We start from the raw sequence: 100,627 nt of genomic DNA, 5'->3' as shown, positions 1-100,627 counted from the left end.
CTCAACACAATCAGGCTGGGCGTGTCAAACGCAAGGATCGAGGCGACGAACAACAAGATAAAGCTACTGATACGGACTGCCTATGGCTTCAGGAACATGAACAACATGCTGTCGCTGATAATGCTGAGCTGTTCCTATGTAGATGTACAGATAGCCTACGAATGGGAATCGGAATCGAGAGAATCATCTAGCAAGGCTGCCTAAATGCTTCCACACATGTTGATGATGCCTCGATTTTCTTATTCATATTCGCACCCAATGTTTTGGTAATTACCTCTTATGAAAATACGCTAAATCCATAGGTTGTGAAAATATGGAGGGCGGATCTTCAAATGTTTCGTTGAGAATTTCTAAACGCTTTGCAACAACGTAAAAAACGGAATCTTACACAACGAGACTGTTCTCGTTCGATATTTTTTCTATCACGATGTCCCCGAGATTGCCTTGATTTCTGAAAAGTACAGTATGGCGACAAAGTCAAAGGCTGCGAAAATTTCGGACCCCCGCGTCCTGTGATTCTTAACTTCAAAGAAATGATTGCCTCCTATCTTGTGTCACAATTGATTAAGACCCATTTAAACTCCTCGAATTCAATGGGTTTAACGTGATTTTAGAACGCGTCAAGAATTTGTTAATATAACGGAAATCAGTAACATTGCGATAAATCTTCATAAAGTTGTCAAATTCGACCTCTTTAAAATATGGCGAATTCGCCACATTTATTACAAACGCAATATCTCTATAGTTTCCATTAATAGGGGTCGAATTCGCCCCCCCAAAAAAATTAGCAGTTCTTCTTTCCAGACGCCTGCGACACCATTTCCAGCAGTTGCTGCTTTGAAACGAAATTCAGCACGGAGAATGCGGTCAATTTTTTCCCGAGTTCGTTGATGGATGAACCGATGTGATAAACCGTCTCGTCCACAATGATGAACCTGTCATGAACATTCTGCATGCCTTCGAGTTTAACAGTTGGGAATTGACGATTCAGTCGTTCTTCTTCCTCTCGCAGATGTCGGTTTACATGCCCGGAATAGACAAACGCATTTACACCCGCAGACTTCTTGGCAACAAGTGAGAGTGCGACATCATCTGCGAAAGGATCAATGACGATGATTTCTTCCTTTGCGGAACGCACCAGCTGGCAGGCAAATTCATACCCACTCCACCAGGATTTTGCATTCAGGATGCCCTCACTGGGAGGTAGGTTTGCCTTGACGAAAAAGTCCACCTGCTTTTCGAGAGTGGCTAGGCGAGAGCTCGTTTCCATGCCTTTTGTGTCAAGTTCGTCCAAACGTTTTTCGTGATTAATCAGTTGCCTGTCAACTCGTTCTTCAGTCAGCATAAAGCGTTGGTTTACACTTGCTCCGCGCAGAAGATGTTCCTTGAGAACCTGGTTGGCCCATTGGCGAAATAAAATACCATTTTGCGATTTAACCCGATAACCTACAGATAAAATCATGTCAAGAGTGTAATGCTCAACATTTCTTGAGACTTTTCTCCCACCTTCTTCTTGAACTGTCGCAAAATTTGCGACAGTTGGAAGTCCTCGCAATTCTTCCTTCAAGGCGTTATTAATATGCTTTCCAATTGTTTTGACATCTCTACCGAATAGAACTGCCATTTGTTGGCGATTTAGCCATACAGTATCTTGATCCAAACGCGCTTCAATGTGAAATTCGCCGCCCTCGGGCTGATACACGATGATTTCATTCTTCTCTTCCATATTTATTCCTTTGTGTTACAAGCTGGATATAAAAACACAAAATTCACTTCAGCAATTTGTTTTGCCCGATACTTTCCAAAACTGTCATCTGCGAAATTGCAATCTGGTTCAGCTCTGTTATGCGTTCGCTTTGCGTTACACCCTCGTTGATCAAGACGGAGTTTAACGATTCCATGTTGCTGAGGCAAATCAGTTGGTTGACCGTCGCGTAATCACGGACGTTCCCCGGTAGTGTAGGGTTGGCAGTGCGCCACTCCGCTGCTTTGAGACGCTGATATTCTTTTACCATGAGTAATTGAAATTTGGGACTAATCCACATTCCGAAATGGTATGCGATATCGCGGTGCGCGTAGATTCCTCCGTATCTTCCGGATTTAGCAATAATTCCGATTGCGTTGGTCTGGAGAATCCACTGTTTTGTTGATAGAACGAAATTGTTGGAACCGGCGGCATTTTTAATTGTACCGAATTCGGTATAATTAAAATTTGGATTATAGATTGATTCCCATTCTCCAATATATTCGGTATTCATAACTTCAATCTTGCTCATATTTACTCCTTTGTGTTACAAGCTGGATATAAAAACACAAATTTAATGCACAAATGTTCTAGTGAACAAAATATAACCAATTTTGTAAAAATGGGCAATAGGGACGCCGAAAAAATTTGAGTGACACCTACTGACATGCTGGATTATCTATATTCCCCGTGTACATAAAGAGTTTTGCTCTTGTTCCGAACTGAAAACTTCGACACTTTTCAAAAACCCGGTGCAAGACGAACGCTCACGCTTGCTATCAGGCTTTGCTTGATGGCATCGTTTTGCTATATGCATATTTGATAAATCTGCCTGTACGCAAACGACCCTTTAGATGCTATTGCATCTGCTGCCGTGTTTACGGCACGCAATTGGGGCGTGGGTTGTTTGTGTTTACTTGGTTTTGGGCAGTCGAAGGCCTTCAGTTGGGTAGATGCATTCAATTCCACGCCTTTTTCCTTTAAATGTGTGTGAAGTATGCTACAAGAACGACTCTTGCTGAGTTTGCTCTTGTTCTACAGCTGAAAACTTCGACACTTTTCAAAACCATTGAATAAGACAAACGTTCGTTGACCTATGGTTGCATAGGCCATGCTGTACCCTGGGCGTACTGTATCCATTCGGTGCCCGGGGAATTCGTGCGTGTATCCACATGTGCGTTTACGAGCGTTTTCTTTGCTTGTTTTGACATCGCAGTTTCTTGCTCCCGACTGAGGGTGAACTCGTTCACCTTTTCTCAGGGGCAAGCTATGCCGAAAGAAAAAACGTTTTTTATAAACAATAGACGTTACTTGGGAAACAAGTTTAAACTACTGCCTTTTATAAAAACGATTGTTGAAAATGAATGTAGAGATGTCAAGACTGTAGCGGATATTTTTGCTGGGACTGGATCCGTTGCTTCGGCCTTTTTAGATAAAGATCTTGTTGTAAATGATTTTCTTTATAGCAACCATATTTGCCATATTGCTTGGTTTAGTCCGCAAAGATTTTCAAGGAAAAAAGTAAAATCCATTATTCGCAAGTACAACGAATTGTCTGAATTTCCAGATAATTACATGAGTCATAATTTTGGGAACACTTTTTTCTCTATCGATGATTGTCGCAAAATCGGTTTTATACGAGAAGATATTGAAATTCAATACCATAACAAACAAATTAATGAGAAAGAACGAGCTTTACTAATAACCTCATTGCTTTACGCAATGGATAAAATCGCCAATACTTGCGGTCATTACGATGCCTACCGTAAGGGCGTTTCATACGATAAGCATCTTGAAATGTTGGTTCCTGCGTTTACAAAAAAATTGAGCAGGAGAAACTCTTGTTATAACATAGACACAAATGAACTTGTGAGAAAGATAGAGGCTGATTTGGTCTATGTTGATCCGCCTTATAATTCACGACAATATTGCGACGCTTACCATATATTGGAAAATGTAGCTCGGTGGGAAAAACCCGAAGTCTCTGGCATTGCAAGAAAAATGGATCGCTCAAATTTGAAAAGCGATTATTGCACAAAAAATGCGACAACAGCTTTTGAAAATTTGGTGGAAAACATTCATGCCAAATACATCCTTCTTTCGTATAACAATATGGCGGAAAAAGGTAACGATCGTTCAAACGCCAAAATATCCGATAGTGACATATTAAGAATTTTAGGCAAGAAAGGCGAGGTAAAGGTTTTCTCAGAGGAATATAAGGCGTTCAGCGCTGGAAAATCTGACATTAGTGATAATGAAGAACGTTTATTTCTTTGCATTTGCCATCCTTCTAAAGAGCTTATTCCATCCGCATTAAATTATACCGGAGGTAAATTTAAGCTGCTCTCTCAATTGCTTCCGCTTTTCCCTCGGAAAATTGATGTTGCCCTAGATCTGTTTTGCGGTGGGTGCAATGTTGGAATAAACATAAACTGTAAGAAAGTGATTTTCAATGACAAATGTGAATTACTTGTCGGATTGTTAAAAACATTGAGAGAAAATTCAATCGATGTTGTGTTTGAACAAATTTTTAAAATAATTGACTGTTACAACCTTTCGTTAGTATCAAAAAATGGTTATGATTTTTACGCATGTAATAGTCAACAGGGTTTGGCAAAGTACAATCGTTCCGGTTTTAATGATTTAAAGAAATCTTTCAATAACAACAAAAAAAGAGATACATACTTTTTTTTACAACTATTTGTTTTGATTGTTTATGCATTCAACAATCAAGTTCGCTTTAATGCAAAGGGAGAGTTTAATCTTCCTGTTGGCAAGAGGGATTTTAATAAAAAAATGCAAATGAAATTGAAGTCTTTCATGGAAAGACTTCAATCCGGAAATTATGAATTTCAAAGTGTTGATTTTTCATCAGTTTCTTTAGACGAACTAACGGAAGAATCTTTTGTTTATGCGGATCCCCCATATCTTATATCCTGTGCTTCGTATAACGAACAGAACGGTTGGAATGAAGAACAGGAAACACTCTTACTTGCATTATTGAATAAAGTTAATGAAAAGAACGTAAAATTTGCGTTATCCAATGTTTTAGAACATAAAGGCTTACACAATTTGGTTCTAGAAAAATGGCTTTTGGAGCATCCAGAATATGCGGTGATTGATCTCAATAAGGATTACAGCAACTCCAATTATCACGCAAAAAATACAAACAAAAAAACTAGAGAAGTTCTCATTGTCAATTATGAGGTATAGCATGGAAGATCGTTTTGCTTTTAAGTCATATTATTGGAGTTTAGGAACTACAAGCTTCCGAATGGCCAATTTTAATCTTATGATTGAACGCCAACTTCAGTTGATTGACCAATTCTGGAAACTGCCTAGTAACGCAAATGCTCGATGGAATTCAAACCAATTATTGCAGGAGTCCTATTATAATTTTCTGAAACAAGAAAATTTCATTGAAGGTAATGCGGAAAGAAAAGATAAAGATGCGCGAGAAAAAACATCAGGTCTTGTAGACATCGGTTTATTAAATGATGAACGACATTTAACGCCGGTTGGTCGATATCTATTAAAAATATCAAATGAAGGTGATTTTGAAACTGATAATTTTTTGCAGATTCCCAAAGATAGTTTTGTTTATTTCTTGCAGTTGCTGAAAAGTTATGACGCAAATTTAAAAATTCGTCCTTTTGTCATACTGTGTAAATTTTTAAAGAAATTTGGATATCTCACATGGGAGGAATTTGCATATTTACTTCCTTTATGTATTGATAAAGAAAGTACTCTTGACATTGAAGATCTTGTTGAAAAGCATCGAAAGCAAACAATTTCGATAGACAAGGCTATCATCAATGTGTTTATGAAAATGGACAATTATAAATCGGCGTTAAACTATTTTCTAAATATCTCCAGTGTTGATGTAGATGTATTAACGCAGATTGGAATGAACAGAAAAAGTAGAGCGTACGATGCCCAGTATTATCCGTTATACATGGCTTTGAAAAAATGCTATGTAGAAAACGATATGTCTGACCGAGCTATTATAGAACTTTTTGAAAAATCTAAACTGAAAAATGTCGCTACATATTGGCGCAATCTTTTGTTTGATTCTTCATTGAAATCGGCAAAAAAAAGCAATCCCTTTGCGCATTTACGAGCAAATTTATTTACGGATTGTCATAACGAAAGGGATTTCAAGACGAAATTTTTTAAACAAATGCATCTTTTTAAGGCGAAGAGATCTTTAGATGACTATTCCGATTTAAATCGACGTTACTTTAAAGTAACCGACACTGTCATTTATTCAGATTCAATAGTAGAATTTGATGTACTTCCTAAGGCTTTCTTTGATAATGTTGACGATCGTTTTTTTGATTTAGCTTTTAAAGCCTCAAATAATTTGGAGGAATTGAAATCCTTAAAAGAAATTTCTCCGTTCCTAAATGTCGACCAGGCATGTATTTTAGATTCGCTCGGTAATTTGTTTGATGTTAAGGTTTCTGATGCTTCTCAAGCAAAAACACTTGTTTATGATGAACGATATAAAAGATTTAATAAACTTGTCGACGAAAAATTCACATCCGAAAAAATTATTCATTTACTTCAATTATTTAAAGAAAGAAATGATAAGGAAATACAAAAACTTACAACTGACGGAGCTGACGCTCCAACACTATTTGAATATGTTCTTGCAATTGCATGGTATCAAATCAGTGAACGCCAGGGCGATGTACTGAAATATATGAATCTTTCTTTAGAGGCTGATTTGATGCCCAAAACGCATGCAGGTGGTGGTGAAGCTGATATTGTTTATAAATATCCCGCAACAAAGGATTATCCCAAGCATGACCTATTAATCGAAGCTACATTGGCCGATTCAACAAATCAACGAAGAATGGAAATGGAACCAGTATCTCGCCATTTAGGGGAGTATTTGTGCAATAACAATAAGTCAAATGCGTACTGCATCTTCCTAACAAATTTTTTACACCTAAATGTAATTTCTGATTTCCGAATGAGAATAAATCAGCCGTATTATGGAAATGGCGGCGGTGAAATTTCAGGTATGAAAATCTCGCCAATGGAAACGGACTTGTTGATTGCCATTCTTCAGAAAAATTTAAAATATGGTTCTCTATATAAAATGTGTAGTGACTTATTTGAAAGCGAATTAAACCCGAAAGAATGGTACGAGGAATTAAAGAACAGAATCGTAAATTGCGCATAAACAAAACGATCGGATGGACAATTCTAAACCTTACCACAAAATCGTTGGCATCCAGCTGGATGTAAAGTCCGTAATGCGAAACTACCGCCGCAACGAAATTGCTCAATTCAAGTTGGCGGAAGTTGTGAAGGAAGAATTGTCAAAAATTGAAAAGTCTTCTGTATCGGATGAAATGATTGAACAAAAATCTATTGCTTTAACTGCCGAATAATGGCTTCTCGGATTTTATTAAAGAATTTATTTTTAGATTGTTATTATAAAATCTGAAATAATTAAAATCCGAAAAGTTTTATGAAAAAGAAATTTTTTTTGTCGGCGGCAATGATTGCTGCTCTTGGATTGGCGGGTACCGCCCAGGCGGCACAGACGGTGATTAAGGTGGATGATACCAAGCCGGGTGTGGTGATCAACAAGAATAATATGATGTCTGCGGATTTGGCCATCTGGAATCCGCCTAGCCGTTATTACGATATGACCGACGCCCTGGTGGATGGCGGTTACACTTTGTTCCGCTTCCCTAACGGCAGCTTGAGTAATGATTACCACTGGAATGGTATTGGCAAGTACGATAGCACAGGCCTTTGGATTACTACGGAAGAAGAAGGCAAGTATGCGCCGGGTTTCTTGGGCGAAACCATTTACCGCGGTACCACCAAGGACAATTACGGTTTTGTGCGTCGCAGTCATTTGGCCGACGGCAAGATGGAAACCATGTGGTGGGGCGAGATTCTGGATCCTAATGATCCGCCTTGGATTGTGGTGGAATTCCCCGAAAAGAAGAATATTGATTCCTTGCAGATTAGCTGGGGCGATTTGCGCCCCAAGGCTTTCCGGTATGAATACTGGACTACGGATTATGCGGAGTATCCTGGCGTGCATCAGGCATTGACCAACGATTTGAAGTTGGAGGCCAACGTGAAGGTGACTGGCCCGGAAACTTTGTACAAGGGAAAGTCCGTGCGCACTCGTTATGTGGCGATCCGCTTTAAGTTGCAGGACTTGCCGGGCAAGGGCGTGCAGATTCGCGAAATGAAGATGTTCAGCAATGGCGAAGATTTGCTGGCTGGTAACGAATACAAAATGTATGCCATGTCTACCCGCAATGGCGACAAGGCCCGTACCGACTGGACCAACATTCCCTGGCATTTCGAAGAGTTCATGAAGTATCTGGGAACGCTGCCGAAATCCGCCGACGGTAAGCCGGCCCAGGCTGTGATTTGCGTGAACGCGGGTACGGGCACTTCCAAGGAGGCTGCCGCCTGGGTGCGTTACGCCAACAAGGTGAAGGGTTACAATATTAAGCAGTGGGAAATCGGTAACGAACTGGACGGCGAATGGGAAGAATCTGGCCCCATTTCTGCCCGCCATTATGCGGCTCGTTATTTGGAATACGCTCGCGCCATGAAGGCGGTGGACCCCACTATCATTTTGCATGGACCGCTGCTCAGTACTCACAAGATGATGCAAAAGGGCGCCGGCATTCTGGATGGAAAGTACTGGATGGAAGAATTCCTCCGCATTGTAGGCGAGGCGGAAGTTGCCGATGGCAAGCGCTACCTGGATGCAGTGGATTTGCATAACTATCCTTACTGGACTCCCAATGGCGCCAACGCCAAGGACATGCTGAAGGCCATGCTGGATGTGGGCCCCAACATGGATACGCTGGATGTTTGGATGAAGCGTCACTTGCCTGGCGTGGATAAGGTTCCTTCTGCTTCTGGCGAAGAGAAGCGTCGGGTGTTCCTTTCGGAATTCAGCACCAACGTTCAGGGTTACAGCCTGTTGATGGATTACCCCCAGGCAACGGCCATGGCCATGATTTTTGCGCAGCATGCGGTGCGCTTTGGCGACCGCTTGCAGGTGCTGCCCTGGGACGCTTTCGGCAACCTCTTCAAGAGCCCGGACGATACTTGGGGTACCATCAGTATGACCGCCCTTCTGAAGGAAGGTTCCTGGAACAAGTGGAAATCTCTGGAGCCTACTGCGGAATACTACGGCGTGTATATGACTTTCAAGCAGTTCCTGGAAGACGGCTTTGCTGTGGTTCCTGTGGAAAGTTCCAATTCTGAAGTTGTGGCTTATGCCTTGGCGAAGAAGGGTGCTGCAGGTGTTGGCGACTCGGCCCGTGTTCTTTTGGCAAATTTGTCTGACGTTGCGCAGGTTGTACAAATTGATCGCGCTTCCGTGGGATCCAAGAAGGAAAATTCCCGCATTGAAGTGGACGTGTTTGGCGAGGATCAGTTCAAGTGGATTGGTGATGGCAAGAATGCCTATCCCTATCCGAAAATGGGGCCCAGTGGCCGCCGCCTGAATCCGGCAAAGTCCCGCGATGTTATGATTCCTCCTTTCGGTATGGCGGTGGTGCAAATCAATCCCCGCGTTGTTGGGGCTGACAAGGCCTCCGCAAAGAATGCCGCAACGCCTGTAGTCCTTGCCGCAGCTCTTGAAAAGAAGGTCATGATGCGTGGCGATACCCTGGACTTGTTTGGGACAGTCTCCCAGCAGGATGGTGAAATTACTGGCGCATCCATTAAGATTCCTGATTTTGGCCCCAAGGGCGGTTCCAAGACGGTGAATATTACGCCCGATGACGGCAAGTGGAACGCGTCCATCGAAAGCTTCCATGTGAAGGTCCCTGTGCCGGAAACTGCAAAGATTACCGCCGCAACGGAAAAGCTTCCGGAAATGGAATTGACGGTTACAGGTCTTGGCGGCAAGAAAGTTGTGCAAAAAATTCCCTTCCGTGTCCGCGGCGCCTACCGCACCACCAGCTGCATGCAGAACTTCGACAACGGTATTGATGCCGTGGATTGGTTCCCCGTGGTGAATGGCGATAACGCCACTTCCATGGACGCCAAGGTCTATAACGGCAATCCGCCCCTGGGTGGTTATATCCGTCATGACTGGATTATTGAGCAACCTCCTGAACTGGGTTGGCCCAACTACTCCGGCGCTTACTATGTGCTGCCTCCCGAAGTGAAGAACTCCGTGGGCATTGTCTTCGATTACTCCACCAACCACAACAATCCCGACGGTTACATCGAACTGCAGATTATGTCGGAACAGGTGAAGGATTACGACGAGTTTATGGTCCGTCTGAAAAACACCCGCGGCAACTGGGTCCGTGACACCCTCATCTGGGAAAACATGAGCCAGGAAGGTTGGGGCAAGAACGTTCCCCAGCTGGATCCGAGGCAAATCAAGAACTTCGCCTTCCGTGCCCGCTGGAGTGGCAAGGGTTTCATCAGCCTCGACAACATCTACCTGCTGCAGGAAGACGGGAAGGAAGTTCCCATGCCCAAGGGCCTGAGAAGATTGCGGTAAATTTCACGGTTTCGGAAGAACTTTAAATAAAAAATCCGGGCTGCAAAAGCTCGGATTTTCTTTTCAAGAATTGTATTTTGCAGTGCTTATTCGTATGTTCCTACGAATAAATGTTCCTTGCGTGCGTTCTTCAGGTATTCTACATAAAAGTTTGTGGTCCCGGTTTCGATGCCGTCCCGGCATATGAAGGAGACGGCTATGTCGGTACAACCATATTTCTTGATGTAGCGGTAGCCCACGAATGAAACGAAGTTTCCTGAGCCTACGGATTCTGAAGCCTCTTCTGTCCATCCGGCAGCCTGCATGATGGCTGGGTAGGTGGTGTCGCACATGGCGGTATTGAATTCCTTGTGAGAAACCTTATACATGGGAGTTTCTGCGTCAAGGGTTTCTACGCCCGGTGTTGTGGTGGAAAATTTGAAACTTTCAAGAAGGGTTTTCATTACTTCCACCGTCATGGGGGATTCCGTGCAGGAGTTTTCAATATTGTTGCCGTTGGTGCTGTTTGACGGGGATGAACTGTCGTCGGAACAGCCTGCCAATACGCAAAGGGCGATTGTTGATATAAGGGATAAAATTTTCATCTTCATTTTCTTGGCTGATAATCTCAAAATAAAAAAAAGCCGCAGCTTAATAAACTGCAGCTTTTTGATAAGGGTGCTGTTGCAACGTTTTTAGCGAGCTTCGCGGTCCACCCAAGGTCTTGCGTTGAAACCAGTGTAAATCTGGCGGGGACGGTTAATCTTGGAGTTGGGATCGTCGTGCATTTCCTTCCAGTGGGCAATCCAGCCGGGCAGACGACCGATAGCGAACATCACTGTCAGCATGTCGGTGGGGATGCCCATGGCGCGGTACAGAATACCGGAGTAGAAGTCCACGTTGGGGTACAGCTTACGTTCGATGAAGTATTCATCCTTCAGGGCGGCTTCTTCAAGCTTCAGGGCGATGTCCAGCAGCGGGTCGTGAACGTGTTCGCGTTCGAAGACCTGGTACATCAGCTTCTTAAGAACCTTGGCGCGAGGGTCGTAGCTCTTGTAGACGCGATGACCGAAACCGGAAAGACGGAACGGGTCGTTCTTGTCCTTGGCCTTGGCCATGACCTGGTCGATGGTCATGCCGCTTTCCTGGATGCGGAGCAAAGTTTCAAGCACAGCCTGGTTAGCACCGCCGTGGAGGGGACCCCACAGGGCGCAAATGCCTGCGCAGATAGAAGCGTAAAGGTTAGCCTGGGAGCTGCCCACCATACGCACGGTAGAAGTGGAGCAGTTCTGTTCGTGGTCGGCGTGAACGATGAGCAAGGTGTTCAGAGCCTTTTCCATAATCGGATCCGGGTGGTAAGGACGAGCCTTACTGCTGAACATCATGTTCAGGAAGTTACTGCAATAGCTGCGTTCTGCTTCCGGGTACACAAACGGTTCACCGATGCTAGCCTTGTAGGAGAAGGCTGCAATGGTGCGGATCTTGGAAATAAGACCTGCGGTTGTGAGTTCGAAAGCGCTGGCGATGTTTTCGTCGTCGTAGAAGCGGGGGGTGAACAAGCCCACGGCGTTCACGATGGAGCTAAGGATACCCATGGGGTGGGCGTTAGGCGGCATCTGACGGAAGAAGCTCAGCAGGTTTTCGTGGAGGAGTGCGTTTTCGGTCAGCAAGGTGCGGAAATGGGACAGCTGCTGAGATGTGGGCAGTTCGCCGTAAATCAGGAGCCATGCAGTTTCCGGGAAGGTGGCCTTTTCAGCCAAGTCTTCGATGGCGTAACCGCGATAGCGGAGAATGCCCTGTTCACCATTCACGTAGGTGATAGAGCTCTTGGTGCTACCGGTGTTCAGGTAACCGTAGTCAAGCGTTACAAGGCCAGATTCCTTGCGGAGCTTGCTGATGTCGAGACCGTGTTCGTTCTCAGTACCTTCACAGACGGGGAGCTCGAAGCTCTTTCCGTTGTAGTTCAGTATTGCGTTGTCGGACATTGATCCTCCAGTGTGAGGTTTGAGGTGTGAGGTCGCTCGCGATGCTCGCTTTGAGGGGCGAGGCCTCTTGCCAAAACCTTTTTGTTCATCGTAAAATGTGTTTTGCAAAGATAGCTAACACAAAGTACTTATGCAAAATCCATGCCATGAAACTAAAGCAATGAAGTCGGACTCTAACCTCAAAGGGCCGAAGGCCCGACCTCATACCTCAAAGCCTCATGGCTTCGCTCTTACTTCTGCAGGTCCTTCACAGCCTTGTAGATGTTGTCGAAGAGCTTGCCGAGCTTTTCGGTAGGCACTGCGGAGAAGGCCAGACGGATAAGACCACTCAGCATGATGGTGCCGGTGCTGTAATCCTTGATGAGCTTCTGGCGGAGTTCTTCGGCGTCGACGCCCTTGGGCTTTACGCACATGAAGTAACCGCTGTTGAAGGGCATGGCTTCGAAGGCTTCTGCGTATTCCGGATGGGAAGCGAGGACTTCCTTGATGATATCGTAGCGCTTCTTGAGGGTTGCGTACTTTTCAGCCTTCTGTGCATCGTATTCTGCAGACTGGTAGGCGGCGAGAAGAATCTTCTGGCTGATGGACGGGCCGTTAGAGATGTTGCCACGGACAGTACCGGCGGCCTTGTCTTCCAGAGCCTTCAGCTGTGCTTCAGTTGCACCCTTGAAGCCGAAGCTCATGAAACCAACGCGGAAACCCCAGACGTAGTCTTCCTTGGTAGGACCGTCCAGCTTCACAGCCAGGAGGTTTTCGTGTGCGTCTACAATCTTTGTAAAGAGGGATTCGCGGGTGACGCCATCTTCGTAAACCAGTCCGAAGTATGCGTCGTCCATCAGAGCCACAACCTTGTTACCTGCAGCTGCGCATTCGGTAAGGATCTTTGCGATTTCCACGGCTTCGGTTTCGGTAGCGGTATAGCCGGTGGGGTTGTTGGGGAAGTTCAGGAGCACGACCTTCTTGTCGCTCTTGCCTGCAGCGAGGGCTGCCTTGAGAGCTTCGGTGTCGAAACCACCGTTCTTGAAGGTATTGAAAGTCTTGATTTTTGCGCCGCGGGCGTTTTCAAAAACCAGTTCGTAGTTGTCCCAGTACAGGTCCGGAATGATGACTTCGTCACCGGCGTCCAGGAAGAGGTAGCCGGCGCAGCTGATAGCGTGGGTCAGAGCGCAGGTGACCACCGGGTTGCTGAACTGCTTGGAAGCGAGGGTGGGGTTCTTCTTGATGACCTGTTCCTTCCATGCCTTACGCAGGTCCGGATTACCGAAGCTGGGGGCGTAGAGGAAGGAGTTCTTGGGGAGGTTCAGGGACTTGAGAACGCAATCCAGAACCAGCGGAGAACCGTCGTCTTCGAGAGCGGTACCGATGGTAGCGTTGATGTCGGAGCCCTTAGCTTCGGCACCCTGGCCAAGAATACCCTTGCGGGGGAAGAAAATGGCCTTGCCCTGTTCAGAGAGCATATCGAGGACCTTGCAGCCGTTTGCGGAAAGTTCGGCGTTCAAGGCAACTGCGAGAGGATTGTAGTTCATTTTTCGTGTCCTGTTGAAAAATTAGTTTAACCGGGGGCAATTTAGTTTTTTTTGACCCCACTCGCAAGGTAGGAGGGGACTTCCGCGAACACAAAAACAGCCCAAAAACGGCAAAAAAATGTTCGTCTTTTTCACAAATCGTATTACAATATTTGTTTGTAAGAAAAATGTGATTTTTTAGGGGGGGGGGGCTCCCCCGCAACGCCCCCGGCAAATCAAGTTGATTGTAGAGGAATCATGTTCAGCAATTGCTCTTTCGTCAAAAATTCTAAAACAGAAAATGCGGTCAATTTGTTGCCCAAATCCTTTATGGATGCTCCTACGTGATAGACTATGTCGTCGACGATGATAAAACGGTCGTGAACATCTCGAATATTCAGGACCTGTACGGTGGGGTTTTGACGGTTTAATAGATTTTGCCGGGAGTCGTAGAGTCCTGTCGTCTGCATAGGGATCGATGATAATGATTTCTTGTTTTGCTGAACGGACGAGCTGGGCTGCGAATTCGTAGCCGCACCACCAGGATTTCGCAGGAATTGCGCCTTCTGTGGGAGGCGTGTTTAGCTTGACAAAGAAATCTACTTGCTTTTCGAGAGCATCAAGCCGATTGTCGTGAGATTGTAGATGGTTCTCGTGATTGACTAGCTGCTGGTCAATGCGTTGCTCGGAAAGCATCAAACGCTGGTTGATGCTGTAGCCTTTGAGAAGGTGGTTTTTAAGGACTTGGTTTGCCCAGCGACGAAAAAGGGTTGCATTTTTGCTGTTTACCCTATATCCGACGGATAATATCGCATCAAGATTGTAGTATTTCGTTTCGTAAACCTGTTGGCTTGCATTACCCATATGTTCCAAAACGGAACATGTGCTATGTTCATCTAGTTCCTGAGATGCGTAGATGTTTTTTAAGTGTTTTGTAATTGCGGGCCGTTTTGTGCCAAATAGCTCTGCAATTTGAGCCTGTGTCAGCCATACGGTTTCGTTTTCGAGACGGACATCAAGATGCAATTCACCATCGGCATGGTAGGCGATGATTTCGCCTTTTTCAGGCGCTTTTTCCGGTTGATTTTCCATCGGAAACTCCGAGGAACGCATTTCCCATGATGCGAGGAAACTCGCGGGCCCCTGTCGGGGGATGTAATAAAAACCGGCGTTTCCGGCTGGGATAAATATACAAATTGCAAAAGTCAAATTATGACAGTCTGTGTTTTTTGACTATATTTTTTTTGAGAAAAGGGAATAAATTAGGAGAACATATGAATATAGGCCGCCTGCGAACTATTCTGAGCGCAAAACCGCGTGTCGCTCAGCTCGCTATGCTGTTGTTCGTGGCAACAATGCTTATTGCCTGCGGCGACGATAATGGCTCCAGCGCTACGGACGAGGGGGCGGGCAGTTCCTCCAGCGTCATTCTGAGCGAAGGCTCCGCCGAAGTCGAAGAATCCAGTAGCAGTGTGGTCCTTTCGTCGGCATCGAACCTTGAGCCTGTAGCGAATTCATCCAGCAGCTTCGTCTGGTTGCGTGAAGATATGGTGGATTCCTCTCGTCTGACCATTTATCGATTCCTGTATCCCCGCGCAGACATGTCCTTGGACACCGGGTACTTCAACGGAGACGAATGCCGCTTTGAAGCTGAAGGAAAGTTTCTTTGTGAACAACGTTCCTGTATTGCCTATGATGGTGGTGAAATTCGTATCCCGCAAAGTTATGGGATTCTTGGCGTTAGCGCAAGAGACAAGGACGGCGCCTATAGTGAGTACTTCCACGCCAGTACAAATATTACGCGACTGGTGGATATAAACTTTGGCGATAGCGCGCTTACAACATTCATTCCGTTTGCAGACATTCCCGAGTTTGATAGGGATGGCTTCTTGGAACAACTCTCTGTTTTACCTGCCGAGCCTTGCTCAACTTTATTTCATTTTGAAGGAAATTATCAATTGCAAGCGGATGGATTGCCTGAAGGAATTGTACTTTATCGCGATGGCCAAGGAATCAAGGGACGTGGGGATTCTCGGGAATACTATTCGGCTTTATTCCCGAAGGAAGAGTTGGACGCCGTGAAGGCGCACATTTATGAGGCCGGTCAAGGTGAAAAGTCTTCTTACAACAAACTTATGGTAGAATATTACAGTGAACTGAAATATGCTCCAGATAGAGGACTTGATATCTCCAACCAAACGATTACAGCAGAGATTAATGATTTTGGCTGCGGAGTAGTGTCAACTTCTTATGTAACGGATATGATGGCTGGACTTTGTGAAGGCTGGAAAATCCCCGAAGATGCAAAGGTGTTTTCCTATCGTCTAATCAACATTTCTGACAAGGTCCCTGAAAATCCTGTCCAGTGGAAATTGACCTATATGGATCAGTATGGCCGAGGTGGCGCCTTGGATATTGTCACCCAATTTGAATAGGCAAAAATCTCAAATTTTAATTTAGCAGTTTTATTTAACGTACTCCTTTTAGTTGAAGTATTGGTTGTTTGTTCTCTATAACGACATTTGATGAGCTCTTAATGGGATGGGTGCCATTGACGAAATAGGACTCTTTTTTCTGCAACTTTTTAGTATTCCCTTTTTTTATTGAATTTATTTTAGCTGAGTAGTTGCAATCAGAGGGTATCTTAGAAAATGGAGCAAAACGAAGACTGCCGTCATCTTGATATTGACAAGAAATTGATGCTGGACGATCGCAAATCTTTCCGGTAAATGGAATCGAATGAAATCGAGTCGTTATTAAATAGTATGAACTCCATGTTTTCGCTTGTAAAAGAGAAATTGAAAAATAAGAATCAATAGTATTGGTTTCATTTTTTTTGAAAGAGCTAGAGGATTCCCATTTTTACAACGTTCAAAACGTGTTATAGTATGTAGGGCGAAAACGCCCTGCGCTATTGCGGGGGCGTTCCCGCCTGGATAAAACTATGGCGACATTTGAGGAAAAAGTCGAAAATTCGATGGCACAACTGTGTTGAACTATGCCTAATTGCAGGAGGTCTTTATGACAAAGAAAAGTGTTGAAACTATTAACAAGAGCTTTGTTCTTGATATTCGCGGAATCATTGAGCAGTCTCGTAGGAATGCTGTCCGTAGCGTAGATTTTTGCCGCGTTCAAATGTATTGGAACATCGGGCGGCGCATTCAAGTAGAGGAACAGAAAGGCAAGAAACGGGCTGATTATGGTTCGTTTCTCTTGAAAAACCTTTCCAAGGAGCTGGAACCGGAGTATGGCAGCGGATTTTCTGTGCGTCAGTTGGAAATGTGCAGGCGTTTTTATACCCTGTATCCAATTGCGAACGCAGTGCGTTCGCAATTGAACTGGACGCAATATCGAGGTTTGATTAAGATTGATGATCCTGAAAAACGTGAATATTATGAACTGGAAACGATCAATAACGCCTGGACCAGCCGTGAACTAGAACGCCAGATTCATTCTCAGCTTTATGAACGTCTCTTGATGAGTTCCGACACACCTCAGGAAGTTATCAAGGATCCCATGGTCTTGGAATTCCTGGGCTTGGAACGAAACCCTGAATATTACGAGAGGGATCTTGAAACAGCCATCATCAATCACCTGCAGCGTTTCTTGTTGGAACTTGGAAACGGTTTTGCCTTTATCGCAAGGCAAAGAAGAATTCTCCTTGAAGATGACCTTGCCCGAAGATAACGAGACCATTCTAGCAAGTGAGTTCAAACTTTACATGCCGAGCAAGGAACAGCTGATCGCTGAAGTTAAACAGATCCGTGAGGATTTTGAAAAAATACATGCTGAAAGGTCCTAGGTTTTTAAGAAATTACCTATAAATTTCCCAAAATTTTGGTGTTTATAGGTAGGATTTTAGTTTGTGCGTGATGAAACGAGGCGTTTTCGGGCAAATGAACTGTATTTTTGGCCAAAAACGGCCTTATTCAGGGGCTTTCCAAGAGTGTTTTACAAGAATTTTCTTCTTTAGCGTGAATTTTTACCTATAAATGCGATTCTTTTCGGCAATTTATGGGTAAAATCAGCATAAACAGGCTAAATCGATGAAGCCCTTGGCTTTGGGTTGAATTTGAAAGCCTTCGACTTGTATCCCTTGAATGTTTTGCCATAAAAATCACAGGGTTTTTATGATTTTTTGTTGCCGATTACGTGAACTTTTATAAATTTCAAACAGAAATTTTTAACTCTGGCGCCTTGTGACGCCTTATAAAAGGTCGCAAATATGCAGATTGATTTGAATAATGTCGATTGGAAGACTCTCCCCTTCGGTTACTCCGACACCGATTACAACGTTCGTTGCTACTACCGCAATGGTCAGTGGGGCAAGATTGAAGTTTCCTCCGACAAGAACATCAGCATCCACATGGCCGCTACCTGCCTCCACTACGGTCAGGAAGGTTTCGAAGGCCTGAAGGCTTACACCGGCAAGGATGGCAAGGTCCGTCTGTTCCGCGTGGATGAAAACGCAAAGCGCATGCAGAGCACTGCAAACCGCGTCCTCATGGCTGTTCCGCCTATCGAACTTTTCCGCGAAATGGCTCACCTGGTGACCAAGCTGAACGCTCGCTTCGTTCCGCCGTACGGCCATGGCGCAACCCTTTACATCCGTCCGCTCCTCATCGGTACTGGCGCAGAAGTTGGCGTGAAGCCTTCTGACGAATACCTGTTCATGATGTTCGTCTGCCCGGTTGGCCCCTACTTCAAGGACGGCTTCAAGCCCGTTGACATGATGATCAGCCGTAACTACGACCGCGCCGCTCCTCAGGGTACCGGTACTGTGAAGGTTGGCGGTAACTATGCTGCTTCCCTCCAGTCTCTTGCAGAAGCCAAGAAGCTGGGCTACTCCAGCACCATCTATCTGGATGCCAAGGAAAAGAAGTACATCGACGAATGCGGTCCGGCAAACTTCTTCGGTATCAAGGGCAAGTCCTACATTACCCCGAAGTCCGAATCCATCTTGCCGTCTATCACCAACAAGAGCCTGCAGCAGCTGGCCGAATACCTGGGCTACACTGTTGAAAAGCGTCCGGTGGCTTTCGAAGAACTGGCTGACTTCAGCGAAGCAGCTGAATGCGGTACCGCAGCTGTGATTACCCCGATCAAGAAGATCGTGGACCCCGTTGCAAACAAGACCTTCACCTATGGTGACGGCGTAAACCCGGGTCCTGTCTGCACCGAACTCTTCACCAAGTACACCGCTATCCAGTTCGGTGAAGCAGAAGACCCGTTCGGCTGGACTGAAGTGGTCGACCTGTAATCAGGTCGCCGCGCTTTGAGGGCGGCCTTTGGCCTTTGAGGTATGAGGTCGCCACTACGTGGCTAGAGGCTTTACGAAAAAAGCTCGCGATGGTTGTCGCGGGCTTCTTGTTTTATGACGCTTTTTTCTTAAGAAAAACTTACAACGCGGTGTAAAAATGTTATATCTACCTCTGTAAGGAGTATTTGAGGTATTTATGACGATGTTCCAGATTGGCTTTCTGGTAACGGCCCTTGGCTTTATGGGGCTCGACATACTGGGGGCCGTGCTATCGTTTAAGAAAGGCGGACCGGCAGGTAGACTGCTGGGTGTTACCTGTACTTTCTGTTCTTTGGTTGTCTTGACTTATTTGGCAAGCGTTATGAGTGTGGAGTATTTTTCCTACTCCTGTTTTACCAGTTTGCATTACATATGTGTGATGTCCATGTTGGTTTGCGTGGTGGCATTTACGTTCCATCTTGTGGAACTGGCTGACCGGCCTTTTGTGCCCTATGTAAATAAGTTGCTCCTGATACTGGTTAGCCTTGATGCGGTCTGCTGGATTATCAATCCTTTTAAGGAAATCATGTTGAGCTTTGCGGCTCGTCCAGAGGGATTCAACCGGTTTGACCTGGTTCCAAGTGTTCTCTTTGGGTTGCATCTGACGTTTACCTACGTGATGGCCGCTGTGGTAGTTTGTTTGCTGGTTTACAAGTGGGTCCGCTCCGATAGGGATTATCACCGCAAGTATCGTTTTGCTTTGCTGGGCTTTTCAACGGTGGTCATGTTCAGCGCCGTGTCGGAACTGTTCCCCGGATTCTTGGGCTCGTCCCGTCTTGATTATACGGTCTTTGCGCTCAGCTTGGCGGCTGCCGCTTTTTACTGGTCTGCGTTTATCTTCTCGACGGAACGTTATGTCTATGACCACAGTGTGCCGCTGGAACAGCGAACCAACACCATGTTCGTGGTGACTGGTATTATCGGTACCACTTGCGGTTTGCTGATTTGCCTTGCTGCGTCAGTCAGTTTTGCGGGAATCATGGCGGTGGCTTCGGTTGTCCTTGCCATGATGGTTATTTCGGTGGTGGCACGTAAGACGGGGCACGAAGATCTTGGGTTCTGGATCCTGATTGCCTGTATTCTGGTGGCCATGCCTATTGTCTGGCTTTCGGCTGGAGGTGTGAGTAGCGGCGTGAACAGCTGGTTCGTTTACGAATTCTTCTATATCGCCTTTGCCCTGAAGGGGCGCCGCATGTACATCGCCATGGCAATCGCCTTTGTTCTAGATGGAGCCAGCTATGGCATTGGCTATTACCGCCCCGATTTCGTCTACCTTTTTACGAACATGGCCGACACCTACATCAGTACGGTGGCCTCCACCTTTGTGGTGGGCATAACGGTGGTGGTTACGGTACTCTACCAGAAGAACATCTATTACGATGAACAGGCCGCCCTCCAGGAAGCCTACAAGACCCAGGAACTGCTGAAGCGCGAAGCCGAAAAGGCCAACAACGCCAAGAGCGACTTCCTGGCCAGCATGAGCCATGAAATCCGTACGCCGATCAATGCGGTGCTTGGCATGGACGAGATGATCCTGCGCGGTGGTACGCCCGAAGAAATTGCGGAGTACGCCCGGAATATCAAGCTGGCAGGAAACATGCTGTTGTCTCTGGTGAACGACGTCCTTGATTTCTCTAAAATTGAAAGCGGCAAGATGAACATCGTCCCGGTGGAATACAGACTGTCTAACGTCCTGGCCGACTTGAAGACCATGATTGCGACGAAGGTGGAAGAACGTGGTCTGGAATTAAAGACCGAGATTTCTCCTGATTTGCCGTCGGTGTTGGTGGGCGATGATTTCCGCCTGCGCCAGATTATCATGAACTTGCTGACCAATGCGGTGAAGTATACGCCTAAGGGTTCCGTGACATTGAAGGTCTGGGGCGAGACCGCAGACTCGAAATGCAAACTTTATGTGTCGGTCAAGGACACGGGCGTCGGTGTTCGCGAAGAAGACAAACCGCGCTTGCTGGAATCCTTCAAGCGACTGGAAGAAACCCGTAACCGTGGCATCGAAGGGACCGGCCTTGGACTTTCCATTACCGAGAAGTTGCTTGAACTGATGGGGAGTTCTCTCCAGATCAAGAGCGAATACGGCAAGGGCTCCGAGTTCTATTTTGTGCTGTCCCAGGATGTGGTGGATGGGGCCGCCATAGGAAACGCAGACCTTGAAAATGCAGATGGGCAAAAGTCTGTAGGCGTATTCCAGGAATGCTTCGAGGCGCCTGAGGCGAAGATTCTTGTGGTTGATGATAACCGCATGAACCTGATGGTGGTTAGGGGACTGCTGAAAAATTCCAGGATGCAGATTGACTGCGTGGAGAGCGGTCAGGAGTGTTTGAATAAAGTAGAAGAAAACTGCTACCAGGTTATCTTGATGGACCATATGATGCCCCAGATGGATGGCGTGGAAACTTTGGAACGGTTGAAGGCGAAGTCCAATAACAAGTCCGCTGAAGCCAAGGTGGTGGCGCTGACGGCCAATGCCATGTCGGGAGCCCAGGAGATGTACCTGGCTCGCGGCTTCGATGACTTCCTGGCGAAGCCTGTCCGCGGCTCCCTGCTAGAAAAGGTGCTCCTGCGGCACCTTCCGGCAGAGATGGTCCACATGAAGTCAGACGAGGCGGATGTTGCGAAACCTGAGGTGAAAACGGAATCGGTGTTGATCGATTTCGAGAAGGGGCTGGCCCTTTGCGTTAATGACAGGGGACTGTACAAGGAAGTGTTGCAGTCCTTGCCCGACGAACATTTTGACTACTACCTCCAGGAGTATTACGAAAAGTCTGACTGGGCCAACTACCGGGTCAAGGTTCATGCCTTGAAGTCTTGCCTGGTGAACGTGGGGGCCGACAAGGTCTCCCTTATGGCGAAGAAGCTGGAAGATGCCGCTAAGGAAGAGAATTTCAAGGTGATTTTTGAGTCCCATCCGGCCTTGATGGAAGAATTCCGCAAGGTTCTGCTGGATATCCAGCGTTATTGCGATGATACCCTATGTTGACTTAAATACCGTGATTTACTAAATTTGCGCTCACTGTGAGAATAGAAATTGCACAAACCTTGACTGAACCCGAAGACCGCCAGGTGGTCTGGTCCCATGCCGATGCCCCTGAACTCTTCGACGAACTGCACCTAAAGGGCGATCTGGTAGCTCAGGTGCTGGTTAGCCCCGAAGGCGACAACAAGTGGCTTGTGACTGGCTCTATCTCTGGCGTTCAGACGCTGACCTGCTCCCGTACTCTTGAACCGTTCGATCGACCCTTCTCCACTGAAATCGTGGTCGAAGTTGAACGTCTTCAGGTGGCCAAGCAAGAATTGGACGAGGAAGATGTAGACGTTTTTGCCTACAAGATTCCCCAGGGGCAGTACTTCGTCGATGTTTCCGAGTGCGTTCGTGAGCTAATTATACTGCAAGAACCGCAAGCACCCGTGAAAAATCCCGACGAAGATTTTATCTTTGTAACAAACAATCAAGCTGGCGAAGAATCCGATGGTGAAAAGCCTATGGATCCTCGCTGGGACAAACTCAAGGCCCTCAAAGACAAAATGTCTAAGGGTAACTAGACTAACAGGAGTTAAAAATGGCAGTACCTAAAAGAAAAACCTCTACCGCTCGTCGTGACAAGCGCCGCACCCACTGGAAGATGGACGTGCCCGCTATGGCTACCTGCGATCATTGCGGTTCCGTGAAGCGTCCGCACCGCGTGTGCCCGGTTTGCGGTTTCTATAACGGTGTCGAAGTTGTCGACATGAAGGCCGAAGCCTAATTTAATTGATTATATTAAGGTAAGTTCCGGCATGCGCCGGGGCTTACTTTTTTTGATGTATAAGGAGTTATTGTGGTTAAAGTTGCACTGGATGCCCTGGGTGGCGATTTCGCTCCCGACGTTGTGATTGAAGGCGCCATTAACGCTGCCAACAAGGATGCCGATCTGCATATTGTTTTGTGCGGACCTGAGGCCGAGGTCAAGGCTGGTCTTGAAAAGCGTGGCTACACCGGTCACGGCATTTCTGTGGTTGACGCACCGGATCCGGTGGCCATGGATGAACATCCTGTACAGGTCCTCAAGAAGAAGCCTCATTCCGGTCTGGTGACTTGCGTCGCCCTCCAGAAGAAGGGTATGGTCGATGCTTCCGTCAGTGCCGGTAACTCTGGCGCCATGATGGCCAGCTGCCTTATGCTTCTTGGCAAGACCACCGAAAAGTTTGGCCGTCCGCCTATCGGCTGCGTGATCCCCACCGCCGAAAAGCCCATCGTCCTTGTTGATGCTGGCGCTAACGTAGACGAACGCGCTTCTGTACTCGTAGACTTTGCCATTGCCGGTTCCGCCTTTGCCGAAACTTACTTCGGTCGCGAAAAGCCGAAGGTCGGTCTCGTGAACATGGGCGAAGAAGAACACAAGGGTCCCGCAGTTTGTCAGGAAGCCTATCAGCTTCTCAAGAACGCTCCCGTGAACTTCATCGGCAACATCGAAGGCGAAGACCTGATCATGGGTAAGGCTGACGTGGCTGTTACCTCTGGCTTTACAGGCAACGTAATCCTCAAGATGATTGAAGGCTTCTACGAAATGCACCACAAGATGTTTGGCAACATCGATTCCGAAGCTGGTCGCAAGTTCGACGAAATGTGGGACTACCGCATGACCGGTGGCGCCCTGCTCCTGGGTCTCAACGGCACCGGCATTATCGCTCACGGCCGTTCCGATGCTCTGGCTATTGAAAAGGCTGTTGAAGTTGCCGCCAAGTACGCCCGCCTCGGCGTGGCCAAGACTGTGAACGCTCGTTTGTCTGAAATCAAGGACGAAGAAGCTCCCGCTCAGGCATAATCCGCGGATTGTCATCCTGAGCGGAACGAAGTGAAGCGAAGGATCCAGTGACGAACGAAAAAAAGACAGGACTGAAATCCTGTCTTTTTTTTACAAATTTAATTTTGCCCTCGATACGCCTTTTGCGTATCATTGTCATTTAAACTTGGGAATGGGAGCCCTCACCAGAGGGTTCCCTAGAATCTTTTTTGGGGAGAATTGTTTAGGAGATTGGTGTTACTCCACCATTACACAACGGACGGAGAAGCCATTGGACTTATTTATCGAAACGATTTGAAATACAGAGCTGGAGTTACTTGCCCATGACGCGCTTGATCTCTTTTCCGCTTTTTCCTCGGGATAATTTCATCGTCCTTGGCGCTGGAGCCGTTATCGCCACCGCAGGCAATAAGCATGATCGCGGCGATGGACCTCACGGCAAGATTCTTGAATATATTCATATGTTCTCCTAATTTATTCCCAGAAAAAAGATGTAAACATTCAACAAAAAGGCTCCAGGACTAGGCCCGTCCCGATGATGTTTTGCGTAAAATATAAAATCCTTGACCTTGTTCTAATGCGCTTAATCCTTTGATGCTCAAAGAGATTGCCTTTTTGGTGACGTAAGTCTTTAGACACCTTTTTATATCATTGAATTTGGACTGGCCCCTCCTGTTTGCGGTATGATTTTTGTAATTTTGTGACGTATATTACAAGTCGTTGTTTTACACTCAAGGAAAAACATGTCTAAGACCATTCTTCTTTTCCCGGGCCAGGGTGCCCAGTATGTTGGTATGGGCCAGACTCTGGCTTCTACTTTTGAACCTGCCAAGAAGATCATGCAGGAAGCTGACGAAATTCTCGGCTTCTCCCTGTCCAAGCTCATGGCTGAAGGTCCGGAAGACGTTCTCAAGAGCACCGACAATACCCAGCCCGCTCTCTTCACCGTTTCTGCAATGGTGATGGAACTTCTCAAGTCCGAAGGTTTTGAATTTGACTACGTTGCAGGTCACTCCCTGGGTGAATACTCTGCAATCTATGCCGCTGGCGGTTTCAGCTTCGCCGACGGTCTCCGCCTGGTCCGCACCCGTGGCGAACTGATGGCCTCTGCCGGTTCCAAGAACCCCGGTGCCATGGCTGCCATCATGGGTCAGGACGAAGCAAAGATTATCGAACTCTGCGAATCCGTGAAGGATGCAGGTGTCGTGGTTCCGGCAAACATCAACTGCCCGGGCCAGATCGTGGTGTCCGGTGCCGTCGAAGGCGTGAACAAGCTGGTTGAAAACTGCGCTGCTGCTGGCATCAAGGCTATCCCCCTGGCCGTGTCCGGTGCTTTCCACTCTCCGCTGATGCAGTTCGCTCAGCCGGGTCTGGCTGAAGCTATTGCAAAGACTACCTTCAACGATGTGGCTAAGCCGGTTATCGCCAACGTCATTGCAGAACCTGTGACTTCCGGCAAGGAAATTGCAGACCTCCTGGTCCGCCAGCTGGTGTCCCCGGTCCGCTGGAACGACTGCATGAACAAGGCCATCTCCCTCGGTGTAACCCAGGGTGTTGAAGTGGGTTCCGGCAAGGTTCTCATGGGCCTCATGCGCAAGATCAGCCGCGACGTGAAGGTCACCCCCGTCGAAACCATCGAAGCATTTGCAGCCCTGAAGGGCTAATTAGTAAACAGTGGTTAGTAAACAGTGATTAGTAAATCGCAGAAAGAAAATCGCTAATCACTAACCACTAATCACTAACCACTTTTTTTTCAAGGATTATAATTATGGGTAAACTTACTGGCAAGAAGGCTATTGTTACTGGCGCATCCCGCGGTATCGGTCTCGCCATTGCGACTGAACTGGCACGCGAAGGTGCCGATGTGGCCATCCTTTCCACCTCCGTGAAGGAAGACTTGGCTGCCAAGTTGAGCGCCGAACTGGGTGTGCAGGTCAAGAGCTATGCCTGCAACGTTGGCGACTCCGAAACTGTACAGAACGTGTTCAAGCAGATCATTGCTGACATGGGTACCGTGGATATCCTGGTGAACAACGCCGGTATCACCCGCGACGGCCTGCTGATGCGTATGAAGGACGAAGACTTCGACGCCGTCATCCAGACCAACCTCCGTTCCGTGTTCCTCTGCACCCGTGCCGTGGCCCGCACCATGATGGGCAAGCGCACTGGCCGTATCGTGAACATCACTAGCATTAACGCTATCCGTGGCCAGGCTGGTCAGGCCAACTATGCCGCAGCCAAGGCCGGTATCATCGGCATGACCAAGTCCAACGCCATGGAATTCGCTTCCCGCGGCATTACCGTGAATGCTGTGGCTCCTGGCTTTATCGGCACCGACATGACTGCCAAGATGGACGACGCTACCAAGGAAAAGTACGCCGCTTCTATCCCCCTGCAGCGCATTGGCAACCCCGAAGATGTGGCCAAGGCAGTGGCATTTTTGGCATCCGACGACGCTTCCTACATTACCGGACAGGTATTGGGCGTTGACGGGGGCTTGAACGCTTAACGATTTTTTACTAAATTAAACTCAAACACTTAATCCAAAAATGGAGACTAAAATGAACGAAGAAATTTTTAAGAAGGTTGTCGACGTTATCGTTGCCAAACTCGAAGTTAAGGCTGAAGATGTGAAGCCGGAATCCGAATTCGGTAACGACCTCGGTGCTGACTCCCTCGACCGCGTCGAACTGGTTATGGCTCTCGAAGACGAATTCGAAGTCGAAATCCTCGACAGCGATGCAGAAAAGTTCCAGAAGGTTTCCGACGTTGTCGCCTTCATCGAATCCAAGAAGTAATTTCTTGATTTGTTGGAATTAAGCAATCGAATTTAAAGCGGTCCCTGGAACTTCCCGGGGCCGTTTTATTTTTGTGCGGTTGGGCGGTCTTTTTATCTTTACGTATTATATTCAGTATGCGGATCCAACCCGCGTTTCCCCATAGGAGATAAATTTGGAAAACGAAAATTTATTGCACAAAGTATTAAAGCTCTGGTTTCGCCAGAAGTCCGAGGACGGGCTTGAGGCAAAGCTTGGGTACAGATTCAGAGATCCGGAACTGCTGGCTCATGCCCTGGTGCATCGTTCCTTCCTGACAGGAAAGGATATGCCCTACGAGAGCAACAACGAACGTCTGGAATTTCTGGGCGATTCCGTGCTCAACATGCTTACCACCGAGTATCTGTACCGCAACTATCCCAACGACCCGGAAGGTGATCTTTCCAAGCGCAAGAGTGCCATCGTGTCGGGTCACGCCTGCGCCCAGTCCAGCAAGGAATGGGGCTTGAGCGAATATATCAAGATTGGAAAGTCCGAGATGAAGATGGGTGGCCGCGGCAAGGAAACTATTGTGGCTGACGCCTACGAAGCCGTACTTGGTGCTGTATACCTGGATGGCGGTCTGGAAGAAGTCCGTGCCATTCTCAACAAGTTCCATTTCCCTCGCATCAAGGAAATCATTGTGGCCGACGATTTCGTAAACCACAAGAGCGCCTTGCTGGAATACCTGCAGGGGAAGCGTCGTACGTCGCCGGTTTACGTCTTGATTGGCGAAGACGGCCCGGAACATCAGAAGGTGTTCACCACCGAAGTCCACATCAACGATAAAACCTACGGTCGTGGTTCTGGCCCCAACAAGAAGAAGGCCGAACAGGAAGCGGCCCGCGTCAGCCTTGAAATGCTCTTGGCTGAAGACGCCGCCAACTCCGCTGATGATGCAGACAAGTCCGCCGACGCAAATTCCAAACCCAAGAAACAATCCGCACGCCACGTTGGCTTGCCCTAGTTGAGACGAAAGATGAATTTTAAGAAAGTTGCTTTTGGTTTAATGATGCCTCTGGCGGTGTCCGCAGTTTTGATCGCCTGCAATGAGTCTGGTTCCAATTCGGGTAAGGGCTCTGCATCAAAGGCTGCCGTTTCTGAAGCGGATTGCCCGATTCTGCCTATGGATCCCGAAGCTACTGGCGAGTTTGACCCGGTGGCTTCCAAGGAGGCTCGCCCCTGCGGTGCCATTACCTTGTGGGGTTCCGCCATGCCCAAGTCCTTCAACATGTGGGAAGACTACAACAGCTTCTCCGCAGAGTTGATGGGCATGATGTTCGAACCGCTGGTTTCCCTCCACTCCACCGAAGACAAGGAAGTTGGAATTCTGGCAGACAGCTGGAGCGTGGGCGAAGACGGCAAGACTTTTACTTTCCACGTGGACCCTCGCGCCAAGTGGAGCGACGGCAAGTCCATTACCGCCGAAGATGTGCAGTACTACTACGACGTGATCATGGACGAGAAGAACCTGACTCCCATTTTCAAGGTGGGACTTTCTCGCTTTGACCGTCCCGAAGTTGTGGATAGCTTGACCATCAAGATGACCGCCAAGGAAATTCACTGGGGCAACTTCTGGGAAGCGGCCGGTATGCTGGCATTCCCCAAGCATGCCTGGCAGGGCAAGGACTTCAACCAGATCCGTTACGATTTCCCGGTGGTTTCTGGCCCCTACATCATCAAGACCTTCCGCGAGGACCGCTATGTGGAACTGGCCCGCCGTGCCGACTGGTGGGGCTTCAAGAAGAACTGGAACCGTGGCAAGTACAACTTCCAGAAGATCCGTTACCGCTTCATGAACGACCAGACCAAGGCCTTGGAAGCATTCAAGAAGCAGGACTTCAACGCCTACGCTATCTACACCAGCAGCATCTGGATGAAGCAGACTGACTTCGATGCCGTGCAGAAGGGCTGGGCCGTAAAGCAGCGCATCTTCAATAAGGAACCTATCGGTTTCCAGGGCATGGCCATCAATATGCGCAAGCCCGAGTACCAGGATGTTCGCGTCCGTCGTGCCCTGAACTTTATGCTGAACCGCGAAGCCATGAACGAAAAGTACATGTACGGTCAGTACTTCCTGCAGAACAGCTACTATCCTGACTTGTGGCCCAACAATACCAACCCCAAGGCCACTATGTACAAGTTCAATCTGGACAGTGCCCGCGCCCTCTTTGCGGAAGCGGGTTACAAGGTGAATGGTCAGGGTGTTCTGGAAAAGGATGGCAAACCTTTTGCAATTAACTTCATTACTAGCAGCGAAGACCTGCGTCATCTGACCCTTTTCCAGGAAGACCTGAAGAAGATCGGCGTGGTGGCCACCATCGAACAGATGAGCCAGAGCACCTTGCGTAAGCGTCTTGACGATGCGGACTTTGACCTTTACTGGGTGAACTGGGGCGCAGGCCGACTTCGTGATCCCGAGGCCAGCTGGTCCTCCAAGACGGCTATGGACAAGGGCACTAACAACTTGAGCGGTTTGCAGGACGCCGTGGTGGACAGCCTGATTGAATTGCAGAAGACTGAATTTGATTTGGCGAAGCGCAACGAAATCCTGAAGGCACTGGATAACCGTCTTTCCGAGATTGTGCCTTACGTTCTGATGTGGCAGTGCGATCACCACCGCATACTGTACTGGAACCGTTATGGCATGCCCGAAAAGGTTCTGGACAATTTCAATCGCGAAGACGCCATCCCCGTTTACTGGTGGGTGGATCCGGTAAAGTCTGCTGCTCTCGACAAGGCCATGAAGGCTGGCGAAGCCCTGCCCATTCCTGAATATGATGTAAAGTAATTGCGGATGACCGCCATGGTATAAACGAAATGCCCGTCAAGCGACGGGCATTTTTAAGTCTGCATTTTTTTGCGGTTACTTCTTTTTGGAACCTGTTTCCTTTAGTAAGTCGCTCAAGTGTCGGGGCGGGAGTCTCAGGCTCAGCCCCATGTAGATATTGTCCCATAGACCGTCGGCGTGGGCCCATCCCAGTTCTATTCCTAGAACGTTTCCCAGTTCCGCGAACCCCGCCAGATAGGTGGTGGGCATGTCCTTGTCAAAGATGTAGCTGAAGCGGACGCCTCCGTTCAATCCTTCGCCGATATTGATTTCTGCGGTGGCCATTGGGGCTGCTGCCTGGTGGATGTTTTCTTCATCGCAGCTGGTGTCAAAATGCCCGTTGCAATGTTCGTAGGTCACGTTGTTCCAGGAGATTCCTCCGCCTAGGCCGATGGCGAATTGCCTTGTGAATTCAAAGACAAGCAAGCCGACTGCGTATCCGGTGATGGCTGTGACGGAATCATTTTCGGTTTCGAAATCCTTGAACGGTTCGGCTTCGCTTGCTTCCCCGAAGGTGAGGTTGATGCCGCCTAGAGCCTGGAGGTAGATTCCGAAGGAACTTGGTGTACTGCTGGTCTGTACAGATGAAGTGCTGTTATGATTTTCCCAACCGTCATCGTAGGATTTGTATTCTGCGGCAGGAGAGTTTGTGGAAGGCTGCTTGGTGTCGAGCCAGGGATTGCGGGGTTTACCCCACACGAACCTGCCCATGAGTCCGTCCCTCAGGTCGCTGTCGTCAAATATGACGCGGTCTCGCCAATGGTCTCCCTGAACAAGGTCAGCGCTTGACCGTCTGCCGTCCAGGTTAATCGAAAAGACGACCCGGCTTGACTGGATTTTATAGTTGAACAGTTCTCGGCCGTTCAGGTAGTAGACGCCCTCGATGCCGTCCTTTGTTTTTACTAGCAGTCTTTTGCCGTATCCTTGTTCCAGTTCAAAATACAGGCCGCCGTTCGCCTTGCTTGCGTTAGCGCGGCTCTGTCGGACCAGTTCCACGAAAATGGGGGCCAGGGCGCCGCTGTTGTCGCTGTGGTGGATGATCTTCCCGCAGGCGTTGTACCATTGGCGGATCCGGTCGTTCAGGTCGTTGATGGCGCCTCGGTTTTCTTCTAGGCTAAAGTTGTAGCTGACTTCGACGCCCTTGGAAAGGGGTTCCGGAGTGTAGCTGCCTTCGAGAGTGAAATAGCGGGTGGGGTAGAAGGCGTCGACCTGCAGGGCTTCATAACACTGGTTGATGGCCTGGCGCCTTTGTTCGATAGCGTTTGAAAGTCTGTTGGGGCTCAGGCGGATTTCGCCGGTGAGCTTGAAATACTGGGTTTCGAACTTGGGAAGTTCATACTGGTAGAAGTTTCCGCAGGATTCATCGATTTCTTCGGTAATGGAAATCGTGCCGCATCGGTCATTCATCACCTCGATATCGGCGGCGGTGCGCCACAGTTCATCTAGCTGCTCCCTTTCGGCTGCGGAGAACTTGCCGCTGTTTCGCATTTCCCTCAGTTGGGAAATGTATGCCTTGAGTACGGCAGGGTCCTGTTGGGACATCACCAGTTGAGGGCTTGCGAAGGCAATCCCGGCCGCCAGGCTAAACAACACCATAACCAATTTGCGTATCATGCTGAATGTAAATATAAGTTAAACAACAAAAAAGAACATCCCGCAATGGGATGTTCCTTAAAGCTTGTGAGATTTTCAACTTAGAAGTTGAAGTCTACGCCTGCATAGAGACCGGTTGCATCGCCGTCCATGTCGCCAGAACGGAAGATGAGACGTGCATCCAGGAGGATCTGCGGGTTGAGGGCGAACTTACAGCCCAGCCACAGGTTGAACTGGGAGTCGCCGCTGTCGTCAGCGCCCCATTCGTTACCCTTGTCGTCTTCCCAGGTATCTTCGGTGAGCTGCAGCTTGAACTTCAGGCCCAGATAGGGGATAAAGATCTGGTTGGGAACGGCGAAGTCCATTTCGCCAGCAATGTGGATTTCGAGACCGCGTTCGTAGTTGTCGTGTTCGAAACCCCAGTCAAGGCCGGCTTCGGTACCGAAGGAGAGGCCCTGAACGCCCTGGATCGGCATAGAGAACTGGCCGCCCAGGTAAATGGAAACTTCGCTATTGGAAGGCGGATGGCCGTTGACGCCGTCGTCATCGTTACCGATGGGGAGACGCAGGTCGATGAAACCGCTAACCATGGGGGTAATCTGATAACGGCCGCCGATGGTCAGGTCGCGGAGACCGTCGCCACCGTTGGTGCAGCCCTGGCAATCCACTTCGCTCCAGAACTGGTAGCCCCAGCCCTGCAGAGAAAGTTCCAAGTTCTGGATGACGGTGTAACGTGCGCCCAGGTTGAGGCCTGCCTGAGACCATTCATGGTGCCAGTCGTAGTAGAGGCCGCCATGGAGGGTTCCCTTGCCTGCTTCCTGAACCGGGAAATAGTCCCAAGTTGCGAATGCTGCAGAGGCTGCGATAGCTGCTGCTGCGATAATTTTCTTGAACATAAACATCTCCTTAGTTTTTCAAACCAGTCCAAAATGTAGAAAAGGTTAGACGTTTTTATATGTTAAATAATATTATCGTAAGTTTTTGTGACCGCCACCAAAAAAAGGGCCTGCCTTGCGGCAGAACCCTTTGTAATTCCAGTCTAGCGAGCGCTAGCAGGGAATTAGAAGTTGAACTTGGCGTTCACGTCGATGGACATCGGAGTGTCTTCGCCGTAGTAGTCTTCGCCGATACCGAAGCCGAAGGAAGCGTCGAGGCTGATCATCTGGTTGATAGCGTAGCCAACACCAGCATAGATCCACAGACCGAGAGTACCGCTTTCGTCAGAACCCGGGAGTTCGTCGCCGTCGTGGGTGTATTCACCCAGGAGCATGTTCATGTCAATGCCGACGTACGGGGTAACAGGGCCGCCGAGAACGAAGTCGGCTTCTGCACCGATGTTCAGTTCCCACGGAGGAGAAACTTCGTCATCACCTTCGGTGGTGATAGCGAGACCGGCTTCAGTACCCAGGTCGATCATGCCGAATTTCTGAGAGAACTGGACACCAGCGTGGAAGTTCCATGCGTCGTCGTTGTAGGAATCGTCACCAACCGGGAGGTTCACGTCAACGAATGCGTTCATGGTGGGCATGAACTGGTAGCGAACCATGAGAGGAATGTTGCCGAGACCGTCTGCCTTCAGGTCGTTGCCGTCGAAGTCAGAGTAGAAGCGGAACGGAACAGCGAGACCCAGTTCCAAGCCCTGGATAACGGTGTAGCGAGCGCCGGCATACATGCCGAGGTCGCTGTAGTCACCCTGCATATCGTAGCCTACGCCAACCTTGGCCTGGCCCTTGCCTGCTTCGAGAACGGGGAACTTGTCCCAGGTTGCAAAGGATGCTGTTGCAGCCAGAGCGCCTGCGAGTGCAATCTTCTTGATCATCTTTTTGTCTCCTTGATAGGGTTTTGAAGTGTTTTCGTAATAAATATAATATGTTGAATGTAATAATGTAAAGAGATTACGCTTTTTTTGGGTGATTTTTCTCACAAATGATGACGAGTACGCTGACTCGTTGTTTGTCGACGGTTTACGGCTTGCGTAAAGACGGACGGAATGGTGCGCATGTGTGATGTGTGAACAGCTGTTGCGGTATGTCACAATGGAAGACCCATATTAAGTGAAAATCCCCTTTTTTACGAAATAATGGGTATCTTTGTAAAGTAAGGATTACAGAGGTGGAATTATGAAGATGAGATTCAATTTTATCCTGTGTGCCATGCTGCTTGCCGCCAGCATGGTTTTTGCTGCTGGAAACAGCTTTTTTTCCTTGAATTTGCAGGTTTCTTCGGTTGTTTGCGGTTTTGGTTGCGTTACTCAGGATTCTGTGTTCTACCTAAAGCAGGAAGCTGCTAGGTGCGGGGGCCCCGCAGGGCCTGCTGGTAAGACTTGTGTGCAGTCTGTAAAGGCAACACCCGATAGCCTTTACTACCTGCTGGAAAAGCACTGGATCGGTGCAAAAAGCAAGCACACCCTCAGATTGGAATCCAATATCGACCTGGGAGAAATTTCTGCCGATGGTTCCTGTGCCGTCAATCATAAGCCGTTGCCGTTCCGTGTTAGCAATGAATTTTATGGTGATGGCAAGAAAATCACCAATTTGTGCTACCATAGTTCCAAAATGAGCGGACCGGTCGGTCTTTTTGAATCAATCGACAATGCAAACATCTCTAACTTTACCATTGAAAACGTCCGCATTATCATTGATGGCGAAAGTGAAAAGGGCGAAGATTATTATCCGGTGGGAGCCCTTGTTGGTCGAATCAGCCTGTCTTCTATTGACAAAGTCAAACTTTCCAATGTCCAGATTGATGCACCTTTTGCAGGTGCCCTCGTTGGTGTACTGAACAATTCCACTGTCAAGAATTCTGTTGTGGAAGATGGTATCAGCATTGTCAACAACACCAAGATCACTAGCGGTTTTGCCGGTTCCAAGGTTATGGGGAATGCCTATAACTCCACGGTCAAGAGCACGAACTATGGATATGGAGTATTCCTTGGCGGTATCGCCGGTGTGTCTGTCCGTTCTCAGGCAGACCCTTCTTTCAAGGATACTCGTGTTAATGCTGTTGTGCAGAACATCCCTGCAGATAATAATTCTGCCCTGGGTGGCGTTGTGGGTATGATGGCCGCCTCCTTCGACTCCGTTCTCAATGTGACCTCCGGTTCCCAGGCTGGCGAAGAAGTTGCCAGGATTTCTGGCGGCAGCGCCATGGGTGGCCTTGTTGGTTTTGCCGGCGTGCTTTATGAAAACGGTTCCCAGCAGGAAGGTTCCATTAACATCATCAAGTCCTCTTTCAATGGTGAAATTTCTGATGGTTCCGTGGGAGGCGTATCTGTTAATAGCGTTCTCCAGAAGAATATCTTTGCCGGTGGCCTTGTGGGTCGTGATTCTCTTCTTGGTATGTCTAGACTGCTTATCAAGAATAGCCAGGCGGAACTTTCTCTGAAGGATTCTCTCAAGGTTGAAGGTATTTACCGCTATGCAGCCGGTGGTATCCTTGGTGCAAGTAACCGCTGTCTCGGCGGTGATTCCGATACGATTTACGTTTCTATCAAGGAATCCCGTTCTCAAGGAAATATTCGTATTGCCGGATCCGCCAAGGATGTTGATGGCCTTCATGTTCAGGCCTTTGTGGGTGGCATTGCCGGTGACGCCTGTTTTGCTACCAATGGCGATGGGTTGTCCAAGGATACGTCTTCTGTGAATATCGATGTTCGTACAAAGACCGCCTATGGTGACTTGATGTCCAACGGCTTTACCGTATTTGACTCGGTTGTTGTGGGCGGCGTGGTTGGCTTTATGAATTCTGCCACGGCCAAGGCTCTGCCTCTTACCGAAATTTACTATGACGGTGCCATCGAAGTGGCTGACAGTTTGAATACTGTTGTTGTGGGTGGTGTTGTCGGTACGTATCCGAACCTTAATGGCGGAAAGGCTGTTGATTTTAATAGCATCTTTGTTCGTTCCGAAAACCTGATTAAGTTGAATGCGGTTCACGCCGATCCGGTAACTCGAACCTATAATGACAATCAGGTGGCTAAAATTGGTGGTGTCTGCGGTGTCTGTCGCGAACTCCACGATGTGTCCTCTGTGGCCGTAGTTGCAAATATTACTGCAGAGGGTACTTTCTCGGGTGACTCCCTTCTTATGGGTGGCATGGTTGGCCAGTCTGTGAATGTGAATGAAAAGGATACCGTGTCCATTGTAGGTGCTTTTAGCGTTGGTAACATTCTGGTAAATGCTACAATGGAAGGTAATTCCAAGAATGACAAGGGTGTTAAAAGGTTGGCTTACCTTGTGGCCGATCAGCAAACGAAAGCATATAGCATCAAGTCCTGCTACCACTACGGTGAAGACGATCTGGATGTTGGTCCCTTTGGTGGAAAGGGTGTTGCTGGAGACTGGACCGAAGACACCAATATCAAGTTCCTAATCCGTAACGGTGACGAGGCCAATCTCAATGCCAGCTACAATGGTGTACAGAAAAGTGCTGATGTGAAAAAGGAATCCTTTGCGGGTCTCCTGAACAGTGCCTTCGAAAACAGCAAGGACTATATCTGGTCTTTTGACAAAGATTACTATTTGGGAACTTTGCCCTTCCTTGCTCATGGTAGTTATTCTCCGACAATTCCCGAAGGAAAGGTCTCGTTTAAGGTGACCTTCCTGGGCTTTGACGACAAACAGTTGGTTGTGGTGAATGCAGATCCTGGTTCGGCTGCCAATGCTCCCGACGTTCCCGAAGTCGCAGGCTACACCTTTGTGAAGTGGGATAAGGATTTTTCTGAAGTTACGGGTGATCTGACTGTTAGAGCTATCTATGAAATCAACTCCTATACCGTCACCTTCCTTAAGGCCTTGGACGACACTATCTCGACGCAGCTTGTTGAGTATGGTAAATCTGCCGTTGTTCCCAGCGGTGTCAAGAAGATTGGCCATACCTTTACTGGTTGGGATAGCGATGACTACAAGGATGTCAAGAGTGACATCACTGTCTATGCAAAGTTTACGGCTAATGTTCATCAGCTGGTCTATATGGATGATGAAGATGGTGTGCTTGAAAATATTGAAGTTGCTTACGGAAGCGCAATCACATTGATGTCTGACATCGAGAAGGCTGCCGACGAAAAGTATTCCTATACCTTTGTCAAGTGGGTAATGGAAGATGGCTCTGATGTGATTCCTGCAACCATGCCCGATGAAGACGTGGTGTTGAAGGCTGTCTTTAAATCTGAAGCCGTTATGTATAAAGTTGTATTCCAGGATTTTGATGGAACAGAACTGCTGACCAAGGAAATAACTTATGAAGGTTCCGTTGAAACTCCTGCCGATCCGTCCCGTCTAGGTTATAAATTCATTGGCTGGAGCAGTGATGAATACAAGCAGGTAAAGGCAGATCTTGTAATCAAGGCTAAATATGAACAGCTCAACTATGCTGTTGTGTTCGAAGATTACGATGGCGATACCCTCAAGTTCCTGTCGCTGACTTATGGTGCAGAAGTGACTGCCCCTGCAGTACCGCGCCGTCAGTCTACGGAACAGTATGATTACACCTTCAAGGGTTGGACTCCTGCTGTAGAAAAGGTGACCGACAATGTTGTGTATGTGGCCGAATACGATTCTTCCCTGGTAAAGTACACCGTGTCCTTTGTAATCAATGGAACGGTTTATGAATCTCAGGTAGAATATGGCCAGGCAGCGGTGGCCCCCGAAGCTCCTGTTATTGAAGGTCTGACTTTTGTGGGTTGGGATTCCAGCTACACCGAAATTGTCGGTGATCTCAAGATCAACGCAATCTATGACACTATTAAATACAAGGTAGTCTTCAGGGATTACAAGGATAGCATCGTTTACGAAATGATGGTTCCCCATGGCGACACCATCCACTTGGCCAACAGCATGGCTCTGGATCGCAAGGCTACCGAAGATTATGTGTACTCCTTTAAGGGCTGGAGCGAAGCTCTGGGCAAGGTTATCCGCGACATGAATATAAAGGCCGTTTACGACTCTACCTACATTGGAAAGCCCAGTTCTTCCGCCTCTGAAGAACCTGCCTCCAGCAGCTCTAATCAGGTAGAAGTGCAGATTGTCTCTCCGAAGTTTGAACAGTCTGGCAACGCTATCCGCCTGTCTTTCAAGACCGAGGGTTCCGACGAACCTGCCACGGTGACTGTGCTTGACGAACTGGGAATGGTTATTGCTACGGCTACGGTCACTGACGGCTACTGGGAAATGGTGCCCGCTCCCAAGGGCAAGTCCTACGTAACTGTTGAAGTGGGTGGCAAGGTGATTTACCAGGAGTCCTACGAGGTAAAGAAGGAAGTGGTCATGCAGGCCAAGAGCTGGCAGATGGTTTCTGTAGTGGCAATGGATGAAAGCACCTTGAGCGCTTCTGAAATGAATTTCTACTGGTGGGATGAACTGAATCCTGTCGGAGAATACTGGCAGTATCGTTCCTATCGCGGTGGCCCCATTGATGAAACCCGCGGTTACTGGGTTGGCTCTGCAAGGGAAGTTGCCATTCCCCTTCGTGAAGTGGAAGTTTCTGCAGATGCCGAAATCCAGTGGAAACTGGATAACAAGTATAGCGGTTGGAATCTGGTGGCAAATCCCTATGGCTGGTACGTAGACCTTTCTAAGGGAAAAACGGAAGGTGACGCCGAGGTTATCTTCTGGCACTGGGATTCCGAACTGGGTGCCTACAGCGTTGCCGAAGTGGTTGGCCCCTATGAAGCGGTATGGGCTCAGGTGGATCACTCCACGGTGTTCAGCGTGAAGGCTGACCCTGATTACAATTATGCCGAGAAGAATGACCTGTCTGTTGCTGGAAAGGTTGCCTCTATGCGCAAGGGTTCCGCCCGTAAGGCTTCTGCGGATAACTGGAGTGTGGTTGTTGCCCTTTCCGACGATAACGGCAAGGTGGACTCCTGGAACATTCTGGGTGCCGGCAGCAGTGCCGAAACCTTGGATGAGCCTCCTTCTGGCATGGGCGACCGCGTGAATCTCTCGATCCGCGAAAGTGCCAGGGGTTCTGTTCTGGCCAAGAGTATCAAGGCTGTGGCATCGGAATACGAATGGTTCCTGGACCTGAGTGCAAATACCGCCCGCGAAGGCAAGCTAACCTTTGAAGGTGTTGACGCCCTTAAGGAATTGGGTTACGTCATGTATGTGACTGTTGACGGTGAAACCAAGGAAGTGACCGACGGAAAGTCCCTGAATGTCGCCCTGAAGCAGGATGCCAAGCAGGTGCAGGTCCGTGTGGCTGCTCGCAGTGACATGGCTGTTGCCTCTGCCGCCCTGAACGGATTCAAGGTGTTGCAGAACGCAGGTTCGCTGCAGGTTGGCTTCAATGCGGCCGACGCATTGGCTGGGGCCAATGGCCACTACGCTCTGGTGAGTGTAAACGGCAAGAGCGTGGCCCGCGGCAACTTTGCCGCCCGCGCCGGCCAGAACGTACTTGATCTGCAGGCTCCCAAGTCCGGCCTTTACTTCATGCAGGTGAAGGTTGGAAGCCAGACCATGAACGCCAAGGTGATGGTGAAGTAACCTTTCGCGGTCCCAATAGTTCTTGTTTAACCGTATGAGCTTAGCCACTGGGGTTTTGCCCCGGTGGCTTTCTTACAATACTCTTACAAGTAGCTATATTTCCTATCGGAAGTATGTACTGAATAAAAGGGACTCTTATGGTGAGATTCTCGAAATTTTTGTGTGCCATGGCCTTGTCCGTGGTGAGTTTAGCAAGTCTTGCTATGGGGCAGGATGAAGAAGTCTATACGGTTTACTTCGACCTGAATCAGAAAAGTCGGCCGGGTAATGTTTTCCTGTCAGACGGTTTTATGCAGTCTTTTGAGGGTCCCGTTGATGATCAAGGTGGGGCCGAGTTCCCCAGTATAGATCAAATTTTTAGGACGGATGGTTACTGCTTTGATGGTTGGACTTTGGAGCCTGAGAACAGCCTTGCTAGTTCATACGGTGGGATAACTTCGGCTTTGGTGGCTGCTTCCGGGACAGATGATGGCAATATCCAATTGTACGCCCGATGGACTGGTATCAATTGCATTAATCCGGCTACTGTGCCTGTAGAGATTGTTCCTGAGAACGAGGGGGCTAGCTTGCATGGAAGCATTCGGTTGCAGCAGTATTATTATTCGCAGTTGTCTCCGAAATTGGAGATGGATTCGATCTCAATTGCTCCCAACTCCACGACTTTTGAGATTCCCTGGAAGTTGATTTTAGTCGGCACTACAGAAGGGAATTCGGAATATGCTTCGTTTACGTTCCATGTCCTGGATTTGCCTGATGCGGGTTATGAACTTAGCGATATTGAGATGGTTCGTGATGAGGCTAGTGCTGTAAATGAATCCGTTTGTGATGATAGCTTTTCTTATGAGCGTGAAACACGGATTCTCAAAATTAAGCCGACAAGAGGTTGTAAGTACAAGCTGAAGGCTTCGTATTCCGCTTTGACCTATTCCTTGTCTTTTGAACATCCCATCGATGGTCAGGGCCTATTCTACGTGAAGGACGAATATGGTTATGGCTGGCCCAGCGGGGCCGTTGGCTATAGTATCGGGAGTGGGAATTTCCCCATTGTTTACGATATGAATGGTTGCCGATATGGCTGGGTTCCGGCCTCCGAGAAATTGGCTGAACAGTATAAGGGTGGCGTTGCCCTGGGGATGACTGCCGAACTTGCCGCAATCATGAATGCCGAAGATTCCTATTCCATGAAGTTGTCTAAGGTAGGCCAGTGCAACATGGTGATGGACAAGTGGGAAAATGTTTTTTATGCGGATGAAGGGGGCTCTGTAGAAGTTGTACAGACTTACCCCAATGGCGATGAAGTAGACCTGGTTAAGCTTGAATTGAAAACCAATGTCAGCGGCGTTCCGGAATTGGATCTTCCTGTTCTATGGGGATATTCTATCCCTGTTACGGTTGTGCCCAAGCCTAAGGATGGTTACTCCTTACGTCAGATTTCCGTGGAGAAGGTAATCGATGGAGTTTCTGGAACCTTCGTGTTTAACGAAACGGCCAACGTCAATTTGATGGAAAGTGCAAGCTGGACTATTTCTTTTGAACGGAGCTCGCCCCGCTATTACGCTTATGATTTCGAGTTGACTCCCGAAGAAATGGAGGACCTGTTCTTTGAAAGTGCGGTGATCCCCCAGCCGGATACGGTTTATTACGGCCAGTCCCATAGTAGGATGGTATTCCACAAGACAAAGGCTTTTTTGGGATGGTCCTTGATCCGCGCGAGTCGTAGGAGTGCAACCGACCGTATTTATGTTGACTTGCAGGAATTGCAGGATTATGGAAGCATGAACCCCAATGCGCCCACGACCCTCTATGCCGTGTGGAAGGACAAGGACGCCAGTGATGCAAAGGAAATTGCTGTTTTTGAAGAGGGCCATGCATCGGTCTGGGCTTACCAGTTTTTTGGAAAGGATACCTTGTTCCATGCCTTTGACGAGAATGGCAAGCTGTTCGCTTCCGATACTATGGGAGTTCAAGTCTGGTTCAAGGTTGTGCCGGACGAGAAATACGAATTTGTCAAAAACAGCGTAAAAGTTTACGCAATGGAATGTGAGACTGAATATAACTCCCTCGGAGAATCTGGCAGTGAAGAGGACGGGATGAGTTATAACTCGTTAGAGGAATTTCTTGAATCCCGCGAGTGTTATCGCTTCTCGAACGAAGAGGAGGGAAACTATTATCTTGGCTGGGGTAATTTAGCGAAGGTCGTATTTGAGATTAACAAGAAGCCTGAAGAGGAAGAGCCGGTGGATGTAGAACTGGTCTTTGACGTACTGTTCGACGAAAAGACAACAGCCCTTGATAAAAAGCAGATTTATTATGGCTATGACTGGGTGGACAGTGCCCGTTACACATTCGCCAATCAGAATGATACAGCGACCTATAAGCTGCCGGCTTACGTCTATACTTCTGACGCCTGCGTTGTTGGCTGGTCCGAAAAGACGGAGCTTTCGGAACAGGACTGGGTGTATACGGCCTTTGACTTGCGTCTGGCGGAACGTTCTGCCGAATCCGGCAAGAATAAGCTTTATGCCGTGTGGGCCGACGCACAGGAATGTGGCAACTACAACCACCTGAAGGTCTCCTCCGAACATGGTGTGCTGGTGCTGCAGAATGTGTCCCTGGAAAATGATTCCGTTGCCAGTGAGTATCGCTTTGCTGCAGACGGTTCCACTTTGCTTCCGAAGCGGATGGATGGATTCCGTCTTGTGGCGAATGGAACGCCGGATGCGGGCTATGAGCTGGATTCCCTGGTGCTGCATAGTTCCGATAGCATCACCTATTATTTTGCGGAAGGTGTCGCTTTGCCTCTGGCCCGCATGGATGGCGAACTGAAGGCTTACTTCGGCAAGGCCAACAAGACGCCTGTTGAAATTGTGTACGATACCTTGATGGGTTCCGGCAATGCGGTTGCGATGAAGTTCAAGACGAGCGATTTCGATGTGGCTCGTGGCGTGAAGGCTTATGCCTTCCTGATCGATGCCATGGGCGTGGTGGATACGCTTTTGACAAAGTCCGTGGAGAAAACTTCTGACACTTTGAGCTTCAGCAAGTTCCCTCTTCGACCGGGAAGCTACAAGTTTAGCGTGCGCCTGTCCGAAGGTGGCAAGTTTGTGGATTCCAGGGAATATCCCTACGTGGTGGAAGATCGGATTGTGGCTACCGGCGAGGATGCCTGGCAGATGATTTCTATGGCGCTGGTGGATACGTCTAAGCTTTCCCGTGATGACGACCAGATTTTCTACTGGTGGGACGACATGGGTACTCCCGGTTTGTACTGGCAGTACAAGGAACTGGGCCGTGGCGAAGAATTTGACGACCGCCGTGGCTTCTGGTATAACACTCTGACCGGCCAGGACTTGCTGCTGAATTCCAAGAGGGAACCTCTTTACAAGGACGTGAAGTGGAACCTGGACAGTTCCTACAGCGGTTGGAACCTGGTGGCAAATCCCTATGGTTGTTACGTCAGCCTTTATGCGGGGCACGAAAATGAACGCAAGTCGGTCAACGAAAAGTCCCGCGTAAATTTCGTGCGTTACGATGTAAAGTCGGGCGACTATGTGGCTGCCGATACGTTGATGCCCTACGAAGCGGTATGGGCTGAAGTGTCTGGACCTGTGGAATGGCGTCTAAAGGCGGAACCGGTATACATCTCCGATTCCAAGGTTAGCGGTAATTCGCCTGCGGTCCTCAAAAAATCCCTGGCCAAGGCCGAAAATAACTCCAATTGGTACATCCAGGCCGTTCTTTCCGATAAGAAAGGTCGCGAAGATTCCTGGAACATCATGGGTGTGAGCCCGGAACCCTTTGTGGGTTCTGAACCGCCTGCCGCCATGGGTGACCGTGTTTCGCTGTCTATCGTCGAAGGCAAGCGCGCCCTGGCCAAGTCCTTTAAGTCTGAATCCCAGAGCTATAAGTGGGATTTGAGCCTGAGTGCAAGTTCTGACCGAATGGGTGAACTGACCCTGGTGGGCGTGGCCGCCCTGAATGATATGGGTTACCGCGTATTTGTAACCGCAAACGGTGAAACAACGGAGATGAAGGAAGGTGCCGCCCTGAAGGTCGCCCTGAAGACCTCCGGTTCCAATGCCACGGTCCATGTGACCAGGGCGAACGCCGTGGTGGCTTCGGCTGTGGGTGGGCTTCGCTTTGTCCAGGCTGCAGGTTCTTTGGATGTGGGCTTTACCGTGGAAGAATCCCTGGCTGGCGCCCGTATGGTCGTAAATGTGCTGGATCTGCACGGCAAGGTGAAGGCTTCTTACAAGGGCCGTGCCGCTGCCGGAACGAACCGCGTGGCCCTCGAGGCTCCCAGAACCGGCTTGTACCTGCTCCATGTCCAGGTGGCAGGGGAGAAGGCTTCCCGGAAGATTATGGTAAAATAGGCCAAATTCGACCGTTTTGGCAGATGTATGGCGAAGAAGACGCCCGGGAAACCGGACGTCTTTTATAATAAATAATGATTAATTCGTAAAGGAAAGTTGTTAATTGATGGAATTTGATAGATTTTAAAGATTTATTGATAAAAGCTATTGATATTCCGATTCTCAATTATGAATTAAAGACATTGCCATAGGTATCCTTTTATTCTAAATTTGGGCGCACTATGACAAAGGCTAAATTCATCAAATTCGTTATCGCAACAATTCTCGCAATTGTTGCTCTCTACTTGCCGTACGAATCCCTGGGATTCGATGCAGCAAGCCCCATGGGCATCCTGAACCCGCTGGAAATTCGCGTCATTGGCGTATTCGTCATGGCTGCTCTCTTCTGGATTCTCCAACCGTTCCCGATCTGGTCCACCTCCATGCTGGTGATCGTCCTCATGATCATCACCATGTCTGATTCCTCCCTGTCCATGTTCCGTGTTGATGGCGTTACCATGATTAGCCACAAGTCTGTGATGGCTACCTTCGCTAACCCCATCATCATGCTGTTCCTGGGAGGTTTCTTCCTGGCAGCTGCCGCTACCAAGTACAAGCTGGACTTGAACCTGGCTCGCGTGCTCCTGAAGCCTTTCGGAAAGAACCCGAAGTTCGTGCTCCTTGGCCTTATGCTCATCACCGCCGTGTTCTCTATGTTCATGAGCAACACCGCTACCGCCGCTATGATGCTGGCTATCCTCGCTCCGGTGCTGAAGCTGTTTGATGAAAACGACCGCGGTAAGGCAGCTTTCGCTCTCGCCATTCCTCTCGGTGCAAACATCGGTGGTATGGGTACCCCGATCGGTACTCCTCCTAACGCTATCGCTCTTGGCGCCCTGAACGACGCTATCGCCCGCGGCGACCTGGCTGCAAACCCGGTTTCCTTCGGTCAGTGGATGGCTTTCGGCGTTCCTTACGTTATTATCCTGATGGTTATCGCATGGGTTCTCTTGATGAAGATTTACCCCATCAAGATGAAGGAAATGATCCTGAACATCGAAGGCGCTGGCAAGTTCGACACCAGCCCCAAGGCCATCATCGTCTACATTACTTTCGTTCTCTGCGTTCTCCTGTGGGTTACCGGTAAGGGTGTCCATGGCATTAACGACAACGCTATCGCTATGATTCCTATGGCAGTGTTCGCCCTGACTGGTGTTATCACCAAGAAGGACCTGAACGAAATGAGCTGGGACGTTCTGTGGCTGGTTGCTGGTGGTTTCGCACTGGGTGTTGGCCTCAACGCTACCGGTCTTGCCGCTCACTTGATCAAGACCATTCCGTTTGCAAGCTGGTCTCCGGTTGCTCTCATGGTCGGTTGCGGTATCATCTGCCTGTTCATGGCTAACTTCATGAGCCATACCTCTACTGCAACTCTTCTCGTTCCTATTCTTTGCGCAGTTGGCATTGCTTGCCAGGACAACCTCACCGGTCTCGGTGGCGTTACCGCTCTCCTGGTTTCTGTTGCCTTCGCTTCTTCTCTCGGTATGTCCATGCCGATTTCCACTCCGCCTAACGCTCTTGCCCACGCTACCGGCTACACCGATACCAAGGGTATGGCAATCACTGGCGTTGTGATGGGTCTCGTTGGTCTCGTACTCTCCTGGGGTATGATGATTATCCTGGCTAAGGCTCAGTTCTTTGGCGCTCCCGTTGTGAAGCCCACCGAAGCTGCTCCGGTTGCTGCACCTGTGGCTGCTGAAGCTCCGGCTCCTGCCGCTGTTGCTGACACCGCCGCTGCAGTTGCTGCCGATAGCACTGTCGCCCTGCCGGCTGACTCTGCCGCCAAGGTTGAAGTGGTTGACTCCGCTGCTGCCGCTCCTGCTGCAGAAGCTGCTAAGGTTGAAGAAGTTAAGGCTGAAGCTGCTCCCGCCGCTGAAGCCCCGGCTGCTGCCGAAGCTAAGTAATTAAGGTGGCGAGTTCTTCCCGCTGCTATATCGCGGGCCTGGTCCCGCAAACATTCGCAAGTTTAGCGGAATAGAGGCGCTCTGGAAACAGGGCGTCTCGTTTTTTTTATGCGGTCTGGGAACTTGACTTTCTGAATTCTACGCCAGTCCTTCAAAAAGGGATGACGGACTTTGTTTGACGTATTTTATATATACGAAAAAAACCTCGCTTTTCAGCGAGGTTTCTTTCAGTGGTCGATACAGAACTCGAATCTGTGACCTCTACCATGTCAAGGTAGCGCTCTAACCAACTGCCCTTGATATTGTTGATTTTGAACGAAAAACGGCAAATTGTCGAAAGATGTGCTAAATGCTGATATGGTGTGAGAGCCATTAGAAATGCAACACAGCTCAAATTCTGTGACCATTTTTGTGACCACTTCCGAGTGGCAAGGATAAGCATGAAAGAGCTAGTAAGCATCAACAAACGAAAGCTAAAGACCAAGGGCTGTTATTCGTTGTTTCTCTGTTATGAGTTTGAAGGTAAGCGAAGAAAGCGATACTTGAATTTGCATTTGCGGCAAGGCGCCACCGATGAAAATAGGTTGGCAATGCAAGAAGCGCAAAAGCATAGGTTAGAACTGATTAAGGAGTTGGAATTAGGCTGCGTAGATAGGGGTAGAATCACATTTAGCACCTATGTTAAGCAAATGGGTGGTGTGTTTGAAATAAACACGCAAAGAGCCCACAATGCTGCAATAAAGCTGGTTGATGCGTATTCGCCTAACATTAGAATGAAGGACATTGACCGGCGTTGGTTCGCTGGGTTCGTGAATTTCCTCCGGGCCCGTAAAAATCATGTGAACACGATTAACACACGATGCAACTTTGTTAAGTCGGTATTACATCGGGCATTTATAGATGGTGTTGTTCTTAACCGGGTTGATACGCGAGGTTTGATTCCCTCTGTCCGCAAACCGAACCGAATTTTTTTGTCATTGGATGAGTTAAGGCTTCTTATTCAAACACCGCTATATAGGGAAGATGTTAAGCAGGCGTTTCTATTTGCTTGTTTCACCGGTCTGCGAGAATCGGATATATACGGCTTGTTGCATTCTAATATAACGAATAACATCCTTGAAGTGCTTATGAAGAAAACTAAGGAAACGATAAGAATACCCTTGTCAAAAAATGCGCTGAAATTTCTTCCAGCGAAGACTTCAAGTGAGCCGTTGGTGTTCCCGTCTTTACCCAAATCCGTGTCTCACCTTAACCGTATTATACGCAGATGGGCAAGGGATGCTGGTGTTGGCCGGTGGCGCCAGATTAGCATGCACATCGCACGGCATACCTTTGCTTGCTTACTTGCCCAAAATGGAGCTGATTTATACCTGGTGCAGAACTTGTTGGGGCATCGTAAAATTGAGACTACACTTATATATGCTAAGTGCGTGATGTCGCAGAAACGGGATGCGGTTAATAAGATACCTTTGATTTGATGTACAAAAATTGATTGAATGGTTGGTGCCTCCTTCTGTATGGCTATTTTGTGAAAATGAATGCCTCTCCTTATTGGAGAGGCTTCGTTATCATCTATCAGGATGCTGATTTAGGCTGCGAAGGCTGACGGTAATGATTGGGATTGCTTTACGCGGGTGAGCAATCCCAAATCTGCTGCCACAGCATTCATGATGCTGGCAGCTTCAGCGACTCTACTTTGGGCCACAACAAGGGCGTCATATACATAAATAAAGTGGATGCCAGCTGCGTAGAAACGCCGGATGATTTCTGTCATTAAATCCACTTCTAGCGCGAACAATAGTTTGGATGTTCCTTTGTGGCCATTGTAGCCTAGCTTAGTCTTCTTCACCAACGCCATAAACTCGGGCATCCGTTTGTAAACCTGATGGATTTCTTTGTTGTTCATGGAGGCGCTTCGGCGGTTGAAATAAGCTAGATGTTCCTTTTTCACATACCCCCGAACATCGGCAATGGCCATGCTGGTTATCTTACCCTTCTTGCGCAGGTCCTTAGCTATGCCAAGCCTGATGAGCTCTGCGGCAACGCCGCTATGGATATCACCGGTGGCGTTAAGCACATTCTCAAAGTATTCTCGCTCGTTCATAGGCAATTCTTCCTTGAACAACCCGTACAGCATATGTGGGTGTAGTCCATTGAAATCAAGCTCGCACGTAACTTCTCCGTCAATCAGTATCAGTTCCCTTATCCATGAGGCCATTCGGTTGAAACCATCCGTTACGCGCGGGCATAAAGCGCTATCGTGCGGCACCGGCAATCCCGATTTTAACATCCGTTGGTATTGCTCTATGTCTTCATCAAGAATTCGCACACTATGTCGATCGTTGGCCCTCCGTGCCACCCAATACTCCATTGCGCGTTTTGATTTGTTTGTGAGGGCGTAAACACACCGTTTCCCCTTGCGCATAATCTTGTTTGCATCTAGCTGCACGGCTATGGCTTTGACTTGAACTAAATCAGGAAGGGTGTAATGAGGATAAGACCAGAGTAATGCTGAAGAAAGTTCATTGAACATTTGCTGACGGCTCCACATCCGGTAACCATCAGCTTCTTTCAAGGGTACATGAACTCTAGCTCGTTTTTGTAAATCTTCTGTTATAGAGTAGCTATAGCTGTATTCGCCTGGGCAATAGCTTCTGTCAACCTTGATTATACCGGCTAGTTCAAGTGCGTCTATAAGTTGCTTCGCGGTTGCTAATTGTGCGCCCGTAGTGCGGCGTGATAGCTTACCCAGCAATCGATTGAAGATTTTTGCAGGAATAGTTTTGCCGAAGTCCTTATATTCGCCGTCTAGGTTGCTTCCGTCTCTTGCCAATATCATGTGGACTATTACCATGCATGCTTCTACTTCTTCTTCATGAGGAAGGCGACCGTCAGCAAATCTAACTGTATTGCGAATTTCCGTTGCAAGTCCCATTGGAACATATACTTCATGTAGGGCGCCATCATCCCACTTCAATGGCGCCGCTCCAACATTTAAGGCGCTATCCCCCTTAAGGCTGCCGCTAAATACCGGTATAGGGGCTGAACAAATGCCTTGGAATGTGTGCTGTATATTGCTAAGCCAAAGGTCTGTATTTGGGATGGCGAGCAGGTCTAGTTCTTGGGAGTTATTGGAAGTTACTTCTTCATAATTATAAGTGGTCTCCATTCATAATAACCAGCTTAAGTTACCATAAAATTAGCTTTTTCGATGGTTCTTGTCATGCTGTTCCCGCATTCTTTTTGCGGGTGAAAAATGCGGGGATTATAATTGCCGTATGGATTGAAAACGCATGAGAAATGCTGAAATTAGATTGAAATCGCTAATGTAGATGGTGCTGCCGGAGTGGCGCCTTCGAATCATATTATGGTAGCTCGTTAGCTACTATACGGGTCTAATTACTTATAAACTATTAGTATCTAGTCTAGGAGGCTTCTATGAACTCAGATTTATTTTCTGTCGATTTCAATGACATTCAACCCGCTAATGTTGTGGCCGGTTTGAAGCCCGTAATTCTCAAACATCTTGATTCCGTAGCATACGCCTTAGGCTTCGACCCCTACCATGGATTTTCCCTGGAAAAGGCTCGGCACGCACTAATTGACAAGATATCCGAGGGCGGGGATGATGCGAATGAATATCAGGCGTTGCTTGATAAGACCAACGAATATATTGCACAGCTGACCTATCAGCGCCGGTTGCTGAAGGCATTGGGGCTAAATCCGGCTGACATTGAACTATATGATTAGCTAGTTGAAAAAGTGTAACAAAAAATGACATGATGTTATTGTATATTTCCTGATGTTAATTACATCAGGATTTTTTATATGATAACGGGCGAAATCAAGAACCGTATTGACGCAATCTGGGATACCTTCTGGACTGGTGGAATAACCAACAGCATTACCATCCTTGAGCAAATGACCTACCTCTTCTTCATGAAGATGCTGGATGATGCACAGATGAAGAAGGAGGCTGCCGCTAACGCCATGGGCGCCAAGGTGAAGGCCCCTGTCTTCAAGGCTGGTAATTGGCATAATCCCGAAACGGACAAGGATGTTCCCTACAAGAACCTCCGTTGGAGTGTATTCAAGAATAAGGAAGCTGAGGCCATGTTCGCCACCATCAGCAAGGATGTGTTTGTCTTCATTAAGACCTTGAATGAAGGCAAGGAGAGCGCTTACAGCCGCTTCATGGACAGCGCCACTTTCCTTATCCCGAATGCCCGTACCCTCGATAAGATTGTCCAGGGTATTGATGGACTCGACATGAACAACCGTGACACCATGGGTGACGTGTACGAGTATGTCTTGGGCAAGATGGCCGCTAGTGGCAACAATGGTCAGTTCCGTACTCCGCGCCACATTATCCGCATGATGGTTGACATGATGGAGCCGAACCTGGACGATACGGTATGCGACCCGGCCATGGGTTCTGCGGGTTTTATCGTTGAAGCAGCGAAGTTCGTGCAGGAACACCATAAGAAGGATTTGCTGAAAAAGGATAAGTCCGACCATTACCGCAACGAAATGTTCCATGGCTTTGACACGGACCAGACCATGCTCCGCATAGGCGCCATGAACCTGATGCTGCACGGTGCCGACAATCCGGACATTGCGTATCGCGACAGTCTTAGCACCGACAATACCGACGAGAACCGGTATTCCCTGTGCCTTGCCAACCCTCCGTTTGCAGGGTCGCTCGACTACCAGGCCATCAACAAGAACCTGCTCGCCATTACCAAGACCAAGAAAACGGAGTTGCTGTTCCTGGCGTTGTTCGTGCGAATGCTTCGCCTGGGCGGACGCTGCGCCTCCATTGTGCCCGATGGTGTACTGTTCGGCAACAGTTCGGGCCACAAGGCCATACGCAAGGAACTTATCGAGAATCAGCGCCTGCAGGCTGTCATCAGTATGCCCAGCGGCGTGTTCCAGCCGTATAGCGGTGTTTCAACTGCGATTCTCGTTTTCACCAAGACCAATGCAGGCGGCACAGACAAGGTTTGGTTCTACGACATGAAGGCCGACGGCTACACCCTGGACCAGAAGCGCACGGAATGTGCCGAGAACGACATCCCTGACATTATTGCCCGTTGGAAGAACCTGGATGTCGAAACGGACCGCACTCGCAAGAATCAGTCCTTCTTTGTTCCGGTGGACGAGATTGTTGCCAATGACTACGACCTGTCCATCAACAAGTACAAGGAAGTGGAGAAGGTCAAGGTGGAGTACGAGAACCCAAAGGTTGTATTCAAACGTATTCAGAAATTGCAGGGCGAAATTAACGCCGCCATGGATGAATTCCGCGAGAAGTTCCTGTAGGGCGGTGCTGTATGAAGCAGAAGTGGATTGTTAAGCGAATAGAGGACATTTGTGAGAAAGCGTCCTCTAATATAGCGCAAAATAAGCTTGAAGGGATTACTGGAGATTATCCGGTCTTTGGGGCAAGCGGCTTCGTGCAAAATGCCGACTTTTATCATAGGGACTCGGAATATATCGGCATTGTGAAAGACGGCTCCGGTGTTGGAAGGGTCAATTTGTATCCTGCGTACTCCTCTCTGTTAGGTACGATGCAGTATGTTCTGCCGAAGAACGGAAATGATATTCGCTATATTGCATACGCATTGAAAAGTTTGAACTTGGCTTCGTTTGCGTCCGGTGCGGCTATTCCTCACATTTACTTTAAGGACTACGGCAAGTGCGAATTGCCGGTACCGCCGAAGGATGAGCAGGAACGCATCGTTGCCGAATTGGACTTGCTGACCGGCGTCATCGAGAAGAAGAAGGCCCAGCTCCAGGAATACGATAAGCTGGTCCAATCCATCTTCTACGATATGTTCGGCGACCCTATCGAGAATCCGAAAAACTGGCCTATAAAAAGGTTAGGTGATGTGTGCTCCAAGCTTACTGACGGAACGCATAACTCTCCTGTAAATACCCCACAGGGTGATTATCCTTATGTAACTGCCAAGAACATTCGTAAGACGGGGTTGGATTTATCGGATTTGACCTACGTTAGTGAAGAAATTCATAAGGAGATTTACTCCCGCTGTAATCCGGAGTACGGAGACGTACTCTACATCAAAGATGGGATAACCACAGGAATTGCACAGGTCAATACATTGACTTTTGAATTCTCTTTACTATCTAGCGTTGCATTGCTGAAGTTGAAAAAGGACATTGCTAATCCGTATTTTATTTCGGTTTTTTTGAATAATGATTCGGTGTATAAGAAGGCTAGGTCTAGCATGGGTGGGGCTGCAATTACTCGTTTAACTTTGGCCAAGTTGAAGGTATTCAATGTAATAGTCCCTCCGCTCGCCCTCCAGCAATCCTTCGCCGACAAGATAGCTTCCATCGAGAAGCAGAAGGCCGCTATAACTCAGTCTATAGCCGAGACGCAGAAGCTCCTAGACTATACCATGGACAAGTATTTCGGGTAATGTTATGATGAACTTTGACTACTTGAAGGATTGTGGTTTAGACCATCTGTATGGTCTCTGTTCCGGCGCCGAGGGCAATCAGGTCCAGCATCCTGATATCTGTGCCATCAATGCACGCAGGGCCCTTGAATATGTGGTCAAGTCCATCTATGCGATGAAGAAGGTTGAGCTCCCGCCTAAAACAGCTCTTATTGACCTCATTGATGGTGAGCCGTTCAGTAACTTTGTCAATGATGGGAAAGTCATGAGGGCTGCCCATTATATCCGCAGGATAGGCAATGCCGGCGCCCATGATGACCATGTAGGCAAGAAGGAATCCTTTTTCTGCCTCCTAAACCTGTATAATGTGGTTGCCTCGGTACTGATTAAGCTGAAAGTGGTTGAAACCGTGGCGCCTTTTGACAGGACTATCATTCCGGATAGCAAGTTTATGCCCACCTTGGCAGCCACAGCGCTGTCGATCGACAGCGCTAGTGCTCTTGCCAATAAAGCGGATAAGGCTGCGTTGGATGATGATACTCCAGTCAAGGAGATGCCCAGTACCTTATCGGAAGCGGAAACAAGGCGCATATACATTGAATTGATGCTCCGTGAAGCTGGCTGGGATATCCTGGATACCGAGGGAACGGTAAAACCTTCTAAGGCCTGTATTGAAGTGGAAGTGGATGGCATGCCCAATGAACATAAGATTGGGTATGCCGACTACGTTCTGTTCGGCGCCAATGGGTTGCCGCTGGCCGTAGTGGAGGCCAAGAAGGCCTCTGTATCTCCCATCAAGGGGAAACACCAGGCTGAATTATACGCAGATTGCCTGGAGAAGCAATACGGCGTTCGTCCCGTCATATACTACACCAATGGTTTCGAGACCAACATTATTGATGGCCTTGGATATCCTCCTCGCCGCTTGTACAGCTTCCATACGGAAGAAGACCTGGTTCGGCTAATACAGAAACGAGGCCGTAAGGATATCTCCGATTTCTCCGTGAAGCCTAACATCACAGACCGCCACTACCAAAAGATGGCAATCAAGTCCGTGTGCGAGTGGTATAACGGAAAGCACCGCCGTGGTCTCCTTGTAATGGCAACCGGTACCGGAAAGACTCGTGTATCCATTTCCATGGTGGACGTACTGATGCGTAATGACTGGGTCAAGAACGTCCTGTTCCTAGCCGATAGAACATCCTTGGTGTCGCAGGCCAAGAAGAACTTCGCGAAGCTGCTGCCGAATACATCGATAACGGTACTGAGTGACCAGAGTAATAAGGCCGGAATAGACCCGAATGCCCGGATTGTATTCAGTACTTATCAGACTATGATTAACTACATCGATTCCGAGGAAAAGCCTTTCTCTGTGGGTCGATTTGACTTGATTATAATCGATGAAGCCCACCGCAGCGTATTCGGTAAATACGGAGCCATATTCAACTATTTCGATAGCCTGCTTCTGGGCCTTACTGCAACGCCCCGCGACGAAGTGGAGAAAAGTACTTACGACTTGTTCGGAATGGAAGAAGGCGTCCCTAACTATGCCTATGAGCTGGAGGATGCCGTAGTCGACAAGTTCCTGGTGAATTACCGCGGGTTTAAGCGAGGTTCGTTGATTTTAAGCGAGGGCATCAAGTACAGCTCTCTATCCGAGCAGGAGAAGGACCAGCTTGAACGTGTGTGGGCATACGAGGAAACTCTCCAGGAATTAGACCCGAATGTAAACGTGCGTGGCCGAGATATCCAGAGCAATGAAATTTTCAAGTACATCTATAATGAAGGAACGATAGACAAGGTTCTTCAAGACCTTATGGAGAATGGCTTGAAGGTGCAAAGCGGCGAACGTATAGGCAAGTCTATTATATTTGCCTATAACCACAAGCACGCCGAGTTGATTGTTCAGCGGTTCCATCACCTGTATCCGGAATTTGGCCCCGAGTTCTGTGTCTTAATTGATAATTACGTGACCTATAGTCAGGATTTGATTGAAAAGATGGAGGTCCGCGATAATGACCCGCAGATTGCCGTCTCTGTTGATATGTTGGATACCGGCATCGACATTCCTGATGTGTTGAATCTGGTCTTCTTCAAGATGGTCAAGTCCAAAATAAAATTCATGCAGATGATTGGACGTGGTACGCGACTTTCCAGCAATATCTTCGGCGCCGGTAAGGACAAGGAATGTTTCTACATCTTCGATTGGTGTCGCAATTTCGAATTCTTCGAGAAGAATCCGGATGGGAATGCTGTGAAACAGAACGCATCATTGACGGAACACTTGTTCGGGTTACGTGCGGAGATTGCCTTCCATCTACAACACCAAACCTACCAGGAAGATGAATTCTGTCGGAATCTACATGACGAGCTTAAGGCTATAATGAAGGGACAAGTGGCTTCGCTCTCCGATAGTCACATTTCAGTTCGTAATCGCTGGGAAGCCGTAAGTCATTTCAAAAGTGATGATGCTTGGGTATGTCTTACCGCAGGCAATGTTGAAACACTCAAACTTGATATCGCTCCATTGCTGCCTCGCAACACCCAGGATGAAAATGCCAAGAAATTTGATGTGCTGATTCTAGCCATTGAACTGGGCTATGTCAACAGCGAATTTAATGCCAGTAAGCCCATCATCAACGTCCAGGGTATTGCAGAACGCCTGTTGAATAAGGCTACTATTCCGCAGGTGGTTGCCAAGATGGATACCATCAAGGATGTACTGAATCCTACCGCGTGGGAGAATATGTCGTTGCGGTGGTTGGAAAAGGTTCGGGCAGACCTTCGTGACCTTGTTAAGTTCCTTGTCGGTGACGGAGGCAAGACATTCACAGTAGATATAGCAGATATTATCTCCAATGAGGGCATGAGCTCCGGCATCCAAACCCGTGTCACCTATAAGCAGAAGGTCATGGATTACTTGGCTACCAAGGATTTCAATCCGGTACTCCAGAAGATTTACAATCTGGAACAGCTCTCCAATGATGATATCGTTGAACTTGAACGCGTAATGTGGAAGGAATTGGGCTCCAAGGAGGACTACGATGCGTTCATCGATGGTATGCCATGCGGTGAGAATGTTGCCATCCTAATCCGTTCCCTGATTAAGGTGGACCGCAAATTGGCCCTAGAACGATTCAACAAGTTCCTTTCCGGTAGCGTGCTGAATGCAGACCAAGAAGAATTTGTCCTCGACATAATTACCTACGTGTGCGAGAATGGGGACATCACCACAGATACCGTGGTTAATGAATCTCCTTTTGACGAACAGCTGGAAGTTTTCAATGATAAGATAGTTGCATTGCGCAAATACATTGAGAATATACACGGGGTGGTTACGCCTAGCCAGCAAGCTTAGCAACTATAGTTTGTTTAATGAGGGGCGCATCATTTACATTAGGGCATAATCACGGCAGGTCAATCCTGGTATTTATCTAGTGCGTAATTAGGACGCGTTGAGCTGCATTAAGAAGGGCTAAGGCGCCATTAAGTGCGTGTATATAAACTGATTATTAGAAAGCACCCCCGGAGATTCTTAATGGAACAAAACACCCGTGATTTTTTGGACTACCTCAAAATTTATGAGCACGACCATCCGGCCCTATATCGCGCCCTGGTCGATGCCGTCGTGATGCTCGAGGAAATTGAAGATGGTGCCTCAGGAAAAAAAATCAAAGACTTATATAAACTTATGGATAGAACACGGACGCAGGTACGAAGTGAAATGATGTTGAAGCCTTTCCTGACCCAAAGGGAGAAACGCGACCATCGAATTTGCTTACGTAAACGCGTGACCGGTTCTTGACAAAGAATGCCTGATGACCGTGGGGATGAAAATCCCCGCGGTTTTTTATAACAACAATGCATAGTTTTCTGTTACTCCCGAATCCCGCTACAAAGTGTAACATAAAACCCTCGGTCGCCATTTCTGTTATGCAACGCAAATGACTAGACCTTTTTGTTACGAGGAGGTTGTTATGGCTACAACATGGGCTTATGCACGAGTTAGCACTATCGACCAAAATTTAGACCGCCAGCTTTCGGCCCTGATGCCGTTGCTGGAAGACCCCCGAAACCTGATTACGGATAAGGCGTCTGGCAAGGATTTTGACCGCCGCGGTTGGCGCACTCTTGTCGGTAGCGATATGAATGCGCCAATGATGCGCGAAGGCGATACATTGATTATGGTCTCCCTTGACCGCATGGGCCGCAATTACTCAGAAATTCGTGAAAATTGGTTGCTTATCACCCAAACACTAAAATGCAATGTTCGCATCTTGGATATGCCGCTGCTAGATACAACACAAAGCAGCGGAAGCCTTGATGGACGATTCATTGCTGACCTTGTACTTCAAATCTTATCCTACACCGCGGAGAAAGAAAGGCTGAATATCAAGGCGCGTGCCGCAGCCGGTATCGCGACAGCTAAGGCCAAGGGTGTTAAGTTTGGCCGTCCGAATGCCTCTAAGCCGGCTGGCTGGGATGGCATTGTTGAATTGTGGCAACGGGGGGAGATAACTGCTACCGAAGCCGCTCGGCGCCTGAATACCACCAACATGACCTTCTATCGAAACTTGCACCGGTTTTGGGGAGGGATTGAAAAGAAGGAGGGGTAACCCCTCCTTTTTCTTTAATTAGTAAACGAGCGAAAGGGCCGTCGATCGACGGCCCTTTTGCTATTCACCAAATATGTATTTAACGGCGGCTTCTGCTAAGGAACTTGCTTTAATGATTAGCGAACTATCGTTTTTTAACGCCTTAAGCCACGAAGCAACATAGGCGCTACTCTGGCTTAATGAACCGCTATTGCCTATGCCGAGTAATCCTAAGGCCATGGCGCTGCCTAGCTCCGCGACAAGTTCCTCCTTGCTGTAGCTTTCGCTGCCAAACATGTGCTCGCAGGCATCGTTGCCAAAGCGCTTGAGCCGATTTTCGGCACCTGTGCTATGAACTAGCTCATGAAAGATAACCCCGTACATGCGCGCGGCATCGGAAAAATCATTTTTTGAAGGAACGGCAATAAGGTCGCGCCTAGGCGAATAATATGCCTCGTTGATGGCATCGCGCCTAAGCGCAACACCGGTGCGGTTAATGTAGGAGGTGATAACCTTTTCTGCATTGTCTGCGAGTTCGATTTCAGGAGTGTCGGGCCGTTTAACTTGCCACTTGGGGAGAATACCAACGCAATCCATTATATTGAAGACGGTGTAGGCGCGAAGCATGGGGCGTAGAGTTTTGACCTCATTACCCTCGGCATCCGTTTCAATCTTTTCTACGGGCTTCCAAAAATAAACGCGGTGGCCCTTTGCGCCTTTCATCACCTTACCGCCTGCGGCGATAATCTGATTCCACGTAGCATATTCTCCATTACGGCCCAGCAGCAATGTGTTCAGGAGGCTATACGGGCGACCGGTGGCATAGCTTACGATGGTAGCTTTGCTGAACCAAGGCTGCTTCCACGGAGCAACGCCGGCTTCCAGCTGCTTGATGATGCTGTCGGTGATTGTTTGATAGATTGCGCTCATAAGTTGATTTCCTTTTCTCAACTTATGATGTAACCGAAACCCCTACATTGACTTTCGGTTACGGGATTCGCTAGTAGCGGTGCCCATTAGCGATGTTCCGTGGGGAATGTACTTGAACCGGTGACGCCCTGAATTGTTAAAATCGAATCGTGGGTACGAACTTTGCAGAAATATGAATGCATCTGCTAATGAGATTAACGAGAGAAATCGCTGGGGGGTATTTCGAATCTACGAAAAAAAATGAATGATGGGAGAATGTCTCGTTTTTTTTATCTATTTTGATTCAAGAACTGTGACCATTTTTGTGACCACTCCGCACATTTAGGTCTGCTCTTGAAGATGAATTGCCGTTTTTAGCTTAAAAACACAAAAAAAGAGTTCCGCACATTGCGAAACTCTTTCAGTGGTCGATACAGAACTCGAATCTGTGACCTCTACCATGTCAAGGTAGCGCTCTAACCAACTGAGCTAATCGACCATTTGCGACCATTTGGTTCTAACTTCCGTTAGGGTAGCCCAAATATAGAAAGCTTCTGTAATTTGTCAAGGGGATTTGGGCAAAAAAATTGAGTTTGTTTCTTTGTGCCGGAAATTATCGCTCGTCTTCGGGGACCCAGTAACGCAGGCGGCCCTTCACGTGGAGTGGTGGCTGGGCGTCCTTGCAGGAGCCGGAACGGCAATCCTTGAAATACAGGTTCAGGTCGGCGGTCCACAGGGAATCTCCGATGATCTCGTCGAAATGGATCGAGCTGCTGTCGGGAATTATGGGGGACTGGGACGAACCTTCCGCTTTCATCCAGGTGACATTCTGCATTCTTCCGTTGATGCTTGCCCGTGCCACAGGGGTCAGGTCCTTGCCTGTAGAGGGGTTGTTTACCAGCAGGGCAAACTGGTCCTTTCGGCTGCTTGCGGAGAGCTGCGTCTGGAAGTAGAAATAATGGTGCTGGTTGTTGACGTAGTAAGGGGGCTCCACATCGTTTTTATCCAGGTCGATGGTGTAGGGGCCCTCTCCGTTGACAGTGTACTTGAAATAGCCGCCGCCCTTGACTTCCCAACTGCTGTTGATGTCGCTGCACCCCATCAAGGTGGTGGCGAAAGTGGCGCCTGTAATTATGGCTGTAAAAATGCGGGTTGGGAACTTCATGGCCCTAAACTAGAAATTATCTTTGGCATTGATGACTGAATTTCCGGAGTTGGATCGGCTTGACGTAGAAACGCCCCTGGGTGTAGTTCACCTGGCGGGCTTTGTCATGGACGGTCCCCATCGGGAAGTAATCTTCAGAATTCTAAGGGAGGCGTCGGGGGAGCCCATCGCCGCCTCTGATCTGCAGGAGTCCGAGGAAGATCCTAGGCCCCGGTTCCCGAAGCTGGACTTTGACGTGAACTGGACCCATTCCAAGGGCTATTGCGTCGTGGCCTATGGAGACCCTGCGACCGGCAAGGATTTGCTGGTGGGGGTGGACCTGGAACGCCATTCCCCCAAGCATTTGCGCCTGGCAGAACGTTTTTATAATGCCCAGGAGATTACCGCACTCCGTGAACTTGAAAATCGCGGGATAGAAGCGCAGACGGTTGAGTTTTACCGCCTGTGGTCTCGGAAAGAGGCCCTCTACAAGTGCGTAGGAGGATCATTCTTCGAAGGCGCCATCGGTCGTTCTGTACTGGAGGATTCGGTGTGGGCAGGGCCCGAAGGCGGTGAGCGTCAGGTTCATTTTGTTGACCTGGACGGGCAATGTTTTTCAGAAAATAAAAAAGGCGCCGGTTTCCCGGCGGCCCTTTGTGTTGCGGTTTCCCGCAAGTCTAACCTTGATTAGTTGAGGTTCTGTTCGCCCTGTGCAGCGGGTGCGCCCGGCGGCAGGGGAGCGGTCAGTGCATAGAGGGGCAGGCTGACCAGTTCTTCGTTGTCGACGGAGAGGCGTACGATGTACTTGTCGGCGCGCTTAATGGGAAGGCGCTGCAGGTTCAGGACCATGTTCACGGCGGCGGTGTCGAAACCCTGTGCTACCGGTGCCAGAGGAATCTTGGACTGCATGGGGTTAACCACCGGGTTGCCGCATACGTCTTCGAAGACCAGGGACAGCTCATGTTCGCCGGCTTCTGCACGCTGGTAGCGGATACGGAAGGCTACAGCGCACTGGGGAATCTGCATGGGGAACTGCTGGGCAAAAACGCGGTCAAATGCGCCAAGAATGTTCAGACGGCCACCCATGTCGCTGGCAGTAGCGGCGTCACAAATTGCTGCAACTTCAATATTCATTATTTACTCCCAATTTTCGGCCACATACTTCATGACGAGCGGGCCGTTGTATTTGTTAGGTTTGCTAGATCCATTTTCGCGGGCCAGCATCGACAGGAACAGCTTTCCTGCACCGTCAAATGCCAGCAGCGGGCTTGAACCACGAAGGTAGTAATTGTTTTTCTTCTGGAAGACCGCATTGAAGTACGGAAGCTGGTTTTCGCCGTAGAAGTGCCATACCTGCTTGCCGTTGACGGTCTTCAGCTTGAATACGTGGACCTGGGAGTAGTCGGCCTTATGGTCGTCCATGGCCAGGTAGACGTCGTTGTTTCGGGTAACTACGCTCAGATGGTAGGCGATGAAGCCTTCGAAAATCGGCTTGCCGAAGACGTCGGACTTGTTCCAGCTGATGCTATTGGTGTTCAGGGTTCCCTTGTACACGTAGGGACCGTAGTTGTTGTAGTCTCTGTTGGCGAATGCCATGTAGAAGGTGGAACCGCTGGCAGACAGCGACATCTTGCTGACGTTCTTGGCAACGGAAGAGGTTCCCTGCTTTTCGTTGTAGGACGCATCGTAGATGGCGCTGTAGAGGGTGTAGTCCGAAGTGTTGTCGACTGCGGTAACGACCAGGCTGCCGTTCACGAATACGCCGTTGATTTCGCGGAACGTGACATTCTGGTTGTTCTGGGTCTTTCTGGCGATATCCTTTGTGCTCCACTTGCTGCTGCTGTAGTAGGCCAGCTTGTTCAGCTTGCTGGAGTTGATGTACAGAACGACCGGCTGTTGCTTGGAGGCGTTGTACAGCAACTGGGGGCTGGTGGTGCTGGCGATATTTCCCAGAGAAGTGAAGTTCTTTGCCGTCTTGTCGCTGGAGTAGATGAAGAAGGTTCCCTTTTCATCCAGGAGGCCCACATACAGGCTGGTACCGTCGGTAGTCACCTTGATATCGACGATGGAGTCGGTCAGGGTGATGGTGCCGCCGCTGGTCCAGCTGTTACCGCTGAGGACGGAGGCCTTGACGGATTTTCCACTGGTCGGGTATACTTCGATAGGTACATCGTCTACGATAACGAAGGCGGGGGCGACAATCAGGGAGGCGTTGTTGTTGAGGACGGTATCCTTGCCCTGGGTCTGCCATGCCTTTTCGAAGTAGATGGTGTGCTTGGCTTCTTCAGCGCGGTGACGGCTGTAGAAGGAAAGGGACGGTGTGGTCGTGGAACTGTCGCGGAAGTCCAGATAGATAGTCATGGAGCCCACGGCGGTTCTGCGCTTGAAGGCGGAGTTGAACTGGGAAATGTTGGTGTCCAGGGTGCCGTCGGGGTTACCCAGGTAGTAGCCGTTGTCGGAACCGCTAAAGCGCCAGTAGAAGACGTAATTGTCCTTGTCGCCCAGTTCACCCTGCTTGGAATTCTGTCCGCCCCAGGAAGGATCGAAGAAGTACATGGCGTCGTCATCCACGTTGGCGTCGCCACTCCACAGGTATGCGGTATCGGGAGCGGTAATGACACCCATGGGATGCTGCTTCAGGATGTGAACCACGGTGGTATCGCTGAAGGTTGCCTGGGTACTGGTTTCCTGGGCCTTAACGATACAGTACATGTCCTTGCCCTGTTCGGAGTAGCTGGAATCCTTGGAGATGGTCATCTTCTTGCCGTTGGCGTTGTAGTCGTACAGGGTGGCCTTTCCGCCCTTTTCTAGACTCTTGCCGGTTTCGATGACCTTACATTCCCATGAGAACCAGTCGATGCCCTGCCAGACGTCGTTCACGGTGGCAGAGAGGGTGAATGCGTCACCTACGTTGATGTAGATCTTTTCATCCTGGACCTGGATCAGGGGCTGTTCTGTGGTAAACTGGATCTTGACTGTGTCGGTGGCGGTGTTGCCGTCGTTGTCGGTTGCCCTTGCGACGCAGTAGTAGGAAACCTGAGGTGCGGGAGCCTTCCATACGGTGTCGTAGGCGCTAACAGTCTTCCAGTTGCGGTCGATTTCGCTGGGAGTTCCGCAACTCCATTCACGCTTGGAAATTTCGCCCGGGTCAGATGCGACGCCTTCGTTATCGTCGGTTGCCACGGCGCTAAGGGCCATGTTGAAGCCTTCGCGAACGATGATTTCCTTGCTCTTGACGGTAATGGTGGGCGGTGCGGTAATGACCTTGGTATGAATGGTATCGCGTGCGGTGTTTCCGTCATCGTCGGTGACCTGCACGATGCAGGAGTACTTGTCTTGCTTGGTGGAAGGCATGGTGGCTTCGGCGCTGCCGTTGCTGCCGGCGACGATGTTCAGGCCGATGTCGTTATCCTTGGAAAGGACGCCGCAACCCCATTCGATCTTTACGATGGTGCCCAGTTCGTCGCGGGCGATGGCGTTCAGGGGGAGCTTGTCGTTGATGGTCACCATGTCGTAGCCGCTAGCTAGAACGGCCTTCACGGTGGGCGGGTCCAGAAGCACGGTGTAGGTTGCCGTATCGCGGGCGGTAAGGCCGTCGTCATCCTTGACCTGGACAACGCAGTAGTACTTTCCTTCGCGGTTGGGCATCTTCACTTCGGCCTTGTTGCTGGACATGATTTCCCAGTCGTTGGATGTCACGGTCTTGAGGTTGTCGCTACAGGCGTAGGAGTATTCGGCGATGTAACCCAGTTCGTCGTTTGCAATGGCGTTGATCGTCTGCACGGAATTGATCTTGACCGTGGCCTGACGTGTGCTGAGCTTGACGGTGGGCGGATCCAGCAGGACCTTGAAGGTCAGAGAGTCGTATCCGACTTCATCATCATCATCGGTAACCTTGAACTTGCAACGGAACTTGTCTGTTTCGGAGCCCGGCATGTTCAAGGTGATCTTGACATCGCTGACGCTCTTGGGGGTGTTGTCGAATACCTTCTTGTTGTCGAAGATGATTGTTCCGTTACTGCAACCCCATTCAATCTGCTTGACGTAGCCGTACTTGTCGCTTGCGTCTACGGTCACATTTACAGAGGAGTTGATCTTGAGCTTGTCGCTGCCGCTGTAGGTGGCCTTGACAGAAGGAGGATCTGCGATGACGATCACCTTGACGGTGTCGGAGACGCTTCTGTTCTTGACATCCTTGACGGTTACGACCACGTTGTAGGAGCCGGTCTTGTTAAAGGCCAGGGTGCCCTGGGTGTTGTAGCTTTCCTGTCCGTCGGTGAAGGTAGACGCTGTGGGGCAGGGGTACTTGGTATCGAGATTCTTGCTGTCGCCGCAGTTCCAGGAAACGGTCAGGTCGGAACTTCCGTTGCCGGGGAAGGCGGTCACCTTGAAGTCTATGGTGTCGTGCATGGTCACCGAGGTGGTAAAGCCGGGCTCGGTAAAGATGATGGCCGGGTTTTCGCCACGGACGCCGAACTTGACCTGGGCGCTGAGATTTACGTTGTTCTCTGTGTAGCGGACGGTCATGATGTAGTCGACGCCTTCTTCGGCCTTGGTAATATCGCTGTATTTCAGAACGAACTTGGCCTCGCCGTCGTCGTTGACTGCAGAAGTCTTGGTGACGGTGTCCTTACCGATGATGTAGGTCCAGCTGACGGACTTGGGGGCGGGGTAGGCTCCGGTAATCTTTGCGTTGAAGGTCAGTTCCTTGCCTTCGCTAATGAGCTGCTTCTGTGCGCCATCCACATCCAGGGTCAAGGTCGTTGCGTCGACCACGAAGCTGGGCTTGATGACTCGCTTGTTGCCGGCATTGTCGACAGCGGTGAATTCAAAGCTGTGGAGGCCGTCTTCCATGTTGGCCAAGTTGAATTCGCAGTTGTAGATTGCGCCCTGGTCTGTGTTGTTGCAGGTAAGGGTCTGTTCCTGCTTGTTGTGGGTTGCAGAAACGCTCTTGACTCGAGATCCCAGGTCGCGAACATAGACGGTCTGCCTTAAGTTGCGGACGGTCAGGGTGTCGTAGTTCTTTACCAGGATGATCGGGGCGACCGTATCCTTGAGGGACATGGAATCTACGGTGACCATGGCGCCGGATTCCACATAGATCTTGGTCAGGGAGTCGCTGGTGTATTCGCCGATGCCGGACTTTGCCAAAATGGTGTAGTTGCCCGGATCGACGTTGACTGTGTAGTTACCCTTGGTGTCGGTAACGCCGACAAAGGTGTTGATGCCGTTGTTCAGTTCCAGGTTGATTCCTTCGTGGGAGGTTCTGCCCTGGTAGTGTACCTGACCGGAGATGGAACCCTGGTTAGAGGAAATGTCGCCGATATAGAAGTTCCAGGGGCGGCTGGTGCCTTCGCCTGTAGAAATGCTTTCGATGTGGACGATGTCATAGCCGTCGGTGACGTACATATCCCAGTAGATACGTCCTTTCAGTTCCTTGGCAGGATTGTTGATGAGCGTAATGGAGTTGCGTTCCTTTTCCTGGTCCCAGAAGTCGCACTTGGTGGACATGTAGTTTTCGGCAATCAGGTCTTCGGAGTCGAAAGCCTTAACAGGGGGAAGTCCGTTCTTGCCGTTCTGGGCGTAGATGAAGTACTTCAGGTCCTTGGGATTGTCTTCGTCGGTACCTTCGTAATAGAAGTAGAAGGGCTTGGTAATGTCGTGGCGTTCACCATCCTTGGGGTACAGGATTTCCAGCTTGGGGATCCTGTTGAAGTGGAGGTTTACGCTATCCTTGGTCTCGTTGTTATCGTCGTCGATGGCGATAACGTAAATCTTCTGGTTGCCCTTGGAGTCGATCTTCTTGGGATCGTTCTTGATGGTCAGGTACAGGGAGTCGTTATTCTTGCGGGTCTCGTACTTCCATTCCTTGGGGTCTTCCTTGCCGCTGGCGTCCAGGTCCACCATGATCTTCTTGATGGTGCCGAAGGAATCGCTAACGGTAATGGGGAAGACGATGTTGCCCTTGTTGCTGGTCCACAAGGTATCCTTGGGAACGTTCAGGACAGGCTTGGTGTCGATGACGTTGATATAGGTGCGCTTGGTGTCGGTACCGGCGGTGTCGGTGGAGTTGTTACCGTCGAAGGCGATGAACAGCGGGTAGTACACGCCGGGCTTGGAGTAGGCCCAGGCCATGGGCGTTGCGTTGTTGCCCAGGATGACGGTGTCCTTGCCGTCGGCCTTGGTCAGGTTCCACTGGAATCGGTAGATCTTGTCGACGTTACGGGGCAGGATGCCCATCAGGTAGACCGTATCGTTTACGGTAACCGTCAATGTGTCTGCCAGGGAGTCCGAGGTGTTGAAGTTAGTGTTGGCCATGGAGTCGGCGAATGCCTTGGCGTCTTCGAAGGACTCGCGCTGGGCGAAAATTCGGGAATGGTTATTCTGGAGGCTCACGTCTTCCTTGACGGAGGGTTCCCTAGAGCAGTCCGAAAGGCCTGCTATGGCTAAAATACCAAAGAGCAATGTTAAATATCGTGACTTACGCATGACTTACCTATGTTGCACCTTTTGGGGTTAAACCTTGTATTGTAAACTTTTATAAAATGTATCTTTTTTGAAAGCATTTGGGTGTGGAATTTTGCACCGATGGAGTAAGATTTATGGAATTAATACCCCTTTGGTATTGGTTGGCTGTTTTTTTTGTTTTTGGCGCCTGTGTCGGTAGCTTCTATAACGTTATCGTGTACCGCATGCCCCGCGGGATTTCGCTGATAAACCCGCCCTCCCACTGCCCGCTGTGCAAGAAGCAGATCCCCATCTACCTGAACCTGCCTGTAATCGGCTGGTTCATTCTGCGTGGCAAGACCGCCTGCTGCCATAAGCCCCTCGATATTATATATCCCATTGGCGAAGCCCTCTGCGGTTTGCTGGGGGCCCTGGCCCTGTTCGCTGCCGTGGCGGTCAATTACGGTGCCGTTGTGCCGGAACTTTTTGTATCGCCCGTGATGCAGCCCAGCGTGTGGGCCGATGCCCTGGCCATGTTCTGGCTCCTGCTGGGAGCTTACCCCGTCTGTGCGGTGGATTTTAAGTATAAATTAATTCCCGATTCCATGAGCGTTGGCGGCATTGTGGCTGGCCTCCTGATTTCGCTTATTCCCGGGGGCATTACCCCGCTGCAGAGCCTGATCGGCGCGGTTGCCACCGGTGGCGGCCTCTATTTGCTTGGACTTGTGGCAAGCAAGGTCTTCAAGAAAGAAGCCATGGGCTTTGGCGACGTGAAGCTTTTGGCCGGCTACGGAGCCCTCATGGGTTGGCAGTCTGCGGCCATGATCCTGGTGGTTGCCGCCGTGGTGGGCCTGCTGGTGATGATCCCCTACGCCCGTATCCAGCGCAAGATTGCAGAAAAGGCCGTGGTGGATGATTCCGAAGATGTTTCTGGCCAGATTCCCTTTGGTCCGTTTCTGGCCCTGGCGGCCCCTATCGTGTACCTTTGGGGCGAAACCTTCCTTGAACTTTATATAAGGTTTGTAGTCGGAGAATAGAACGTCTAACTTTTAATAGAAAAACTGGCTCCCGGGTGGGGGCCAGTTTTTTTTGTTGGTTGGTATTGGAGGAGGAATTTCTTATTTCGTCTGGATGTAGCGTCTGATGGCGGTACCGGACTTGCTGTACTCTACGACGATGGCGCGGGTGGCGACCATCTTGTTCGGCTTGGTGTTGCCGGTGTAGAGGGGGCGGCCCTGCATATCGAAAACGCGGTAGTAGCTGGCTTCGGCCTCGGTAGCCGCATCTGCGATGGTTCGGATGGCAGATTCTTCGGAATCGCTGGATTCAATTTCTTCGGAAGAATTGCTGGATTCAATTTCTTCTTCGGAACCGCTAGACGCGATTTCTTCAGAGGAACTGCTGGCCGGGTCTTCGATTTCTTCTGCAGCCACTTCGAAAGTCACGAATTCAGACATCTGGGTCAATCCGGAATTGTCGGTAGCTACGGCCACGGCGGAGTAGGTTCCTGCAGCCAGGTCGTTTACGGTGACGCTATAGGGGGCAGAAGTTGCGGTTCCCACCAGCTCTGTTCCGATGTAGAAGCTTACGCTCTTTACGGAACCGTCGGCATCGCTTGCGGAGGCGGAAAGTGTTACGCTGGAGCCTGCATCAAAGGCCTTGTTGGCGGCGGGTGCCGTCATGGCGACGGTGGCTGCCTTGTTGCTTACGCCAAAGGCCTGGTCGTAGGCGGGCATGGATCCGTAGCGGCCTCCCACGCCTGAGAGAGAGGGCAGGTCGGTGGGAAGGCTGTTTACGTCTCGCTTTTCCCAGCTGTAGCTGGGGTTGAAAGTTTCTGCCTGAGGGGCACCCATGGTTACAGTACCATTGTAGCGGTGCTGCTGGGTGGTGTTGCTATAGGTGATGCCGCTAAAGTAGACATAGCCGTTGTCGCCCCATTCTGCCAGGTAGCCCTTGCCGTTCTTGATGTAGCTATTTTCGTAGCGGACATAGGCCTTGGCTGTGGCACTGTGGCCGCTGGCGCCTGCAATGAAGAAGCGGTTGCCGTCTACCAGCTGGTTGTAAAGGTGAACCTTGGAACCGTCGTTTTCGCCCGTTACCTTGGGAACGCGGCCGTAGGTATTATGCCAATAGGAGTTGGCGTAAGTCAGCTGGGCGTCTTCTACCAGGGCCATGTAAGGGTCGGTTCCCCAGCAGTTGAAATCGTTGGCGCCGTCAAAATCCAGGTAGCTGATGGTAGCGTTGTCTACGAATTCCATGTCGAAACCGTCGCTAATCCACTTGTAGCTAATATGGTCGGCCCAGAACTTGTCCACATGCTTCGAAGAGGTTCCTACCGTTTCGAGACCGTCGCCACCTTCGATCAGGTGGGGGTTCACGTCGTAGATGGCCAGGTTGCGATAAATGTGGTTGCCGCTGCCTTCGTTACTGCGGACTGCAATAGAGGCTCCACGCAGATTGGCGCCGCGGCCCATGCCCACCAGGCTCTTGTTGGCCTTGGTGGTAATCCAGTTGGACCATGCCATCAGATTTTCGCTTTCCTGGACAATCTGCACGCCGGCTTCGGTCAGGTCGCTGCAGCTATTGGCCTTGAAGGTGATGCGGTAGAAAGTATTGGTCTTTCCGGTGACCGCATTCTTTTCGGAGCAGGTAGTCTTGCACCAGGTGCGTCCCTTGGCCTTGGCTTCGGTTACCGCATTGCGGAACTGGCGGAAATCGTAGGTTCCTTCGGGAACGAGAATAGTCAAGGCGTCAGAAGACTGCAGGTACTTGCGGACTTCTGCGGAATCCTTTGCGATAACGATTTTGCCTGCATCGCCGCCTGTTGTAGAGGCACCGAAACCTTCTGCCCTTACATTCAGGGTAAACAGGAGGACTGCGACGGAATCGCTTTCGCTGCTGGTCCAGATCCACTTGGACTGGGTATTTGCGGCAAAGCCCTTCAGGTCGCCGCCGCTAGGCATCGTTGTGTTGGAATAGCTCAGGGCTGTAGCTCCGCCCCACATGCTCAAGTCGCGGCCCTTTTCCTTCCAGGAGGCGTTTCCTACAGACGGCTTGGATTTCCAGTCGCTGCCGCTGTAATAGGAACGGTCAAGATCGTCAATCTGGACCAATACGCCGGGGGCTCCCGCGCCGTTGACACCCACCACGGAGAATGCGTTCTCGCCGGGGAGCAAAGTCATAGGAATGAAGCGGACGCGACCGGCCTGATTGTCTTCGGCCAGCAGGGCGCCATTGTGGTAAAGGCGGTAGCCGCCATCTGCCACAATCCACACTCCCGGACCCTTTCCTGCGTTGTAGGTGGCGGCGATGAGCTGAGAGCCCACCTTGTCTCCACCTCCATAGTTTTTGTCTGCAGGAAGCGTCACCACTTCATTTGCAGGCGTGGCGGCCAGCGATACACCACACGTACCAGCCATAACCATGCCTGCGATAATTTTACCCAAAACACCTTTTTTCATAAAGTTAAACCTTTCTTTTTATGAAATCCCAAATATCCCTGGTTCCTAGACAACGGGCATCCCAACCTCGTCGGCTCTGAACCATTGATAAATCTACCCAAAAAGCGGGAATATTCCTACTTGTTTTATGACTGAACCTCATTTAGCGTTGTTTCTGGACAACGGCAATGCGCTGGCCGATACCCCCATTTGCCCCCTTTTTCTTACATTTTGGGCATGGTTGAACCGCAAAAACAGAAAAAAGTCTTCGAATACCTGGATTACCGGGAATTTTTGAGGGACTATTACAGTCAGAAGAAGGCTGCAAACCCGGCCTTCTCCCTGCGTGTATTTTCTGACAGGATCGGTTTCAAGGCCAAGGACTTTATTAGCCGCGTCATGAACGGCGAAAAGAACCTGAGCCAGCAAAGCATTCCCAAGGTGGCGTCTGGGCTGCGGTTGGGCAAGCACGAGACGGAATTTTTCGTGGCCCTGGTGGAATTCAACCAGGCCGAAACCACTGACGACCGCAATGCGGCTTTCGAAAAGATGCAGGCCGCCATGAAGGTGGTCCGCTTTGCCGAAAAGCAGCACATGCTGGGGCATGCCCAGTATATGATCTATTCCCACCCCCGTCATCTGTTTATCCGTAGCCTGATCGGCATGTTCGGATTCGACGGGGATTATGCCGCCCTGGCAAAACAGGTGAATCCAAAAATTACCGCCGACGAGGCGAAGCAATCCGTAAAGCTGCTGGAAGAATGCCGACTCATAAAGAAGGATGAGAACGGCAAGTACGTGCTTACAGAAAGCGCCATTACCACAGGGGATCGTACGTCAAAGCTGGCCCTTCGCGGTTACCATCAGAATTGCCTCAAGATGGGGGCGGAATCCATCGACCGTGACCCGCCGGGCAAGCGCCACATTTCTGGCCTGACCCTGGGCATCAGCAAGGAAGGCTACGACCGCATCGTAGAACGTATCAATGCCTTCCGTAAAGAAATTGCCCTCATCGCCGAAGAGGATGAGGGCAGTGATAAGGTGTTCCAGATGGAATTTGCGTTGTTCCAGGTGGGCGGAAAATCAGAAAGCTAGCTTAAAAGGCGAATGTCTTTTGTGTGAGGGACTTTCCGTTTTCGGTAACCCTGACCATATAGACCTTGTGATCCAGGTTTCCAAGGTTCAAACTATAATCCCTTCCTGCAAAACGTTCCGCAAGAATCTTGTTCCCCAGCATATCGAAAATGGCAACTTCCTTCGGGGAGGCGCTTGCTGTATTGATGTGCAGGGTAGAACCTTCTACGTGGAGCTTAAGCCTAGAGGCGACGGTGGGAGCGAATCCTGTTGTAGATGAAGTAGGCTCGGCCTGCTGACTGCTAGAAGAAACTTCACTGTCAGAAGGATTCTCACTGCTAGAAGAAATCCCGCTGCTGCTGGAAAGGGGCTCCGGCGTGGGGCACTTGGAAAGAGGCATGGCGGAGTTGGTGGTAAAGCAGGCCAGGGAGTCTCCTTCTAGAACGAAGTTGTATACGCCCGGAATGCCTGCCCTGCCGCTCTTGTTGACGAAGGTGAAGTCGGCATAGTAACCGCCCTTTTGAACGACCTTGTTCATGGCCACACGCTGGTGGCTCTTGTTGCTGTTGACCGCTGCGTTTTCGAAAGCGTATGCATCGTAATCGATGTACCACACATATACGCCGTTGTTTTGGATGTAGGCGTCGTACTTTACGGCGGGGCGGTATTCAACAATGTAATATTCGTCGTTCTGGTTTGGGTTGCTGACAGAAAAGGCTTCCATCTTTGAAATGTCCCTCATGACGTACGAGGAATTGGGAGACATTTCCTTGATGGTCATCCAACCCATGGCTTCGCGTTCGAAGGCGGAGAACGAGGGCGGCGTTTCCCAGTTGCCGTTGTACATGCCCTGGGTCATGACGTCGTAGGGAGTGGGGCCCGATACAAAGTTCGTTCCGGAGCCGGAGTACATGTCGGGGAGACCCAGCACATGGCTAAACTCGTGGGCGAAAATTCCCATGGCGTTCAATTTCGAATTGTTGGAATTGTCGCGGTACTGGGCGATGAACAGGTAGGCGTCGAATGTATATCCGCCGGCGGTATAACCCTTGCTCCACTGGCTGGCGGCGCCGTTGTAGATCATCTGGTATTTGTGCCCCCAGAAGTAGTCGCTTTGCTTAAGGGCGTTTTGTTCTTCGCCGGGGAACAGGAAGAGGAACCCGTCGACGGTGGTGCCTTCGGCGCAGTACTTGTTTGCGTTGGCCTTGAAGTTCGGGTGCTTGACCAAGGCGTCAATACCTGCCTTGGTGTAATTCCCTTCGTTGAAATTACTGCCGCTGCCGAAACTGGTCTGTGCCACGTTTAGCGGTAGGGGGTAGATGTCAAAATGAATGTCCAGCTTACCGTTGGATGAATGGAGGTAGTAATCGCGGAGGCTGCCTATGTTGCCGTTCTTGTTGTAGCCTTCCTTGTTGAGCAGGTCATAGACGGCGGCGGAGTCGGCGTGGGGAATGTCTGTGGTTCCGACCAGGAGGGTTGGGATGTAACGTTCCCCCGAGACCCACTTTGGCGGGGTAGGGCGGTTTAGGGGCTGGGGGCTAGAAGAGCTCCTTAGTATCAATGCGCCGGGCTGTTCACTTTCGTCGGGAAATCGGCCCCCGTAAATGGCCTCATGCTTTTTTAGGATATTCTGCTTCTGGGATTCGTCTAACTGTTCCAGAAATTCATTTTCGGAGGGCAGCCTCAAATCCTTGTCGTGGGCGATAACGTTAGACGGTTTGCCGTTGGTGTCGGCGTAAACGTAAGTCCCGGATTGGTCGGGGAGCACCAGGTAGCCATCCTGGGTGGTGGCATAATGATAATGCTCGTCACCATGGTTGACAAGGGTGAGCTTGGAATCTCCGTTGTCTACAGTGTTGTAGACGTTAGGGGCTGCAGGGCGAGCCCAAAGTGCAGAAACGATGCCGCTGAATAAAATTAACCCGAATGCACTCTTCATGTTAAACTCCTGCAGAGAAAGATAAATTTTTTTGGGGAGAGCCGGTTGCTTTTTCTGTGAATACAATCTCATCCTCTTTACAATTCCATCTTGTTTGTTTAACTTTGCACACAAGTTCACTCCGGGTGACTTTTTTTGGGCCTCATTTACGGACCCTTTATATCTACTAGATAAAAACTTCTCTTTTGGAGAAATCATGAAAAATAGGGTATCAAGGTGCGCAGCCTTGATTGGGACCGTATTGTCTCTTTCGAGCTTTGCGCAGGTTTGTAACGAGGTCATCTTGTACAAGGGTGGCGAATCTGGTGTGATGGAGGCCGGAAATACATTTCCGGAATCTCCGGAGTGGAATGCTAACTGGGGAAACATGGGAACTTTGGTCCCGCCGTATATCCGCATTTCTGGAGCGAAGGCTTCTGCGGGCGACTGGAGCGGAACCATGGTCCTGGATCGCATGCCGGTAAACGTTCCTGGAGGCAACCTGTCTTTGGACCTGTCGGCTTCCCGGTCGGGGAAGGTGGGCGTCTGGCTGGAGGGTGATTTCGGCGTTAGCGCGGTACATTATGTGAATGTGTCTGCCGGTGTGCCGGACCACCTGGAAATTCCCGTCGCCTCGATTGTGGGTTCTGCCGGTGGACTTGTCCAGAGGATTGGCGTTGGACTTTATGACGTTCCCGCCAACAGCTATGAGACTCTCTTTCTGGATAACATCGCCTTTAGCTGTGCCGTGGGTGTTGATGGTATGGTCGATGGCGACTCCGACGATGAATCCCGGGAATTGGTGGTGGACTATTCCTTTAGCGATGTGGTTCCTGCAAGCCCCCGTCGCGAAACCCGGTTCAGGAGCGTTGCGGCTACAGAAACTTCTGCCGCCTACGATTCTGTATCCCGCGTAAAGATCGCCGACTCCACCAACGCCGACTTTGTATTGGCTGAACAGGAACATCTGCAAATCCAGAACTTTATGGAATCTGCGGAGCTTACTCCCGAGGAATCTCGCCGAGGTTGGTTTAACAGTATGTATCTGATTGAACGGAACCGTTTGCGGGATAGCGCCATGGCGAATCCGAAGGCGCTGTTCTACGAGGCGGCGGAATTTACGGCGGGGTATGATAATCGCGTCATGCCTGTCCTCGTCGGTAATGTGGACTATGCCTACCGCGTCTGTGCCGATACTTCCTGCGAAGTTTCTGATTTTGAGTCGGGCAGGGCGCTGCTGGCAGGGTTGCCTTCGTCAGAGGTTTCTGGGTCTGTACTTGAAATTTACTATGACCCCTATTTTATTGCCACTAACCGCAGTTCTATTCCGACTCTAGAAATCCACGATGGCAAAAGATGGGTGAATGTTCCCCTGAAATCAAAGGTCCGCGTAGAATTCGATTCTGCCGGTAAAAACAGCGTGAGTGTCCGCCTTGCAGATGGTGATATGACGGTTACTCAGAATATTGCAGTGGAGGTGAAATAATGCGTTTCTTCTTGTTGATGGCGACACTTCTGTTTGCCGCGGCCTCTTCTTTTGCCTCGGTAAAGGACCTGTTCTTCTATAAAGACGGCAGCCGTACTTGCGTAAAGGATTCCTATGGCATGGCGCCTGTGGATGCCGACGGAAAAAGCTGCAGTAGTTCCTCTAGGCACGATGTTCGCATCCGTGTGATCAATGCCGAACAGAATTCGGGGCAGAAGCTGGGCTTTAATCTGGTTCGCCCCTTCCTGATTATCGACGGAATCAATCTGGACCCCGGTAACCAAAGGACCCTCTCCAGTTTTCAGGATGATGCCAGTCAGATGGGGCTTTCTAGCCTACTTTCTGATCTGGGATATACCCCTGTGCTGGTGCAGTTCTCGGAAACGGTTCTGCAGTCCCTGCAGAAAAATGCCGAACATTTTACGGACCTCATGAAATTCATGAACAGGAATAAGTTGTTCGGCTTTGCCAACCGTTCTGTCGACGGCTTTGTAGTTATGGGCATTAGCCAAGGGGGAATTATCGGCCGCTATGGTGCCTACAAGTATGATTCTGCCCGCTCTTCGTCTGATGCTCCTGTGCGCCTGTTTGCCTCGCTGGATTCGCCCCATCAAGGGGCCGTGATTCCTAAAAGCCTGCTTTACACGATTGACTTCTGGGCCGAAAGGGGCGGAAGCAGTGAAGCTGAAGCCTTCAGGGATTTAATTCAGGGGGATGGTGCCCAGGACTTGCTGTTGGCCAGGCTAGAGAAGCGAAGTCAGCACCTCTTTTTTACGCCTACGGTGGTAAAGGAGGATTTCTCTTCGAACCGATTCCTTTTCGGGGATTACCGCAAGGCTGCGGAATACAAGGGCTTCCCTTCTGTTCTTGTGGCCCAGGGGCTGCTGAAGGGTAAGGAAATTTCCCATTCCAAGACTTACTTCAAGTTGAATCGCAGGGCTAAGAAGGCGGGTACCGTAATGGGCCGTGCCGAAAGTTACCTGTATGCGCCGGGGAGCGATTCTTCGAGTCTTTCCTACAATCGAATTTATCGTAAGATTAGCGAAGATTTCAAAAGAGATGAAGTCCGCTATTCCAAATATGATTTCGTACAGGGGAGTACTTACCCTTTTTCTAAGGTGATGTATAATAACCTGAGAAAGGGAATGCTGAATGCCATGCCCAGCGGTATGAAGATGAAAATCCTTGGGGCTCATTTCTCCTTGAGCACAGGGTGGGATGCTGATACCCTATATCAGACCCAGAGTACTTTCATTCCTACGGCTAGTGCCATGGATTTAAAGTGTAATGGCAAGATGGCCATGAACCAGGGGTGTGCCTTTAGCCAGTCGTCTAGCGGATTGAATTTTGAAAAGCCGGGTAGTCATAGCACCGCGACAGCCTTTTACGGCGTCGATCCGACACATCCCCGCTATAAGGATTCAAAGGGACCCCATCATATTGAACTTCCTGTAAGTAAGGGCGAGTTGGATACGACGGTTCTCCGGGGTATTCAGACGGACATTTGGAGGGTTCTGTGTGAATTGGCCAAGGCGGATTATGATACGGCCCGCAAGGAATATCGTAATGCCTATCTGGCGGAACATTTTACTCCGAAGGCCAGCTGCATGGATAATGCCAATATCCCTGCAATCGTGAAGAATGCCGGCCTTACCCAGACGAAGAAATTCCCTTATGCCAGGTATGACTACAAGACTTCTGCCACCGAAAAGAGCGGTACCGTCAAGTTTGACTTGGCTGCAGGCTGGCATCGTGTGGCCTGGTTTGACTACGGCGAAAACATTCCGGAAGGGAGTTCCTTTGAAGTTGATGTAAAGGTGGAGAACGCAAAGAATGACTGGATGCGTGCAGAACTCCTTCTGCATAAGGGCAAGAACAATTCCAACCAGCTTCAGCTGACCGAAGTGAAGGTCCCTGTCGATGGCAAGAAACATACCTTGCGCTGGAAAATGCCCTTTAGCAGGAATGCCCCCAGCACCTACAGGTGGATTCGCCTTGTGCTGAATTCCGATGGAGGCCGTGTGGCGTTGTCGAATCCAAGGCTTGTGGTGACCGGTGTAGAAATGCCTGAACCGGATCAGATCAAGTCCAACATAATTTACCCCAACTCGTCTTACAAGGTGACACCGTGGCTGTCTTCTACCCGAGTGCGCTATATGCCGACGGCTCAAGGTCAAAAGGCTTTGCAGATTGATTTCGATGCTGCGGAAAGGGGAGTCCATATCATCTTTGATAGTGCAAAGTCCTTGAGGGGATTTTCAAACTTGCGGGTGTCCTTTAAGCAGGGTACTTGTAGTGAAACGGCCGTGTATTTCGATTCCTATCGAGGGGGCGCTCGTCGCCTTAGGGACTTTGCCCCGGCGGGTACAAGTGCGGCCCTGATTCCCCTGGATTTGATTGTGGATACCCGCGTTACGCCTAATTTTGGATTGTCTGCAAGCCGATTGTCCATTTTAGGTATGAAAACTTCGGAATCTTGCGTTATCCAGGATATTTTGTTAGAATAACTTGTGTGTTGCATATAAAATTATGTAAAATTTATATGCTTTTTTACAGGCAAGATTTTGATTGCGTAGGGATGTGAAAAGGAGATAAAAATGAATAAGAGTACCATCGCCATGGTTACCATGGCTGCACTGTCGTTGAACTTGACCGGCTGCCTTCTTCCCAAGGCTCGCTCTATGGGGGCTTCCCTGATGCCAGTCCCCCTGGATCATCGAGTCGATGGAAATGACGACTCCCAGAAGGTGACGTTGTCTGCTAGCGGTTTCTGGAGCCGTAATTCAGAAGACCACAACTTGGATAAGGTGATGTCTGGTGGTGGCGACCTGGGCCTGACTTATCGCTTTGGCGGTTCTTTGTCTCCGCTGTTTGTGAATGCCGCGGCAGGGGCCTTTGGCGGTTCCCTTTCCATGTCCTGCACGGAGAGTGATTGCAAGAATCACGGCGAAAACGAAAAGTACAGGCAGTGGCTCTCTACTAAGGAAGGCCAGAAGGACTACAGCTTCTGGAATGTTCAGGAACGAGTTCTTGTAGGTGCTGACTTTAACCCCGGTTCCTTGATGATCATGGGGCTTGGTGCCGGAATGCAGTTCTACCAGGGTAGCTCTGACTACGACGATCTCCGCGATAAGCTCAGTGAGAAAAAGATCATGGATGACGTCGATCGGAATGTGGGCTTTGGAGTTGTCTCTGCGGTCTGGCTTGGCGCCCACCTGGGCAAGCAGGGGCAGTACGGCAACGTGGTGGCCGAAGTGGATACCTATTTCAAGGGCGACCCGGAAGACTGGCTTGGTAGCGTTAAGCTGACCTACAGCCACCCCACTGGATTCTTTGGCGGCGCCGCCTACGAAGACCTGCTGGGCCTTACCCTGTATGCGGGTAAAACCTTCACGTTCTAGAATAATTAACAAAAACAAAAACAAGAATAAAAAACAAGAAACCCCGCGAGTTGGATCGCGGGGCTTCTTGTTAGAACTGCCGTAGCCAACTTGCGTCGGCTTGGCGAGCAGTAGTCTGCGGCTTTCGCCTTACGACTACTTCAGGGTGCTTACCTGAACGTCCCAGCTCTGGTTGCCGAGGGCGATACGGTAAGTGGAAGCCTGACCAGCCTTCATGTTCTTGGTGTCCACAGCCGGGGCAGCGTTGGGGTCCTTCTTGGGAACGCCGATGTGACGGTTACCCTTGAGGAATTCGATACCCTTGTTGCCAGCCTTAGTCTGGAGACAGCCAACGATGAAGATGTTTTCGTCGGTAACAGGCAGACCGTTTTCTTCGAGCTGCTTCTTTGCAGCCGGAATACCCGGTTCGAGGATTTCTTCTGCGCACTGAACGCCCGGATGAGCTTCAGCGAACGGCTTCATGCCGAACTGATCTGCAGCGATCTTCACCAGTTCCGGATCCGGTTCGCAAGGAGTCTTACCCTGGTAGCCAAGGAGCATCTTGCCGTAGCCTTCAGTCATCTTGAACCAACGATCACGACCAGCGTTTTCGTTGATGGTGTTCATGTAGGCCTGCTGGAAGTAGAACTGAGAAACCGGGGTCACGGAAGAAGCAAAGCCACCGCGAGCCACGCATTCGCTCATGTTCTTGATCACCTTGTCGTACAGGTGGAAGGTCTTGGTTTCGCGCATCATGAGGGTGTTGGCGGTAAGTGCGCCACCCGGCATGGGGGAGAAAATCACGTCCGGAGAGATCTGACGAGCTTCGGGCGGGAAGTTGTAGTCCTTGAGGCATTCAACGGCGACGTTGTTTGCGTCCATGAGTTCCTTGATGTGATCGTCAACGATACCGTCTTCGCCGAGAGCCAGCTTGTAGTCGGTGCCCTTGAGAGCGTGGAACATGGAGAACAGGTCGGGCTGGGAAGTACCACCGGAAAGGGGCTTGCGAGCCAGGTCAACGCCGTCTGCGCCACCTTCGATAGCTGCCTTGTACTGAGCAACACCGGTACCGCAGGTATCATGGCTGTGGATGCGGAGTTCGACATCGTCGCCCAGGAGCTTACGAGCGCGCTTGAAGGTTTCGTAAACCTTGGTGGGGTTGGCGGTACCGGAAGCGTCCTTGAAGCAAACGGAAGCAAACGGAACGCCTGCGTCCAGGATGTTCTTGAGGATGCGTTCGTAGAAAGCGGCATCGTGTGCGCCTTCGCATCCCGGAGGAAGTTCCATCATGGTAACCACGACTTCGTGTTCCAGACCGGCTTCGGTAATGCACTTACCGGAGTAGATCAGGTTGTTCACGTCGTTGAGAGCGTCGAAGTTACGGATACGGGTCATGCCGTGCTTCTTGAACATGTCGGCATGGAGCTTGATCATGTCGCGGGGCTGGGGTGCCAGAGCCACAACGTTAATACCGCGGGCCAGGGTCTGCAGACGAGCCTTGGGGCCAACGACGCGGCGGAATTCGTCCATCATGTCGAATGCGTCTTCGCCGCAGTTCTGGTAGAGGGCCTGGAAACGGGCGCCGCCACCTGCTTCAAAGTGGGTGATACCTGCGTGGCATGCAGCTTCAACAGCCGGCATGAAGTCCTTTGCGAACACGCGGGCACCGAAAATAGACTGGAAACCATCACGGAAGGAGGTATCCTGGAACTTGATCTTTTTCATGTGTCTTCCTATGGGGCTTATAACCCCGTGTGTATTAATTCAATAAAATACGCCGATGAATATAATAAATGTGGTAGGCCCGTGTTGAACCTAAATTAGGTCTAACGATACTTTTTACAATCATAAACCTCAAAACGGACTAGGTAGAGAATATTTATATTTGAAATATGAGCTTGATAAATACGATTGTTGTTTCGGGGGGCACCCACGGTAACGAGCGTACTGGTGTGCGTCTGGTTCAGAAGTGGATGGATAATCCTGAATGTTATAACAATTTATGTAAAAGTGCAAAGGTCGAACTGGTACTTGCCAATCCCGAAGCCATAAGGTTGAACCGCCGCTATCGGGACCACGACCTGAACCGCGCCTTCTCCCTGACCTGCCTGGATATGAATGGGACTCCCCAGCAGTATGAGTTCCGCCGGTCTAAGGAGCTGAACGAAATTTACGGACCCAAGGGCCCCGATACCAAAACCGACCTGATTCTGGATGTCCACAACACCGGATCCAACATGGGCATGTGCCTGATCCTTTCTGACAGGGATCCCTTCTGCATGAGAGCCTCTGCGGTTTTGACTCAGGAATTTTCTGACGCCTGGATTTATTACCAGCCCGAGGAACGCAGCGCCTCGCCCTACTTCGGTACGGTGGCCAAGGCGGACATCTGCGTAGAGATTGGCCCCCAGCAGCACGGGACTCTGGACGCCGCCATTTTTGAGCGCTCCGAAAAGCTGGTCCAGCGCTACCTGGAACTGGCCGAAGAATGGAACCGCGGCGAACTGCAGAAACGCCCGCCCATCAAGGTGGATGTGTACACCCAGTTCAAGGATATCGGCTACCCCAAGCCCCAGGGCGGCGGAGCGATCCAGGCCATGATCCACCCCAATCTCATGGGACACGACTATTGTGAATTGAAGGATGGGGATAAGCTGTTCAGAACGTTTGACGGTAAGGATATACTGTACCATGGTGAAAGCCCGGTGTACCCCATCTTTATCAGCGAACCCGCCTATTACGAAAAAGACATCGCCATGAGCCTCACCACAAAGACCGTGGAAGAGTGGTAAAAATTTGGAACATCTTGAAAGCGATGTCATCCTGCCCCCCCTTCCGAGTCATCCTGAACCCCTTCCGTGTCATCCTGAGCGGAGCGAAGGTACTAGAATTTATTTAGAACAAGAGAACGATTGTATGGCTGAAGAAAACGAAGAACTGAAAGAAGTGAATGGCGAAGAACGCCTTAAGAATTTCATGGAACTGGTGCAGAAGCAGAAGGGCGAACAGTGGAGTTCCCGCTTGTCCGACATCCTGGATGCTTTTGAAGATTTCTTGACGACCCGCCCCGAACCTCCCAAGGAATGGTCCGATACCTATGCCGCCAAGGGCAAGGAATTTGACTACTATCAGGTGGTGCTGCCCCAAGATTTCCAGGACCCTTACGAAGATGACCTGGGCAATATTCACCGTCTGCGCAACGAGTTCGAACGTACCCCCAGCACCATGGCCCTGGAACATGAGCTGATCAGCCGCAACTACTTCATTTTCGAGAACGGCCATGCCGACGCCATTCCCGCTCCCCAGCCCATGCTGATGCTTGAAAGCAAGGACCGCGATGACGACGAAGAGGAACAGGAAGGCGACATTACCTGGGATTGCTGCATTTCCATTTTCCCCGATGGCAGCTACATCGCCTACAACTTGGCCCACGACGACGAAGAAGTTCTGGGCGAAGATTTCAAGGCGGAATTCGACAAGCATATCGACGTGCTTTCCCGCCTGCAGCTGGTGATTCCCGTAGAAGGCCGCGACTACGGCATTCTGAGAAGCGACGCTTAATTTTTTAGGCGGCAAACTCGTTGTTGAACTGCGTCGGCTTTGAAAGAACCGGCGCATTTTTTTTGAGCTTTAAATGGAATTTTTTGAGACTGAGATTTACAAGCGCTATCTGGAAATATTGAATCGGGATGGCTGTCTGCCCCAAAACCGCGATGGCCTTGGCGCTCAGGGCCTCGGTGCGGCTGAACCGCAGGCGGTATCCTTTGGCGAACTGCTGGAGAAGTATGACGCATTCTGCTTTGATGGCTATGGGACCTTGTATAACCGCGGTGCCTTTGTTTACCCGGGGGCCCGGGACTGGTTTGCGGCCTTGCGTTCTGCGGGCAAGCAGGTACGCCTGATTACCAATGCGGCCAGCGATGTAGACCGCGTGCTGGCGGCGGATGCCGCAAAGCGTGGGTTTGACTTTTCTGAAGCGGAGACGATTTCGTCGGGAAGTTTGCTGAAGGACCTGGTGAAGGAATTGCGGGCCGGAACCGCCGCCAATGCAAATCAGGCCTGCGGCCCTCTGAAATTGCGTGAGGTTTACTACATCGGGCGGGAAACCGGTAAGAACGTCTTGGCGGAATGTGGCATGACGGCGGTTGCGCCCGACGAATTCCCCGAAGAGCCCGTGGTGGCCATTTCTTCGGCGAAGGATACCGATGAAACTTATGCCCACGCTGTAGAAATTCTAAGACGTCCCGGTGCTATTTTGCTGGTGCTGAATTCCGATGCCTGGGCTCCGAAAATTGACGGTTCCCGTGAGCCTGTCTCTGGGGCCCTTTGTGAACGCCTTCGTCGCGAATCCGTAGACGAATCTAACGGCGGCAATGGCGGTAACTGCGGTAATGGCGGCAAGGGCTGTACCACTTACTATTTGGGAAAGCCCTTCCCGGCGATCTGGAAAAAGGTTAGCGCTTCTTTGCCCGAGTCCCTTTTTAATGGGCGCAAGCCCCGGGTGGTCATGATTGGCGATACCCTGGGAACGGATGTTCTTGGGGCCCGCGTGGCTGGCTTTGACAGTGCCCTGGTTGTGGGCCGAAATGAACCTGCCGCGGAATTGCTGGTAGATGAACTCGAACTGGGAATCTATCCGGACTTTTATTTGTAACCTGTAAAATTTAACCGTCGATTATGTAGTCCACGGCGATGCTGTGGAGGCCGGTAAAGTAGTCTCTCTCGATGACGGGGCGGGCCTCAATTCTTGGAATCTGGGGGCGCTTCAGGTTGTCTTGCAGATACTTGGTCATGGCGTCGCAATCCACTTCTCTAGAGAGACCGCCGGTAATGACGACTACGGCCGGGTCCAGGAACACGGTGGTGGCCAGGATCATGCGGTTGATGGTGGGCTGGGCCTTTTCGATGGAACTGAAGACGACTCGCTGGTCTTCCTTTTTGAAGTTGTAGGGGAAGAAGGAGAGTTCCCCTGCCAGGTTGGAGGCTCCTCGCAGAATGTTTCCGTCTACGATGAATCCTCCTGCGGGAGTTTGCCCCTTGGGGAAGAACAGGATGGCCACGTTCCTGCCGGATTTTGAATCCAGTTTCTTTTCGCAGTTCTTGCGGTAGCCCACGGCGATGGTGTTCATGTCGTTTTCGACGCGGACGGGGAAGCCGGTGGCGTTTTCCAGTTCGGCGGCCACGTTAAGTCCGCTGAGTTCTGTAAGGTCTGAATATTCCAGGATGTTGTTGTTGATGCAGCCCTGGATTCCAAGGACTACGATTTTGACATTCTGTTCGGGCTTGCAAATTCTCTTGATGGCTTCGCTGAGGGTGGTGACGTTGATGACGGGCTCCTGAGTGAAGCCGGCGTCTTTTACGTTGCCGATCAGGTCGCGGACCTGGTAGCGAATGAATGATCCAGTGCTTTCGGTAAAGGCATAAAGGCAGAGGGTGTTGCCCACGCCTTCGCTGATGCGATAGCTCATGGCCCGGCGGCCGCCGCTAGACGAGCGGAGCCGTTCTTCTACGATGGAGCCTTCTGCGGTCATCTCGTTGAGGATGCTTCCGCAGGTGACTACGCTGAGGCCTGTCTTTTCGGCCACCTCGGGTTTTGTGACGGAACCCATCTCTAGAATGACTCGCTTGATGCTAGCCACGTTCTGCTTCTTGATCTCTGCTGCGGAGCGAATTTCTTTTGCCATGTTCATTCTCTTTTTCCGTGAGTAAAACTAACAATGAATGCAGCAAAAAATATGCCGTTTATAAAAATTTGTTGTTTTTACAGAAGTTGAAAATAAACTGCTGACTTTATAAAGTCGTTTTACAAATGATGTACCTACCAAAATGCTACCGTGCTGCTACGGTTATGTAAAACCGGTAAAATTTGTAAAAATCGTGGGTTTCTGAAAAGTTGGCACGGCCTTTGCGTAAAAAGGGGCGTAAAACAATTTACCCACGAGGTGTTTATGAATATTTCCAAGTTTTTAATTGCTGGTGTGATGGCCCTTGCCGCAACCGTTTACGCACAAAAGCCGGTACTGAAGATCGCCTATAGCGATTGGCCGGGTTGGACTGCCTGGGAAATTGCCGAAAAGAAGGGCTTCTTCAAGAAGCACGATGTGGATGTAAAGCTGGAATGGTTTGATTACGGCCCGTCTATGGATGCCTTTGCCGCCAAGAAGGTGGATGCCGTAGGTGTCGCCAACGGTGATGCCATGGTGCTGAACGCTACCGGCGCCCGCAACGTGACCATCTTGATTAACGACTACAGCAACGGTAACGACAAGATTATCGGCGCTCCGGGAATCAACTCCATCAAGGATCTGAAGGGCAAGAAGGTGGGTGTAGAAATTGGCTGTCTTTCTCATGCCTTGCTGATTAACGCTCTTACCAAGAATGGCCTGAAGCCTTCTGATGTGACTCTGGTGAATATGCCGACCCATCAGGCGGTACAGACTCTTGAATCCGGCGAAGTTTCCGCCGTGGTGGCCTGGGTTCCCCATTCCGTGAACGCCCTTGAAAAGGTGAAGGGTTCCAAGGAACTTTACACCAGCGCCAACGAACCGGGCATCATTTACGACTTGCTGGTGGTGTCTCAGGAATCCCTCATGAAGAACAAGGCTGAATGGGCCAAGGTTGTTGCAGCCTGGGATGATGTGGTGGCTTATCTGAATGACCCCGCAAACAAGGATGAGGCCGTCAAGATTCTTGCCGCTCGCGTAGGCATTTCTGAATCCCAGTATGCAAAGTTCATGAACGGTACCAAGTTCCTGCGCCTGAGCGAATCGGTGAAGTACTTCAAGAAGGGCGAAGGTTATAACTCCGTCTTTGGTTCCAGCAAGATCGTCGACAAGTTCTTTGTAGAGAACAAGGTGTACGACAAGAACGTGGACGTAAACCGCTTCATCATGCCCAAGTTCACCGAAGACTTTAACAAGGGCAAGTAAATAGTAGACAGTAGTCAGTGGTTGGTAAGCAGAAAATACTAATCACCAACCACTAACCACTAATCACTTAATTGTTGTGTGGATAAAATGACTAATCCTATTGGAATTCAAAAGACTGTTGGAAAGAAGTGGACTATGGTCCTGGCTATTCTTTCCTTCGTAATTCCCCTGGCGACCTGGAGCGTGATCAGCTATGTGCCTTTTGTCTATCATCCGCTGATGCGCGTGGTAGATGCAGGCGACAGCATGTTCTGTATGCCGGGAGACGAAATCGATCGCGCCAACTTTGCAGAAGAAAACAAGAACCTTCTGGAATCTGGCGCAAAGCCCATGACCGGTGTGCGCGCCAATCCCGCTTACTTGCCCGCACCCCACGAAGTGGCCAAGGCCCTGGTTACCGCATTCACTACGGAACCCAAGCGCGATGGCGATGTATGGTTCTACCAGAGCATCCTTCACTCTGTAAAGATCGTGTTCCTGGCCTTCCTGCTTTCTAGCCTTGTGGGTGTTCCCATGGGTATGCTGTCCGGTGCTATTCCATTTTTTGAAAAGCTGACTGGACCGTTTATCGAATTCTTCCGCTATTTCCCGGCCCCTGTTTTTGGTGCCCTGGCGGTTGCTGTTCTTGGCATTAACGATGCTCCGAAAATCGCCATCATTATCATCGGTACTTTCTTCCAGCAGGTGCCCATGATTAACGCCACCACCCGCCGTGCCGACGGTGCCCTGATTGAAGCCGCCCGCACTCTGGGGGCCTCTCCCAAGCGCATCCTTTTCAAGGTGATCCTCCCTGAAATCGCTCCCAAGATGTACAAGGATATGCGAATCCTTTTGGGCTGGGCCTGGACTTACCTGATTGTGGCCGAAGTGGTGGGCACAAGTTCCGGCATTACCTGGTTCATTAATCAGCAGGCCAAGTACCGTAACTTCGATAATGTTTATGCTGCCATCGTGATTCTTGGAATTATCGGTCTCGGCTGCGACTTGATTCTCGCCTGGCTGGGCAAGAAGATCTTTGCCTGGGAAGATGGCCGCGTCGGTGTGGCCGCCAAGTTCAAGCAGGTCGTTGGTTCTAAGGATGATGTGTTTAGCTTCCGCCTGACTGCAGAAGAAAAAACTATGAGGGATCGTTACAATGGCAGACTCTAAGATTATTTCACCCGCCGAAGATATTATCCTGGAAGCCCGCCACATTGTAAAGGACTTCGAAGAGACTAACGGTTCCGGCACCCATCGCGTATTGGATGATGTTTCCTTTGGCGTTCGCCGTCGCGAGTTCCTTTCGGTTATCGGCCCCTCTGGTTGCGGTAAGTCTACCTTGATCCGCATTGCCGCAGGCCTCGAAACCGCAACCTCCGGCGAATTCTACCTAGATGGAAAGAAGGTGAAGGGTACAAGTGCTGAACGTGGCATGGTATTCCAGAAATACACTTTGTTCCCCTGGATGTCCGTGAAGAAGAACGTGATGTTCGGCCTGGAATCCATTGGCCACGGAAGTGAGGCTGAAGAAATTGCGGAACAGTGGCTGCAGATTGTGGGCTTGGAAAAGTATGGTGAGTACTTCCCCAAGCAACTTTCGGGCGGTATGCAGCAGCGTGTGGCTATTGCACGCGCCCTGGCCCCGCAGCCCCGCGTACTCTTGATGGATGAACCCTTCGGCGCTTTGGATGCCCAGACCCGTTCCCAGATGCAGAAGTACCTGCTGGAAGTGTGGAAGAACATCGATATCACCATCATCTTCGTGACCCACGACCTTGACGAAGCGGTATTCCTTTCGGATCGAATCCTTACGCTGCAGGCCAACCCCGGCAAGGTCAAGGAAATGGTGGATGTCCATTCTGTGCCGCGCCCCCGCAACAAGGATAGCTTCTTGCTGCCGGAATTCATCGAAAAGCGCAAGCATATCGAAGGTCTGATTCACCCGCCCAAGCTGGTAGAAGAACCCGAAGAAGAATTCAAGATTGTAAACATGATCGCCAAGAAGTAATGAGTGCGACCTAAAACCATTTTTACAGGAGTCCAAAAATGTCTGAATCTAAAGTACTGTGTGAACAAGTAATTGCTGGCGGCTGGAACTATTCCCGCATCGTAAAGAAGGGCCAGAAGATCCGCCTTACCGATATTGAAGGTGGCGCAAACGCTAGCATCATGTGCTACAACGCCAAGAACTTCACTGAACGCTTTAACCTGGGCGATACCCTTAAAATTCAACACATCTGCCGCATCGCCAAGAACTGCTGCCTCTATAGCGACATGGGCCGCATCCTCCTCAGTGTTGTCGAAGATACCGTTGGCTGGCACGATCCTCTGTGCGGCTGCACCCACGCAAGCCTCATCAAGGAACGTTTTGGCGAAAAGTCCTATCAGGCTGCCCACAACGACTTCTTCCGCAACGGTTACGATTCCCTGCTGGTTGAAATCGGCAAGCATGGCATGACCAAGCGCGACTTTACCGAACTGGTAAACTTCTTCAGCAAGGTTGTGGTTACTTCCGACGGCAAGATGACTTTCGTCGAAAATAACTCCAAGGCCGGCGACTACGTAGAACTCCGCGCCGAAATGGACACTCTTGTTGTAATCGATACCGGTATGCATCCCCTGAATCCCACCAAGGAATATCTGCGCAAGCCCGTGAAGGTTGAACTCCTCACTTGCGATGAAGCTCCCGCAGACGATCCTTGCTTTACCTGGTGCCCGGAAAATGGCCGCGGCTACATCAACACTGCAAACTACAACTTGTAGGGCGCACCTGCGGTGCTTTGAGCTATGAGGTCGCTTCGCTCTGAGGTATGAGCGGAAAGTAAAAAAAGAAAAAAGGATTTATAAGATGTATACAAAATATGTTGAAAGTTCGCTGAAAGAAGAAGATGCCGTTTATTCTGAAGATGTGCAGGCTGGTGCTGGCTGGCTCCATCTGATTAAAAAAGGTCAGACCTTCCGCATTCTGGACCTGAAGGGGAACCAGGCTGTAGATACTCTGTTCATTAACGCAAACGATCCTTCCGAACGTTATAGCGTTCAGCAGACCGTGCAGCGTCAGGCTAACTGTCTCGTAGGCGTTGGCACCAAGCTTTACTCCAACGATGACAATCCCATGCTCACTGTTGTTGCCGACACTTGCGGCGACCATGACACTTTGGGCTCCGCCTGCTCCTGCGAAAGCAATACTTGCCGTTACGCTTTGGACAAGCGTTATATGCACGCCTGCCGCGAATCCTTTTTGAAGGTCCTTCTGGAAACCGAAAATCTGGATAAGCGCGACCAGGTCAACAACCTGAACTTCTTCATGTATGTGCCCTTCGATGAACAGGGCAACCTGAACTTTGCCGATGGTATTTCTAGCCCGGGCAAGTACGTGGAAATGCGTGCCGAAATGGATGTGCTTGCAGTCGTTAGCAACTGCCCGCAGCTCAACAACCCCTGCAATGCTTACGATCCGACCCCCGTCCGCATGCTGATTTGGGACTAAGGTTTCAAGAGAGGTTTATGATGAACTCGAAGCTTCTTGAAAGTTCCCGTAGGGTTGAAGACGCGGTCTTCGATGTGACGGTGAATGCGGGCGACGGCTACATGCTGCCTCTGAAGAAGGGACAGATTCTTCGCATGATCGACGTTTGCGGAAACCAGTCTGGCGACGTGCAGATTTATAATCAGCACGACAAGACTGAACGCTATAATGCCAACAACACCATTACCGCCCAGGCCAACACCATGATTGAATTGGGTACGGTGATTCGCAGCAACCGCAACAACCCCATGTTGACGGTGATTGCGGATACCTGCGGCGAGCACGATACTCTTGGCAGTGGATGCTCTGCAGAAGGCAACTGCGTTCGCTATACGGACAAGACCCGCTATATGCATAGCTGTCGCGATACCTTCGTGCGTACGCTGGAAAACTTTGGCATGAGTAAGCGCGATCAGACTTGCAACCTGAATTTCTTTACCAAGGTGATTCTGGATGATGCTGGCCGCCTTGAATTTGCCGACGGCATTTCTGGCCCGGGCAAGTACATCGAAATGCGCGTGGATATGGATATCCTGTTCTTGCTTTCGGATTGCTCCCAGCTGAACAACCCCTGTAACGATTACAACCCCACTCCCATTCGCATGGTGGTGTTTGACAAGTAGGGTGTAAAATGAGTGAACTTGTTTACCGTGGATTTACCCAGGCCGAGTTGGACGCCGGTTACGACAATACCAATGCCGTTGCCGATAGCGCCATTCAGCTGAAGGGGTTCGACCTGCGTAGCGATGCCTTGGCCAGAAGATTCGCTTCTTCCCTAGACATGACCTACGATGTTCACCCTCGGAACAAGTTTGACTTTTTTAGCTGTGGTAATCGAAAGGCACCCCTGTTTGTCTTTATTCATGGTGGCTATTGGCAGATGCGTTGCAAGGAAACTTTCCGCTTTCTTGCACAGGGCCCTTTGGCCAACGGATTTAACGTAGCGAACATAGGCTACACTTTGGCTCCCGAAATGCCCTTGACGGGAATCGTCTACGAAATCCGTTTGGCCATAAAGGTTCTACGCAGCCGTGCCGACGAACTGGGCTTTGATGCTGATCGTATTTATGTGTCTGGCTGGTCTGCCGGCGGTCACCTTTGCACTTCTGTTCTCGACGAAACGGGTGTGCAGGGAGCCTTGGCCATTAGCGGCATATATGATTTGGAGCCTATTTCCAAGAGCTACCTGAATAAAAAATTGCAGTTGACTGCCGAAGAGATTCTTCGCCTGAGTCCTGCTCGCGCCCCCCTTGTGAGAAAACCTGTAATCGTTGTTTCTGGAAGCAAGGAACTTCCGGAACTGCGCCGTCAGAGTCTTGAATTTGCGGCTCTTCGAGCTGCGGAACGTATACCGGGAAGCTATTCCCTGCTAGATGGCCATGACCATTTTTCAATCCTTACGGAACTGGAAAATCCCAATGGCGCTCTTTCCCGGCTACTAAACATCATGGCAGGGAAGTAAGGCGTGAGGAACGCTTCGCTTGAGGTATGAGGTCGGTGGCTTTGCCACCTAGAGGTTGAATAATATGACCTGAGAGCGCGAAAGCGCGGCCTGATACCTAAAAGGCCGTAGGCCGTCCTCAAACCAAAAAATTGTTGTGTGGATAAAAAGGAACTAAAAATGTTTAAGAAAGTACTGATTGCGAACCGTGGCGAAATTGCCTGCCGTGTCATTCGTTCTCTAAAAGAAATGGGCGTGAAGTCCGTGGCGGTTTACTCCGACCCCGACGAAACTGCCGCTCACGTCTTGATGGCTGATGAAGCTGTTCGTGTAGGCCCTGCCGCCGCCAAGGATAGCTACCTGAATGTAGATGCCATCTTGGCTGCCATTAAGCAGACCGGTGCCGAAGCCGTGCATCCGGGTTATGGTTTCTTGAGCGAAAATGCTGAATTTGCAAAGACCCTCGAAGAAAACGGTGTGGCCTTCATTGGCCCCACTCCCAAGCAACTGATTGAATTCGGTCTGAAGCATCGCAGTAAGGAACTGGCCGAAGAATTTGGCGTGCCTCTGGTTCCCGGTACTGGCCTCTTGAACAGTGTAGATGAAGCCGCAGCCGGTGCAGGCAAGATCGGCTATCCCGTAATGTTGAAAAGTACCGCAGGCGGTGGCGGCATTGGCATGTCCATCTGCCACAGCGAAGAAGAACTTCGCGAAAGCTACGACCGTATCAAGCGCCTTAGCGAAAACAACTTCAAGAACGCTGGCCTCTTTGTAGAAAAGTATGTGGAACGCGGCCGCCACGTAGAAGTCCAGATTTTCGGTGACGGCGAAGGCAATGCCGTTGTCCTTGGCGAACGTGACTGCTCTGTGCAACGCCGTAACCAGAAGGTGGTGGAAGAAACTCCGGCTCCCTGCCTTCCCCAAAAGACTCGCGAGGCTCTGCATGCTTCTGCCCTCCGCTTGGCTCAAGGTGTGCAGTACCGTTCTGCTGGTACCGTGGAATTCATTTACGATGCCAACGACGACAAATTCTACTTCCTGGAAGTAAATACCCGCTTGCAGGTGGAGCACGGTGTTACCGAAACCGTATTCGGTGTGGATCTGGTCCGCTGGATGATCGAACAGGCTGCAGGAATCCGCCCCTTCGAAATTGGCGCCCAGTTTACCCCCAAGGGCCACGCCATGGAATTCCGCGTTTACGCCGAAGATCCGGGCAAGAACTATCGCCCCTCCAGCGGCCTCCTGACCGAAGTTTCCTTCCCCGAAGGCATCCGCGTAGATACTTGGGTTTCCCGCGGTACTGAAGTCAGCGCCTTCTACGATCCCCTGCTGGCAAAGGTCATTGTGGCCGGCGACGATCGCGAAGACAACATTGCCAAGGCCCGCGAAGTCCTGAAGCAGGTCAAGCTCTGCGGTTTCGAGACCAACATCAAGCTCTTGCAAGATGTCCTTGAAATGGATGCCTTTATTACGGGCAAGGTTTCTACCTGGATCCTGAACGATTACAAGTACGAAAACAAGATTTTTGAAGTGCTGGCTCCGGGTCTCCAGACCACGATCCAGGATTATCCGGGTCGCTTGAACCTTTGGGACGTAGGTATTCCTCCTAGCGGCCCCATGGATAACTACAGCTTCCGCTTGGCCAACAAGATTGTGGGTAATGCCGATGACGCTGCCGGTATCGAAATGACTCTTTCCGGCTGCTCCCTTGCCTTCCACACCGACACGGTGATTGCATGGGTGGGCGGTGATTTTCCGGCAAAGCTGAATGGTGCCGCATGCCCCAAGAACACTCCTGTTGAAGTTCACGACGGTGACGTTCTGAAGTTCGGCATTACCAAGATGGGGCAGCGTGCTTACCTGGCAATTCGCGGTGGTGTTGACGTTCCCGATTATCTGGGAAGTAAGTCTACCTTTACCCTGGGCGGTTTTGGTGGCCATGGTGGCCGCGCCCTGGCTGCAGGCGATATCCTCCACATCGGTAACGCCATTGCCACGGAACCCATGGTCCCTGCAGAGGCTGCTCTTCCGCAGATCAGTACCCAATGGGAAATCGGTGTGATGTACGGCCCTCACGGCGCTCCCGACTATTTGACCAAGGAAGACATCGATGAATTCTTCGCTGCCAACTGGGAAGTCCATTACAACTCTTCTAGAACCGGTATCCGCCTGATTGGACCTCAGCCTAAGTGGGCTCGCCCTGATGGTGGTGAAGCTGGCCTTCATCCTTCTAACCTTCATGATAATGCCTACGCCATCGGTACTGTAGACTTTACTGGTGACATGCCCATTATCTTGGGCGTGGATGGCCCCAGCCTTGGTGGTTTTGCTTGCCCCGTCACCATCGTTTCTTCTGAACTCTGGAAGATGGGTCAGCTCCGCAGCGGTGACCGCGTAAAGTTTGTTCCCCTTACTGCCGAAAGTGCCGAAGAAATTCGCCTGGCCCGTGAAGCAAATCTCGCTAACATTGCTGCAGCCTCTACAGCAATTCCCGCTCTGGTGGCAGCCCCTGTTGTAACGCCCATTATTGCTGAATTCCATAAGGACAGCGCCGACGAAATGGAACACATCGTGGTTCGTGCCGACGGCGACAACTATGTGCTGGTGGAATTTGGCCCCGCCATCATTGACCTTCGCCTCCGCTTTACCGCACACGCCTGGATGCTGGCTGTAAAGGAACAGATGGCTGACCTGGTCATTGATGTGACCCCGGGTATTCGCTCCATCCAGATTCATTTTGACGTAACTAAAATCCGTCAGGGTGAAATGCTGGCAAAGCTTGCTGACCTTGCAGAACACCTGAAGAAGAATAAGGTTACCAAGGTTCCCACCCGTACCGTTTACTTGCCCCTTTCCTGGGATGACCCCCAGACTCGTGTGGCTATCGAAAAGTACGTCACCACCGTTCGCCCCGGTGCTCCCTGGTGCTGCCCCAACAACATCGAATTCATCCGCCGCGTAAACGGCCTGGATTCCATCGCCGATGTAAAGAACATCGTGATGAACGCCGACTACCTGGTCATGGGCCTTGGCGACGTTTACCTGGGCGCCCCTGTGGCAACTCCGCTGGATCCCCGCCACCGCCTGGTGACTACCAAGTACAACCCCGCCCGTACCTGGACTCCCGAAAACGCAGTGGGTATCGGTGGCGCATACATGTGCGTCTACGGCATGGAAGGCCCTGGCGGTTACCAGTTTGTCGGACGTACCGTTCAGATGTGGAACCGTTTCAAGAAGACAAGCGACTTTACCTTGCCTTACCTGCTCCGCTTCTTTGACGTGGTCAAGTATTACGAAGTGGGTGCCGATGAACTCCTGCAAATGCGCAAGGACTTTATTGCCGGAAAGTTCCATGTGAAGATCGTCGAAAGTTCCTTCGACATCACTGAATACGAAAAGTTCCTGGCCGAAAATGCAGAAACCATCAATGCTTTCGAAACCAAGCGCAAGAACGCCTTCGAAGAAGAAAAGCAGCGCTGGATTGCAAACGGACAGTTTACTTTCGAAAGCCATAGCGCCGACGCAGCCCCCGCTGCCGAAGTGACTCTGGCCGATGGTGAAGAAGGCGTGTACAGCCCTGTGGCAGGCTCCCTCTGGAAACTGGTGGTTTCTGAAGTGGGTGCCAAGTTCAAGGCCGGCGACACCCTTGCCATCCTCGAAAGTATGAAGACCGAAATCCCGGTGGTTGCCGACGAAGACGGCGTCATCACTCAGGTCTTTGGCAAGCAAGGCGGCGAAATCCGCTCCGGCCAATGCCTCTTCGCTGTAAAAGCTAACTAACAAAAATCCCCGACTCCGTCGGGGACTCCCTTTGAACTCCACATAACAAGAAGCCCGCCCCGGTGAAAGCCGAGACGGGTTTTTGTTATAAACTAAAGCTTATTCTCTTCGTTGTTTTCTATTTTCAAACTTCTGCATAAAGGCAAACTCCTTCTCGCTCTATATTCTGCTTCAGTTTCTGAGAGACAACGGTTCCCATGTCAACAACGTCGAATGATAAAAGGGAATCTGCTTCATCTTCGAGCATAAACTGAAATTCAGCGACATTCTTTCCGAAAACGGCCAAATCCACATCGCTACGATCTCTATGAGAGCCTCGGGCTCGAGATCCAAACAACACAACACGATTCAACTTGCATACCTTTGCAAATTGAATTATCTGCTGCAGCAATGTTTCAGGAATATTCACCATACTCTCAATATAATAACAAAAAACTGCGCCGTAACGGTGCAGTTTTTTTTGTAGAGATGAATAAAGTTCTTATTTATGAAGTGGGTGCCAAGTTCAATGTTTGGGGTGTTGCCTGTTAAACTATATGTTTTTATATTCTAAGCATTCTCATCCGGCATTCGTGCGCGGCCATTCACTCTCTGCTTGCTGCTCGCGGCACTTGGCTTTCGACTTTACTGAAGCAAGATCGCTGCAGGTTACCTGGGAAAGCGCTTCCTGAGTATGTAACGTAGGGCTCCCGATTTCAATGGATTTTTTGAAATCGGCTCCACAACGTCAACTTTTATACTCAAGAGGAATCCCATGGTCAGAACGGGATCTCACGCCGATTTTGGCGTTATTTTGAACCAGGACCTTCCGGAACAGGAAATTCCGGAACTTCTGCGCCACTCCACCTTCCTTTCTGCAAAAGAAAATACAGCCTTCATCAGGCTTTTTGAATCCAAGGAAATCCTGATTGATTTTCTGAATGCCGTACTCCGTCTTGATGAGAAGGACTCCATCACGGACGTAGAACACATGAACCGCGACTTGGCTGTCATCTACCCCAGCGACGATATCGTAGGAGTAGACGTTCGCGCCAGGACAAAGAACGGTGAATACATCGATGTTGAAATGCAGAGATTCGGGCACACTCATTTCAAGGACCGTGTAGTTTTGTACGGCGCTGTCATGGCCGCCGAAGCCCACCGCGAAGAGCTGCTTTCCCTGAAGAAGCGCCGCAGGGAACTCTCCCTCAAGGAACGCTACCGCATGCCCAAGATTTATAGCATCTGGATTTGCGAGAATGCCTCCGACGGCAACAAGGACTATCGCGACTCCTGGGGGATCTACCGCAAGAGCGACCTGGGAAACAAGGACGCCTTGCCCGTAAGCCATGTTTTGAATTATATTTTCATCAAGCTGCCGAAGCTGAAAGGAGCGAAGGACGTGCCCGAAAGGGAACGCGAATGGATGGACTTCATCGACAACTGCGGCAGTCGCGACGAAATTCCCAGCACCGCCCAGGGCGCCATCCGCGACGCTTATGAACGGCTGCGCATCCGCAGGACTCCAAAAGAGATTCTTGAAAGGCAGGCTTTTTCTATGATGACTCAATATGATATCGATTGCTGCATTGACGATGCCATCAATGAAGGCTTGAAAAAAGGCATTGAGCAAGGCATTGAGCAAGGCATTGAACAAGGGTTAGAAAAAGGTCATGCTGATGGCATTCAAGTTATGCGTTCTCTTGGGGTTTCTGAAGATAAAATAGAGGAAGCTAAAAAAATGTTGGAAATGCTCGCGGACAAATAATTCTGTTTGGCATATTATTGCAAAAAAAACTGCGCCGTAACGGTGCAGTTTTTTTTTGTAGAGATGAATAAAGTTCTTATTTATGAACGTACTTGCGCCAGTCGCCGTATTCGGAGATGTCGGTGGCGGTTCCTTCGAAGGCCATTACCGAGATGCTTCCGTCGCCGATAAATCCGGGGACCATGCGGCCGTCAGAAAGCTTGATCTTTCCGATGCCGAGAGGGGCGGGGATGGCGGCGACGAACTTGCCGAATTCTTCGGGAGTAAGGGCGTAAAGCTCCACATAGAAGCTGCTGTTGCCGGCGATCATGGCAGGCTTCTGGATGGTGCCATCCTTGAAGGCGTACATCTTGTATTCGGCAGCAGTCTCTGCAGCACCTAAAAAGTCTGCGGTTTCCAATTGATAATGCAAAGGTTCACCCTTCAGGTGGGCTCCGCACACCGCCAGAGGAATCTTTTCGCTAAGGAAGGGCGTTACCTTTTCGGCGACATCCAGCAACTTGAAATCATCAAAAGCGTGGCCTACGATGGTTACGCCAAAGGGGAGCTTGGGTGCGTTGGGGTCGGTGCTGTCGGCCACGCCTGCGGGGATAGCCAATGCAGAATAATCCAGCAAGTTCATGTAGTTGGTATAATAACCCAAGTTACTGTTCAGCCTGATGGGGTCGGCGTTCACTTCGGCCGTCTTGTAGATGGTGCCGGCCGTAGGCGTAAGCAGAACATCTACCTTGGCGAATTCACGGTCGGCGATTTTCTTCTTGGCTTGCAAGGCGTGGAACCCGGCGAAAACTTCGGAGGGGTGGGGCGTTACCTTGGGGCTAATGATCTGCTTGGTAACGGGGAAGATTTCATCGGGATGTTCTTCGATGAACTTGCCCACGGCATCGTAGCGTTCGAAAACCCAGGGGCCTTCATAAAGCAGGCGGGCTGCTTCCAGGAAGGGGGTAAAATGAATCGTCACCTTGGTACCGCCAGCCTTTTCGAATGCCTCGACGGCGCGGTAGAAGGCCGCCTTGTAACCCTCATTCCCAAAGAAGTTCAGCTCGCTTTCTTCGGGAACACCGAAAGTCCAATTTTCGGGGAGCCTCGGCGCATCCCCCCTTGCGTTCACGGCAGTCCCCTTTGCGTTCACGGCAGCCTCGTTCCAGGGGGCCACTCGTGAGTAGGCATCTTCGCTATCTTCGGCCCCGGCGATGTTCAATACATAGCGGGCGTCGCTGTTATCCAATGCAAAAATGCTGACGCAATCCAGACTGCGGCAAGCGGGAATCACGCCGCTGGTGCTAAGCAAGCCGCGGGTAGGCTTTACTCCCACAAGCTTGTTGAATGCGGCGGGAACTCGTCCAGAGCCTGCCGTATCTGTACCCAGCGAAAAACTGCAAAGACCGTAGGCCAATGCGGCGGCAGAACCGCTGCTGCTTCCGCCCGAAACATATTCCGGCGCATACCTGTTGGGAATGCATCCGTAAGGGGAACGCACGCCCACAAGCCCCGTGGCAAACTGATCCATGTTGGTCTTGCCCATGGGAATAGCTCCCGCCTCGATCAAACGTTCCACCACGAACGCGGACTTCTTGGGCATATAGGCGTAGGCGGGGCAGGCCGAAGTACTTTCCATGCCTTCGCAGTCGATGTTATCCTTGATGGCAAAGGGAATACCGAACAAAGGCTTATCTGCAGGAATCTTGAAACCGTTGCCGCTGCCGGCGAAACTTTCCAATGCGGTTAGATATTTTTCCAGCTGTTCCTTGCTGGTCTTTGCAATCCAGATTTCCCTGGGGGCCGCCTCCATGGCGTCGCGCAATTTTTGGACAACTTCTCGCGGCGATGTTTCGCCCTTTTCGTAGGCGGAGCGGAGACTTGAAATTCTGAGATCTAGAACACTAAAACTTTTTTGGGCCATGGCGGCCTCCTTGTAGGATGCGGCCGGCTGCAGTTTTGACTGGCGTCTCGACTCGAATTAGACTTATTAAATTACCTTCATAAAGTAGCTCAAGCCCTATGATTTGGCAATAGAAAACTTCATGTTTTTTATAAAAAGTGCAGAAATCAAAAACACAAAATGTAAAGAATTACATAGGGTGGAAAATGCTTTTTTTTTAGTGTAGATATAGAGATTATATGAGATACTTCACAAAATCAGCTTTTAAAGAAGCACTTCTTTGCCCCGCTAGGTTACAAACCAAGAAACGATGAACTTTTCCATAAAAAACCTCTTTTTTGAAAGTTGATTTTTATGTTTTTGGTGAATATGGATTTTGAGGGGAATAGGAAAAAAACAAGGAATCCGATAATTTCTTTCTGAGAAAACCCTCGCACAATTTTTCATCAAAAGCTATGGCAATGTAGAAAAATTACATGTCAAATCGTGTCTGTTGCTAAGCTGGTGATGATTTCTGCAGAAATTCGATTGATCCGATGCAAGGCGCTTAAAAAGAACTTTTGGAATGCTATTTATCGTACCGATGGGGATTAAAAGATATTTTGATGCGGATTCGCAGGATGCAACGCAGATCAAAAGAACTTTTCAAGCGGTATTTATCATGCAGATGCCGGTTGAAAGAACTTTTAACCCGCTTTTGTCGGATGCAGGGCAGGTCAAAAGAACTTTTCAAGCGGTTTTTATTGGGCAGATGCCGGTTAAAGGAACTTTTAAAGCCCTTTTGACGGATGCAAAGCGGATTAAAAGAACTTTTAATTCGCTTTTGTCGGATACAAAGTCAATCAAAAGATATTTTGATGCGCTATCGATCGTGCCGATGGAAATTAAAAGATATTTTGATGCGAATTCGCAGGATATAAAGCGGTTTAAAAGAAATTTTCGAGGGCAATTTATCGGATCAAGTGCATTTTGGATGCAAAAATGGTCAATTTTGAGGGTTTTTGGAGAAGGCATATATTCCAAGTTGGAATATATGGAAATGGCGTTTTTGAGCAAATTTCGCCATTTTGACAACTTTACGTCTTGTGTTGACATCCTGTTGATAAAAAGTTGATTTTTAAAAAAGTGCTCGTTCATACGCCAAATCGGGCCGTTCATACACCAAAATGGCCCGTTCATACACCCAACCCATGTTTTCATGGAAAAAAATGAAGGAAAAATTTTTTTTGAGGGGCGCGTTTTTGGGTGTTCTACTTTTGTATCTTATGGCCGTTGTCAGAATAAATGAATGATTATTTTGATAACATAAACAAGACAACTTAAAAAGGATAAATTAATATGTCTAATAACAATATCATTAATGCAAGCAAACTTAATGACAATAACTTCATCGCTTTCCATAGGAATGTGATCAATTCTGCTTCGGGTATCACTCTTAAAGAAATGGTTGCCCAGGTGGCAAGCTACGAAATCGCAGTTCAGAAGTTCGTTGATTACACTCGTAATGTTTCTGAAATCATGGCGAAGCATGATGCATCTGTTTCGGGTGTAGAACGTACTGTTCAGTTCCGTGGTTTTCGTAACTATGTGAAGGTGCTGACTGTTCACCCCAACGAAACCCAGCGTGCTTTAGGTAACGAAATCTGGAAGTTGGTCAAGAGCTTCGGTTATACGGCTGCGGTCAATCGCGACGCCATTTCTAGCATGGTCAAAAAGTCTCTGGATCATGTGAAAGATGTGGTCGCTAAGGAAGAATACGCCGCCATTTATGCCGGTAGTGAATTGGAACTGTGGGTGAATACTCTTACAGAAATCCAGACAAATTATTCTGACCTTAGAAATGACTGCCGTGTTGAACGCGCAAATCGTGTCCCCCTGAAAAACAAGGATCTGCGTGAAGAATGTATGGTCCAGTTCTACAGAACCTTCCATTTGGCGGAATATATTGCTACGGTCAAGGCAGATGTTTCTTGTACGGGATTCGTTAGCTATGTGTCTGCTGCTGTAAATGAAATCCGCTATCTGTATCGTGGCAAGACCAATGCCCAGAAGGGCGAACAGAATGCCAATCAGACTGCAGAACAGGCTGCTGAAAGTACAACGGAAGTTGTGTCTGACGTGATGACCGAGGTGGCGTAACAACCTCTTGAAAAGGAGAAAAAACAAAGAATGACTAGCATGAGTTTCTTTAGACCCCAAAAGATGAGTGATGATGAATTCTTGAAGTTCCACAAGGAAGTCCTGGAAGCCAGTTCCTGTATTAAGCGGGAAGCTTTTGGAAGGCTGCTCCGCAATTACAGGGCCAGGGTCGCGAACCTGGAAATTGTGATTGACAACGAACGGAGCGCTGCCGCTATCCTGACCTTGGGCGAACTTTTTGACAATCAGCTCGGACTATACAGAAACTTCGCAAGATACGTAGGGGCCCTGCAGAACAATACAAACGAGGAATGGGCTGCCTTTGCGCAACGGGTGTGTAGCGTAATCCAGGATGGGATCGTAATCGAAGATTTGGTGCCTGCAGAAGCGACCGTGGTAGTCAAGAGAAGAATCCTTGATGTCAAGACTTTGGGGGAGGACCCTAACAATGCCGAAGTCTATGAATCTAGCGACATCAAGCAGCGCCTAGAACGTGTAGAGGTCTTTGTAGAAGGTTTCATGGCCGCCTATGAAATTGCTCAGAAGCGCCACGACAGAGCCGGATACGGCACCAAGGCGGAATTACGCCAGGAGTGTACAAAACTCTTTTTGGTGCTGACAGGGAATGCGGATTTGCAATCAGGACTGAATTTCGACATGCAGTGTGACAAGTTCCTGACTGCCCTAGACAAGATTACCCATCGGACCTTCGGTAAAAAAGGAAGACCCCGTTCAGGAAGCCTATATAACTAACATCTAACCTAAAAGGAGATGGAGGTTGCCCCGCCAAGGTGCAACCTCCTTTTTTTTATTCTATATGCAGGTTGAAGCCTAGCAGGGTGCGGCCGCCTTTGTTTTGGGTTCGGCGGATGGCGTACTCGACGCGGGTGGCACCGGCGGGAATCTTGAAGTTTAGAACCTGGTGCCCCTGGCCTTCTTTGTCGGCGGTGTAGGATTCCAGAATTTCGCCCCGGGCATTCAGCACGTTTACGCTCAGGCTCATCTCTTGCTGTAGCGATTCGTGGCTAAGGGGATAATCGCCACGGGTGAGCCAGGCGATGGCCATGCGCCAGGTGGCCCCTTCGCGTACCGGCCTGGCATCGGGTACGTAAATCTCTTCGACGTTGGCGGAATCTGCCTTTACGAAATGGTCGCCGTTGCCCCCGACCCAGTAGCGCGAAACATTGTTGTGGGTCATGGCCCCGTAATCGGGAGTGCCTCCATTTGAAACGTTGGTGGTCAACATCAGGGCCTTTACGACCTCGGGGTGCCAGCGGTAAAAGGGATGGTCCGAAAGCAAGTTGGCCAGCATGCCCGCCGTATAGGCCGTTGCCGCCGCCGAACGCATGCTCCCCGTAATAGGGTCGTCGACCATGTAGGTGGTATATTCGCTGGCCACCGTCAGATGCCTCTTGACAACAATCTGGGATTCCGAAGGCAAAAAGATCTTGTCGGCATTTACTACCTGGGGCATGGTGGCGATACTTGCCAGCAACAAAGTCTGGGTGCTGATGCCCGCCACAGAAATGGCGTTGTGGCTGCTCCCCGCCGAATTAGGATGGAACCGTGTTCCGTATAGTTCTCCGTTAGACGCAAGCATTATGACTCTAGTATTGTATATGTAGTCGTCGAGAACGGCGGCTTCGGCATTGTAGCCGATATTGTGATTGCTGGTATCGTTGAAAACGTGGGCACCGAGATAGTAGCTGCCGCAACCGCTACGGATATCGTTGACCATCGGATTATTGGGTAGGATCGGCTGATGGCCATTGACGTAATTGAAAATAAAGTCGATTCCCGTAATGCAGACGTTTGGCGCCAAGACCCCGATCAGCTGAACCTGACGCGTGGAGCTTAAAATATCTTCTGGCAAGCGCCTGTAATTCCTGTAGTCCGGCTGGACCACGTTGGGCGAACCAGAAGGCAGGGGGAGTGCTTCGCCCATCCAATAAACACTGACCCCGTTCCCCCTAAGGGATGATTCCGGAATCTGGTCCATTCCGTTCTGGGAATTTATGGTAGTGATGGACGTGTAGCGGGAATCGCTAAATGGAATTGTGGAACCGTAAGAAAAGCGATAGGTCCAGCCATCGTAGGGGTACTCCATTGGGGGCCTGTCGACGATCGGCTGGGTATAGGTGCTGCGGGAAAGGTCGCGCTGTTCGTAATCCTGGACTCTGGCCAGGTATTCGTCTTTGGAGATTGCCGAGTCGTTCAGCCAATATTCCGAACCTTCGGAACAACTAGTGCACAAATGGGGGGGGGTAAGAGAATTTGTTAGTATTCCGGAGTAGGCCTCTGTATACTTGTCTGCCGGAAAGCTGACCGCTGCCGTTTGGGCTAGGGGCTCGCCCCTTGTAAAACCGACCTCGAAAGAAGAAACATTTTCGCTACAGGCAAAAAGCACCCCTGCAAGCGTAACTGCAAGAAATCTCATGATGAACCTCGAAAACCCTATGCCAAAAAACGAGGCCAAAGATAACTTAATTTGTCGAGAAATGCAAGAGGAAAGTCAAGTCTTTTCGAATGTAGCGAAACGTCATTCCGAACTTGTTTCGGAATCTTAGCAACGATCTTAAAAACGGGACGCTCTTGCCATTAGGACCCGAAAGGGTCCTTTTTTTTGCAAATGGAGGCGCATCTCTCCACACGTCATCCCTTCGGCAGGCTCAGGGCGGGCTCTGGAGCAATGTCATTCACCTTCGTCATCCTGGAACAGCGAAGCTGCGATAGGATCCAGGAACTCCCCGCGAGAGGGGAAAAGTAATTTTTACAAAGATTTCTTGTGCAAGAGAGACGTTTGCTGCGTGTATATAAGTAGGTAGGAACCGTTCTACCTGCGAACCGGCCGCGTCGCCGGAATAAAAAGAACAATACATGAACAAACGGAAACATGACGGATTCCTGAAATACGTCTACTCGAAACCTGTGAACACGAAGGCGCTTTTTGAGATTGCGTCAAAGACAAACCGGAACCTGGCCGATATCCTTGCAGAAGTGGACCTGGACACATTGGAGGAAATCCCCGAGGCCTTCGACGAAGTTGGCGAGCGGGGCGAAGCGGATCTTGCCTTCAAGGTAAAGGCTCTCGACGGTAGCGAAATGCGCTTTGGTTTGCTGCTGGAGCACAAGTCTTCGCCCAGTAACGGGATTATGTCGCAGATAGGCAAGTACGCCATCAACGTGATGGTAGACAAGAGCAATTCTGAATATGGATGGCTTCCGACCAAAGCCATCGTTATCTATAATGGAACCGACCCGTGGGACCCTCTCGCACAATACAAAAACATCCATGCCTTGTACAACGGACGCATTCCGCATTTCGAGTTCGCCTTTGTGAACCTGGCGGAAATTGACGATGAAATTTGCCTTGCTCACGGCAACGCTGAGGCGGCCATTGGCGCCATTACCATGAAGTACGCCTTCGACATGATAAAGTACGAGTCGCTGCTGCCTGAGATGGAGAAAAAGTTGCGGACGTTACCCAGCAGCGAAAGCGCTTGCCTTGTCGGCAAGATTGA

The 100,627-nt window shown here is 49.8% G+C and carries 68 protein-coding genes, 2 tRNA genes and 3 pseudogenes; 50 read left to right on the top strand and 23 right to left on the bottom strand.

The window, feature by feature from the left end; all coding sequences use genetic code 11:
* A partial coding sequence (locus BUB94_RS10915) for a transposase (protein WP_139259115.1) occupies window positions 1–204 on the top strand: 204 nt, incomplete at its 5' end.
* 580 nt (window positions 205–784) lie between these two features.
* Here the strand turns inward: BUB94_RS10915 and rhuM are convergent.
* Together rhuM and BUB94_RS10905 are read right to left on the bottom strand one after the other, a co-directional pair.
* On the bottom strand, window positions 785–1,726 hold the full coding sequence (gene rhuM, locus BUB94_RS10910; protein ID WP_073160256.1) for a RhuM family protein: 942 nt from the start codon (window positions 1,724–1,726) through the stop codon (window positions 785–787).
* Between the two features lie 43 nt (window positions 1,727–1,769).
* Window positions 1,770–2,276, bottom strand: a complete 507-nt coding sequence (locus BUB94_RS10905) for a KilA-N domain-containing protein (protein ID WP_073160258.1) — start codon at window positions 2,274–2,276, stop codon at window positions 1,770–1,772.
* A gap of 737 nt (window positions 2,277–3,013) precedes the next feature.
* On the opposite strand from BUB94_RS10905, the gene BUB94_RS10900 reads away from it, so the two are divergent.
* From BUB94_RS10900 to BUB94_RS10885, 4 genes are all read left to right on the top strand, one after another.
* Complete coding sequence (locus BUB94_RS10900) at window positions 3,014–4,957, top strand: Dam family site-specific DNA-(adenine-N6)-methyltransferase (protein WP_073160260.1); 1,944 nt, start codon at window positions 3,014–3,016, stop codon at window positions 4,955–4,957.
* A gap of 1 nt (window position 4,958) precedes the next feature.
* Window positions 4,959–6,935, top strand: coding sequence for an AlwI family type II restriction endonuclease (locus BUB94_RS10895; protein ID WP_073236962.1), 1,977 nt, complete (start codon window positions 4,959–4,961; stop codon window positions 6,933–6,935).
* Window positions 6,936–6,948: 13 nt separating this feature from the next.
* The gene (locus BUB94_RS10890; RefSeq protein ID WP_073236942.1) at window positions 6,949–7,146 is read left to right on the top strand and encodes a hypothetical protein; all 198 of its coding nucleotides are present in this window, start codon (window positions 6,949–6,951) and stop codon (window positions 7,144–7,146) included.
* 80 nt (window positions 7,147–7,226) lie between these two features.
* A complete protein-coding gene (locus tag BUB94_RS10885) occupies window positions 7,227–10,259 on the top strand; it encodes a glycoside hydrolase family 44 protein (protein WP_073236939.1) in 3,033 nt (1,010 codons plus the stop codon).
* Between the two features lie 86 nt (window positions 10,260–10,345).
* Here the strand turns inward: BUB94_RS10885 and BUB94_RS10880 are convergent, their stop codons facing one another.
* The 4 genes and pseudogenes from BUB94_RS10880 to BUB94_RS16855 form a co-directional block, all read right to left on the bottom strand.
* On the bottom strand, window positions 10,346–10,843 hold the full coding sequence (locus BUB94_RS10880) for a hypothetical protein (RefSeq protein WP_139260206.1): 498 nt from the start codon (window positions 10,841–10,843) through the stop codon (window positions 10,346–10,348).
* A 90-nt stretch (window positions 10,844–10,933) separates the two neighbouring features.
* The gene (locus tag BUB94_RS10870) at window positions 10,934–12,223 is read right to left on the bottom strand and encodes a citrate synthase (RefSeq protein WP_073160268.1); all 1,290 of its coding nucleotides are present in this window, start codon (window positions 12,221–12,223) and stop codon (window positions 10,934–10,936) included.
* A 230-nt stretch (window positions 12,224–12,453) separates the two neighbouring features.
* Window positions 12,454–13,749 (bottom strand): aminotransferase class I/II-fold pyridoxal phosphate-dependent enzyme, encoded by a 1,296-nt coding sequence (locus tag BUB94_RS10865; protein ID WP_073236931.1) that lies wholly within the window; start codon window positions 13,747–13,749, stop codon window positions 12,454–12,456.
* 215 nt (window positions 13,750–13,964) lie between these two features.
* Window positions 13,965–14,841 (bottom strand): annotated as a pseudogene (locus tag BUB94_RS16855) (virulence RhuM family protein).
* A gap of 233 nt (window positions 14,842–15,074) precedes the next feature.
* Between BUB94_RS16855 and BUB94_RS10855 the strand changes: the two are divergent.
* The 13 genes from BUB94_RS10855 (at window position 15,075) to BUB94_RS10800 (ending at window position 29,436) form a co-directional block, all read left to right on the top strand.
* Window positions 15,075–16,163 carry a hypothetical protein gene (locus tag BUB94_RS10855; protein ID WP_139260205.1) on the top strand — a complete coding sequence of 363 codons (1,089 nt, stop codon included), beginning with the start codon at window positions 15,075–15,077 and terminating at the stop codon, window positions 16,161–16,163.
* A gap of 586 nt (window positions 16,164–16,749) precedes the next feature.
* On the top strand, window positions 16,750–17,415 hold the full coding sequence (locus BUB94_RS10850) for a PDDEXK nuclease domain-containing protein (RefSeq protein WP_217653126.1): 666 nt from the start codon (window positions 16,750–16,752) through the stop codon (window positions 17,413–17,415).
* Window positions 17,416–17,965: 550 nt separating this feature from the next.
* Entirely contained in the window at window positions 17,966–18,988 is a 1,023-nt protein-coding gene (locus tag BUB94_RS10845) for a branched-chain amino acid aminotransferase (RefSeq protein WP_073236959.1), read from the top strand.
* 196 nt (window positions 18,989–19,184) lie between these two features.
* On the top strand, window positions 19,185–22,025 hold the full coding sequence (locus tag BUB94_RS10840; RefSeq protein WP_083538235.1) for an ATP-binding protein: 2,841 nt from the start codon (window positions 19,185–19,187) through the stop codon (window positions 22,023–22,025).
* Window positions 22,026–22,060: 35 nt separating this feature from the next.
* Window positions 22,061–22,588 carry a YceD family protein gene (locus BUB94_RS10835; RefSeq protein WP_073160276.1) on the top strand — a complete coding sequence of 176 codons (528 nt, stop codon included), beginning with the start codon at window positions 22,061–22,063 and terminating at the stop codon, window positions 22,586–22,588.
* A 17-nt stretch (window positions 22,589–22,605) separates the two neighbouring features.
* Window positions 22,606–22,791, top strand: coding sequence for a 50S ribosomal protein L32 (rpmF, locus tag BUB94_RS10830; RefSeq protein ID WP_073160278.1), 186 nt, complete (start codon window positions 22,606–22,608; stop codon window positions 22,789–22,791).
* Window positions 22,792–22,863: 72 nt separating this feature from the next.
* Window positions 22,864–23,850: a phosphate acyltransferase PlsX gene (plsX, locus tag BUB94_RS10825; protein ID WP_073236922.1), complete on the top strand. Its 987-nt coding sequence runs from the start codon at window positions 22,864–22,866 to the stop codon at window positions 23,848–23,850.
* Between the two features lie 302 nt (window positions 23,851–24,152).
* Window positions 24,153–24,302 (top strand): hypothetical protein, encoded by a 150-nt coding sequence (locus tag BUB94_RS16850; protein WP_175549724.1) that lies wholly within the window; start codon window positions 24,153–24,155, stop codon window positions 24,300–24,302.
* Window positions 24,303–24,572: 270 nt separating this feature from the next.
* Window positions 24,573–25,493: an ACP S-malonyltransferase gene (gene fabD, locus BUB94_RS10820; RefSeq protein WP_073160283.1), complete on the top strand. Its 921-nt coding sequence runs from the start codon at window positions 24,573–24,575 to the stop codon at window positions 25,491–25,493.
* A gap of 104 nt (window positions 25,494–25,597) precedes the next feature.
* Entirely contained in the window at window positions 25,598–26,338 is a 741-nt protein-coding gene (gene fabG, locus BUB94_RS10815) for a 3-oxoacyl-[acyl-carrier-protein] reductase (protein ID WP_073160286.1), read from the top strand.
* A gap of 52 nt (window positions 26,339–26,390) precedes the next feature.
* Complete coding sequence (gene acpP, locus BUB94_RS10810) at window positions 26,391–26,627, top strand: acyl carrier protein (RefSeq protein WP_073160288.1); 237 nt, start codon at window positions 26,391–26,393, stop codon at window positions 26,625–26,627.
* A gap of 154 nt (window positions 26,628–26,781) precedes the next feature.
* Window positions 26,782–27,612: a ribonuclease III gene (rnc, locus tag BUB94_RS10805; RefSeq protein ID WP_073160290.1), complete on the top strand. Its 831-nt coding sequence runs from the start codon at window positions 26,782–26,784 to the stop codon at window positions 27,610–27,612.
* A 12-nt stretch (window positions 27,613–27,624) separates the two neighbouring features.
* Window positions 27,625–29,436, top strand: coding sequence for an extracellular solute-binding protein (locus tag BUB94_RS10800; RefSeq protein WP_073236919.1), 1,812 nt, complete (start codon window positions 27,625–27,627; stop codon window positions 29,434–29,436).
* Between the two features lie 75 nt (window positions 29,437–29,511).
* Here BUB94_RS10800 and BUB94_RS10795 read toward each other — a convergent pair whose 3' ends face one another.
* The 3 genes from BUB94_RS10795 to BUB94_RS10785 form a co-directional block, all read right to left on the bottom strand.
* Window positions 29,512–31,089, bottom strand: a complete 1,578-nt coding sequence (locus BUB94_RS10795) for a hypothetical protein (RefSeq protein WP_139258405.1) — start codon at window positions 31,087–31,089, stop codon at window positions 29,512–29,514.
* 80 nt (window positions 31,090–31,169) lie between these two features.
* The gene (locus BUB94_RS10790; RefSeq protein ID WP_073160296.1) at window positions 31,170–31,964 is read right to left on the bottom strand and encodes a hypothetical protein; all 795 of its coding nucleotides are present in this window, start codon (window positions 31,962–31,964) and stop codon (window positions 31,170–31,172) included.
* Between the two features lie 164 nt (window positions 31,965–32,128).
* Entirely contained in the window at window positions 32,129–32,887 is a 759-nt protein-coding gene (locus BUB94_RS10785) for a transporter (RefSeq protein ID WP_073236916.1), read from the bottom strand.
* A gap of 301 nt (window positions 32,888–33,188) precedes the next feature.
* On the opposite strand from BUB94_RS10785, the gene BUB94_RS10780 reads away from it, so the two are divergent.
* From BUB94_RS10780 to BUB94_RS10770, 3 genes and pseudogenes are all read left to right on the top strand, one after another.
* Window positions 33,189–38,549, top strand: a complete 5,361-nt coding sequence (locus BUB94_RS10780; protein ID WP_073236913.1) for an InlB B-repeat-containing protein — start codon at window positions 33,189–33,191, stop codon at window positions 38,547–38,549.
* 167 nt (window positions 38,550–38,716) lie between these two features.
* The gene (locus BUB94_RS16230) at window positions 38,717–42,922 is read left to right on the top strand and encodes a T9SS type A sorting domain-containing protein (RefSeq protein WP_083538233.1); all 4,206 of its coding nucleotides are present in this window, start codon (window positions 38,717–38,719) and stop codon (window positions 42,920–42,922) included.
* A gap of 221 nt (window positions 42,923–43,143) precedes the next feature.
* Window positions 43,144–44,583 (top strand): annotated as a pseudogene (locus tag BUB94_RS10770) (SLC13 family permease); the annotation flags it as partial.
* A 513-nt stretch (window positions 44,584–45,096) separates the two neighbouring features.
* On the opposite strand, the gene BUB94_RS10765 reads toward BUB94_RS10770, so the two are convergent.
* A tRNA-Val gene (locus BUB94_RS10765) sits at window positions 45,097–45,162 on the bottom strand.
* A 143-nt stretch (window positions 45,163–45,305) separates the two neighbouring features.
* Here BUB94_RS10765 and BUB94_RS10760 point away from each other — a divergent pair.
* The gene (locus BUB94_RS10760; protein ID WP_073286057.1) at window positions 45,306–46,343 is read left to right on the top strand and encodes a tyrosine-type recombinase/integrase; all 1,038 of its coding nucleotides are present in this window, start codon (window positions 45,306–45,308) and stop codon (window positions 46,341–46,343) included.
* A 110-nt stretch (window positions 46,344–46,453) separates the two neighbouring features.
* Here BUB94_RS10760 and BUB94_RS10755 read toward each other — a convergent pair whose 3' ends face one another.
* Window positions 46,454–48,034: a hypothetical protein gene (locus tag BUB94_RS10755; protein ID WP_073236907.1), complete on the bottom strand. Its 1,581-nt coding sequence runs from the start codon at window positions 48,032–48,034 to the stop codon at window positions 46,454–46,456.
* A 269-nt stretch (window positions 48,035–48,303) separates the two neighbouring features.
* Between BUB94_RS10755 and BUB94_RS10750 the strand changes: the two genes are divergently transcribed.
* From BUB94_RS10750 to BUB94_RS10725, 6 genes are all read left to right on the top strand, one after another.
* Window positions 48,304–48,615, top strand: a complete 312-nt coding sequence (locus tag BUB94_RS10750) for a hypothetical protein (protein ID WP_073236905.1) — start codon at window positions 48,304–48,306, stop codon at window positions 48,613–48,615.
* Window positions 48,616–48,693: 78 nt separating this feature from the next.
* Window positions 48,694–50,187 carry a class I SAM-dependent DNA methyltransferase gene (locus BUB94_RS10745; protein WP_073236902.1) on the top strand — a complete coding sequence of 498 codons (1,494 nt, stop codon included), beginning with the start codon at window positions 48,694–48,696 and terminating at the stop codon, window positions 50,185–50,187.
* 11 nt (window positions 50,188–50,198) lie between these two features.
* Complete coding sequence (locus BUB94_RS10740) at window positions 50,199–51,308, top strand: restriction endonuclease subunit S (RefSeq protein ID WP_073236899.1); 1,110 nt, start codon at window positions 50,199–50,201, stop codon at window positions 51,306–51,308.
* Window positions 51,309–51,312: 4 nt separating this feature from the next.
* A complete protein-coding gene (locus BUB94_RS10735) occupies window positions 51,313–54,645 on the top strand; it encodes a DEAD/DEAH box helicase family protein (protein ID WP_073236896.1) in 3,333 nt (1,110 codons plus the stop codon).
* Window positions 54,646–54,825: 180 nt separating this feature from the next.
* Entirely contained in the window at window positions 54,826–55,092 is a 267-nt protein-coding gene (locus BUB94_RS10730) for a hypothetical protein (RefSeq protein WP_073236893.1), read from the top strand.
* Between the two features lie 172 nt (window positions 55,093–55,264).
* The gene (locus tag BUB94_RS10725) at window positions 55,265–55,903 is read left to right on the top strand and encodes a recombinase family protein (RefSeq protein WP_073236956.1); all 639 of its coding nucleotides are present in this window, start codon (window positions 55,265–55,267) and stop codon (window positions 55,901–55,903) included.
* Between the two features lie 60 nt (window positions 55,904–55,963).
* Here the strand turns inward: BUB94_RS10725 and BUB94_RS10720 are convergent, their stop codons facing one another.
* The 3 genes from BUB94_RS10720 to BUB94_RS10710 form a co-directional block, all read right to left on the bottom strand.
* Entirely contained in the window at window positions 55,964–56,812 is an 849-nt protein-coding gene (locus BUB94_RS10720) for an ArdC family protein (protein WP_073236890.1), read from the bottom strand.
* A gap of 404 nt (window positions 56,813–57,216) precedes the next feature.
* Window positions 57,217–57,290 (bottom strand) — tRNA-Val (locus tag BUB94_RS10715).
* 114 nt (window positions 57,291–57,404) lie between these two features.
* Complete coding sequence (locus BUB94_RS10710; protein ID WP_073236888.1) at window positions 57,405–57,956, bottom strand: hypothetical protein; 552 nt, start codon at window positions 57,954–57,956, stop codon at window positions 57,405–57,407.
* Between the two features lie 31 nt (window positions 57,957–57,987).
* Here BUB94_RS10710 and BUB94_RS10705 point away from each other — a divergent pair, with 31 nt between their 5' ends.
* On the top strand, window positions 57,988–58,626 hold the full coding sequence (locus BUB94_RS10705; protein ID WP_073236885.1) for a 4'-phosphopantetheinyl transferase family protein: 639 nt from the start codon (window positions 57,988–57,990) through the stop codon (window positions 58,624–58,626).
* Here BUB94_RS10705 and BUB94_RS10700 read toward each other — a convergent pair.
* Window positions 58,623–59,069: a DUF6941 family protein gene (locus BUB94_RS10700; protein WP_073160306.1), complete on the bottom strand. Its 447-nt coding sequence runs from the start codon at window positions 59,067–59,069 to the stop codon at window positions 58,623–58,625. The genes BUB94_RS10705 and BUB94_RS10700 overlap by 4 nt on opposite strands.
* 3 nt (window positions 59,070–59,072) lie before the next feature.
* Window positions 59,073–64,424, bottom strand: a complete 5,352-nt coding sequence (locus BUB94_RS10695; protein ID WP_139260204.1) for a hypothetical protein — start codon at window positions 64,422–64,424, stop codon at window positions 59,073–59,075.
* A 113-nt stretch (window positions 64,425–64,537) separates the two neighbouring features.
* Between BUB94_RS10695 and BUB94_RS10690 the strand changes: the two genes are divergently transcribed.
* Window positions 64,538–65,419 carry a prepilin peptidase gene (locus tag BUB94_RS10690; RefSeq protein WP_073236954.1) on the top strand — a complete coding sequence of 294 codons (882 nt, stop codon included), beginning with the start codon at window positions 64,538–64,540 and terminating at the stop codon, window positions 65,417–65,419.
* Between the two features lie 81 nt (window positions 65,420–65,500).
* Here BUB94_RS10690 and BUB94_RS10685 read toward each other — a convergent pair whose 3' ends face one another.
* Window positions 65,501–67,843, bottom strand: coding sequence for an Ig-like domain-containing protein (locus BUB94_RS10685; RefSeq protein WP_175549722.1), 2,343 nt, complete (start codon window positions 67,841–67,843; stop codon window positions 65,501–65,503).
* Between the two features lie 216 nt (window positions 67,844–68,059).
* Here BUB94_RS10685 and BUB94_RS10680 point away from each other — a divergent pair, with 216 nt between their 5' ends.
* Window positions 68,060–68,917: a TIGR02147 family protein gene (locus tag BUB94_RS10680; RefSeq protein WP_073236948.1), complete on the top strand. Its 858-nt coding sequence runs from the start codon at window positions 68,060–68,062 to the stop codon at window positions 68,915–68,917.
* A gap of 1 nt (window position 68,918) precedes the next feature.
* Here BUB94_RS10680 and BUB94_RS10675 read toward each other — a convergent pair whose 3' ends face one another.
* Window positions 68,919–70,835: a snapalysin family zinc-dependent metalloprotease gene (locus BUB94_RS10675; RefSeq protein WP_073236879.1), complete on the bottom strand. Its 1,917-nt coding sequence runs from the start codon at window positions 70,833–70,835 to the stop codon at window positions 68,919–68,921.
* A 196-nt stretch (window positions 70,836–71,031) separates the two neighbouring features.
* Here BUB94_RS10675 and BUB94_RS10670 point away from each other — a divergent pair, with 196 nt between their 5' ends.
* The 3 genes from BUB94_RS10670 to BUB94_RS10660 all read left to right on the top strand — a co-directional run bounded on the left by BUB94_RS10670 (window position 71,032) and on the right by BUB94_RS10660 (window position 75,701).
* Window positions 71,032–72,300, top strand: coding sequence for a hypothetical protein (locus tag BUB94_RS10670; RefSeq protein WP_175549721.1), 1,269 nt, complete (start codon window positions 71,032–71,034; stop codon window positions 72,298–72,300).
* Window positions 72,300–74,807, top strand: coding sequence for an alpha/beta hydrolase family protein (locus tag BUB94_RS10665; protein ID WP_073236873.1), 2,508 nt, complete (start codon window positions 72,300–72,302; stop codon window positions 74,805–74,807). The genes BUB94_RS10670 and BUB94_RS10665 overlap by 1 nt, the downstream gene beginning before the upstream one ends.
* A 90-nt stretch (window positions 74,808–74,897) precedes the next feature.
* Window positions 74,898–75,701, top strand: coding sequence for a hypothetical protein (locus BUB94_RS10660; RefSeq protein WP_073236870.1), 804 nt, complete (start codon window positions 74,898–74,900; stop codon window positions 75,699–75,701).
* Between the two features lie 135 nt (window positions 75,702–75,836).
* On the opposite strand, the gene BUB94_RS10655 is transcribed toward BUB94_RS10660, so the two are convergent.
* Complete coding sequence (locus tag BUB94_RS10655; protein ID WP_073160320.1) at window positions 75,837–77,405, bottom strand: biotin attachment protein; 1,569 nt, start codon at window positions 77,403–77,405, stop codon at window positions 75,837–75,839.
* 167 nt (window positions 77,406–77,572) lie between these two features.
* Here BUB94_RS10655 and BUB94_RS10650 point away from each other — a divergent pair, with 167 nt between their 5' ends.
* The 3 genes from BUB94_RS10650 to BUB94_RS10640 all read left to right on the top strand — a co-directional run bounded on the left by BUB94_RS10650 (window position 77,573) and on the right by BUB94_RS10640 (window position 80,334).
* Entirely contained in the window at window positions 77,573–78,472 is a 900-nt protein-coding gene (locus BUB94_RS10650) for an aspartoacylase (RefSeq protein WP_254793719.1), read from the top strand.
* A gap of 124 nt (window positions 78,473–78,596) precedes the next feature.
* Window positions 78,597–79,241, top strand: a complete 645-nt coding sequence (locus tag BUB94_RS10645; protein WP_073160322.1) for a hypothetical protein — start codon at window positions 78,597–78,599, stop codon at window positions 79,239–79,241.
* Window positions 79,242–79,314: 73 nt separating this feature from the next.
* Window positions 79,315–80,334: an HAD-IIA family hydrolase gene (locus BUB94_RS10640; RefSeq protein ID WP_073236867.1), complete on the top strand. Its 1,020-nt coding sequence runs from the start codon at window positions 79,315–79,317 to the stop codon at window positions 80,332–80,334.
* A 10-nt stretch (window positions 80,335–80,344) separates the two neighbouring features.
* Here the strand turns inward: BUB94_RS10640 and BUB94_RS10635 are convergent, their stop codons facing one another.
* The gene (locus BUB94_RS10635; RefSeq protein WP_158535522.1) at window positions 80,345–81,364 is read right to left on the bottom strand and encodes an ROK family protein; all 1,020 of its coding nucleotides are present in this window, start codon (window positions 81,362–81,364) and stop codon (window positions 80,345–80,347) included.
* 264 nt (window positions 81,365–81,628) lie between these two features.
* Between BUB94_RS10635 and BUB94_RS10630 the strand changes: the two genes are divergently transcribed.
* The 8 genes and pseudogenes from BUB94_RS10630 (at window position 81,629) to uca (ending at window position 91,338) form a co-directional block, all read left to right on the top strand.
* A complete protein-coding gene (locus BUB94_RS10630; RefSeq protein ID WP_073236864.1) occupies window positions 81,629–82,609 on the top strand; it encodes an ABC transporter substrate-binding protein in 981 nt (326 codons plus the stop codon).
* An 87-nt stretch (window positions 82,610–82,696) separates the two neighbouring features.
* Window positions 82,697–83,641 (top strand): annotated as a pseudogene (locus tag BUB94_RS10625) (ABC transporter permease subunit); the annotation flags it as partial.
* A 103-nt stretch (window positions 83,642–83,744) separates the two neighbouring features.
* On the top strand, window positions 83,745–84,596 hold the full coding sequence (locus BUB94_RS10620) for an ABC transporter ATP-binding protein (protein WP_073236861.1): 852 nt from the start codon (window positions 83,745–83,747) through the stop codon (window positions 84,594–84,596).
* A 38-nt stretch (window positions 84,597–84,634) separates the two neighbouring features.
* Window positions 84,635–85,351, top strand: coding sequence for an urea amidolyase associated protein UAAP1 (locus BUB94_RS10615; protein ID WP_073236858.1), 717 nt, complete (start codon window positions 84,635–84,637; stop codon window positions 85,349–85,351).
* 85 nt (window positions 85,352–85,436) lie between these two features.
* Window positions 85,437–86,078, top strand: coding sequence for an urea amidolyase associated protein UAAP2 (locus BUB94_RS10610; protein WP_073160336.1), 642 nt, complete (start codon window positions 85,437–85,439; stop codon window positions 86,076–86,078).
* Window positions 86,079–86,098: 20 nt separating this feature from the next.
* Window positions 86,099–86,740, top strand: coding sequence for a DUF1989 domain-containing protein (locus tag BUB94_RS10605; RefSeq protein ID WP_083538238.1), 642 nt, complete (start codon window positions 86,099–86,101; stop codon window positions 86,738–86,740).
* An 8-nt stretch (window positions 86,741–86,748) separates the two neighbouring features.
* Complete coding sequence (locus BUB94_RS10600; RefSeq protein ID WP_073236853.1) at window positions 86,749–87,579, top strand: alpha/beta hydrolase; 831 nt, start codon at window positions 86,749–86,751, stop codon at window positions 87,577–87,579.
* Between the two features lie 159 nt (window positions 87,580–87,738).
* Window positions 87,739–91,338, top strand: a complete 3,600-nt coding sequence (gene uca / locus BUB94_RS10595) for an urea carboxylase (protein ID WP_073236850.1) — start codon at window positions 87,739–87,741, stop codon at window positions 91,336–91,338.
* Between the two features lie 124 nt (window positions 91,339–91,462).
* Here uca and BUB94_RS10590 read toward each other — a convergent pair whose 3' ends face one another.
* Window positions 91,463–91,750 carry a nucleotidyltransferase family protein gene (locus BUB94_RS10590; protein ID WP_073236847.1) on the bottom strand — a complete coding sequence of 96 codons (288 nt, stop codon included), beginning with the start codon at window positions 91,748–91,750 and terminating at the stop codon, window positions 91,463–91,465.
* Between the two features lie 342 nt (window positions 91,751–92,092).
* Between BUB94_RS10590 and BUB94_RS10585 the strand changes: the two genes are divergently transcribed.
* A complete protein-coding gene (locus BUB94_RS10585) occupies window positions 92,093–93,085 on the top strand; it encodes a PD-(D/E)XK nuclease family transposase (protein ID WP_073236844.1) in 993 nt (330 codons plus the stop codon).
* Between the two features lie 76 nt (window positions 93,086–93,161).
* Here the strand turns inward: BUB94_RS10585 and atzF are convergent, their stop codons facing one another.
* Window positions 93,162–94,988, bottom strand: a complete 1,827-nt coding sequence (gene atzF, locus BUB94_RS10580; RefSeq protein WP_073236841.1) for an allophanate hydrolase — start codon at window positions 94,986–94,988, stop codon at window positions 93,162–93,164.
* Between the two features lie 562 nt (window positions 94,989–95,550).
* Between atzF and BUB94_RS10575 the strand changes: the two genes are divergently transcribed.
* The 3 genes from BUB94_RS10575 to BUB94_RS10565 all read left to right on the top strand — a co-directional run bounded on the left by BUB94_RS10575 (window position 95,551) and on the right by BUB94_RS10565 (window position 97,859).
* A complete protein-coding gene (locus BUB94_RS10575; protein ID WP_073236838.1) occupies window positions 95,551–96,081 on the top strand; it encodes a hypothetical protein in 531 nt (176 codons plus the stop codon).
* A gap of 224 nt (window positions 96,082–96,305) precedes the next feature.
* Complete coding sequence (locus tag BUB94_RS10570; RefSeq protein ID WP_073236835.1) at window positions 96,306–97,106, top strand: DUF6261 family protein; 801 nt, start codon at window positions 96,306–96,308, stop codon at window positions 97,104–97,106.
* Window positions 97,107–97,145: 39 nt separating this feature from the next.
* Window positions 97,146–97,859 carry a hypothetical protein gene (locus BUB94_RS10565; RefSeq protein WP_139259200.1) on the top strand — a complete coding sequence of 238 codons (714 nt, stop codon included), beginning with the start codon at window positions 97,146–97,148 and terminating at the stop codon, window positions 97,857–97,859.
* Window positions 97,860–97,914: 55 nt separating this feature from the next.
* Here BUB94_RS10565 and BUB94_RS10560 read toward each other — a convergent pair whose 3' ends face one another.
* Complete coding sequence (locus BUB94_RS10560; RefSeq protein ID WP_139260202.1) at window positions 97,915–99,543, bottom strand: hypothetical protein; 1,629 nt, start codon at window positions 99,541–99,543, stop codon at window positions 97,915–97,917.
* Window positions 99,544–99,983: 440 nt separating this feature from the next.
* Here BUB94_RS10560 and BUB94_RS10555 point away from each other — a divergent pair.
* Window positions 99,984–100,627: Rpn family recombination-promoting nuclease/putative transposase (locus tag BUB94_RS10555; protein WP_139260201.1), on the top strand; the 644-nt coding region annotated here is incomplete at its 3' end.

Source organism: Fibrobacter sp. UWH9 (genome assembly GCF_900129715.1).
In the GTDB taxonomy this organism is placed as follows: Bacteria; Fibrobacterota; Fibrobacteria; order Fibrobacterales; family Fibrobacteraceae; genus Fibrobacter.
The sequence above is the reverse complement of the archived record's forward strand: the minus strand, read 5'-3'. Positions and strand labels throughout refer to the sequence as shown.

What these genes read in the sequence shown, in the direction of transcription:
- rhuM (WP_073160256.1), bottom strand. Translation starts at nt 1,726, where the DNA reads ATGGAAGAGAAGAATGAAATCATCGTGTATCAGCCCGAGGGCGGCGAA.
- BUB94_RS10905 (WP_073160258.1), bottom strand. Translation starts at nt 2,276, where the DNA reads ATGAGCAAGATTGAAGTTATGAATACCGAATATATTGGAGAATGGGAA.
- BUB94_RS10900 (WP_073160260.1), top strand. Translation starts at nt 3,014, where the DNA reads ATGCCGAAAGAAAAAACGTTTTTTATAAACAATAGACGTTACTTGGGA.
- BUB94_RS10895 (WP_073236962.1), top strand. Translation starts at nt 4,959, where the DNA reads ATGGAAGATCGTTTTGCTTTTAAGTCATATTATTGGAGTTTAGGAACT.
- BUB94_RS10890 (WP_073236942.1), top strand. Translation starts at nt 6,949, where the DNA reads ATGGACAATTCTAAACCTTACCACAAAATCGTTGGCATCCAGCTGGAT.
- BUB94_RS10885 (WP_073236939.1), top strand. Translation starts at nt 7,227, where the DNA reads ATGAAAAAGAAATTTTTTTTGTCGGCGGCAATGATTGCTGCTCTTGGA.
- BUB94_RS10880 (WP_139260206.1), bottom strand. Translation starts at nt 10,843, where the DNA reads ATGAAAATTTTATCCCTTATATCAACAATCGCCCTTTGCGTATTGGCA.
- BUB94_RS10870 (WP_073160268.1), bottom strand. Translation starts at nt 12,223, where the DNA reads ATGTCCGACAACGCAATACTGAACTACAACGGAAAGAGCTTCGAGCTC.
- BUB94_RS10865 (WP_073236931.1), bottom strand. Translation starts at nt 13,749, where the DNA reads ATGAACTACAATCCTCTCGCAGTTGCCTTGAACGCCGAACTTTCCGCA.
- BUB94_RS10850 (WP_217653126.1), top strand. Translation starts at nt 16,750, where the DNA reads ATGACAAAGAAAAGTGTTGAAACTATTAACAAGAGCTTTGTTCTTGAT.
- BUB94_RS10840 (WP_083538235.1), top strand. Translation starts at nt 19,185, where the DNA reads ATGACGATGTTCCAGATTGGCTTTCTGGTAACGGCCCTTGGCTTTATG.
- rpmF (WP_073160278.1), top strand. Translation starts at nt 22,606, where the DNA reads ATGGCAGTACCTAAAAGAAAAACCTCTACCGCTCGTCGTGACAAGCGC.
- BUB94_RS16850 (WP_175549724.1), top strand. Translation starts at nt 24,153, where the DNA reads ATGACGCGCTTGATCTCTTTTCCGCTTTTTCCTCGGGATAATTTCATC.
- fabD (WP_073160283.1), top strand. Translation starts at nt 24,573, where the DNA reads ATGTCTAAGACCATTCTTCTTTTCCCGGGCCAGGGTGCCCAGTATGTT.
- fabG (WP_073160286.1), top strand. Translation starts at nt 25,598, where the DNA reads ATGGGTAAACTTACTGGCAAGAAGGCTATTGTTACTGGCGCATCCCGC.
- acpP (WP_073160288.1), top strand. Translation starts at nt 26,391, where the DNA reads ATGAACGAAGAAATTTTTAAGAAGGTTGTCGACGTTATCGTTGCCAAA.
- BUB94_RS10800 (WP_073236919.1), top strand. Translation starts at nt 27,625, where the DNA reads ATGAATTTTAAGAAAGTTGCTTTTGGTTTAATGATGCCTCTGGCGGTG.
- BUB94_RS10795 (WP_139258405.1), bottom strand. Translation starts at nt 31,089, where the DNA reads ATGATACGCAAATTGGTTATGGTGTTGTTTAGCCTGGCGGCCGGGATT.
- BUB94_RS10790 (WP_073160296.1), bottom strand. Translation starts at nt 31,964, where the DNA reads ATGTTCAAGAAAATTATCGCAGCAGCAGCTATCGCAGCCTCTGCAGCA.
- BUB94_RS10785 (WP_073236916.1), bottom strand. Translation starts at nt 32,887, where the DNA reads ATGATCAAGAAGATTGCACTCGCAGGCGCTCTGGCTGCAACAGCATCC.
- BUB94_RS10780 (WP_073236913.1), top strand. Translation starts at nt 33,189, where the DNA reads ATGAAGATGAGATTCAATTTTATCCTGTGTGCCATGCTGCTTGCCGCC.
- BUB94_RS16230 (WP_083538233.1), top strand. Translation starts at nt 38,717, where the DNA reads ATGGCCTTGTCCGTGGTGAGTTTAGCAAGTCTTGCTATGGGGCAGGAT.
- BUB94_RS10760 (WP_073286057.1), top strand. Translation starts at nt 45,306, where the DNA reads ATGAAAGAGCTAGTAAGCATCAACAAACGAAAGCTAAAGACCAAGGGC.
- BUB94_RS10755 (WP_073236907.1), bottom strand. Translation starts at nt 48,034, where the DNA reads ATGGAGACCACTTATAATTATGAAGAAGTAACTTCCAATAACTCCCAA.
- BUB94_RS10750 (WP_073236905.1), top strand. Translation starts at nt 48,304, where the DNA reads ATGAACTCAGATTTATTTTCTGTCGATTTCAATGACATTCAACCCGCT.
- BUB94_RS10745 (WP_073236902.1), top strand. Translation starts at nt 48,694, where the DNA reads ATGATAACGGGCGAAATCAAGAACCGTATTGACGCAATCTGGGATACC.
- BUB94_RS10740 (WP_073236899.1), top strand. Translation starts at nt 50,199, where the DNA reads ATGAAGCAGAAGTGGATTGTTAAGCGAATAGAGGACATTTGTGAGAAA.
- BUB94_RS10735 (WP_073236896.1), top strand. Translation starts at nt 51,313, where the DNA reads ATGATGAACTTTGACTACTTGAAGGATTGTGGTTTAGACCATCTGTAT.
- BUB94_RS10730 (WP_073236893.1), top strand. Translation starts at nt 54,826, where the DNA reads ATGGAACAAAACACCCGTGATTTTTTGGACTACCTCAAAATTTATGAG.
- BUB94_RS10725 (WP_073236956.1), top strand. Translation starts at nt 55,265, where the DNA reads ATGGCTACAACATGGGCTTATGCACGAGTTAGCACTATCGACCAAAAT.
- BUB94_RS10720 (WP_073236890.1), bottom strand. Translation starts at nt 56,812, where the DNA reads ATGAGCGCAATCTATCAAACAATCACCGACAGCATCATCAAGCAGCTG.
- BUB94_RS10710 (WP_073236888.1), bottom strand. Translation starts at nt 57,956, where the DNA reads ATGAAGTTCCCAACCCGCATTTTTACAGCCATAATTACAGGCGCCACT.
- BUB94_RS10705 (WP_073236885.1), top strand. Translation starts at nt 57,988, where the DNA reads ATGACTGAATTTCCGGAGTTGGATCGGCTTGACGTAGAAACGCCCCTG.
- BUB94_RS10700 (WP_073160306.1), bottom strand. Translation starts at nt 59,069, where the DNA reads ATGAATATTGAAGTTGCAGCAATTTGTGACGCCGCTACTGCCAGCGAC.
- BUB94_RS10695 (WP_139260204.1), bottom strand. Translation starts at nt 64,424, where the DNA reads ATGCGTAAGTCACGATATTTAACATTGCTCTTTGGTATTTTAGCCATA.
- BUB94_RS10690 (WP_073236954.1), top strand. Translation starts at nt 64,538, where the DNA reads ATGGAATTAATACCCCTTTGGTATTGGTTGGCTGTTTTTTTTGTTTTT.
- BUB94_RS10685 (WP_175549722.1), bottom strand. Translation starts at nt 67,843, where the DNA reads ATGAAAAAAGGTGTTTTGGGTAAAATTATCGCAGGCATGGTTATGGCT.
- BUB94_RS10680 (WP_073236948.1), top strand. Translation starts at nt 68,060, where the DNA reads ATGGTTGAACCGCAAAAACAGAAAAAAGTCTTCGAATACCTGGATTAC.
- BUB94_RS10675 (WP_073236879.1), bottom strand. Translation starts at nt 70,835, where the DNA reads ATGAAGAGTGCATTCGGGTTAATTTTATTCAGCGGCATCGTTTCTGCA.
- BUB94_RS10670 (WP_175549721.1), top strand. Translation starts at nt 71,032, where the DNA reads ATGAAAAATAGGGTATCAAGGTGCGCAGCCTTGATTGGGACCGTATTG.
- BUB94_RS10665 (WP_073236873.1), top strand. Translation starts at nt 72,300, where the DNA reads ATGCGTTTCTTCTTGTTGATGGCGACACTTCTGTTTGCCGCGGCCTCT.
- BUB94_RS10660 (WP_073236870.1), top strand. Translation starts at nt 74,898, where the DNA reads ATGAATAAGAGTACCATCGCCATGGTTACCATGGCTGCACTGTCGTTG.
- BUB94_RS10655 (WP_073160320.1), bottom strand. Translation starts at nt 77,405, where the DNA reads ATGAAAAAGATCAAGTTCCAGGATACCTCCTTCCGTGATGGTTTCCAG.
- BUB94_RS10650 (WP_254793719.1), top strand. Translation starts at nt 77,573, where the DNA reads ATGAGCTTGATAAATACGATTGTTGTTTCGGGGGGCACCCACGGTAAC.
- BUB94_RS10645 (WP_073160322.1), top strand. Translation starts at nt 78,597, where the DNA reads ATGGCTGAAGAAAACGAAGAACTGAAAGAAGTGAATGGCGAAGAACGC.
- BUB94_RS10640 (WP_073236867.1), top strand. Translation starts at nt 79,315, where the DNA reads ATGGAATTTTTTGAGACTGAGATTTACAAGCGCTATCTGGAAATATTG.
- BUB94_RS10635 (WP_158535522.1), bottom strand. Translation starts at nt 81,364, where the DNA reads ATGGCAAAAGAAATTCGCTCCGCAGCAGAGATCAAGAAGCAGAACGTG.
- BUB94_RS10630 (WP_073236864.1), top strand. Translation starts at nt 81,629, where the DNA reads ATGAATATTTCCAAGTTTTTAATTGCTGGTGTGATGGCCCTTGCCGCA.
- BUB94_RS10620 (WP_073236861.1), top strand. Translation starts at nt 83,745, where the DNA reads ATGGCAGACTCTAAGATTATTTCACCCGCCGAAGATATTATCCTGGAA.
- BUB94_RS10615 (WP_073236858.1), top strand. Translation starts at nt 84,635, where the DNA reads ATGTCTGAATCTAAAGTACTGTGTGAACAAGTAATTGCTGGCGGCTGG.
- BUB94_RS10610 (WP_073160336.1), top strand. Translation starts at nt 85,437, where the DNA reads ATGTATACAAAATATGTTGAAAGTTCGCTGAAAGAAGAAGATGCCGTT.
- BUB94_RS10605 (WP_083538238.1), top strand. Translation starts at nt 86,099, where the DNA reads ATGAACTCGAAGCTTCTTGAAAGTTCCCGTAGGGTTGAAGACGCGGTC.
- BUB94_RS10600 (WP_073236853.1), top strand. Translation starts at nt 86,749, where the DNA reads ATGAGTGAACTTGTTTACCGTGGATTTACCCAGGCCGAGTTGGACGCC.
- uca (WP_073236850.1), top strand. Translation starts at nt 87,739, where the DNA reads ATGTTTAAGAAAGTACTGATTGCGAACCGTGGCGAAATTGCCTGCCGT.
- BUB94_RS10590 (WP_073236847.1), bottom strand. Translation starts at nt 91,750, where the DNA reads ATGGTGAATATTCCTGAAACATTGCTGCAGCAGATAATTCAATTTGCA.
- BUB94_RS10585 (WP_073236844.1), top strand. Translation starts at nt 92,093, where the DNA reads ATGGTCAGAACGGGATCTCACGCCGATTTTGGCGTTATTTTGAACCAG.
- atzF (WP_073236841.1), bottom strand. Translation starts at nt 94,988, where the DNA reads ATGGCCCAAAAAAGTTTTAGTGTTCTAGATCTCAGAATTTCAAGTCTC.
- BUB94_RS10575 (WP_073236838.1), top strand. Translation starts at nt 95,551, where the DNA reads ATGGGGATTAAAAGATATTTTGATGCGGATTCGCAGGATGCAACGCAG.
- BUB94_RS10570 (WP_073236835.1), top strand. Translation starts at nt 96,306, where the DNA reads ATGTCTAATAACAATATCATTAATGCAAGCAAACTTAATGACAATAAC.
- BUB94_RS10565 (WP_139259200.1), top strand. Translation starts at nt 97,146, where the DNA reads ATGAGTTTCTTTAGACCCCAAAAGATGAGTGATGATGAATTCTTGAAG.
- BUB94_RS10560 (WP_139260202.1), bottom strand. Translation starts at nt 99,543, where the DNA reads ATGAGATTTCTTGCAGTTACGCTTGCAGGGGTGCTTTTTGCCTGTAGC.